Origin of the sequence: Sebaldella sp. S0638 (assembly GCF_024158605.1) — a bacterium.
Lineage (GTDB): Bacteria > Fusobacteriota > Fusobacteriia > Fusobacteriales > Leptotrichiaceae > Sebaldella.
In genome coordinates this window covers 1-86,699 of sequence record NZ_JAMZGM010000007.1, presented here as the reverse complement: position 1 = coordinate 86,699, position 86,699 = coordinate 1, and the positions used below count along the sequence as shown (strand labels likewise).

General features: G+C 33.3%; 84 protein-coding genes. 69 read left to right on the top strand and 15 right to left on the bottom strand.

Annotation, left to right across the window (positions count from 1 at the left end):
• Together NK213_RS03910 and NK213_RS03905 are read right to left on the bottom strand one after the other, a co-directional pair.
• The coding region (locus NK213_RS03910; protein ID WP_253346888.1) for an IS3 family transposase at window positions 1–334 on the bottom strand (334 nt) is incomplete at its 3' end.
• 17 nt (window positions 335–351) lie between these two features.
• Entirely contained in the window at window positions 352–642 is a 291-nt protein-coding gene (locus NK213_RS03905) for a transposase (RefSeq protein ID WP_253346886.1), read from the bottom strand.
• A gap of 72 nt (window positions 643–714) precedes the next feature.
• Here NK213_RS03905 and NK213_RS03900 point away from each other — a divergent pair, with 72 nt between their 5' ends.
• From NK213_RS03900 to NK213_RS03830, 15 genes are all read left to right on the top strand, one after another.
• A complete protein-coding gene (locus tag NK213_RS03900; RefSeq protein WP_253346894.1) occupies window positions 715–1,500 on the top strand; it encodes a substrate-binding domain-containing protein in 786 nt (261 codons plus the stop codon).
• 728 nt (window positions 1,501–2,228) lie between these two features.
• The gene (ptcA, locus tag NK213_RS03895; RefSeq protein ID WP_256478648.1) at window positions 2,229–3,245 is read left to right on the top strand and encodes a putrescine carbamoyltransferase; all 1,017 of its coding nucleotides are present in this window, start codon (window positions 2,229–2,231) and stop codon (window positions 3,243–3,245) included.
• Window positions 3,246–3,275: 30 nt separating this feature from the next.
• Entirely contained in the window at window positions 3,276–4,643 is a 1,368-nt protein-coding gene (locus tag NK213_RS03890; RefSeq protein WP_253346883.1) for an APC family permease, read from the top strand.
• Between the two features lie 21 nt (window positions 4,644–4,664).
• On the top strand, window positions 4,665–5,765 hold the full coding sequence (gene aguA / locus NK213_RS03885; protein WP_253346882.1) for an agmatine deiminase: 1,101 nt from the start codon (window positions 4,665–4,667) through the stop codon (window positions 5,763–5,765).
• Between the two features lie 11 nt (window positions 5,766–5,776).
• Window positions 5,777–6,715 carry a carbamate kinase gene (gene arcC / locus NK213_RS03880; RefSeq protein WP_253346881.1) on the top strand — a complete coding sequence of 313 codons (939 nt, stop codon included), beginning with the start codon at window positions 5,777–5,779 and terminating at the stop codon, window positions 6,713–6,715.
• 360 nt (window positions 6,716–7,075) lie between these two features.
• Window positions 7,076–8,092: a response regulator transcription factor gene (locus NK213_RS03875; RefSeq protein WP_253346880.1), complete on the top strand. Its 1,017-nt coding sequence runs from the start codon at window positions 7,076–7,078 to the stop codon at window positions 8,090–8,092.
• Window positions 8,093–8,652: 560 nt separating this feature from the next.
• Window positions 8,653–9,546, top strand: a complete 894-nt coding sequence (locus NK213_RS03870) for an aldo/keto reductase family oxidoreductase (protein ID WP_256478647.1) — start codon at window positions 8,653–8,655, stop codon at window positions 9,544–9,546.
• 60 nt (window positions 9,547–9,606) lie between these two features.
• Complete coding sequence (locus NK213_RS03865; RefSeq protein WP_253346879.1) at window positions 9,607–10,044, top strand: OB-fold putative lipoprotein; 438 nt, start codon at window positions 9,607–9,609, stop codon at window positions 10,042–10,044.
• Between the two features lie 96 nt (window positions 10,045–10,140).
• On the top strand, window positions 10,141–10,734 hold the full coding sequence (locus NK213_RS03860; RefSeq protein ID WP_253346877.1) for a flavodoxin: 594 nt from the start codon (window positions 10,141–10,143) through the stop codon (window positions 10,732–10,734).
• A gap of 481 nt (window positions 10,735–11,215) precedes the next feature.
• Window positions 11,216–12,238 (top strand): SDR family oxidoreductase, encoded by a 1,023-nt coding sequence (locus NK213_RS03855; protein WP_253346875.1) that lies wholly within the window; start codon window positions 11,216–11,218, stop codon window positions 12,236–12,238.
• A 12-nt stretch (window positions 12,239–12,250) separates the two neighbouring features.
• Window positions 12,251–12,796, top strand: a complete 546-nt coding sequence (locus NK213_RS03850; RefSeq protein ID WP_253346873.1) for a hypothetical protein — start codon at window positions 12,251–12,253, stop codon at window positions 12,794–12,796.
• Window positions 12,797–12,912: 116 nt separating this feature from the next.
• Window positions 12,913–13,206: a hypothetical protein gene (locus NK213_RS03845; RefSeq protein ID WP_253346864.1), complete on the top strand. Its 294-nt coding sequence runs from the start codon at window positions 12,913–12,915 to the stop codon at window positions 13,204–13,206.
• A gap of 137 nt (window positions 13,207–13,343) precedes the next feature.
• Window positions 13,344–13,661, top strand: coding sequence for a phage repressor protein (locus NK213_RS03840; protein ID WP_253346862.1), 318 nt, complete (start codon window positions 13,344–13,346; stop codon window positions 13,659–13,661).
• Between the two features lie 217 nt (window positions 13,662–13,878).
• Complete coding sequence (locus NK213_RS03835; protein ID WP_253346860.1) at window positions 13,879–14,799, top strand: hypothetical protein; 921 nt, start codon at window positions 13,879–13,881, stop codon at window positions 14,797–14,799.
• A gap of 345 nt (window positions 14,800–15,144) precedes the next feature.
• Window positions 15,145–15,357, top strand: a complete 213-nt coding sequence (locus tag NK213_RS03830; protein WP_253346858.1) for a hypothetical protein — start codon at window positions 15,145–15,147, stop codon at window positions 15,355–15,357.
• Window positions 15,358–15,761: 404 nt separating this feature from the next.
• Here NK213_RS03830 and NK213_RS03825 read toward each other — a convergent pair whose 3' ends face one another.
• Entirely contained in the window at window positions 15,762–16,772 is a 1,011-nt protein-coding gene (locus NK213_RS03825) for a LacI family DNA-binding transcriptional regulator (protein ID WP_253346856.1), read from the bottom strand.
• Between the two features lie 517 nt (window positions 16,773–17,289).
• Between NK213_RS03825 and rpiB the strand changes: the two genes are divergently transcribed.
• Window positions 17,290–17,733, top strand: a complete 444-nt coding sequence (gene rpiB / locus NK213_RS03820) for a ribose 5-phosphate isomerase B (protein WP_253346852.1) — start codon at window positions 17,290–17,292, stop codon at window positions 17,731–17,733.
• A gap of 371 nt (window positions 17,734–18,104) precedes the next feature.
• On the opposite strand, the gene NK213_RS03815 is transcribed toward rpiB, so the two are convergent.
• A complete protein-coding gene (locus tag NK213_RS03815; RefSeq protein ID WP_253346851.1) occupies window positions 18,105–18,932 on the bottom strand; it encodes a CPBP family intramembrane glutamic endopeptidase in 828 nt (275 codons plus the stop codon).
• A 580-nt stretch (window positions 18,933–19,512) separates the two neighbouring features.
• Between NK213_RS03815 and NK213_RS03810 the strand changes: the two genes are divergently transcribed.
• From NK213_RS03810 to NK213_RS03785, 6 genes are all read left to right on the top strand, one after another.
• Complete coding sequence (locus NK213_RS03810) at window positions 19,513–19,938, top strand: PTS fructose transporter subunit IIA (protein ID WP_253346850.1); 426 nt, start codon at window positions 19,513–19,515, stop codon at window positions 19,936–19,938.
• Window positions 19,939–19,956: 18 nt separating this feature from the next.
• Window positions 19,957–20,451: a PTS sugar transporter subunit IIB gene (locus tag NK213_RS03805; protein WP_253346849.1), complete on the top strand. Its 495-nt coding sequence runs from the start codon at window positions 19,957–19,959 to the stop codon at window positions 20,449–20,451.
• Between the two features lie 155 nt (window positions 20,452–20,606).
• Window positions 20,607–21,443: a PTS sugar transporter subunit IIC gene (locus tag NK213_RS03800; RefSeq protein WP_253346848.1), complete on the top strand. Its 837-nt coding sequence runs from the start codon at window positions 20,607–20,609 to the stop codon at window positions 21,441–21,443.
• Window positions 21,443–22,276 carry a PTS system mannose/fructose/sorbose family transporter subunit IID gene (locus NK213_RS03795; protein ID WP_253346846.1) on the top strand — a complete coding sequence of 278 codons (834 nt, stop codon included), beginning with the start codon at window positions 21,443–21,445 and terminating at the stop codon, window positions 22,274–22,276. The genes NK213_RS03800 and NK213_RS03795 overlap by 1 nt, the downstream gene beginning before the upstream one ends.
• 85 nt (window positions 22,277–22,361) lie before the next feature.
• Entirely contained in the window at window positions 22,362–22,640 is a 279-nt protein-coding gene (locus NK213_RS03790; protein WP_253346844.1) for a hypothetical protein, read from the top strand.
• 253 nt (window positions 22,641–22,893) lie between these two features.
• Window positions 22,894–23,709 (top strand): Cof-type HAD-IIB family hydrolase, encoded by an 816-nt coding sequence (locus tag NK213_RS03785; RefSeq protein ID WP_253346843.1) that lies wholly within the window; start codon window positions 22,894–22,896, stop codon window positions 23,707–23,709.
• Between the two features lie 499 nt (window positions 23,710–24,208).
• On the opposite strand, the gene NK213_RS03780 is transcribed toward NK213_RS03785, so the two are convergent.
• Entirely contained in the window at window positions 24,209–25,360 is a 1,152-nt protein-coding gene (locus NK213_RS03780) for a DUF2828 family protein (protein ID WP_253346841.1), read from the bottom strand.
• A 496-nt stretch (window positions 25,361–25,856) separates the two neighbouring features.
• Entirely contained in the window at window positions 25,857–26,648 is a 792-nt protein-coding gene (locus NK213_RS03775; protein ID WP_253346840.1) for a hypothetical protein, read from the bottom strand.
• Window positions 26,649–27,208: 560 nt separating this feature from the next.
• On the opposite strand from NK213_RS03775, the gene NK213_RS03770 reads away from it, so the two are divergent.
• Complete coding sequence (locus NK213_RS03770; protein WP_253346837.1) at window positions 27,209–27,826, top strand: TetR/AcrR family transcriptional regulator; 618 nt, start codon at window positions 27,209–27,211, stop codon at window positions 27,824–27,826.
• Between the two features lie 56 nt (window positions 27,827–27,882).
• Here the strand turns inward: NK213_RS03770 and NK213_RS03765 are convergent, their stop codons facing one another.
• On the bottom strand, window positions 27,883–28,416 hold the full coding sequence (locus NK213_RS03765) for a flavin reductase (protein WP_253346835.1): 534 nt from the start codon (window positions 28,414–28,416) through the stop codon (window positions 27,883–27,885).
• A 152-nt stretch (window positions 28,417–28,568) separates the two neighbouring features.
• Window positions 28,569–29,306, bottom strand: a complete 738-nt coding sequence (locus tag NK213_RS03760) for a GntR family transcriptional regulator (RefSeq protein ID WP_253346833.1) — start codon at window positions 29,304–29,306, stop codon at window positions 28,569–28,571.
• A gap of 184 nt (window positions 29,307–29,490) precedes the next feature.
• Here NK213_RS03760 and NK213_RS03755 point away from each other — a divergent pair, with 184 nt between their 5' ends.
• The 7 genes from NK213_RS03755 to NK213_RS03725 all read left to right on the top strand — a co-directional run bounded on the left by NK213_RS03755 (window position 29,491) and on the right by NK213_RS03725 (window position 35,844).
• Entirely contained in the window at window positions 29,491–30,636 is a 1,146-nt protein-coding gene (locus NK213_RS03755) for a mannitol-1-phosphate 5-dehydrogenase (protein ID WP_253346830.1), read from the top strand.
• Between the two features lie 15 nt (window positions 30,637–30,651).
• The gene (gene deoC / locus NK213_RS03750; RefSeq protein WP_253346829.1) at window positions 30,652–31,326 is read left to right on the top strand and encodes a deoxyribose-phosphate aldolase; all 675 of its coding nucleotides are present in this window, start codon (window positions 30,652–30,654) and stop codon (window positions 31,324–31,326) included.
• Window positions 31,327–31,392: 66 nt separating this feature from the next.
• A complete protein-coding gene (locus NK213_RS03745; RefSeq protein WP_253346828.1) occupies window positions 31,393–31,839 on the top strand; it encodes a PTS sugar transporter subunit IIA in 447 nt (148 codons plus the stop codon).
• 84 nt (window positions 31,840–31,923) lie between these two features.
• The gene (locus tag NK213_RS03740; RefSeq protein ID WP_253346827.1) at window positions 31,924–33,312 is read left to right on the top strand and encodes a PTS fructose transporter subunit IIC; all 1,389 of its coding nucleotides are present in this window, start codon (window positions 31,924–31,926) and stop codon (window positions 33,310–33,312) included.
• 21 nt (window positions 33,313–33,333) lie between these two features.
• Window positions 33,334–34,380 carry a zinc-dependent dehydrogenase gene (locus NK213_RS03735; RefSeq protein ID WP_253346826.1) on the top strand — a complete coding sequence of 349 codons (1,047 nt, stop codon included), beginning with the start codon at window positions 33,334–33,336 and terminating at the stop codon, window positions 34,378–34,380.
• A gap of 194 nt (window positions 34,381–34,574) precedes the next feature.
• Window positions 34,575–34,934, top strand: coding sequence for a hypothetical protein (locus NK213_RS03730; protein ID WP_253346825.1), 360 nt, complete (start codon window positions 34,575–34,577; stop codon window positions 34,932–34,934).
• A gap of 46 nt (window positions 34,935–34,980) precedes the next feature.
• On the top strand, window positions 34,981–35,844 hold the full coding sequence (locus tag NK213_RS03725) for a PhzF family phenazine biosynthesis isomerase (RefSeq protein WP_253346823.1): 864 nt from the start codon (window positions 34,981–34,983) through the stop codon (window positions 35,842–35,844).
• A 92-nt stretch (window positions 35,845–35,936) separates the two neighbouring features.
• On the opposite strand, the gene nagA is transcribed toward NK213_RS03725, so the two are convergent.
• A complete protein-coding gene (nagA, locus tag NK213_RS03720; RefSeq protein ID WP_253346815.1) occupies window positions 35,937–37,064 on the bottom strand; it encodes an N-acetylglucosamine-6-phosphate deacetylase in 1,128 nt (375 codons plus the stop codon).
• A gap of 768 nt (window positions 37,065–37,832) precedes the next feature.
• Between nagA and agaW the strand changes: the two genes are divergently transcribed.
• The 8 genes from agaW (at window position 37,833) to NK213_RS03680 (ending at window position 43,913) form a co-directional block, all read left to right on the top strand.
• Complete coding sequence (agaW, locus tag NK213_RS03715; protein ID WP_253346811.1) at window positions 37,833–38,612, top strand: PTS N-acetylgalactosamine transporter subunit IIC; 780 nt, start codon at window positions 37,833–37,835, stop codon at window positions 38,610–38,612.
• Window positions 38,602–39,417, top strand: a complete 816-nt coding sequence (locus tag NK213_RS03710; RefSeq protein WP_253346809.1) for a PTS system mannose/fructose/sorbose family transporter subunit IID — start codon at window positions 38,602–38,604, stop codon at window positions 39,415–39,417. Before agaW ends, NK213_RS03710 begins: the two co-directional genes overlap by 11 nt.
• 175 nt (window positions 39,418–39,592) lie before the next feature.
• Entirely contained in the window at window positions 39,593–40,060 is a 468-nt protein-coding gene (agaB, locus tag NK213_RS03705) for a PTS galactosamine transporter subunit IIB (RefSeq protein ID WP_253346808.1), read from the top strand.
• A gap of 12 nt (window positions 40,061–40,072) precedes the next feature.
• On the top strand, window positions 40,073–40,867 hold the full coding sequence (agaC, locus tag NK213_RS03700; RefSeq protein ID WP_253346806.1) for a PTS galactosamine transporter subunit IIC: 795 nt from the start codon (window positions 40,073–40,075) through the stop codon (window positions 40,865–40,867).
• A complete protein-coding gene (gene agaD, locus NK213_RS03695) occupies window positions 40,854–41,657 on the top strand; it encodes a PTS galactosamine transporter subunit IID (RefSeq protein WP_253346805.1) in 804 nt (267 codons plus the stop codon). Before agaC ends, agaD begins: the two co-directional genes overlap by 14 nt.
• A 13-nt stretch (window positions 41,658–41,670) precedes the next feature.
• Entirely contained in the window at window positions 41,671–42,108 is a 438-nt protein-coding gene (gene agaF, locus NK213_RS03690) for a PTS galactosamine/N-acetylgalactosamine transporter subunit IIA (protein WP_253346802.1), read from the top strand.
• A gap of 183 nt (window positions 42,109–42,291) precedes the next feature.
• On the top strand, window positions 42,292–43,689 hold the full coding sequence (locus tag NK213_RS03685) for a DKNYY domain-containing protein (RefSeq protein ID WP_253346800.1): 1,398 nt from the start codon (window positions 42,292–42,294) through the stop codon (window positions 43,687–43,689).
• A 92-nt stretch (window positions 43,690–43,781) separates the two neighbouring features.
• Window positions 43,782–43,913, top strand: coding sequence for a YHYH domain-containing protein (locus NK213_RS03680; RefSeq protein WP_253346798.1), 132 nt, complete (start codon window positions 43,782–43,784; stop codon window positions 43,911–43,913).
• A 79-nt stretch (window positions 43,914–43,992) separates the two neighbouring features.
• On the opposite strand, the gene NK213_RS03675 is transcribed toward NK213_RS03680, so the two are convergent.
• Both NK213_RS03675 and NK213_RS03670 read right to left on the bottom strand, forming a co-directional pair.
• Complete coding sequence (locus NK213_RS03675) at window positions 43,993–44,964, bottom strand: hypothetical protein (RefSeq protein WP_253346796.1); 972 nt, start codon at window positions 44,962–44,964, stop codon at window positions 43,993–43,995.
• Window positions 44,965–45,044: 80 nt separating this feature from the next.
• On the bottom strand, window positions 45,045–46,067 hold the full coding sequence (locus tag NK213_RS03670; protein WP_253346794.1) for a hypothetical protein: 1,023 nt from the start codon (window positions 46,065–46,067) through the stop codon (window positions 45,045–45,047).
• Window positions 46,068–46,435: 368 nt separating this feature from the next.
• On the opposite strand from NK213_RS03670, the gene NK213_RS03665 reads away from it, so the two are divergent.
• The 19 genes from NK213_RS03665 to NK213_RS03575 all read left to right on the top strand — a co-directional run bounded on the left by NK213_RS03665 (window position 46,436) and on the right by NK213_RS03575 (window position 68,412).
• Window positions 46,436–46,690, top strand: coding sequence for a hypothetical protein (locus NK213_RS03665; RefSeq protein ID WP_253346792.1), 255 nt, complete (start codon window positions 46,436–46,438; stop codon window positions 46,688–46,690).
• A gap of 876 nt (window positions 46,691–47,566) precedes the next feature.
• Window positions 47,567–48,313, top strand: coding sequence for a DeoR/GlpR family DNA-binding transcription regulator (locus tag NK213_RS03660; RefSeq protein ID WP_253346791.1), 747 nt, complete (start codon window positions 47,567–47,569; stop codon window positions 48,311–48,313).
• A gap of 13 nt (window positions 48,314–48,326) precedes the next feature.
• On the top strand, window positions 48,327–48,605 hold the full coding sequence (gene gatB, locus NK213_RS03655) for a PTS galactitol transporter subunit IIB (RefSeq protein WP_012862808.1): 279 nt from the start codon (window positions 48,327–48,329) through the stop codon (window positions 48,603–48,605).
• Window positions 48,606–48,627: 22 nt separating this feature from the next.
• On the top strand, window positions 48,628–49,077 hold the full coding sequence (locus NK213_RS03650) for a PTS sugar transporter subunit IIA (RefSeq protein WP_253346790.1): 450 nt from the start codon (window positions 48,628–48,630) through the stop codon (window positions 49,075–49,077).
• 22 nt (window positions 49,078–49,099) lie between these two features.
• Complete coding sequence (locus NK213_RS03645; RefSeq protein ID WP_253346789.1) at window positions 49,100–50,485, top strand: PTS galactitol transporter subunit IIC; 1,386 nt, start codon at window positions 49,100–49,102, stop codon at window positions 50,483–50,485.
• A 169-nt stretch (window positions 50,486–50,654) separates the two neighbouring features.
• Window positions 50,655–51,692, top strand: a complete 1,038-nt coding sequence (locus NK213_RS03640) for a galactitol-1-phosphate 5-dehydrogenase (protein ID WP_253346787.1) — start codon at window positions 50,655–50,657, stop codon at window positions 51,690–51,692.
• Window positions 51,689–52,540, top strand: a complete 852-nt coding sequence (locus NK213_RS03635) for a tagatose bisphosphate family class II aldolase (protein WP_253346784.1) — start codon at window positions 51,689–51,691, stop codon at window positions 52,538–52,540. The genes NK213_RS03640 and NK213_RS03635 overlap by 4 nt, the downstream gene beginning before the upstream one ends.
• 10 nt (window positions 52,541–52,550) lie before the next feature.
• Window positions 52,551–53,477 carry a 1-phosphofructokinase gene (pfkB, locus tag NK213_RS03630; protein ID WP_253346782.1) on the top strand — a complete coding sequence of 309 codons (927 nt, stop codon included), beginning with the start codon at window positions 52,551–52,553 and terminating at the stop codon, window positions 53,475–53,477.
• A 149-nt stretch (window positions 53,478–53,626) separates the two neighbouring features.
• A complete protein-coding gene (locus NK213_RS03625) occupies window positions 53,627–54,922 on the top strand; it encodes a M18 family aminopeptidase (RefSeq protein WP_253346780.1) in 1,296 nt (431 codons plus the stop codon).
• Window positions 54,923–54,941: 19 nt separating this feature from the next.
• Window positions 54,942–55,763 (top strand): 5'-nucleotidase, lipoprotein e(P4) family, encoded by an 822-nt coding sequence (locus NK213_RS03620; protein ID WP_253346778.1) that lies wholly within the window; start codon window positions 54,942–54,944, stop codon window positions 55,761–55,763.
• 88 nt (window positions 55,764–55,851) lie between these two features.
• On the top strand, window positions 55,852–56,274 hold the full coding sequence (locus NK213_RS03615) for a DUF2059 domain-containing protein (protein WP_253346776.1): 423 nt from the start codon (window positions 55,852–55,854) through the stop codon (window positions 56,272–56,274).
• A gap of 32 nt (window positions 56,275–56,306) precedes the next feature.
• Window positions 56,307–57,554 (top strand): aminotransferase class I/II-fold pyridoxal phosphate-dependent enzyme, encoded by a 1,248-nt coding sequence (locus NK213_RS03610; RefSeq protein ID WP_253346774.1) that lies wholly within the window; start codon window positions 56,307–56,309, stop codon window positions 57,552–57,554.
• Window positions 57,555–57,755: 201 nt separating this feature from the next.
• Complete coding sequence (locus NK213_RS03605) at window positions 57,756–58,736, top strand: PstS family phosphate ABC transporter substrate-binding protein (RefSeq protein ID WP_253346770.1); 981 nt, start codon at window positions 57,756–57,758, stop codon at window positions 58,734–58,736.
• Between the two features lie 45 nt (window positions 58,737–58,781).
• A complete protein-coding gene (locus tag NK213_RS03600; RefSeq protein ID WP_253346768.1) occupies window positions 58,782–59,789 on the top strand; it encodes a PstS family phosphate ABC transporter substrate-binding protein in 1,008 nt (335 codons plus the stop codon).
• A 20-nt stretch (window positions 59,790–59,809) separates the two neighbouring features.
• Window positions 59,810–60,184 (top strand): hypothetical protein, encoded by a 375-nt coding sequence (locus NK213_RS03595; RefSeq protein ID WP_253346767.1) that lies wholly within the window; start codon window positions 59,810–59,812, stop codon window positions 60,182–60,184.
• Between the two features lie 711 nt (window positions 60,185–60,895).
• Window positions 60,896–61,093 carry a hypothetical protein gene (locus NK213_RS03590; protein WP_253346765.1) on the top strand — a complete coding sequence of 66 codons (198 nt, stop codon included), beginning with the start codon at window positions 60,896–60,898 and terminating at the stop codon, window positions 61,091–61,093.
• An 11-nt stretch (window positions 61,094–61,104) separates the two neighbouring features.
• On the top strand, window positions 61,105–61,377 hold the full coding sequence (locus NK213_RS03585) for a hypothetical protein (protein ID WP_253346763.1): 273 nt from the start codon (window positions 61,105–61,107) through the stop codon (window positions 61,375–61,377).
• Between the two features lie 10 nt (window positions 61,378–61,387).
• Complete coding sequence (locus NK213_RS03580) at window positions 61,388–61,657, top strand: hypothetical protein (RefSeq protein ID WP_253346761.1); 270 nt, start codon at window positions 61,388–61,390, stop codon at window positions 61,655–61,657.
• A gap of 17 nt (window positions 61,658–61,674) precedes the next feature.
• Complete coding sequence (locus NK213_RS03575; RefSeq protein WP_253346760.1) at window positions 61,675–68,412, top strand: autotransporter domain-containing protein; 6,738 nt, start codon at window positions 61,675–61,677, stop codon at window positions 68,410–68,412.
• 134 nt (window positions 68,413–68,546) lie between these two features.
• On the opposite strand, the gene NK213_RS03570 is transcribed toward NK213_RS03575, so the two are convergent.
• The gene (locus tag NK213_RS03570; RefSeq protein WP_253346755.1) at window positions 68,547–68,960 is read right to left on the bottom strand and encodes a lysozyme inhibitor LprI family protein; all 414 of its coding nucleotides are present in this window, start codon (window positions 68,958–68,960) and stop codon (window positions 68,547–68,549) included.
• A 389-nt stretch (window positions 68,961–69,349) separates the two neighbouring features.
• Here NK213_RS03570 and NK213_RS03565 point away from each other — a divergent pair, with 389 nt between their 5' ends.
• The 6 genes from NK213_RS03565 to NK213_RS03540 all read left to right on the top strand — a co-directional run bounded on the left by NK213_RS03565 (window position 69,350) and on the right by NK213_RS03540 (window position 75,435).
• Window positions 69,350–71,413 carry a transcription antiterminator gene (locus NK213_RS03565; protein ID WP_253346753.1) on the top strand — a complete coding sequence of 688 codons (2,064 nt, stop codon included), beginning with the start codon at window positions 69,350–69,352 and terminating at the stop codon, window positions 71,411–71,413.
• 11 nt (window positions 71,414–71,424) lie between these two features.
• On the top strand, window positions 71,425–71,856 hold the full coding sequence (locus NK213_RS03560; RefSeq protein ID WP_253346751.1) for a PTS sugar transporter subunit IIA: 432 nt from the start codon (window positions 71,425–71,427) through the stop codon (window positions 71,854–71,856).
• 114 nt (window positions 71,857–71,970) lie between these two features.
• Window positions 71,971–72,240 (top strand): PTS sugar transporter subunit IIB, encoded by a 270-nt coding sequence (locus tag NK213_RS03555; RefSeq protein WP_253346749.1) that lies wholly within the window; start codon window positions 71,971–71,973, stop codon window positions 72,238–72,240.
• Between the two features lie 17 nt (window positions 72,241–72,257).
• A complete protein-coding gene (locus NK213_RS03550) occupies window positions 72,258–73,628 on the top strand; it encodes a PTS ascorbate transporter subunit IIC (protein WP_253346890.1) in 1,371 nt (456 codons plus the stop codon).
• A gap of 20 nt (window positions 73,629–73,648) precedes the next feature.
• Window positions 73,649–74,482, top strand: coding sequence for a transketolase (locus NK213_RS03545; protein WP_253346747.1), 834 nt, complete (start codon window positions 73,649–73,651; stop codon window positions 74,480–74,482).
• Entirely contained in the window at window positions 74,482–75,435 is a 954-nt protein-coding gene (locus tag NK213_RS03540) for a transketolase family protein (RefSeq protein ID WP_253346746.1), read from the top strand. Before NK213_RS03545 ends, NK213_RS03540 begins: the two co-directional genes overlap by 1 nt.
• Window positions 75,436–76,278: 843 nt before the next feature.
• Here NK213_RS03540 and NK213_RS03535 read toward each other — a convergent pair.
• Both NK213_RS03535 and NK213_RS03530 read right to left on the bottom strand, forming a co-directional pair.
• Window positions 76,279–77,697 (bottom strand): leucyl aminopeptidase, encoded by a 1,419-nt coding sequence (locus NK213_RS03535; protein WP_253346745.1) that lies wholly within the window; start codon window positions 77,695–77,697, stop codon window positions 76,279–76,281.
• A gap of 121 nt (window positions 77,698–77,818) precedes the next feature.
• A complete protein-coding gene (locus NK213_RS03530) occupies window positions 77,819–78,067 on the bottom strand; it encodes a hypothetical protein (RefSeq protein WP_253346744.1) in 249 nt (82 codons plus the stop codon).
• A gap of 318 nt (window positions 78,068–78,385) precedes the next feature.
• Here NK213_RS03530 and NK213_RS03525 point away from each other — a divergent pair, with 318 nt between their 5' ends.
• From NK213_RS03525 to NK213_RS03515, 3 genes are all read left to right on the top strand, one after another.
• On the top strand, window positions 78,386–79,183 hold the full coding sequence (locus tag NK213_RS03525) for an Mrp/NBP35 family ATP-binding protein (RefSeq protein WP_253346742.1): 798 nt from the start codon (window positions 78,386–78,388) through the stop codon (window positions 79,181–79,183).
• A gap of 21 nt (window positions 79,184–79,204) precedes the next feature.
• Entirely contained in the window at window positions 79,205–79,885 is a 681-nt protein-coding gene (locus NK213_RS03520) for a response regulator transcription factor (RefSeq protein ID WP_253346741.1), read from the top strand.
• A 164-nt stretch (window positions 79,886–80,049) separates the two neighbouring features.
• Complete coding sequence (locus NK213_RS03515; RefSeq protein ID WP_253346736.1) at window positions 80,050–80,673, top strand: superoxide dismutase; 624 nt, start codon at window positions 80,050–80,052, stop codon at window positions 80,671–80,673.
• Window positions 80,674–80,756: 83 nt separating this feature from the next.
• Here NK213_RS03515 and NK213_RS03510 read toward each other — a convergent pair whose 3' ends face one another.
• On the bottom strand, window positions 80,757–81,797 hold the full coding sequence (locus NK213_RS03510) for a 2-hydroxyacid dehydrogenase (RefSeq protein ID WP_253346734.1): 1,041 nt from the start codon (window positions 81,795–81,797) through the stop codon (window positions 80,757–80,759).
• A gap of 229 nt (window positions 81,798–82,026) precedes the next feature.
• On the opposite strand from NK213_RS03510, the gene prfB reads away from it, so the two are divergent.
• The 3 genes from prfB to NK213_RS03495 all read left to right on the top strand — a co-directional run bounded on the left by prfB (window position 82,027) and on the right by NK213_RS03495 (window position 86,637).
• A protein-coding gene (gene prfB / locus NK213_RS03505) for a peptide chain release factor 2 (protein WP_253346732.1) occupies window positions 82,027–83,131 on the top strand; the annotation gives its coding sequence in 2 pieces (ribosomal slippage) (window positions 82,027–82,098 and window positions 82,100–83,131; 1,104 coding nt in all).
• Between the two features lie 15 nt (window positions 83,132–83,146).
• A complete protein-coding gene (gltX, locus tag NK213_RS03500) occupies window positions 83,147–84,661 on the top strand; it encodes a glutamate--tRNA ligase (RefSeq protein ID WP_253346731.1) in 1,515 nt (504 codons plus the stop codon).
• Between the two features lie 554 nt (window positions 84,662–85,215).
• A complete protein-coding gene (locus NK213_RS03495; RefSeq protein ID WP_253346730.1) occupies window positions 85,216–86,637 on the top strand; it encodes a hypothetical protein in 1,422 nt (473 codons plus the stop codon).
• Window positions 86,638–86,699: the final 62 nt, after the last annotated feature.

The window sequence follows — 86,699 nt, the reverse complement described above, 5'->3', positions numbered from 1 at the left end:
GATTTTTACTTTTAAATTCCCTATTCAAAAGATTACCGGTCTCATTTTCCGGTATTTTCATATTGACAGGTTTGTAACTGGCTTTTGTATAACTTGATACAAGACCTGATTTTTTCATTATTCTACTGATTTTTCTTCTTGAAACTATATATTTTAACTTAGAAAGTTCAATTTTTATCTTTCGAGTCCCGTAATTATTTCTACTATCTTTAAATATATTTTTTATTGTCTGTTCCAAAATATCTGTATTTTCCTTTTTTACAGGTTTGTAATAGTAAGTACTTCTTGATATTTTGAGGACACGGCACATTGCTGATACTGAATATTTATGCATATTAGCTTTTATTACATTTATTTTCGTCCCAAGATCAGCGCCGCTTGCTTTAGGATATCATTCTCCATTTCCAATTCTTTATTTCTCTTTTTTAGTTGGATATTTTCAAGTTCCAATTCACTTCTGTTCTCTTTTTCTTTAAAAGATCCACTATTATCATATTGGCTGAGCCATCTCCCAATAACTGATATGTGGACATCGTATTCTTTCGCTATATCTGACTTACTTTTCCCGTTTTGGTATAACTGAACTATTTGCTTTTTAAAAGTGGATGTGTAATTTCTTCTCTTTCTTTTTTTAGCTGCCATTCTCTATCTCCTTCTCTTTTATCATAATTATTTTATATTAACTTATTTTTTCTGTCCAGTTTAGTGTAACCCATCCATAACGTAGAAGTAACATACAGTGACGCCGGATGGGATGCAAGCAAACAGTTATCACAGGTAGAAGATATGATTTCTAAAAAAGTAGATCTCATAGCTATAGCAGCTGTAGATTCAAATGCGGCAAAAACAGCAGTTAGAATGGCAAATGAAGCAAACATACCTATATTAGCATTTACAAATGCCATAGGAGATAAGGAAAACGGGGAATATGAAGGACTAATTACTTATGTCGGGCAAAATGAGGTAGAAACAGGAAAGCTGACAGGAGAACTGGCTAAAAGTCTTTTGGGTGAAAAAGGCGGGAAAGTAGTTCTTATTGAAGGAAGACCGGGAACAAGCCCGCAGATAAACAGAAGAAAAGGTGTTATGGAAGCATTAGATACAAATAAAAACTTTGAGGTTGTTTATACTCAGACAAGCAACTGGGAAAAAGAACAGGCTTTAAAAATAGTAGAAGATTTGATACAAAAAAATCAGCCTATTGATGTAATAATTGCTCAGGATGATAATTCAGCTATTGGTGCAGGAATGGCTCTGAAAGAAGCTAATTTAAAAGATAAAGTTCTGGTAATCGGATTAGGCGGAAGTACAGAAGGATTAAATGCAGTAAAAAGCGGATTAATTGACGGAACTACTTATATGTCAGCAGTAGAAGAAGGATATACTGCAATAACAGCGGGTGTGAAATACCTGAAAGGAGAAAAAGTAGAGCCTGTAACACAAATGAAACAGGTAGAAGTAAATAAAAATAATGTAGACAGCTTTAAAGGTGAATGGTAAAAATAATGAATTTGTGCAAAGAAATTTTATATATATAAAATTTGGAATACCAGAATTTTTGTCAAAGTATACTTATAGTTTTACGCAGTCTCCCGTGGTGAATTAAAATCACGGGAGGCTCTTTTTTTATTTCGGATATAATTTATATTCTGTCAGAATGGAAAATTTCTTTTGATGCAAATTAGATTATCAAAAAATTTTGGAGTTTATTTCAGCAACAGATAAAGGGACATAAAGAAAAAAAGGGATACATACTATTCAGATATTGCCTCAAGAACAGATGTTACATAGAAAAGCTTTATTTAAATTAATATGTTACATACAGAATGTACTTCAGACCGTATAAAATCAGTCTGATTTTTATTTTATGGCAAATATTCGTCTGATTTGCCGAGAGAGAAAAAATTAAATCTGTGAAGGAAACTCAATAAGAAAAATGAAAAATCCCTCGTATTCTTTAAAATAGATCAAGGGATTTTTTGTTAGTTTAGATAATTTTGGAACAAAAATAAATAATCCACAAAAAAATTATTTAAATTTTTATTCCATGCGAATTATTTGATTTCAATATTAATACGGGTTTTAGATGAAAGTTTAGAAAAGTTTATGCGGATTATTCCCTGATATATATAAAATTAAACCGCTAAAGTTGATTTTAAACCTTAGGTTTTTGTCATAGAATTGGCTTAACTAGAAAAACTTTTATTATATATGAGGAGGAAATAACAATGGCAGTAAAAAAAGATTTTATTACAACAACTGATTTCACAAAAGAGGAACTAATGGACATAATTAACCTTTCGCTGAAAATTAAACGTTGCATAAAAGCAGGTTATTATCCACAACTACTAAAGAATAAGTCTTTAGGTATGATTTTTCAACAATCATCTACAAGAACAAGAGTTTCATTTGAAACTGCAATGGAACAGCTGGGAGGACATGGTCAATATCTGGCTCCGGGTCAGATTCAATTGGGAGGACACGAAACAATCGAAGATACAAGTGCTGTTTTATCAAGATTAGTAGACATATTAATGGCTCGTGTAGACAGACATAAAAGTGTATATGACTTAGCTAATCATGCAACTATTCCTGTAATAAACGGAATGTCGGATTATAATCACCCTACACAGGAAATGGGAGATCTGTGCACAATGATAGAACACTTACCAGAAGGTAAAAAATTGGAAGACTGTAAAGTTGTTTTTGTTGGTGACTGTACACAGGTATGTGCTTCTCTTATGTTTATTGCTACAAAAATGGGAATGCACTTTGTGCAGTACGGACCAAAAGGTTACCAATTAAATGAGGATTATTTGAAAATTGGTAGAGAAAACTGTGAAAAATCTGGCGGAAAAATAACTATTACTGAAGATGAGGATGAGGCATTAAAAGATGCAGACTTCGTATACACAGATGTTTGGTATGGATTATATGATGCAGAACGTTCTAAAGAAGACTGTATGAGAATATTCTATCCTAAATACCAGGTAACTCCTGCAATGATGGCAAAAGCATCTCCAAATGTTAAATTTATGCACTGCTTACCAGCTTCTCGTGGTGAAGAAGTAGTAAACGAAGTTATAGACGCTCCTTATTCAATAGTATTTGACGAAGCTGAAAACAGACTTACATCAATAAGAGGATTACTTGTTTATTTCATGAACAAGCAGGCTAAAAAAATTGATGATAATGAATATAACAGTGCTAAAACAGATTTAGACGATTTTTTAAAAACTTTATAACTAATCTAAGTAATTAAAGGAGTATTATTCATGAGTGAAGCAGGTCAAGGTAAAAAGAAGTTTAGAATGTTAGATGCAATACTGGCAGTTATATGTGTTGTATTTGTTGTAGAAGCAGCTGCACCGGTTGCAGCGATCGGAAATTCACAATATTTTTGGTGGATATTCCTAATGCTGACTTTCTTACTGCCATACGGTCTAATTTCGTCAGAACTTGGGACTACGTATGATAGTGAAGGAGGAATATATGACTGGGTAAGGAATGCATTTGGCAGAAAATGGGGTTCAAGGGTTTCGTGGTATTATTGGATTAATTTTCCTCTGTGGATGGCCTCATTAGCAGTATTGTTTCCGGAGATAATATCTTTGGCGACTGGCATGCAGATAGGACTTATTCCGTCATTACTGATAGAATTAGCATTTGTCTGGATAATAGTATATATAAGTTTTTTCCCGGTTTCTGACAGCACATGGATTTTGAACGGAGCTGCCGTGATAAAAGTTCTGCTTGCGGTAACTGTAGGAATTATCGGTACTTATATTGCTTTTACAAAAGGTGTTGCTAATGAATACACTGTTTCATCTTTGCTGCCTTCATTTGATTTACACAGTTTATCATTTATTTCAGTAATTTTATTTAACTTCCTAGGTTTTGAAATTATCTGTACCTTTGCAGGAGATATGGAAAACCCAAATAAACAAATTCCTAAAGCCATTGTTACAGGCGGACTTGTTATAGCCGCAATTTACATTTTCTCGGCTTTTGGTATAGGGGTAGCAATTCCTACTTCTGAAGTGAGTACAAGCAGCGGTTTGATCGATGCTATTCAATTAATGACAGGGAAAATGACAGGTCCGTTTATTAGTATTATTTCAGTATTATTCTTACTTACTCTGTTTGGAAACATGACTTCTTGGTCTTTAGGGGTAAACAGCACTGCGAGTTATGCAGCAGAAAATGGAGATCTGCCGAAGGCTTTCGCAAGAAAAAGCAAGAAAAATGACATGCCTGTGGGTACAGCAGTGATTAACGGTATTGTTGCATCAATTGTGTTACTGTTAGCGCCGATACTGCCTAATCAGGATTTGTTTTGGAGTTTCTTTGCCTTGAATTTAGTTATGTTCTTACTTGCATATATACCGGTATTTCCAGCTTTCTATAAACTTCGTAAAATTGATCCTGACAAAGAGAGACCTTTTAAAGTTTCAGGGAGTGATACATTTTTAAAAATTCTTGTTGCGACTCCAATGGTTTTATTAATTATCTCAATTATATTTACAGGGGTTCCATTAAGTTTCGATGCGGAAACACTGGCTGGAACTCTGCCTATTACAATAGGGGCAATTATATGTATTTTTATAGGAGAATTGATAATTATAGTTAAAAAAATAAAATGATAGTTGAAAGGAAGTATGAGAATGGCTAAAAGAATTGAAGGTTCAACACCAAGACAAGACGGATTTAGAATGCCGGGTGAATTTGAAGAACAGAAATGTGTATTTATGATATGGCCTGAAAGACCGGATAACTGGAGAAACGGCGGGAAACCAGCCCAGAAAGCATTTGCGGATGTAGCTATTGCTATCAGCGAATTCGAACCGGTTACAGTTTTAGTATCAAATGCACAATATAAAAATTGCAGAAACATTCTTCCGAAAAATATTCGTGTTGTAGAAGCCAGCAATGATGATGCATGGGTTCGTGACTGCGGTCCGACGTTTGTTATCAACGATAAAGGCGATATTCGTGGTTGTGACTGGGAATTTAATGCATGGGGCGGTTTAGTCGACGGTTTATATTTCCCATGGGCTAATGATGATCAGATTGCCCAAAAAGTATGTGAAATTGAAGGTATAGACAGCTATAGAACAGACGGATTTGTACTTGAAGGAGGTTCTATCCATTCTGACGGAGAAGGAACGCTGCTTACTACAGAGATGTGTCTTTTGAGCGAAGGAAGAAATCCTCATATGACTAAAGAAGAAATCGAACAAAAATTGGGAGATTATTTAAGTATAGATAAGGTAATATGGATAAAAGACGGAATTGATCCAGAAGAAACTAACGGTCATATAGATGATGTGGCATGTTTTGTTAAACCTGGAGAAGTTGCATGTATTTGGACAGACGATCCCGCAAACCCATTTTATCAGCAGGCACAGGATGCTTACAAAACTCTGACTGAGGCAACTGATGCTAAAGGACGTAAATTAAAAGTCCACAAATTATGTTTAACTAAGACACCTATTTTATTAGAAGGTGCAGAAGCTATTGATTCTGTGGAAGGAACTATGCCGCGTGAAGATGGTGACGTGTGTATAGCATCGTATATGAATTTCTTAATTGTAAACGGTGGTGTAATTGTTCCTCAATATGGCGATGAAAATGACAGCTTAGCATTAGAGCAGATCAAAGCTATGTTTCCGGACAGAAAAATTGTAGGTGTTGCAACTAAAGAAGTGGTGTACGGCGGAGGAAATGTCCACTGTATAACACAGCACATGCCAAAAGCAAAATAAGGAGCGTGAAAATGTCAAAAATTGTTATTGCATTAGGTGGAAATGCGTTAGGGAATAACCCTAAAGAGCAGATTGAAATGATAGAAAAAGCAGCAAAACCATTAGTTGGACTTATAAAAGACGGACATGAGATTATTGTAAGCCATGGTAACGGGCCGCAGGTCGGGACAATAAAACTTGCCTTTGATACGGCATCTGCTATTGACGACAAAGTTTGTGAAATGGAACTTGCAGAATGTACAGCTATGAGTCAGGGTTATATTGGTTATCATTTACAGCAGGGAATAAAAAAAGAACTTCTGAGTCAACAAGTAAAGCGTAATGTTGTTACTGTTGTGACACAGGTTATAGTTGATAAAAATGACAAAGCTTTTTCAAATCCGACAAAACCAATTGGAAGTTTTTATACAAAAGAAAAAGCCGATGAACTCAAAAAATCAAATCCTGATCTGACATTTGTGGAAGATTCAGGAAGAGGTTACAGAACGGTTGTTGCTTCTCCAAAGCCTATTGATATTGCAGAAAAGGATGCTGTTTTGGATTTAACTGCAAATAACTTTATTGTAGTAGCCTGCGGCGGGGGCGGTATTCCGGTTTCTAAAAATGATGACGGCACTTTAGAGGGGGTTTCTGCTGTTATTGATAAGGATTTCGCTGCGGAAAAACTTGCAGAACTTGTCGGAGCAGACTATTTATTTATTTTGACTGCAGTTGACAGGGTAGCTGTAAACTTTGGAAAGCCGGAACAAAAAGATCTGGCAGAGATGACTGTAAAAGAAGCTGAAAGATACTGTGATGAAGGACATTTTGCACCTGGAAGCATGCTTCCCAAGGTAGAGGCTGCAATGATGTTTGTAAAAAGCGGTACTGGCAGAAAAGCAGTGATATGTTCTCTGGAAAAAGTACAGCAGGCAGTTAAAGGTGAAAGCGGAACTTTAATAACACAGTAGTAGTTTTATTATTTGTTAAAAAAATTCAGTTATATCAGAATGCAAAAAACGGTTTTTTGACAGCAGAAAAATATGATGTTCACAGGTGGTTATGTAAATCTCTAAATCAAAATATTTGTAATAAAAGGTTTGAATTTGGTATGTTAAATTATAATAAAAACAAATATTATAAGAATTTATATGTCAAAAAAGCATCCTTTTCAGGATGCTTTTTAATTTATTAAATAATTTTTTTCCTGTACCTTCTTTATTTATCCGTCCAATAAAATATCAAAATACTCTCATTTACATATTTCTTGTTGTATGATATAATTTTAATGTCTAAAAAAAATGGGTTCATTTTTAGGAGGATAAAAGTTAATGGAAGTTACAATTTTCATTTATAATGTATTTTTGATAATTTTATATAGTGTTGTACTTACTTTGTCTGGCTTTTATTATTTGAAAACAAAAAATAATTGTTATTTTGCAGTTAGTATTTTGTTTAGCTTATATTTATTTGATAATATTGTGATCTATATGACAGAGTTCATAAATACTTTTTCTATTTCATATAATAATCTTGTTATTTCAGTTCCTACGTATAAAACATTGATCATAATTTCTATTTTAGCTGTTTATATTATGATTAACAGCATATTTTTAAATTTAAAAAATCCCAGAATATGGTATTTTGCTTTAGGGCTTCTGACTATATTTTTATTTATAATTCCTGTAATGAAGAGGACTGCTTTTAAATCCTGGCTGTTTTATGTACCAGGAGATGTTTTTTTTATTTTATTTAATATATACATATTAAGTATATTGAAAAATGATGAAATAATTAAGGAGAACGAACTTCTCGGCAAATATAAAAAAATAATGAAATACACGCTTTTAATGTCGTGTCTTGTTTTTATTGAAGATAGTTTTGTGATCTTCAAAATTGATGTTTATTCAGATACAATTCTAAATATTACTAATAGAAATTTTTCGGAAGATATTCTTAGAATCAGCCAGTCTATGATAATTATAAGTTATTTTTTTAATTTCTTTATGTTTGATTCCAGAGAAAAAGAGGATATACGTGTAATATCTCCAAGGAATAATTACAGGTCTAGAATGAAAGATAAATCAAATAATGATGATGAACATGATTATTATATATTCCATTTGTTTTGTGATGCACATCTTTTCACAGTCAGGGAACAGGAAGTTTTCAAACATCTGCTTGAGGACAAGAATAATAAACTAATAAGCGAAAGTTTATATATATCTATAGGTACTGTAAAAACACACGTACATAATATTTTTATTAAAACTGAGGTGGCTAACAGGCGTGAATTGGCTCAGGTATATAATAAATGGATAGAAAATCAAGTGGCATGCGGTCAATAAAGCAAAATAAAATAATTATTTTCTATTGTCCGTATGGATTGGAAATTTTCTTAAGTATTCTAATGTTGGATGTAATCTTTTTTGGAGATTTTTGATATCAGAATATATTGAGAATCGGTATTTAAAAGTGAAAATTAATTAATAATAAACAAGAGTACAGATGAACTAAGACTGTACTTTTTTATTGCCGTGTCAAAAATAACAGGCGGTACCTTGATAAAACTTCTTTATTTGTCCTGTTATTTATAGATAATTCTATTTGATCAGTCCCTGAATTATGAGCTGCTTTATGTTTTGGGGAAATATTGTACTATAGTACAATGAGATGATTGATTTTGGAAAAAATATCATATTACAGTACATAGGAATTTTTCAGTTAATTGTATATAATATACAATATAAAGTAAATGGAATTATTTTCAAATAACTTTATAATATGAAATTGTTGGTCGAAATTACAAAGAACTGTGAGAAGATAATTTGAAATATAAGTAATATGATTTTCTGGTTATCAGAATTATTTTCTCAAGAAGCAGGAAATTAAAAACGGAGGTATTTATATGAATTTAAATGATAAAACAAAAGCAGTATCAGCAGGGGGTCAGTTTACATTTTCAAACTCACGGCTTACAGTACAAAGAATGGGTTACGGCGCAATGCAGCTTGCTGGGCCGGGAGTATGGGGGCCGCCGAAAGATACTGATGAGGCAGTGAAAGTCCTGCGTACAGCAGTCGAAGCAGGAATAAATCATATTGATACATCAGATTTTTATGGGCCGCATGTTACTAATGAAATTATACAAAAAGCATTACATCCTTATGCTAAAGATTTAGTGATAGTTACTAAGATAGGATGTGTCCGTCCGTCAGCTAAAGTCTGGCAGAGAGCTGATTCACCCGAAGAATTGACACAGGCAGTGCATGATAATCTGCGTAATTTGAATCTTGATGTACTTGATATTGTTAATTATCGTGTTATGGGTACTGAATTCGGGCCTACTGATAACTCTGTGGCAAAACAGATGGAAACACTTGCAGAGCTTAAGCAAAAAGGACTGATCCGTCATATTGGTATTAGTAATGCTACAGCAGAGCAGATAGAAGAAGCACAGAAAATAACTGACATTGTGTGTGTGCAGAATAGTTATAATCTGGCTAACCGTGAAGATGACATGCTGATTGATAAATTAGCAGAGCAGGGCATTGCATATGTGCCGTATTTTCCGCTTGGAGGTTTTAATCCTCTGCAGTCATCAATCCTTACGGAAATTTCAGAAGAATTAGGCTGTAAACCAATGCAGACAGCACTGGCATGGCTGCTTCACCGTTCACCGAATATTTTGCTGATTCCGGGGACATCATCATCAGCTCATCTGCTTGAAAATATCAGCAGTGCAGATATAAAACTGTCTGGTGAAGCATTGGACGCATTGGATAAAATTGCCGAAAAATAAATATTTGTGAGAAGAATGATATCTTTGTTGGAATTAATAAATTTCAGGAGGCAATTAGAAATGAAAAGAGTAATAACCGTTGTTGTAATAATGGCAGTAAGTCTTAGTTATCTTGCATGCAGTAAAGGTGACAGAAAAAGTCCGGAATTATCAAAAAGTGATACCGGGATATATAAAGAAGAGTCAGCGGAAAAAATAATCAGTGCATATGATTTACTTGATGTTTTTCATAAAAATAAAGTACAGGCAGAAAAAACCTATACCGGAAAATCTGTAGAGGTATCAGGAGTAGTTACTTATAAAGGGCCGGATATACATAGTCTTCCTTCAATTGAACTATCTGATTCAAAGACCGGTTCAAGCTATGTTTTGTGTGTATTTCCATCATATGATTCGATGAATAAATTATCCGTGGGAGATAAAGTCAGTGTTTCCGGAGAATTTCATATTTTAGGAACTGACGACTGGGTAGTATTAAAGCAATGCAGGATTATATAATGATGCCTAAAAAAATATTTTTTGTAAACAGAAAGCGTTTTATGGTTATGAAGAAAAAGGCTGGTAAATATTTTTAATACAAGGAGAAATGATTTTATGAAAAAAATACGTGTACTATTAATAACATTAATTGCATTGGTGTTATTTATATCCTGTAATGCTGACACTACAGCAGCTAATATGGCAGATAAGAACCAAAACAGCACAGGAAAAGGAAAGATTCTTATAGTTTATTTTTCTCATTCAGGAACTACAAAAACAGCAGCAGAGCTGATACAGAAAAATGTTGGCGGAGATATTCTTGAAATCAAGCTTGCAGATGAATATCCCGCTGATTACGGTCTGCTTACTGAAAGGGTTCAGGAAGAACAGGATAAACATATTCTTCCGGCGTTAAGTACAAAAATTGATAATATAAATACATATGATACTATTTTTATAGGTCATCCTATATGGAGAGGAACTATACCGCCTCCGGTTCTTACATTTTTAAGTGAGTATGATCTGTCAGGAAAAACAGTAGTTCCTTTTTATACAAGCGAGAGCGGTACTTTTGGAAACAGTATGACAGAACTGAAAAAATTAGCTCCAAATGCTAAAGTTCTTGAAAACCTTATTATTCAATCATCAAATATAAATAATGCTGATAATGCAATAAAAGAATGGCTTGTTAAATTGAAAATGTTATAATTTCCTTTGGGGAATTGGATGTGGTTCTGATTATGCAAAAATAATATATTTATAAAATAAAAAAATTTACTTATTAATAAAACTATGATATATTGTGAAAGTACAATAGTTTAATGAAAATACCCTTTAGCACGAAGGGAGATGTGGGTGAAGTCCCACTGTATAACAAGAGTAGCTTAAATCTAAAGCACTTACCTGCTAAGTGAGAGATGGCATGCAAAAGCATGCCCCTTGTTTTTTTAGGGCACAAAATAAATTTTAATAAAGTATGATAATTTAATTTATAATTTAATTATTAATAAAACTATGATATATTATTAAAGTACAATAGTTTAATGAAAATACCCTTTAGCACGAAGGGAGATGCAGGTAAAAGCCTGCTGTACAACGAGAGTAGCTTAATTTTAAAGCACCTGAATATCACGCAGGAGACAGCATGCGAAAGCATGCTCCTCGTTTTTTTAGAATATGGAGTGGATTTATGAAAAAATGTTATTGCTGTCAGAATATAATAGAATTTTCTCACAATGTTTATCTGGATATGTGTCCTGAATGCGGGGATATGAATTTTTATAACAGAAATAAATCAGAAGATCTGACGGGTTATATTGCATTAGTAACCGGTGCAAGAATAAAAATCGGATATTACACAGCTTTAAGATTGCTGAGAAACGGAGCAGAAGTAATTGTGACCAGTCGTTTTCCATACAGTGCATTACAAGAGTATCAAAAGGAAGAAGATTATAAACTGTGGGCTGAAAGACTGCATATAAAGCATCTGGATATGCTGGATTTTAATGAAATTCATTATTTTCTGGAATCGTTGTATAAAGAATTTGAACATTTGGATATTTTGATAAATAATGCAGCTTTAACGGTAAAAGATGAGAAGGGTTATTTAGAACAGATAGAAATAGAAAGAAAGTTGTATTTAGAAGATAAGGATAAACTGATTCCTCTGAATCATACTTTGGGGAAAATAGAGAATCTGCTTCAAAATACGTCTATTGAAAATTTTTATGGTGAAAATAATAAGAATAATTGGGTAAAGTACAGTCAGGACATATCGATAAGAGACCTGCTGGAAGTACAGATAATAAATAGTGTAGGACCTTATCTGCTTACCACTGCACTAAAAAATCTTTTGGAGGCAGGCAGTCATAAAAATAAATTCGTCATAAATGTTTCGTCAATAGAGGGGAAATTTAATATAAAAAGAAAATCTTCAGCACATCCGCATACTAATATGGCAAAAGCTGCCCTGAATATGATGACAAAGACTCTGTCAAGGGAATATAGAAAATCGGATATTGTTTTATACAGCGTAGACCCGGGCTGGGTATCAAACCAGTTTCCCGCGGAATGGAATAATGAAATAAGAAAAATGCCGCTGGATTTTTATGATAGTGCAGCAAGGATAACACATCCGGTATTTGAATGGAAAGATACAGAAAAGCCAGTAACAGGTGTGTTTTTGAAAGATTATAAATTATCTGAATGGTAAAGGGGATATAATATGGGAATTACTAATTTTCTGAAAAGATTGTTTACAGCAGGCGGATGGGAAAGGCTAAAAGCAAAAACTGTTTCAAATACAAAAAATTATACTGTAATTGGTTCAGAGATAAAAACCAAGACTGAAAAAAAAGTATCAGAAGCTTATTCTGAGAAAGAATCATTCGGATTTAAGAGAAAATACAGTAAAAATATAAGTATGAAATCACTATATGAAGAAAAAATTTCAAAATTTTATTATAAAGAACCAGACTTAAATTTAGATATAGAAAGTGTCAGGCTTTACTTACAACAGTTTAATACAGCATGGGGTGCCAGCCTTTATTCATTGTTATTTTATCATTTCAAAATAAGATACAAAAGTAAATCTGGAATACTGTTACTCTATGCAGACGGCAGATGTATTATGACATCTGAAAATATGACTCTTGTTGAATTCTCACAAAAGGTTAAAGAATATATATTTGAAAAGTTAGATAATTTTACTTCTTTATCTGAAAAAGAAAAAACAGAACATTTATTAAAACATCTGGGAATAAAAAAATAGATTTTTCTTCAAAAAATTATTCATGGATATCAAAACCAGATTTTTGGATATTATCAGAAACTGTAGACTTTGAGGCTGTTAATAGTATAATATTATCTGTAATATCTTACAGAGACATGTATTTATTAACTAAATATCTTCCATATATGATATTTGCTGTCCTTGGAAATTATGAAATTTTTAGAAGGAGAGCCAGTCCATACTCAGTAGCTTACAGCTCAGGGAATTTCGGTATATTTGATGATCTGAAATATTACTGCAGATTTGTTCCTGAAAAATTAATTGTGGAAAAATTTTTGAAATCTAATTATGATGAAGATCGTGAATTTCCATACTGGTATGATAAAAATCAGAAAATCATAATGATATATAAAGAATATAATATTTATGAGGCTGCAGTGATTTTCTGAATATCATAAATTTATAGAATAATTAAATAAATAATAATAATATCACAGGGTTTTACCGACCCTGTCTTTTCATATTTTCTAAAATTGACTTTTTCTCCGTAAAATGGTATGATTCTTGAAGGAAAGGAGGATGAGATATGTCGAAGGCAAGTTTTGTTGCTTCTTTACTTACGAAGGGTCAGATGATAGAGAAGTATAAAGAAGCGGGAAATTCTATGCTGCCAATATTAAAGTCAAATCAGCCCGTTACACTGGAACCGGTGACTGATGAGACGGAACTGAAAATAAATGAGATTGTATTTTGCAAAGTAAAAGGGAATTATTATACTCATTTAATATCAGGGATAAGAAATAAAAACGGATATATTGAATATCAGATTTCAAATAATCATAAGTTTGTAAATGGATGGATTAAAAAAAAGAATATTTTTGGCAGAGTAGTTAAAATTTGGTAGATTCCAGATTTTATTTTTTTTATTACAGTATTTTATTACATATAAATTTTTTCTGAAGTATATTCTTTTATTTAATCTTCTCATTTTGTTTTCTTTCTGTCAAAATAATTTTTTTTATTGTTTTTTATTTATTTAACTTATTCATTTTCTGTGATATAATTTAATCGGTTTATAGAAATTAAAACACACAAAACTATTAATTTTAAGGGAGGTTTTTGTGAATAACAATGATGAAAAACTATTTGAATTTCCTAGCGAATATCTGGATGGAAGTATAGGGTATCCGGATTATGATTTAGAAAAAACATTTACTACTCCTAATATTGTAGGTGATCATGTATTTAACAAATCAAATACTGATTTGAGCAAGGGACTTCTGAGTCTTGCAGGTGTAAAAAGCAATGAGATATTTAGTTCTTTAAGTGCGAGCCACGGAAATAACGGGAGCATAGTCAGTAAACTGGATCTTGGTCTGGAAAAAGATTTATTAAATATCAAAGGAATCAGCAGTATACTCAATAAATCTAATACTGTTCCGGACAGGAATTTTCAGAGTTCATCCGGAATAAAAAGCAACAATGTATTTAATAAATCAGATATCTTTAATTCAAATCCTCTGGTTTTCAGCAGTGTATCCAGAGAATTACCCAAGCCTTTGATACTGGATGACAATAAGACTGCATTGCGGAAAGAGAAACCGCCTGTTATTGAAGGGCTTCATGAGATGAACAGAGCTGAGGATGAAAAAGAGAAAAAGCCGGCAAAACTTTTGCAGGCAATAGAAGATGTGATTAACGAACTTGAAAAACCAGCAGGACATAAGCTTACTGATCTGGAAAAGTATCTGGAGCAAAACAGCAAAGGAACTAATGTCAATAAGCGTCTGGAAGAATTGTCAGCTGCTAATAAAATTTTGGAAGAGCAGATGAAAGGACTGAAAGCTTCAAATGAATATCTAGAAAAACAGGCATTTGAGCTGGCTGATACCAATGCGAGACTTAATATCCAGATAGGACAGTCAGAAGCAGTCTCGGCAGAAGTAATAAAAGAATCCAAAAAAACGCGGAGTATAGCAATAACAGCAGTTTTTTTAGCATTAATTCCGCTTGCAATAGAAATTTTGAGAATAGTTCTTTAGAAAGCACAGTTTAGTTGTATAATTTATATATTTACGGCAGTTTTTGGAATTTATATATTATGCAGTTAACAGAATATAATAAAGAAATGTGTAAAATAGTTTATTTAGCTGTTTTGCACATTTTTATTTTTGAAAAAAATATCTAGTTGAATATTTGAAACAGAAAAATTAAAGTGTTGGAATATTTAATTGACTATTTTTATTCATATAGTTATAATTAAAATGTAGATAAATTAGTTGATGGTTATTTAAATGAAAAATATAAAAATATCATAAACTAAATTTAAAATATTGAAATCGGATAAAAGGACGATTTTTAGAAATTTTATATAATTGGGGGGAACTATGGAAAAATGTGTTAAAGATGTGATAAGTTATTTAATGGTCAGATTTCCTGAAAATATCAGGGATTATTACTATGATGAAGAAGCTGATATTTATATTGTGGAGCATAATATTCCTGATCTGCTGGAAGATGATGAGTTTCAGGAAATAGTCTACAGTAATTTATTTGATAACGAGATTTATAACGTGCTTTTTGAATATAATTCAGATTAGGATATAAAGAAAACGATTACTGTATTTTTATTTGTGATGTTTATGTTAAAGAAAGCTTTATTATGAATGGGAAAAGGGAATTACGAAAAAATTACTGGAACTATTGGGAAATTATCAATACAGAAAAGAGAAAGGAGAGATACGGCTTATTTATAGTGATCATGAGAAACATGAATTAAAAACATTGAACAGATTCAGGAAAAAGTTATTTTACTGGTATAAAAGGTTATTGCAAGTAATGTTAAAAAATTGGCAAATAACATAAAATACTAGTTTTGCCGCAGAAAGTTTTCAGCAGCACTTATTCAGGGCAAGATCTGAATACTTTCATACAATAAATATTCAATAATCATTTATTATTAAAAAATGTACTCTTTGACCGGAGTACATTTACGTATATATTATTAATCCGTACTTTCTCTTAAAATAAGCTGAACAGGCTCCAGCTGATATTTATTTACTTGATCCCTTCTGCCGTTGATAATGTCCAGAAGACTGTCAACAGTTCTTTTGGCAATTTTGGAAGTATTCTGCTTTACTGATGAAAGCTTAGGTTTGCAGTAATGGGCGCCGGCTGTATTATCAAATCCGATAAGCTTTATATCCTCAGGGATATTTTTCCCTAATTCCGGAAGGATATCAAGTAAAACAAGAGCGATATTGTCATTGACAGCAAAAATACCGTCAATATCAGGATTGTTTTTCAGAAATTTTTTTATTACAGATATTTTATTGTCACTTTTCTCTGCCGGAAGGTATAAAAGGTTGCTTTTTTCATTATATGTTATATTGTTTTTCTTAAGTGCATCTTTAAAGCCTTTTTGCCGTTCCCTTGAGGCAGAAGATGTTTTTCTGTGCAATGCCACACAGGGATTTTTGCATCCCTTGGATAAAAGCAGTTCTGTAGCCTCAAAAGCTCCCTGATAATGATTCGATGAAATAAAAATAGTAGACTCGGGGTTCTTGGGCATTCTGTCAATACAGATCAGCGGAAAATCAGAATTTATATTCTCCAGTTCAAACTGTTCTGCTCCGGAAATAACGATTAATCCGTCGATCATTTTACTTTCCAGCATTTTCAGATATGCTTTTTCTTTGGAACTGCTTCTGGCAGTATTGCATATTATAGTGGCATAATTTCTTTCAAACAGCAGTTCTTCTATTTTCTGAACAATATCCGCAAAAAAGAAATTTCCAATATCAGGAACAATTATTCCAATAGAATAAGACTTACTCATTCGAAGGCTTTTGGCAATGTTATTAGCTTCGTATCCGGTTTCATTTATAACTTTCAGGACTTTTTTTCTGGTTTCATCAGAAAAGCCGCCTCTTTCATTTATTACCCTTGAAACAGTGGCTACCGAGACATTGCTTAATTGTGCAATTTCTTTAATGGACAGATTTTTCTTTTTCATATATTTTCCTCCAACTTAAGTAAGCGATTACTGTGCCCTTAAATTCATTATGCCACAAACTACAGCATTTTTCAATAAAAAGTGCGATAAAATAAAATATTGACATAAAAAGTTAATAATGATATGATTTTATAATAAGAAAAACGATTACGTAAAAATATAAATGAAATGAATTTTTTTGAAAAAATGAGAAAACGATTACCCAAAAAAGAAATGTCAGTATTAGAGAAACAAGAACTAATATTTGCATTGATATATTAGGACTGGAATTAATAAGGGAAATTTCACAAATACCTGCAGATGTTCATCTCACAATAATGAAGCCGCTAAGATATATGAGTTTGCGGATAGGAATACAGATATTATATATGCCATTTGGAAGCGGGTATACAATAGTTAGAAACATCGGGCAGAAAAAGCAGAAATTGCAAAAAATCCATATGTATATTAAAGAGAGTATTGCACAGCTGCATCAGTTATAAATTTAATATATTAAGTAAAGTGAATGGAGGAAAAAATGAAATTAGCAATAGGAAGCGATCATGTTGGATTGGAACTAAAACCAATAATTATTGATTATCTGAAAGAATTAGGACATGAAGTAGAGGACTTTGGTCCATATACAGCTGAAAGAACAGATTATCCGATCTATGGAAAAAAGGTCGCGGAAGAGGTAGTGAAAGGGAATTTTGATCTGGGAATTCTGATATGCGGTACAGGAGTGGGTATTTCCATTGCTGCTAATAAAGTAAAAGGAATTCGTGCAGTAGTATGCAGTGAGCCTTACTCGGCAAAGTTATCAAGAGAGCATAATAATACCAATATATTAGCATTTGGTGCCAGAGTAATAGGAAGTGAACTGGCTAAAATGATAGTAAAAGAATGGCTTGATGCTGAATTTGAAGGTGAGCGTCATGCGAACCGTGTAAATATGATCAGCGAAATAGAAAACGAAAGATAAGATACATAATAAAAAGAGGCAGAGATATTATCGGAAATAGTGTTTGTAATAATTTTGCGGATATTAAATTCGGGAAACCCGTGAGATTTTTATAATATATAAACTTGAAACCACCTAAAAAACAAAAAGTTAAACCATTATTTTGATTCGTGGAAATGAGAAAAACCATTGAAATGATCCGGGGGAATTAGTTTGGTTTTTAAAAAAGAGGATTTATTTTTAGACTGATTCAGACGGAAATATATTATTTTGCAAAGAAAATAATTATAAAAGTATTGTAACTGGATCGAAAAATTTGGATTTTGCAGTGAAAAACTGTAGTTAATATTAAAAAAGACCTGTTGAGTTTTTACAGGTCTTTTTTAATTTATTTATTCATAATAATCTTTACTTCTTCTTTTATAAAAGAAAAAGCAAAGCAGAGCCGTTATAATAAGGGATACAAGAAATACCCAGATATTCGCTTCGGAAGCACTTTCTGCTTCCTGCTGTTTTACTGCAATAATTGCCATTATATTATTGGAAAAATGAAGTATTATAGGTATCCAAAGATTCTGTGTCCAGTAGTAAACCAATCCGAACATAATACCTAAAAATGAGCCGTAAATAAACTGTACAATATTAAAGTGATATATTCCAAATAATAATCCCTGAATAATTATAATCAGAAATGCCGGTATGATTGGTTTTAGTTCATTAAAAATCATACCTCTGAATATAATTTCTTCGATTAAGGGAGCTGTAACTGCAATTGCCAGAACCAGAAGGATAGTATTTGTTTCACGTAACCATGAATTTTGATACTGGTACATCTGGATATAATGTTTGAAAAATTCAATTTTACCCAGCCATGCTATCAGGGAAGAATTCAGAAAACAAATTGAAACTCCGAGTATAAGAGCCGGCGGGATATATGAAAGTTTTAGTTTTTTAAAATTACATACTTTGGTTATTTTAAGGTTCCTCATAAGGAATACAGACCAGTAAGTCATATATGAAAATATTGCAGATAGTATAACTGTAATACATAATACAGCGCCCATCCCGCCATTTTTATAAATTGTATAAAAGTCTGCTCCGTAAGCAATTCTTCCGATTATGGCAGCCGCAGCACCTGTAATTGCTCCTATAACAAATTGATAAAAGTAGTAAATAATTCCATATAAGATGATAAGTAATATTGCTTTTGTTATTTTCATAATTGCTCTCCTTAGATCTAATTCTTGATTCAGTTATATTTTGATATAACTGTTTTTCATGATTTTTTATATTTTATCATATTTGGAGTATAAAGTATAAAAAAATAAAATTTTTATAAACGTGAGTATCATTCTTTATAAACTATTGATGAATTTTATAAAATTAACAAAATATAATACAGATGTAATTTAAATTTTTTTTATTATAATTTTATAATAAAAATATTTATTAAAGATACTTATATATATAACAAATAGTTAATAGTGATTTTTACTGAACAGGCTTATCAAAAAAAATCATGAAGGAGTAAAATTATATAGTATAATTTTCAGAAATAAAATTGCATAGTGGTTAAATTAGTTAAGCAATTTTCAGAAATAATTTTTTTCAGAAAGTTCAGGTATAGAAAAAAATAAATTAATTTAAAATATTTATATTTATTTTATAAAATAATGAAATAACAAAAATAAATAATGAAAAAAACTATTTAATAATTAAGTTTAATTATTGCTTTTTAAAAATTATGTTGTATAATAAAATGAAGGTTGTTTTGGAATATTCCAAGAAGGAGGTGACAGTGTGAAACATGTGATATTAGTGAGTCATGGGACATTTGCTCCCGGACTTCATAATGCGTTGAACATGCTCGCGGGAGCCAAAAAAGAAGAATTGAAAAGTACCAGTTTATTAGACGGAATGGGTATAGATATTTTTGAGAATAATTTTATAACTTTGGTTAAAGATATCACAGAAAATGATAAAATAGTGCTGCTTGCTGATATAATAGGCGGCTCGCCAATGACCACGGCACTTAATGTTCTCACTGAAAAAGGACTGATAAAAAATACAGTAGCATTCGGAGGGATGAATTTATCAATGGGACTTACAGCAGTATTAGAAGATGGAAATGATACAGAGGCTTTGAAAAAAGCAATATTAGGTGAGGCACTGGAGTCAGTGGCAGAATTCAAATTTGACTTTTCTGATGAAGAGGAAGAAATCTAAAAATAGAAGGAGATTACTATGGCAGTTTCATTTGTAAGAATAGATGACAGAATGATACACGGGCAGACATGTACACGTTGGGCACTGGAATATCCATGCGACGGAATTGTTGCTGTAAATGATCTTGCAGCGACTAATCCCACATTAAAGGCAGCATATAAAAATGCCAGCGGGAAAAAAACTTTTGTATGGACTTATGATGAATGGAAAGAAAAATGTCAGAAAGTACTGGATAGTAAAGACCGTTATTTTCTGATAACCAAAGAACCGATATTAATGGCTAAAATACTTGTGGATGATAAATTTGATCCGGGAGTAAGAGAAGTAAATATAGGGCCTTGTAATGACAGGCCGGGAGCTGTGAAACTGGGGAATAACCAGTCTATTACACAGCCGGAAGCAGAAGCAATAGAAAGAATCATGCAGGCCGGGTATAATGTAGAGTTTGCACTGCTAAAAGATGAGGCAATAGGAAACTGGAAGAAATTCAGAGATAAATTCGGATTTAAATAATTATGTTTTTAAAAAGTAATTTCACAACTTAATATTTTTACAATTAATTTTATCACGCAAAAATTTATTTTTCTTTAGTGCCGTTTGATTAATTATGAGCGGAAAAAGGTATAAAATTCAAATAATGTATAAATAGAAAGGAAATGTGATTAACTATGCATATTAATCTGATTCAGGCAGTTTTATTGGGAATATTCGCCTGCTTGTCAAGTATGCCCGGACTGGGAGGAACAACTATAGGAAATTACACACTGGGGCGTCCTTTAGTAGCAGGACTGGTAGTTGGTATTATTTTAGGGGACATTAAAAGCGGAATTATAGTAGGAGCGGCAATACAGGTAATTTATATAGCGCTTGTAACGCCGGGCGGTACAGTATCAGCAGATGTACGTGCCATCAGTTACATAGGTATACCTCTTGCCATGGTATCTATAAAGGGACTTGGCATAGATCCGGGGACTACTGAGGCAACGCAGCTTGCAGCAGCACTGGGGGCAGCAGTAGGGACTTTGGGAACAGTATTATTTTATGGTACAGCAACAATAAATCTTCTTTGGCAGCATATAGGGTGGAAATCTATAGAAAAAGGAAATTTCAAAAATCTTTATTTCGTAAATATGGGTTATCCGTGGATTTCACATATAATATGCAGCTTTATACCTACATTCATAATAACAATATCTGGTGAATATATGGTTCAGATTATTAAAAATTATCTCCCTATGGATGGTATTGCGATGAAAACGCTGTTTACAGTGGGAAGTCTGCTGCCGGCGGTAGGGATAGCAATTTTATTGAAACAGGTAGTCACAAAACCTACAGATCTTATCACATTTTTCTTTGGGTTTACACTTGCTGCAAGTATGGGTGTGAATCTTATCGGGGCAGCTATAGTAGGAGGATTTTTCGCAATTCTTTATTATAATATAAAACTGGTGGGACTGAAAAGAGCAGAAGTAACAGCAGCTGATGATGAAGAGGAGGAAATATAATGGCCAAAAAAGAAGTATCTAAAAAAGCACTGAATAAATCTTTCTGGAACTGGTTTTACGGAAACCTCACGTGCTTTTCACAGGAACATATGCAGACATTTGGTTATCTCGTATCAATGCTGCCTATAGTTGATGAATTATATGAAGACAAAGATGATAAACAAAAAGCAATGGAAACTTACACTGCGTTTTTTAATACAGAACCGCAGATAGGAACTGTAGTGGTGGGAATTACTGCAGGACTGGAAGAGGCAAGAGCAAATGGTGAACAGATAGACAGTGAAATGATAAACGGTATACGTGCGGGTCTTATGGGACCTTTGGCAGGGATCGGAGATTCACTTATAGTAGGTACTTTGATACCTATACTTCTTGGTATAGGTCTTGGACTTTCAGGAGGCGGATCACCTTTGGGAGCAATTTTCTATATTATAGTATGGAATGTGCTGGCTATATCTGGTATGAAACTCCTGTATTTCAAAGGTTATGAGCTTGGCGGTAAGGCAGTGGAAGTAATAGTAGGAGAAAAGGCAACTGCAATAAGGGAATCTGTAATAATGGTAGGGACTATAGTAATAGGAGCTGTTGCAGCTACGTGGATAAATATAACAACTTCTTTTAAGCTTACCAATTCAGCGGGAGGAACAATAATAGACCTGCAAAAGACATTTGACGGTATATTTCCAAAATTACTGTCTGCTGTTACTGTAATATTTTGCTGGTGGCTGATGAAAAAGAAAAAACTGTCACCTACTACAGTAATGCTTATACTTGTGGTTATAGCATTCGTCGGGGTTCTTCTGGGAATTTTTAATCCGGGACTTACTTATTAAAATTATAAATATAAATATTGTTGGTTACACAGATAGAAATTTTATACTGTGTAACCAAATTTAATATATTAGGGAGGATCAGCTTATGAATTCCAAAGAATTATCCATAGAAGCTTCGTTACAGGCAAAAGAAATAAAGAAACTGGAGAAATGGCTGAGAATGTTTCTTTCTGTTTCAAGTATTTTTCTTGTAATTGCTTACTGGGGAATGCAGGGGGAAGGCACTCGTTTTGTTGTGGGGGTAACAGGTGTAGTGTTTACAGTTATTTGTATTTTACTGGCTGCTGTGATTAATCTCGGAATAAAAAAAGGGAGAGCTAATGTAAGGCGGATGCTGAAGCTTGCAGAAAAAGAGAATGTTTAATGTGATGACAGTGAAATCAGTTAATATTTTGCATGTAACTGTTAATTGAATATTCTGTCGTTGGCTGGAATTTTAGAGTGAATTCCGGTTTTGTCCTGTAATTTATATGGGGTAAATTATGAATTACGGCAGTTTTATAAATTTAGAAATAGCAGCGAGAGATATATACAAAGAAAAGATTTTTTTGAGAATAATATATAATTTATTAAATTGCTGTATAAAAACAAAATTTATGACCAAAAAGGAGAAGAAAATGATAAAGATGGTGGCAGCTGACATGGATGGAACAAGTCTCGGGCCAAATGAAGCTATTTCGGAAAAAAACAGTGAGACAGTAAAAAAGGTGCTGGAAAGCGGAAGAGAATTTTTATTTGCATCTGGAAGACCGACTTTCGGGATGCTGGGTCTTATAAAAAAAGCAGGTCTTGATGATAAGGTAAGGTACTTTATAGCGTATAACGGCGGGGTAGTTCATGATATAAAAGAGGGGAAAAATCTTTATGTAAAAAAGCTGGATTTTAGTATTATAAAAGGAGTCTATGATATCGTTATGGACAATAAAATAGATATCAGTTTTTGTATTCATGAAAAAAATTTCATATTTATAACACAGGATAATAAGGAACTGGAAGTGGAGGTTTCGAGCAATCATCAGACAAAGGTATTTATAAAGGATATAAATGACTATAAAGATATAGATTTTATGAAAATATTACTTGTAGGGAAAAGAGAGAATCTTGATATTGCAGTTGCTAAATTAAAGGAAAGCAATGTAAGTGACGATATAAATCTTATGTTCTCACTTGACTTTCTTCTTGAGGTAGTGCCGAAAGGCTCTGATAAATCTGTTGCTTTGAAGTGGTTTTCTGATTATTCGGGAATACCGCTGACAGAAGTTCTTTCTATAGGTGACGGTGAGAATGATATAGAAATGCTGAAAGAATCAGGTTATAGCGCAGCTATGAGCAATGCTTACGATCATGTTAAGGAGTCGGCGGATTACGTAACGGAAAATGATAATAATGCAGATGGTCTGACTGAGGCTGTGGAGCATTTTATAAAATTTTAGAAATATATATAGAACTGCTTCGAAATCACAGGGCAGTTTTTTTATTTTGGGATATAATAATTTATAAATAAAAAAGCCGGAATTTTTTATTCCCGGTTCTTTATTAATAAATATAATCCAGACGACCTTAAGAATTTGGAATATTCAAATTTGGTTTGCTGTAAGTCGTCTATTTTTCAGATAACAGTTTTTCATATTAAATACTCTTTCTCTGAGCTACAGTTGTTTCCAACTGGCAGGACTTGAACCTGCGACCCTTTAATCCTTTAGAAATATATGCTGTTAGTTATCTATTTTACAGACAGCATCTTGAATACCGGCGCACTATTATTTAAACCACGTCTTTCGACGGCAGGACTCGCACCTGCACTTCCGGTCTGGAATATCAATTAGTTGCTGTTAGCTGTCTACAATGTTAATTATACTATATATATTTAATTATATCAAGAAAATTTAATGTTTGTTTTATTTTTTTGATTATTATGTTCAAAAAATAAGTTTATTCATTTATGGAAAATTTCTCTATAAATGAGAGTACATATTGTACAGGGTCAGATACATTATTAAGCATTCCCAGCATTTGCGGATTATATCCTGATAAAAGAATAGTTCCATTATTATGCATAGTTACCGGGAAAGTCATATTTCTAGTATTTAGATTCCAGAATACTATCTGAGGGAGTTTAATATTATGCTTTAAAAATTCCCTTTCCCATGTATCAAAATTAGTAACTGTATTTACTCCGGCATCAAATTCCATATCCGAAAGAATAAGAATATTTTTGGGAAGATCTTCTGTATTTGCACCAGCTTTGACAGTATTCAAAATTAATTCAAAAACTTTATTTATATTTGTAGTATAACCCCATGCAGCTCTTTTTAGATTATTCAATACCTCTAAAAGATTATCTCCTTGTAATTTTACAAATTCCGGATTTTCAGAGAATGTCAGAAAAATATCCTTGAAATCTGATTTATTTCTCTGTGCAAAATAAGTACCTAATGCTAAAGCGTGATAAATACTATCGCTTAAATTATACATAGAACCACTTACATCTATAACAGGAAGATAACTGATATCAGGTGCAAAATCTTTTAGATTTTTCCATGCTAATTCAAGAGTAGTATCATAAGAATTCTTAAATATTTTCAAAATAATGTCACTTGGTGTTGATACAGATGTATTTATTTTAGCTTTATTATTGGAAACATCTTCCAGATAGATAGTATATCTTGAATTATCATGTCTTGAAAATGCATTCCTGTATATAATTGCAGCTCTTGAAGGTACTTTTTCATATTCAATCTCATGCCATTTATTAGCAGTCATCTGACTTTCCACTACTTTATTATTTTGTGTTATGAATTTTCTGTATTCTTTTGGTTTCATTTTCCAGTAATTCATAAGAATATATGCATAATTTTTTAAAGATTTGTTATCTCTTGGAAGCCATTTAGAGAATAATTGATTTTTTTCAATATTATTTTTTATGAAAAAAGCTGTTTGTTCGGCAATTTTAGTGTCAAGTAAAACTAGAAGATCATCTACTCTGCCGTATTCGACAACTTTATCCAGATTTTTTACTATAAGATCCGGAGAAGTATCAGCCAGATGATACAGTAATTTTTTAGGAACAGCTCTTTCACCCATCCCGCCTCTAGGATCTCTTAAAGCAAAAATAGCTTTGAGTGCTGTTTTTTCACCGTGTTTTTCTATTATTTTCTTTAACAGATCGTTTAGTTTAGACTGGTCTTGTCTGTAATAAAGGACTAAAAAAAATAAATCAGTAAGCGGATCTAATGAACTCTTATACGCTGGGCATTTTTTTCAGTTTTTTTAAAATTTCCCATTAAGTTTATAAATGTATTCATAACACACCTCTTTTCTTCATAGTTATTTTAGCATTAATATTAAAAAAGTCAATAACCAAAATGAATATAATTAATCGAAAGAAAATTTTTTTATATTGAAAAACAAAAAATATACTGTGAAATATACATTTTTAATGATCTTTTATCACTTTTAATTAAATTATATATTTTATATATTAAGTTATAAAAATATATTTTCAATAATAACTATATTAAATAGAAAAATGAGCCTTATATTGTAATCACAGGCTCATTTTTGCTTATAAATTTATAATTTAAAATACTAATGTTACTACAGCTCTTGCACCCCAACGAGGTCCGCTATCAGGACGTTCTATATAATAGTTTGGAGCAAGTGCAAAGCTAACAGGCATTTCTCCGATTTTAACAACCTTGCTGACTTGGACAGTAAGCGGAACTAACCATTCGTTTTCTTTCCAGTCATATGTAGTTTCACTGTTAAAACCAACTGACCATCCTTTTGGCAGCTGATAAGTGATGAAAGGTTGTACCATTGTTTTGGAAAAATATCCTTTATCTCCTTCTGTACCCGGCCCTGCAAATGACCATACATGGTTTGCCAGTCCTCCTATTGTCCATTTTCCCGGATCAATAAGAACTAAAGCTGTAGGTCCTGCACCGAATCTCTTACTGCTGAAATCATCATCGTAAGTAGGAATTGATACTATAGGACCAAATCCGAATATAACATGAGATTTTGTAGTAGTAGAAAAAAACAGGCTTTCCTGAATATCTCCGACACCTGTCTGTGTGCTGTCAGGAATGACATCATGCTGAGTAATAAGAGGTATAACCGTTCTGGAAATAAGTGACCATTCGTCATTTAGTTTAAATGACATAACTGGCTGGATTCTAAGGGTATTTCTGCTGCCGTAATAAGGTCCCACATCTTTATCATAATCATATCTTAGCGGTAAATTATGAAGATCTGATACTGGGTTTGCCAGTTTTTTGGAAATTTCATCTACATCATCGGCAACAGCAAATTGTGCAGATAAAGTCATTATAAGTGCTAAAAAAATTAATTGTCTAAAAAATTTTTTCATATAAAACACTCCTTTGCCCTGAATTTAAATACATGATATTGTCTTTAATATTTACTAAATTTACTAATTTTATAAAAATCTATTTTAGTAAAGAATAAATTTTGAATTAGTTGTGTCCTCATAAATATTACACTTTATAATAGCATTAATTGATTAAGGAGTAAAGTTTTTTGTTCAATAATGTCTAATTAACCTTTTTGGAAATATTGAAATTTATTATTTATAGAAATACTGCAGATAAAGCTATGAAATTGGTGTTATAAGCATGCTCGTTTTAAAATCGCTTTTCAAAAATAATTAAAAGTATAATTGATTGATGAAGAAGCTTTATTGACACGTTGAAATTTAATGGGTATAATCTTAATGAGTCAAAAAGGAAATTATTTTTAAAATAAAAAGTGAATGCTCATTCTGGTATTTTAACGACAATGTTTTTAGATTATGTGAACAGATTTATCTATCAGTATTTGACGGTAAGTTCTGCTGGAGGGTATCAGGACAGGGAAGGGAAATTGAACAAAAAATTAAGAAGATATATAAATTATTCAGTGAGGTGAGAAATGGATACAAAAGAGAAAATTTTATTAGGAATGCTTGATTTGATATATGAAGTAGGACTGGAGAAAGCCTCCATGGGGAAGCTTTCTCAGAAAATAAATGCCAGCCCCGGAAATATTTATTTTTATTTTGAAGGTAAAGCAGAGTTGATAGATACATTATATGAATACTGCATGCTGAGTCTTGCAGAATATCTTGATCAGCTGAAGCTGATGGAAGTAGATATGGACACAGATGCAGGCATCTGTCTCAAATATGTGTGGGATATAGTAAGAAAAGAAGTTGAGTTTTACCAGAAAAATCCAAAAATGCTTCATTTTGTTATTACATCAAAGAGTTCTTTTTATCTCTCTGATGACATAAAAAAAGGACGTTATAAGAGAAATAAACCAATCTATCATTTATTGGGTATCCTAGTGAAACGAAAACTTATTAAGCCGATGGAAGTGGAGGATGTTTCTACATACACACTTGGTGTGCTGTATGAAGTGTTGAAAGAAAGTATAATGTTTGAAAATATAGTACTGGATGATGAGGGGATCGATAAATTCACCGAAATAATCTGGTCAGGACTGAAATACAGAGAAAAAGGAAAGTCATACAAAAAGCACACTAATTAGGTAAATGGAAAAACATGCTGATATCTTATGAATATCAGCATGTTTTTTATTTATTCTCATTTTTTCACCCAAACACGGGTGATTTCTCCAAATACATACTTTCGGTGGTCGTTTACACTTTTATAAGCTTCATTTATATAATCTCTGGCCTCTTGTGTGCAGAAATCTTCGAGAGCGGGAGTGGTAATTTGTGTTAATTTACATTCTATGATTAATCTGCCTTCTTTGAAAGTAATGTTACCAGAGGGAGTCTGTACAGCTGTGAGTTTAGTTTCTTTCATCTTCATGCTGTCTCTTCCGGACTTGCTTCCTAAAAAGAGTGCCTGTTCCTTAAACTCATCGGGAAAGTAAGTCAGTGTATAAGTTTGTTCTTTTTGAAGAAGTTCAAGAGTGTAACGGTCTGCGCGAAACACACACCATGTAACGGGTTTTTTGAAAAGAACCCCCATGCCGCCGCCGCTGCCTATCATGGAATTATAGTGATCTTCCCTGCCTGCGGTAATAACAGAAAAATCTTTTTCCACAAGTGTAAATACATTATCTTGTATATCTTCAGCAGAAATTTCTTTAAATAACTGATCAAAATTCATATTATAAATTCTCCTTTCAAAAAATAATTTTGATTCCTAGGAAACATAAGTATGTTATCATGAATTTGTTTCTTTGTCATCAAAAAACAATGAAAAATACAGCCTGACTCCAGTGAGAACAGGCTGTTTACAATTCTATTTTTTATATTTGGTTATTTTTTTATTTCCACTACGAATTTATTTTTATCACCACGGTAAAAACATTTTGAGAATTCCATAGGAACATTTTTATCTGAATAAGCAATAGTTTCAAAGTAAAAAACAGGATCATTTTTGGAAATAGTAAGTAAATCTGAAAGCTCTTTTGTGGCTTTCTGTACTTCAAATGTTCTTATTGCTTTATTAATGATGATATTTTTTTCTTCAAAAGAGTCATAAAGAGAAACTTTTTCAAAATCTCTCTCAAACAAAAAAGGAGCTCTGTCATAAGGGATATACGTAGTAACAATAAGAAGAGGCTCATTGTCTGCATATCTTAATCTCACGAGTTCTATTACATTTTCATCACTTTTCAGTTCCAGTTTCTCTCTAGTCAGTTTATCTGGGGTAACAATAAGTTTTTTCAGAACTTTGGTACCGGGACTTACACCTTTTTGAGACATTTCAGCGTTAAAATTCTGAATGATATGGGTGAATTCCTGTTTTATTTTTTTATCTGACGAAACATATGTTCCCTTGCCTTTTATTCTTATCAGATTCCCGTTTTGGACAAGGATATCCATTGCTTTCCTGATCGTAGGTCTGCTGACATTATACATCTTGCAGAGATCTAATTCTTTTGGGATTATCTCGCCGTATGCAAAAATTCCGTTTTGTATATCATTGTATATTATTTCCAGAATCTGCTCATACAACGGGATACCTATATTTTTATCTATTTGTTTTTTCATTTGTAAAGTAACACCTCGTTTTTCATATTATAACAATTTTATATTATTTTGAAAAATTTTTCAAATAAATAATTTTTTCTATTGACAAAATAAAAAAATGTGGTAACATATTATTACATTAGATGACATAACATGACATAACAAAACATAATGTAACATATTAGATTTTGAAAAGGAGGCAGTTATGGAAGTTTTTCATTTTGGCGCCGGCAGCATAGGAAGAGGCTTTATAGGGAAAATACTTTCTGAAAATTCATATAATGTCACATTTATTGATGTAAATGAAGATATTATATCCCAGCTGAATAAAGATAATGAGTATACAGTGGAAACAGTAGGTACAAATAATAAAACAGAAGTAGTAAAAAATGTATGCGGAATATTATCAGGTGATCTGGAAGGTATAAAGAAAAAAGTACCTGAAACAGATCTAATTACAACAGCAGTGGGGGCTAACATACTGGAAATAATAGCACCTACAGTGGCAGAAATAATAAAGACCAGAAAAAGCAGCGGCATTACCAGATATATAAACATAATAGCCTGTGAAAATAAGCTGGAAGCTTCTACTTTTCTGAAATCAAAAGTAGAACAGTATCTGAATGATGATGAAAAAAATTATATGGAAACATATGCAGGATTTGTAAATTCAGCAGTAGACAGATTAATCCCGCCGAGAAAAGTAGAGGGAGAAGTGGTAACTTACACAATAGTAGAAGATTTCAACGAATGGATAGCAGACGAAACTCTTATAAAAGGTGATCTGGATTTAAAAGGAATGATAAAAAAGAAAGACCTTACACCATATATCGAAAGAAAGCTTTTTACTGTAAATACAGGTCATATAATAACTGCACATATGGGAGTATACATGGGATATGAGACTATTGACCAGGCTGTTCAGGATGAAAAAATAAGAAAGATAGTTATCGGTGCAATGGAGGAAAGCGGAGCCGTACTAATAAAAAGATATGGTTTTGATAAAGATGAACATGAAAAATATATACAGAAGATACTAAAAAGATTTGAAAATAAATATCTTGGAGACAGTACAGTAAGAGTGGGAAGAGAACCGTTAAGAAAGCTCAGTATAAGAGAAAGATTAATAAGACCATTGCTGGGAACAATCGAATACGGACTTCCAAACAGTAATTTACTAACAGGTATTTCGTATGCTTTGAAATATAATATTGATTCTGATAAAGAATCGGTGGAATTACAGGAAATGCTGAGAACAAAGGGTGTAGAAGAAACATTAAAAGAAGTGACAGGGAATTCAATACCTGATGAACTTATGACAATAATAAAAACAAATTATGAAAAATTATAAAAACGGAGGATAACAATGGAAAAAAAAGATTTGGCACAAATGGTAGATCATACACAGTTAAGAGCGTATGCAGTAACAGAAGATTTTGAAAAACTTTGTAAGGAAGCGGCAGATTACGGATTTAAGATGGTAGCAATAAATTCATATCCTGTAAAATTATGCAGCGAGCTTCTGAAAGGGACAGGAGTGCATGTTGGAGCAGCAATAGGTTTTCCTCTTGGGCAGACAACTATAGAAAACAAAGTACATGAAACTAAACAGGCTATAGAAGAAGGAGCAGACGAGATTGATTATGTAATAAACATAGGAAGACTTAAAGAAAAAGACTATGATTACATAGAAAGAGAAATGGCCGAAATAGTAAAAGCGTGTAAAGAAAAGAATGTTTTATCAAAGGTAATATTTGAAAACTGCTATCTTACAGACGAAGAAAAAGTAAAAGTAAGTGAAATCGCTGTAAAAGTAAAACCTGATTTTATAAAAACATCAACAGGATTCGGTACAGGAGGAGCAACATTAGAAGATGTAAAACTAATGAAGTCAATAGTAAAAGATGAAGTAAAAGTAAAAGCAGCAGGAGGAATAAGAGACCTTGACACATTCCTTGCAATGATGGAAGCAGGAGCAGAAAGAATAGGAACAAGTGCAGGAATAGAAATTATGAATGAATTTGACAAAAGAAATAAATAAACCAGCCTGTGTAAAATATTTAATTAAGGGTAACAAGGAAGTTTAAATTCTTTGGAAGGAGAAAAAATGGATATAAATAAGTTAATGAATGAAAATCTTATTGATTTAGATCTGAAAGGTGAAACTAAGCTGGATGTAATAAAAGAGCTTATAGAACTTTTGGACAAAGAGGGAAGGCTTCTGGACAAAGAGGCATATTATCAGGATGTGCTGAAAAGAGAGGAAATAGGATCTACAGGGGTAGAAATGGGAGTAGCCATTCCTCATGGTAAAAGTGCCGGGGTAAAGGAACCTTCACTGGCATTTGGAAGAGTAAAAAATGGTGTGGATTTTGAGTCAATGGACGGAGTAAAGAGTGATCTTGTATTTTTAATAGCAGTTCCTGAAAATTCAGATGACACACATATAAGAATACTAACAAGTTTTGCAAGAAAATTAATGCATAAAGAATTCAGAGACGGGCTTAGAAATGCAGAAAAATCTGCTGAAATAATAGAATTACTGAATAACTAAAACAGAATATCAAGGTTAATATATGTACTTCACTGTTCTACTCAAGTATAAAAAGAAATTGAAAAAGGTCTAGGAGGAATGTTTATGAAATATGTAGCAATAACATCTTGTTCGACGGGGATTGCGCATACTTATATGGCAGCAGAGGCTTTACAGATAGCAGCGAAAGAAATGAATGTAGAGATGAAAGTAGAAACACAAGGGTCAATAGGTGCGGAAAATGTGCTTACAGACAAAGATATCAGAGAAGCAGATGCAGTAATAATAGCTGCGAGTACATCAGTGAATAAAGACAGATTTATAGGAAAAAAACTTATAGAAGTAAATGTAGACGAAGCGATAAAAGATCCAAAAGCCCTTATAGAAAAAGCTTCAAAGCTGACGACTGCGTATCAGGCTGAAAAAGCTGCTGAACAGGCAAAAACAGCAAAAGAAAAAAATCTCGGGCCTTATAAGCATCTTATGACAGGTGTATCATATATGATACCGTTTGTAGTAGCGGGTGGAATAATGATAGCCCTTGCATTTGCACTTGGAGGAATAAATGCAGGAGATCAGAAAGGTACATTAGCCGCGGCATTTATGCAGATAGGCGGAGGAACGTCGTTTGCATTAATGCTTCCGGTACTTGCAGGATTTATAGCGTTCTCTATTGCTGACAGACCGGGTATTGTTCCGGGGATGATAGGCGGAATGCTTGCTAATGCCATAGGAGCAGGTTTTTTAGGAGCATTAGTTGCAGGTTTTCTTGCAGGATATGTTATAATATTATTGAAGCAGGTAATAAAAATACCAAAAGCATTTCAGGGATTAATGCCTGTACTTATTTTACCGCTGTTATCTTCAATGATAGTGGGACTGGTAATGATTTATATTTTAGGAAAACCATTTACAGCATTAAATAACTTTATGACAGACTGGCTGAACGGATTAAGCGGTATAAACTCTGTAGGATTAGGAATAATACTTGGGGCAATGATGGCTATAGATATGGCAGGGCCTATAGGGAAAGCAGCATACTTCTTCGGAGTGGCATCGCTTACGAGCTTACAGCCCGGACAGACATCAATGGTAATGGCAGCGGTAATGGCATCAGGTATGATACCGCCTTTAAGTATGGCACTTGCATCGCTTATAGCAAAAGATAAATTTACAGCAGAGGAAAGAGAAGCAGGAAAAACAGCGTGGGTATTAGGACTTTCATTTATAACCGAAGGCGCGATACCATTCGCGGCGGCAGATCCTCTGAGAGTGTTGCCGTCAGTAGTTTTAGGTTCGGCAGTTACAGGAGGACTTTCAATGTTGTTTAAATGCGGACTGGCAGTTCCGCACGGAGGAATATTCGTACTTCCAATACCGGGGGCAGTGGGTAACCTGCTTGGATATATCATTGCCATAGCAGCAGGAACTGTAGTGGCAGCTTTCGCAGTGATAGTTCTTAAAAAGAAAAAAGAAGTTGCAGTTAATGCATAAAAAAAGAAAGAGGTGGCATTTATGAAAGCAGCATTTCTATATAATGCTAATGATTTAAGGCTGAAAGAAACAGAAAAACCAGCAATAAATGATGATGAAATACTTGTAAAAGTAAAATCCGCAGCTATCTGCGGAACAGATATAAGAATGGTTAAAAACGGGTATGCAGGAGTAAATGAAGATAATCCGAGAATACTTGGACATGAGATCAGCGGTGAAATAGCTGAAACAGGAAAAAATGTACAAAAATATAAACCGGGCATGAGAGTGGCAATAGCACCTAACATGGGATGCGGTACATGCGACAGATGTGTGAGCGGAAATACACATTTATGTGAAACATATGAAGCATTTGGTATAAATCTTCAGGGTGGTTTTGCAGAATATCTGAAAATTCCTGCAAAAGCAGTAAACCAAGGAAATCTTGTAGAACTTGATGAAAAAATATCATATGAAGAAGCAGCGCTTGTAGAGCCGTTATCATGTGTTTTTAACGGGCAGAGCAGAGTAAATATAGAACTTGGGGACACTGTACTTATAATAGGAGCAGGGCCTATAGGTATAATGCACGCATTTCTTGCAAAAATACAGGGAGCAGTAAAAGTATTTATGAATGATCTTTCTGAAGACAGACTTGGGCTGTGTAAAGAACTTGATCCTGATATAATAACTGTAATGCCGTCGGAATTAAAAGAGAAAATAATGGCCGAAACTAAAGGAAACGGTGTAGATGTATGTATAATAGCAGCTCCGTCGCCTGAAGCACAAAGTTCTGCCATAGAATTAATGAATATGAACGGAAGAGTATTATTTTTCGGAGGATTGCCAAAGGACAGAGAAAATGTACTGTTAAATTCAAATACAATACATTACAAACAGCTTGCTGTACATGGAAGTGCACGTGCGAGTCTTATACAGTACAGAAAATCACTGGCACTGGTAGAAAACGGTCTTATTCCAATGAAAAAAATAATTTCAAGCAGATTCAAACTTGATGATATAAGTGAAGCTGTGAAAAAGGCTTCAGACGGAAGCGGTTTGAAAAACGTTATTAATTTTGAGGATTAATAACTGTAAAAAATATATTTATATGGAAGTGTAAATAGAAAAGAACAACTCTTTCAAAGAGGGAAGTGGAAAATGAGCTGAAAGGCTCATTTTTTTAATATCATTGATTATTCTTAAAACGTATCAGATGATTTGGGTGCTTTCATTTTCTGTGATATAATTCAGTATTGTTATTTTAACATTGAGGTGAATTTATGGTCAAAGACGGAATTGTTTTTTTGGATAAGAATGAGAAAATTATTTTTAATCAATATAGTTTTTGTGAATATATAAAATGGAATATGGTAAAGTTCGCAGATAAAACATATGAGGAAGCAGGAAAAATTGTTAATAAATCGAATTTAACCGGAAAAGTGGAAAGAATCACAGAGGTTTACTGCTTGATACATGAAGTTCCTTATCATTGGGCTATGCTTTTAATATATGGAGACATGTATTGGTTAAATGGTATTCCTTACCCTGAGCCGTGTAAAAATGAAGAATATACAGCTTGGGAAAATGAAATATCAGAAAAGTATAATCTCAAGGAAATTTGCGAATTTTATTCAGAATGAATATTTCAGAATATCAATAGAATAATATTATAAGTGAGGAAAAATAATGAAAATATATAGATATGAAGCATTCACAGATAAAGCGGGTATGGGGAATCCTGCAGGAGTGGTATTTGAATGTGATGATATTACAGAAGAAGAAATGCAGAAAACAGCCGGAGAAATAGGTTTCAACGAGACGGTATTCCTGCTTGCCTCAAAAACGGCAGATATAAAGATGAGATATTTTACTCCGGGACATGAAATGAACTTATGCGGTCATGCGACAATTGCTGGAGTATATGCATTATTTGAAAAAGAAAATAAGGAAATAAAAACTGTAGAAACATTATCGGGAATAATCAATGTAAATATGGAAATCGGGAATAATGGAAAAACTTTCATAAGAATGAAACAGCTGCCGGCACAGTTTGAAGAATTCCGCGGAGATAAAGCAAAACTGGCAGAAGCACTGGGTATAAGAGAGGATGGTATAGAGGAGAAATTTCCTGTAATATATGGAAGTACAGGGATATGGACTTTACTGGTACCTGTAAAAAATCTGGATACTTTTTTGAAGATGAAACCTGATAATAAAAAATTCCCTGAAATACTAACAGAAAAACCAAAAGCTTCAGTACATCCTTTTTGCCTTGAAACTTATAATGAGAACGCAGATATGCACGGAAGGCATTTTTCATCACCGTTTTCAGAAACTGTGGAAGATCCTGTTACAGGAACAGCTTCTGGTGTAATGGGAGCATATTATATAAAATTCATAAAACCATCAGATGAAGAAAATATAGCAATAGAACAAGGGCATGAAATAGGGAAAGACGGGATTGTCTATGTGAATGTGAAGAAGAAAGATGGGAATCTTGGTATAGAAATAAAGGGAGAAGCAGTTTATGCGGGAGAAATTTTTCTTTGAAATAATTTATCAAAATAAATAAAAACCGGACACGGCATTGGTCTTTGGAATAGAATTTACAATGCGTGTCCGGTATTTTTATGAACCGGTTTTTAAGAAATTATTTTTCCGGCTTTTATAATTTTTTCTATATTATACTCTTTATCTATAACAAGTAAATCTGCATCTCTTCCCACTTCTATCTTTCCTTTGGAAGAAAGTCCCAGTTCGTCAGCAGCATTAGTGCTTGTAAGCTTAACAGCCTCTATGATATTAGAATCAAGAAACTTCAAGGCATTTCTAAAGGCTCTGTCCATTGTAAGCGTACTCCCTGCCAATGAACCGTTAGCAAGTCTTGCCTCATATCCTTTTACAAATACGTCCTGTCCGCCAAGGTCATATTTTCCGTCCTGAAGTCCTGTGGCTCTCATGGCATCAGTAATAAGAGCAAGCTTGTTTCCTTTACATTTATAGGCGAGCTTTGCCATTTTCGGGTGGACATGTATTCCGTCAAGAATCAGTTCGGCGTGTATTCTGTCATTATACAGAATTGCACCGGCAGTACCGGGTTCTCTGTGATGGAGTCCTTTCATACCGTTATACAGATGGACACAGTGAGTCATACCAAAGAGACTGGCTTCATCTACAAGTTCACTATCAGCACTTGTATGTCCTATTGAAGCAATAACGTTTTTTTCTTTTAGTCTTTGTATAACATCGAATTCTATACGTTCAGGAGCTGCAGAGAGTATTTTCAGAATATCCCAGTAGTTTCCTACGAGTGTTTCCAGAGTATCCAGTGTCCCGTATTGTAAAAACTTAGGGTTCTGTGCTCCTTTGAACTCATCGCAGAAAAAAGGGCCTTCCATATGGACACCGATTATATCAGCAGCATTCTCGTCTTCTATCTCCATAGTTTTTTTCACTGCTTCAAAGCCGTTATGTATTCTTTCTACAGATTCTGTAAGCAGAGTAGGAAGAAAAGAAGTAACACCTCTTTTTAACACTTCTCTTGCCATAGCAGTAATTGCTTCTACTGTTCCGTCCATGGCATCATGTCCTCCGATACCATGAATATGCATATCTATAAATCCCGGAATAAGATACTTTCCTGTACAGTCAACTGCTGAGTCATCAGAATCTATCTCAGCAGAGATTTTGAAAATTTTACCGTTTTTTATCTGAACATCGCTTTTGATTATTTCATCTTCCAATACAATATCAATATTTTTTAATACCATAATAAATACCTCCCGTAAAATTATCAGTACCGTGTAAAATAAAAATACAGCCTGAATAAAATATTTACATCTTATCCAAATTATAGTCTAAAAAATTTTTTCGGTCAAGATGATAATTCTTATATTTATTCTGAATAAAAGTCAAGGGTGATAATAAATTTATTTTACTATTTTAGAATATTTAAAGAAAAAAAATTTTAAAATGTATGTTTATAATTTTGATAAATATGTTATAAAACGCTGGAAATTAAGTGTTGAAATAATGAAATAGTATTTTAAAATGTTTATTTCAATTATATAAACAAAAATTTATATATCAGAATAAATAAAAAACAATAGTTATTATTATTTTGTAATTAATTAAAAATAAATAAATTAAAAGTGATATTCGTAACTGGATTTCTAGGAAATACTAGGAAAAAGAAAATTATTAAGAATTTATCTGTCTATGGTGAAACGAACTTTAGTTGACATTTTTTGTTAAGATGGTATAATAAATATTGAGTAAGCATTGTACATAAAAGGCTTTAAACAACATTTCTTGCTTCCGTATACTTAATACTAAATTATTAAAACACGGGAACTTATCAAAAAATAATCTAAAATTTCAAATGGAAAATTTAATTTCTAAATTCAATGTAATATAAAAATCAAATACAATTTATAGTTACTTTCTGGGTATAATATTAAAGCTTGCAATAAGTTTCATTAATAGATTGAACCTAAGTTAATGTTTTAAAATTGAACCAAAAACAGGAGGTGTTCTTAATGTTCGTACAGGCGTTACTAATAGGAATCTGGGCAGGACTGGCAGGGATTGACTTGTTTGACCTTCAGCTGCATGTTCACAGACCAGTGGTAACAGGTTTAGTAGTAGGTATAATATTAGGAGATGTAAAAACAGGATTAGTTGCAGGGGGAATGTTAGAATTAGTATGGATGGGAATGGTGCCGCTTGCCGGTGCACAGCCGCCTAACGTAGTAATAGGAGGGATTATAGGAACTGCTTTTGCTATATTTACTAAAGAAGATCCGAATATAGCAGTGGGAGTGGCAGTACCTTTCGCTATAGCAGCACAGGCAGGGATAACATTGTTATTCACTGTATTTTCACCAGTAATGCATAAGGCTGACGAATATGCAGCTGAAGCAAATACAAGGGGAATTGAAAGAATAAACTATCTGGGACTGCTTATTTTATTTTGTTCGTACTTCATAGTTGCATTTTTGCCTATATTTTTCGGAGAAGAAGCTGCAAGGGGCGTAGTGCAGATGTTGCCTGAAAAATTAATAGGAGGATTATCTGTAGCCGGGGGAATGATGCCGGCAGTGGGATTTGGTATGCTTTTGAAGATTATGCTGAAAAAAGAATTCGCCGGGTTCCTTATATTAGGATTTGTACTGGCTGCTTTCTTGAAGCTGGAAATTATGGCAATAGCCTTCATAGGTTTGAGTATAGCAATGTATGACTACTATCTGAGAAAAGACAGATCCGGCGGAACAGGCGGAAATACAGAAGCAAAGGAGGAATATAGCGATGGAATCTAATGCTTATGTGGATCAGACAAAAGAAAAGGTAATTACTGCGAAAGACCTGAATAAAATGGCGTGGAGAGGATTATTCGTACAGGCGTCGTTTAACTATGAAAGAATGCAAGCCTGCGGTTGGTTATATTCGATTATTCCGGGACTAAAGAAAATTCATAAAAATAAAGAAGATATGTCGAAGTCTATGACAATGCACATGGAATTTTTTAATACCCACCCTTTTCTTGTTACATTTATAGAGGGTATAGTAATAGCAATGGAAGAGAATAAAGAAAACATAGATACAATAAGAGGTATAAAGATAGCTACAATGGGACCTCTCGGAGGTATAGGAGATGCCTTGATATGGCTAACTCTTCTTCCAATATCAGCGGGGATAGGTTCTGCTCTTGCCATAAATGGAAGTATAGCCGGACCGTTTGTTTTTCTTTTAATTTTTAACGTAATTCACTTTGGATTAATATACGGACTTATGCACTATGGATACAGAACAGGAGTTAGTGCTCTCAAAACACTTAATGAAGATACACAGAGTATTTCTAGAGCTGCAAGTATACTTGGGCTTGCAGTGGTTGGAGGACTGATTGCCACATATATAAGATTTAATCTTGCAGTGGTAATTAATGCAGGGCAGGCAAAAGTAGCACTTCAGGAAGATGTATTGGATAAAATTATGCCGGCATTGCTTCCTCTGGCATACACTTTTCTTATGTATTTCCTGCTGAGAAAAGGAAAATCGCCTCTTCTTCTGATAGGTATAACTTTACTTGTAGGTGTAATAGGAAGATATATAGGTTTATTATAAATAAAAAACAGCTACTTTATACAAAGTAGCTTTTTAAGATTTGCCGGTTGTGTAATAAAAACCGGCAAATCCTAAGAATTTCAGCTTATGATAAAATTCAGTGAATTTTTTGAAAGGAGCACAAAGATATCCGAAGCTGGTTTTTATAGATCAAAGATTTAAGGAGGAGAGACAAGTGGGACCTAATATTTTATTAACAAGAGTAGACAATCGTCTGGTCCACGGACAGGTCGGAGTAACATGGGTAAAATCACTGGGCGCAAATCTGATTGTAGTGGTAGATGACGTAGCAGCTAACAGCGATGTGGAAAAGCAATTAATGGAAGTAGTAGCAAAATCTTCTGGTGTAGGAATTAGATTTTTTACTGTAGCACATACTATTGACATTATTCATAAAGCTTCACCAAATCAGAAAATATTCATAGTGTGCAAAACTCCGGAAGTGGTGAAAAAACTAGTGGATGGAGGTGTTCCCATAAAAGAAGTTAATATCGGGAATATGCATTTTTCCGAAGGAAAAGAGCAGATCAGCAAAAAGGTATATGTAGACCAGAATGATAAGGACGATATTAAATATCTTGAATCTAAAGGAATAGATGTTTACATACAGGATGTACCAGGAGACAAAAAATTAAAAATGTAAGAGGTGGATAATATGCTAGAAATAAGTTTATTTCAAGGGATATGCTTAGCGGTTATGGCTTTTATTGTTGGTATTGATTTTTGGCTCGAGGCTTTATTTATTTTTAGACCATTAATAGTAAGTACCCTCACGGGACTCATCTTGGGGGATTTAAGGCTTGGATTACTCACAGGTGCTTTGACAGAACTTGCCTTTGCCGGTCTGACTCCGGCGGGAGGAACACAGCCGCCTAACCCGGTTTTGGCAGGGGTAATGACTACGGTTATAGCGTATACTGCAAAAGTAGACGCAAAAATAGCCATTGGATTAGCACTTCCGTTTAGCTTTTTAATGCAGTATATTATCTTATTTTATTACTCTATATTTTCTTTTTTTATGAAAAAAGCAGATAAATACGCTGAAGATGTAGAAATAAAGAAATTTTATTTTCTAAACTTAGTTACAACATTAATAGTAGGTTTATCCTATGCAGTAGTAGTTTTCGTATCTTCATATGTGGCGCAGGAAGCTGTGCAGAATCTGGTAAACAGTATGCCTGGATGGCTGACTCACGGATTTGAAGTAGCAGGAGGAATACTCCCGGCAGTGGGATTCGGTCTTTTATTAAGGGTAATGCTTCAGAAACAGTATGTACCATATTTAATCATAGGATTCGTAGTGGCATCTTTCTTAAAGTTCTCAAATCTTCTTCCAATAGCTTTGCTGGGGACAGCATTTGCAATATATGAATACTTTAATCAGAAAAAAATTGAAGAAGTTGCAATGAATGCCAAAGGAAAAGGAGATGATGACAATGAAGGAATCTAATAAAAAAGTCCTTACAAAAAGGGATATAACTCTTTTAGGACTTAGATCATCTTTTTTACAGGCATCATTTAACTATGAAAGAATGCAGGCCGGGGGATGGACGTGTTCAATGCTCCCTACGATAGAAAAGATACATAAAGGAGATAAACAGGCTATCTCTAATTCAATGAAAGATAATCTGGAATTTATAAATACACACCCAAATCTCGTGGGATTTTTGATGGGACTGTTGATGTCACTTGAAGAAAGCGGAGAAGACAGAAATCTGATAAAAGGGTTAAAAGTAGCATTGTTCGGCCCGTTAGCCGGAATAGGAGATGCAATATTCTGGTTTACAATACTTCCTATAGTAGCTGGGATTTCTGCATCGTTTGCAGAAGAAGGAAGTGTTCTCGGACCGATTATATTCTTTCTTGTTTATTTTGTGATATTTCTTCTTCGGGTTGCATGGACACATTTTGGATATAATTTAGGTATAAGAGCAATAGAAAAAATAAAAGAAAACTCGGAAATAGTAGCGAAAGCAGCAACAATACTGGGGACGACAGTTATAGGAGGGCTTATAGCTTCATATGTACATATAGAAGTAGTTTCGCAGATAGTGGTAAATGCGGAAAAAACAGTATCTTTACAAACAGACTTGTTTGATAAAATATTCCCGAATATTTTGCCGTTTGCTTATACTATGCTTATGTATGCTATTTTAAGAACAAGAAAAGTAAGTCCGACAGTACTGATTTTACTTACTTTTATTGCGGCAATAATATTGTCGGCATTAAAAATCTTGTAAGGAGATGAGTAGAATGGTAGGGATAATAATAACCGGGCATGCGAATTTTGCTTTAGGTATGATGAGTGCAATTAAACTGGTTTTTGGTTCGCCTGAAAACCTGAAAATAGTTAATTTTGGCGAAGAAGATTCTACAGATATTCTGGAAAACAATATAAAGATAGCGATACACGAGCTAAAAGAATGTGACGGATTGCTATGTTTTACTGACATAGCAGGAGGAACGCCTTTTCAGGTGGCTTCGAGACTGAGTATAGAAGAAGCTGAAATGAGAGTTATTTCAGGGACAAATCTTCCTATGCTTCTTGGTGTTTTAAGCGATAGAGACGGTATGAACCTGCATGAGCTTGCTGAATATGCACTGGAAGTGGGGAGGGAAGAGGTAAAAGAATTTATTTTTATACCATACGAGGAAGATATTACTGTAGAATCTGAGGACGGCGGAATATAAATATCATAAAAATTCATTTTATAAAAGGCAGGCTGCTGAAAATTATGCAGTCTGCTTTATTTTTAATATTTATTGAATAAATAATATAAAAAAGATATAATACAGATAATAAATATTTGAAAAAAATATATTTAAATATTATGATTTAAGTTATATTGAATAATCGGCAAAGGAGAAATTGATATGAAAAAAATTATTTTTATTTTATTTTTAGCGTTTTATTGTATGGGACTTGGATGCAGTCCGGCATTTTACACATATGTAACTGAGGGAAAAGAAGTATATTACGGGATTTCGGGTTATAAAGAAGGCTTAGTAAAGCTTGAAAAGGCAAATGCGGATAAATTCGTTATTATCAATCCTTATTTTGGAAAAGATAACAAAAATGTCTATTATCAAGGCGGGATAATAAAGGATTCTGATCCTGCTACATTTCGGTTTTTAGGCGGAGTCAGCACATTGATTGGTTCGACGGGTTATTCTAAAGATAAAAAGAATGTTTATTATCTGGGGAACATTATTACAGGTGCAGATTCAGCTTCTTTTACCATTTTGGATAAAGTGGAAGGATATGGAAAAGATAATAAAAACGTATATTTTATGGGGGAAAAACTGGATTATGCTGACAGTGTATCATTTAAAACAATAGGAAATGATTATACTGCGGATAAAAATGCTGTTTACTATAAATCGGAGAAATTAACAGGTGCGGATCCTGCGGGATACACTCTGAACGGACATTATCTTTTGAGCAGCGGCAGTGTCTTCTACGGGAAAGAAAAAACCGGTTATGATATGAATACTTTTAAAGTGATGGAAGAATTTTTTGACGGGAATACATGCTGGAATGGCTATGTTTATGCTATGGTAAAAGATAAAAACGGTGTTTATGTAAGGGACGAAAAAATACAGGGAATAGACCCGGAAACATTTAAGGCTGTGGGTGCAGGATTATACGAGGATAAAAATTATTATTATGCGGGAATTGAGAAACTGAATATTAATAAGAAAAATTCAACACTGTTTACACTGGAATCTGCGGGTCAGATAATAGTAAAAGATGACAGCAATGTATATTCTCTGGGCGATAAAATTGAAAACCTAAAAGAAAAATATGGTATAGACCCAAAGAGCTTTGAACTTTACGCAGTTGTGGTCAGTCTGAAAATTTTTAAGGATAAAAATAATTTTTACGTTAATGACTGGCTTTATTTGAAGAAGACAGATATAGTACCTGTAAAAAATAGTCTGGTATATATTGATAATGATATGATTATATTAAAATCAAAAAATAAAATTGCAGTAATAGACAGATTTGGAACAGAATATTCTGAAATAAAAGGTGTAGATGTGGAAACTTACGCTTTTGTGAAGGGAAATGATTATCTGGATAAAATAGCAGAGATGGAAGGTTACGGGACTTTTATAGATAAAAATAATATATATAAGCGAAATCCTTTTGATAAACATTTTACTACAGTCAGCAAAAAAATAAGTCCGCAGGAATACGGGAATCTGAAAGAATATATAATCGCAGGTGAAGCGGAAGAGAAAAGGCTGGAATCGCTGAAAGCTAAATAAGTAAAATAAAAGGGATACAATAAGCGGGTGCATCTTTTCGTGCAGTGTTTGTTACATTTTTTATAGATAAAACAAGCATAAGGAGGTTAGTTGTGAAAAAACTTTTTGTATTAACAATACTGTTGTTAGCGGCAATCTCTTCTGTATCTATGGCACACGGCGGGAGAACTGATAAAAACGGCTGTCATGTGGACAGAAACACAGGGGAAAGACATTGTCACTAAAAATTAATTAGGTAATGAAAATAAGAAGGCTGTTTTTTAATTAATACAGTCTTCTTTGTTTGTTTGGAGATTAAAATGTCTAAAATAGCAGCTCTTTTCCATCCAGATTAAAATCTGTCTTATTTTCAAAAATCAAAGATAATATTTCAAAGATTCTTTTTCTGTCAGAAGCATTATATGAACTAAGAGAAAAACTTTTATATTTTTGTTTGGGATTATTGGAGTTTATGGAAATACTGATGTTGAATTTATTGTTGATTATAAGTTTTTTAGTTTCAGAAGAATAAATATCCGCTGTTTTAAAACCAAAAATATTCTGAAATACTACATTTCTATTTTTTAGATCAAGGATTATTTTAATCGGTAATGCCAGTAAAAGAGCAGATATAACAGCAAAAATCATTCCAATAAAAAATATTTTATAAATTAATAAAGATATAAATAAAATAAGGCAGATTACTCCCGAAAATAATTTTAGTCTGTATTTATCAACATAAAAAATATACTTATCTTCATTATATGTTTTAAGGAAAGTACCTATATTCTTTTGGAGATATTTCACAGAATTTTCGTTATAATCCGCTGTTGTATCTATGAGTATCTTGTCAATAATATATCTATTTCTAAACATAAAGCAGTCTAGAGTATATTTTTTTCCATCTTTTAGAAATAAAGTGTATCTGTCATTATAGTAAGTGCCGTTAAATTTACTGTGGCTAAGCCCGTTTCGCACATATTGAATATCTGAAAGATTTATCAGGATACGTTTTCTGCTGTTAGTTTTCCAGCTGACAGTTTCCTTTGTGAAACTAATTTCCAGCGGGGAAAATATAAGGTGATAAATCATAAGAAGAATATTTATCAGAAAAAGCCCTGAAACTGGAATAAGCGGGATTATAAGCGAAAGTTCCGTCAGCCCTTTTTCCAGAAATAAAAAAATTATAAAAAATATAATATATATGATAAATAAAATTTTTATTATACCTTTTAAAAATGAAAAAAAATTATCTCTCTTGAAATTATAATCAAATGTTTTTATTTTTCTCTTCATAATACTGTTCCCTTCTGAATATTTCTGACATAGTGAAAATAATACCTGTCTTTTATGTTTGATAATGTTTGTTTTTAAATTTATTTTATGATTTTATCTGCGATCAATACCTCGTTACCATTCAGATTGAATGATACTTCATTTTTAAAAATTATATGTAATATTTTGAAAATTTTATCTCTATCCTGTGATTTATAAAAAGATAATGAGAAAGTTTTCTTCTTTTTCTTTTTTTCAATAAATATTGCAGTAACAGATATATCGAGATTATTGGCAATGATAATCTGTTTTGTATCATAGTAAGAAATTCTATGGATTTTTATGCCGCACACTGATTTTAATATAACAGTTCCTTCACTGGTATTCATGATGATTTTCACAGGTACGGCCGGTATCGCTGCAAGAATAGCAAATACAATAATTGCCGGGAAAAATATTTTGTTAAAAATAAAAAATATAAGTGAAAAAAGCAGACATAAAGTTATAAGAATAATAATACTGTCATACAATATGTGAAAACAGTATTTGTTTTCAGAATATATATCAGAAAAAGAATCTTTCTCATCCTGTATGTATTTTATATATTTTTTATTATACAATCTGGTAATGTCAGTAAAGAAAAAGTTCAAGTCACTGCTGTTTTTGAATATAAAACAATTTATTAAGAATTTTTTACCGTTTTTCAGTAATAGCGTATATTTATTTTTGTAATAAGTTCCTCTGGTTTTACTGTAACCTTTGTGACGCTTTATAAAAAGAATATCATCAATATTTATAGACACAGTTTTTCTGTAAAAAAATTTACAGGTTATATAGTTGTTCCTTACATAAATTTTATAGGGAGAAAACAAGGCTTCCCATATAAAAAGTATGAAAAAAAGTAAAAATATAATAAAAAATACTGCTGAAAAAATAAGCAGAGGTGCTAAAACTACTGTTTTGTTTATACCTTGTTCTGCAAAAGTAAAAAGCAGAACTAATATAATATATATAATAGCCGCCGGTTTAGCAAATACAGCTGCCAGATCTTTTAAAAAAGATAAAGACTCGATTTTTGATTCATAATTAAAACTGCTGTTTTCATTTTTATCAGGATTAGTCATGTTAACCGTCCTTAAAAGTTTATTGTCGTTTATTTCATAAATATTAGCATACTTAAAAGATAAAATAAACATATATTACAAAATAATATTTAAGTTTAAATATAAAAAAATACTGCTCCCAAAAAAATGAAACAGTATTCTAATTATAATGCCGATGGTATGCTAACCAAGACACAGCGTTAATAAAAATGACTTTGGGGAAATCATCTGAAGTTAGTGTAAGCGGCTCATACCCATTAAGTGAAATTGAAAATTTTTTCTTAAAAATGCATAGCAGCAGCTGGAAAATCTCTAATTTATCCTGTTTATAATATGGCGATAAAGATATTACCGTTTTTTCAGATCGAGTTGTTATATTAAGAGAAACATTGAATTCATTAGTGACTGATATTTTACAGACATTATCAAAGTTTATGGAGTTTATCTCCAAACCAAGCAGAGATCTTATGAAGATATATTTATTGTTAAAATCAATATCCATTTTTACAGGAATAAACAGTGAAAATGAAAACAGGAAAAAACCGGGTATTCCTAATAAAAATAGCGTTGGAATAAAGAAGCATACAAACAGCAAAAATGAAATCAACGAAAAAATAAGTACCGGTATAAATCTGCACGAATAAAACCGGTATTTTTTATCAAGGTTTTTAATATTGCATGTAACAGAATCCATGACTTTTTTATTATAAGAAGCAGTGATTTTCATAAAAAAAGAGTAGAGTATAATGTTATTTGAAAATATAGAACCGTTTATTCTGTATTTTTTTTTGTTTTTCAGGCATAATAAATATTTTTTGCTGTAATAGTGTTTTTTATAATAGCTATAGGAAGTACAGGGTTTCACATATATTACATTATCTACATTTATGCAGATTGTTTTTCTAAAGAAAAATTTACAATAGATGTTGTTGTCAGCTACTAATACTTTATAAGGTGCCGCTAAAAACCTAAAAGGGATGTATAAACACCAAAATGCAGGCATAGCAGTAAAAATAAGCAGTATTAAAAAATTAACCGAAAGTAATTTTTGATTTTTATACATGGAAACTATTAATAAAATAAAGCATAAAATTATGAATACTGCAAAAAATATTCTAACAGGAAAAGAAGATATGGTTTTTGATTTAAAAGTAAATTCTTTTGTATTATTTTTGACTTTTTTCATGGTTATACTCCTGAATTTTTGTATTATATATAGTTTTTAAATTAACTTATAAATATTAACATATCTAAAGAATAAAATAAACATGAAATATAATAAAAAAACAGTATATTTAAAGAATGAATTTTTCAAAAATTTTTAAATAAAAAAAATAAGTCAGATAAAAGAACAAAAACAAACAAAAGTAAAAACATTTAAAAGTCTTTATTTTCAGTATTAAAATTAAAAATAAAAAAAATTTTTAAATGCTATTGACAAAATAAAAAAATGAGTTATAATTATAACGAACAAAATAAAACATTTTAAAACATTTGAAAACAAAAAGGAGGGAAAACCAATGAAAGATCAGAGAATAGAGGTGATATTAAGCAAGATAAAAGAGAAAGGTATAGTATCTACTCTGGAACTTACAGAAGAATTAAATGTAACAGAGATGACAATAAGACGTGATCTGAAGTACCTTGAAGACAAAAAATTGCTTATAAGAATTCACGGAGGAGCTAAAAGTATAAAAAAAATCCAGCAGGAAAAACTCTACGATGACAGAAAAGTCAAATATATGAAAGAAAAAGAGCATATTGCCAAAATAGCAGCCTCTTATATACAGGATAATGAGACTGTATTTATAGCGCCGGGAACGACAACAGAAAGAATTCCTGAATTTATAAAGGCAAAAAATGTAATAGTAGTTACTAATTCATATTCTGTAATGGTAAAGTATTCGCATTTGGATTTGGACTTTGTGGTAACAGGAGGAAGACTCAGAAGAAAAACAGAAGCAATTATTCCTGACTATTTTCTGGATTCTATAAGCAAGATAAATGTGGATAAATGTTTTATAGGAGCAAACGGAGTAAGCGGAAATAAAGTGACAATCTCCAATTATGACGAGGGATTAATACAACAGATAGTAATGGAAAATGCAAAAGAAAAATTTCTGCTTCTGGATAGTTCAAAATTTAATAAAGAAGCTTTTTATTCTTTTTTCAAAGTGGAAAACCTTGACGGGATAATAACCGACGGGAATTTAAAGCAGGAAGTATTGAAGGAATATAAAAAAATAATAAAAATAATAAATATATAGTGGAGGTAAAGAAATGAAAAAGGTAATAGTAGCCTGCGGAGGTGCAGTGGCAACATCAACTGTGGCAGCGAATAAAATTAAGCAGTTATGTGAGGAAAATGGAATAGCCATAGATTTGGTTCAGTGCAGAATAAATGAAATAGAATCTTATGCTGACGGTGCTGCATTAATAGCTACTACTTCAAAATTTTCAAAAGATATGGGAAGTGTACCTGTAGTGCATGTAATGGGATTTATTTCAGGAATAAATCAGGATGCATTAAAAGCAAAAATACTTGAAATATTAAAGTAAACAGGAGATGGTCAAAATAGAAATGAATTTTTACGGGGATCTCATTTATCTAAACAGGGATTTTTCCGACAGAGAAGAAATGTTTAACGAAATCGGAACAGTTTTAATTGAAAAAGGAATGGTAAAACCAGTTTACATCGAAGAGATATTAAAAAGGGAAGAAAATTTTCCCACAGGAATTGATCTCGGCTATATGCAGGTAGCGATGCCTCATGTGGAAGCAAAGCATGTGAATGACAATGCAATGTTTGTGGTAACTACAAAAAAAGGAGTAGAATTCGAGAATGCCGAGGATGACGGAATAGTAAATTCCAAAATTATATTCGGACTGATTGTAAAGGACTCTGAAAAACATCTGGATTTCCTGATGAAATTAGTGGAGTTATACCAAAAAGAAGATGTTCTGAAAAAAATATATGATTCTAATGATGTAGAAGAAGTAATGACACTACTAAAACAAAATTTAATTTAATAAACTAGGAGGAGTTTATAACATGGATAATTTTTTAAATCTGATAACACCGCCAATACAGTACATATTGGCCTTAGGACCAGCCGTAATGCTGCCGTTAGTAATAATTGTTTTTGCATTATGTCTAGGTTTGAAATTAGGAAAGGCTTTTAATGCCGGTCTTATGATAGGTATAGGATTCATAGGTATAGGAATAGTAATTGGTTTGATGAGAGATACTTTAGGGCCAGCAGCAGAACAAATGGCTGAAAATTTTGGATTGAATCTTACGGTAATTGATCTTGGATGGCCCGGAACAGCACCGATGACGTGGGCATCGAAGATAGCAATAGTAGCAATACCGGTAGCAATTATAGTAAACCTTATTATGCTTGCGTTAAAGATGACAAAAGTAGTTAACGTAGATATATGGAATATCTGGCATATGACTTTTACAGGAGCATTGGTACATATAGTTACAGGAAGTTACTGGCTGGGGATACTTGGTGTAGTAGTACATGCCGTGTTTTCATATAAGTTCGGGGATTGGTTCCAGTACGATACAAGAGATTATTTCGGTCTGGAAGGAATCGCGGTACCACACGGAACTTCTGCATATTGTGCGCCATTTGCGGTAATAGTAGATGCTATTCTTGATAAGATACCAGGAATAAATAAAATAGATATTGATACAGAAAAGCTTGAGAAAAAACTGGGAGCTTTCGGACAGCCGATAATAGTAGGATTTATACTTGGTATAATAGTAGGAATCCTTGCAGGGTATGATGTAAAACAAGTACTTCAGCTTGCAGTTTCAGTTTCTGCAGTTATGTATTTGATGCCAAAAGTAATAAAGCCTATTATGGAAGGATTATTACCTATATCAGAAGCTGCAAGAGAAAAATTGTCAGCAAAATTCGGCGGAGGAGAATTCCTTATTGGTCTTGATCCGGCATTATTATTAGGAGATGCAAACGTAATTTCAGCAGGACTGTTATTTATACCGTTAACAGTAATAATAGCCGCAATAGGATCACTTACATTCGGTAACAGAGTTCTGCCTTTCGGAGATCTGGCTACAATAGGATTCTTCATAGCAATGGGTGTGGCAATCCACCATGGAAATATTTTCAGAACACTAATATCAGGTTCTTTCATTATGTTTATTACAATATGGATATCAAACCAGACAGTGGAATTACAGACAATACTTGCAAAGAATGCAAATATGCTTGGGGATAAATCTCTTGTAGGATCACTGGATCAAGGCGGATCACCAATTACGTACATAATGGTACAGATTTTCCAAAGAAGAAATATGGTGGGCTTATTGGTAATAGCAGTAATTTACTTCATTGGAATAGCAATGACATACAGAAGATATAAAATGCTTCAGAGAAAAGACAGATTAGAAGGAGCACAAGCTTAATTAAATAAAGTAAGTAAACAGGAGCTGTATCAAAATAGATTTTATAAATTAATGCCGGATATTATAAATTATCTGTTTTATCAGGAAATACCGGCATTAAGTATAAAAAGCAATTCTATTTTTATACAGCCCGTTAAATTATATACATAGAATAGGAGAGTGACATAATTTGAAAGCATTAGCAGTATTAGAAAATGAAAAACTCGGGGTAATTGATTTGGAAAAACCAGAAAATGTAACAGGAGATGAAGTATTGGTAAAAGTGGTATATTCGGGACTTTGCGGTTCAGATTTTCCTAGAATGTTCGAACATCAGGCAAAATTTTTTCCTGTAGTTTTGGGTCATGAATTTTCAGGGGTAGTAGAAAAAGTTGGTGAAAAAGTTCATAATCTGGCACTTGGCGACAAGGTGAGCTGTATTCCGCTAAAACCGTGTTTTAACTGTGAAGCATGCGAAGAAGGTAATTATTCTCTATGTAAAAATTATGGATTTATTGGTTCGAGAGAAAACGGCGGAATGGAAGAGTATGTAAAAATACCTGAAATAAATCTTCAAAAACTTCCAGAAAAATTCGATCTGCTGCAAGGAGCATTTTTTGAGCCAATAACAGTGGTATTACACGGACTTGGTCTTTTGAACAAAGAAGTGAAGGGAAAAAAAGTAGGGATTATCGGAGTGGGAACAATGGGTCTTCTGGCAGTTCAGTGTGCAAAAGCATATGGAGCAGAGCTGGTTTCAGCCTTTGATATAAATGAAAAAAATCTTGAAGCTGCGAAAGAACTGGGAGCAGACGAGGTTCATAATGTAAGTAAAAAAGATATAGAGAATGAATATGATAAATATGATATAATGATAGAGACATCAGGAGCGAATCCGAGTTTTGTTTTAATTCTGAAACTTGCTGCCGGAAAGGGAGAACTTTTATACATAGGTACTCCGCACAGTACACTAACATTCGAGTATAAGGATTTTGAATTAATAAACAGAAAAGAACTTACAATAAAAGGTTCGTGGATGAATTATTCCAAGCCGTTTCCCGGAAAAGAATGGACAGAGGCAGTAAGACTTTTTGACGAAGGTCTGGTAAAGATCGATAAATTAGTCGGAGCCACTGTTTCTATGAATGAATTCTGTGAAAGACTGGAAGAAATAAAAGGGAGAAAATTAGGCGGAAAAATAATGGTAAAGATAGGAGAAAGCGAATGATAGTAAGTACAAGAGAAATGCTGTTAAAGGCACAAAGAGAAAAATACGCTGTTCCTGCATTTAATTTTCATAATCTTGAGACAATTCAGGTAATAGTGGAAACAGCAGCGGAATTAAGATCAGCAGTGATACTTGCCGGTACTCCGGGAACATTTGACTATGCAGGAAGAGACTATGCACAGGCAATAATCGAAACAGCTGCTAAAAAGTATAACATACCTATAGCACTTCATCTGGATCATCATGAAGTAGTGGAAGATATAAAAAAATCCATTGATCTGGGAACAAAATCAGTAATGATAGATGCATCTCACCATCAGTTCGACGAAAATATAGCAATAGTAAAAGAAGTAGTAGCCTACGCACACAGATATGATGTTACGGTAGAAGCAGAACTTGGAAGACTCGGCGGACAGGAAGATGATCTGGTAGTTGATGAAAAGGACTCTATGTACACAAATCCCGATTCTGCAAAAGAATATACAGACAGAACAGGAATAGATTCACTGGCAGTGGCAATCGGAACTGCGCATGGTCTGTATAAAAGCGAGCCTAAGCTTGACTTTGAAAGACTGGCGGAAATAAAAAAAGTGGTTTCTATACCGCTGGTTCTTCATGGAGCTTCGGGAGTATCTTTGGAAGATGTAAGAAAGACAATAGAACTGGGAATCTGTAAAGTAAACATTGCAACTGAACTGAAAATGCCATTCTCTGGAGAATTGAGAAAGTATCTGGAAGAACACAGAGATGCCAATGATCCGAGAAAATATATGGAACCGGCTAAAAAAGCCATGAAACTGGTAGTAGCTGAAAAAATAAAAATGTGTATGAGCGAACACAGATATTAAAGGAGGAGAAATGATTACTACAGTAACATTAAATCCGGCTATAGATACAAGATATTTTATAGAAGACTTTAAGGAAGGCAGACTTTTCAGAGCTGAGAAGACTATAAAAAGTCCGGGCGGAAAAGGTCTGAATGTGACAAAGGTACTAAAACAACTGGATGCTAATGTTGTTGCCACAGGAATATTAGGCGGGAAAAATGGTGAATGGATACAGGAAAATCTGAAAAAGATGAATATAAAAGAAGGTTTTTATGTATCGTCGTCTGAGACAAGAGTGTGTATTGCCGTTTTGGCAAAACACTCGGAAACTGAAATTCTGGAATCTGGAGAAGAACTGCCTGATTCTGATCTGAGAGCTTTTGAGAAAAAATTCATGGAGCTTGTGGAAAAGTCAGATGTAATAACAATGTCAGGAAGTCTTCCAAAAGGAATGGATGCCGGATATTATCAAAAACTTGTGGAAATGGTAAATAGAAAAGGAAAAAAAGTGATACTTGATACAAGCGGGAAATCGCTGCTGGAAGGTGTCAAAGGAAAACCGTATCTTATAAAGCCTAATTTTGACGAACTGGAATATGTTCTGGGAGAATCAATAGACGGAAGAGATAAAATAAAAAAAGCAGTGGAAAAACTTAAAAATCTGGGAGCACAAAATGTTCTTGTATCTCTGGGTGGAGAAGGAGCAATATATTTTGGCGAGGAGATTTTGAAAATTACAATTCCAAAAATTAAAATACATAATACCGTAGGTTCGGGAGATTCTTCAGTGGCAGGTTTTGCAAAGGGTCTGGATGACGGGCTGGAATTACATGAAATACTGAAATTATCCATGGCGTGCGGTATGTCGAATGCACAAAGCATGGAAACAGGAAAAGTAATTCCTGAAGATGTGAAGGAATTCATTGGAAACATTACAATTGAAGAACTAAAAATGTAAGCAATATCAAAAAAAACTGTCTCTGAAAAGTGAGGCAGTTTTTTTAAAATTATTTTTTAGATATTAATAATTTTATTTGACACAAAACGAAGAGAAGTCTATACTATAAAAAGAATACGAAAGTTATGGAAAAACGAAAGGATGATTAGATGAAAGAAATATTTGCAAAAGAATTTATAGATTTTATTGATAAAAGCCCGAGCAGTTACCATGCAGTGAAAAATTGTTCAGATATTCTGGATAAGGAGGGATTTGTAAGACTTGACCCTTCTAAGGAATGTAAACTGGAAAAAAACGGAAAATATTATATAAAGAAAACCAGCTCTACGATTATGGCATTTACAACAGGTGAAGAAGTCAGTCCAGAATGCGGATTCAGAATGACAGGGTCGCACACTGATTCACCTTGTTTTAGAATAAAACCGAACCCTGAAATGACAGTGGAAAATATAATAAGACTAAATACCGAGGTATACGGCGGGCCTATATTAAGCACATGGTTTGACAGACCGTTATCTGTAGCGGGAAGGGTTATTTTGAAAACAGATAATATTTTTAAGCCCGAAACTGTAAATGTAAATATAGACAGACCTCTTATGACAATACCAAATCTGGCAATCCATCAAAACAGAAGTGTAAATCAGGGAGTGGAAATAGACAGACAGAATGATGTACTTCCTGTAATCGGACTGATAAATGAAACTTTTGAAAAGGAAGATTTTCTGATAAACCTTGTTTCAAAAGAGTGCGATATAAATAAAAAAGACATTCTGGACTTTGACTTATATGTGTATGCATATGAAAAGGGAACTTTACTCGGAGCGGAAAATGAATTTGTCTCTGCACCGAAAATAGATAATCTGGCGTCAGTTTATGCCGGACTTCGTGCAATAGCAGAAAGCAGACATGCAGGAAAGGGAATAAACGTTTTTGTGGGATTTGACAATGAAGAAGTGGGAAGTTCCACAAAACAGGGAGCAGATTCTAATTATCTGATGAACTATATGGAAAGAATATATATTTCGCTGGGAATGAACAGAGCAGATTTTTTAACAGCTGTAAATAATTCTTTTCTGATCTCCGCTGACGGCGCTCATGCTGCACATCCGGGATTTACTGGTAAAATGGATCCTACGAATAAGCCTTCCCTGAATAAAGGAGTGGTATTTAAAATAAGCGCCAACCAGAAATATACTTCTGACGGTTTCACAATAGCTGTAATAAAGCAGGTGTTAGCAGGGAAAGATATAAAAACTCAGAATTTTGTGAATAATTCAAAAGAAGCGGGCGGTTCCACAATAGGGCCTATATCGTCTACACATCTGGAAGTAGATTCGGTGGATTTGGGAATACCTATGCTTGCCATGCATTCTGTACGTGAACTTTGCGGTAAAGATGACCTGTATTCTCTGAAAGAGCTGATCAGGGTATTCTTTGAGATATAGTAAAATAACAGGAGGAAAAATGAAAAGCTTTAAGAAATTATGGTATATATGTATAATAGTAATATTTACAGGAATTATGTATGCGGACAAAGCTTCTTTCGAAGATGATACTGTGCAGATGACCTATGAAAAATTGCAGTCACAGCAGACAGTGCTGGGGACTGTGTGGATGCAGACTTCTGCCGAGTACAGGGCTTCTGTATATCAGGTTTTTAATTCCGCTAAAAGCAGATTTCTGGAGGAAAAAAATAAAAACTACGGCAAGAAACTTGCAGTTATTGTGGATATAGATGAAACGGTACTTGATAATATGTATACACAGGCGGAGTATATAAAAGAAGGGAAAAATTATTCCCCTCAGGCATGGAGTGAATGGGTAAATGCCGAAAAAGCAGCTGCTATGCCGGGAGCTGTGGAATTTGTGAACTTTATATATGAAAACGGCGGGGAAGTATTTTATGTGACTAACAGAAAAGAAGCGGAAAGGGCAAAAACACTTGATAATCTCTTAAAGGAAAAATTCGTGGCAGATGATAAACATCTTATAATGAAAACCAAGGAATCAAGTAAAGAAGCAAGAAGAAACCAGATAGAAAAAGATTATTATGTTGCGGCTTATCTCGGTGATGATATTAACGATTTTATTGACGCAGGAGCCACAGCAGAAGAACGAAGAAAGAGAGTGGACGAGCTTTCGGAAGAATTCGGGAAAAAGTATTTTATCATTCCCAATCCTGTATATGGAAGCTTTGAAGCAGCAGTGAATCCTGATTATTACAAAACAGATTACAGGGGAAGAACTGAGATGAGAGTGAATTCACTGAAAGGCTGGAAAGAATAAAAGGTAAATTATTATAAAAAAAATAAAAAAGCTTTTGCATTTATGATATAATTATTTCATAACTATAAAATAAAAACGGGGTGATGATATGAAAAAAATATTTGTTATGGCAGTATTGATATTTTCAATGAGTATAACCGGATTTTCAGCTGAAACAGCAAAACAGAGAAAAATAAAAGAACTGTTTCAGATAATGGATATTCAGGCAATGACAAATGAAATGTCACAAATGATACTAAATGATCAAGGAAATATAAATTTATCAAAAACTCAGAAAACTGCACTGCAAAAAGAGATGAAATCTATGATGGATTATGTGCTGAATAAGCAAGCGGAACTTTATGACAAGCACTTTACAGAGCAGGAAATAGACGAGATTCTTAATTTTTATAAAACCCCTGCCGGGAAAAAAGTCATAGAGGAAACTCCGAAAATTACAAAAGAATTATTTACTGATCTTATGGAGAATTATTATCCTGATATGATAAAAAGACTGGAAAAAATAAAGTAAGCATAGATTAATTATAAAGTAGGTGAAGAAAGGTGTTAGCAAATCATTCAAAAGATAAGTCCATTGTGGATAAGGTATTTACTGTGGTGGCTAAGGCAAAAGAAGCAAAGGAAAAATTCGGACAGGAAAATGTAATAGATGCCACAATAGGTGTTTTATGTAATGAAGACGCACAATTCGTGAATTTCAAGACTGTATCCGAAGTATATAAAAATCTTCCGGATAATGAAATAGCAGCTTATGCGAGTTCATTTGCGGGAGATCCGAAGTATCTGGAGTGTGTAAAAGAAGTAGTGTTGGGAAAAGATTACAAAGAAGAGTTTAAAGACTCGTTTATAGACGCAGTGGCTACTCCGGGAGGAAGCGGTGCAGTAAGTAACACTATCTGGAATTATGTAGATAAAGGTGAAACAATACTTATTCCTGACTGGATGTGGGAATCATATAAGATTATGTCTGAGGAATTCGGCGTAAAATATGAGCTTTACAGTCTTTTTAACGAAGAAGGGACTTTTAATATTGCTGATTTCAAACAAAAAGCAGAAAAAATAATAGAAAAACAGGGAAAAGTTCTCGCTGTAATAAATGATCCGTGCCATAACCCTACAGGTTATTCTCTTTCTATGGATGAGTGGAAAGAACTGCGTGAATTTTTTATAAAAGCGAGTTCAAAAGGAAACATTATTCTTTTAAATGATGTGGCTTATATAGATTATGATTTTAGAGGAGAAAAAGAAACAAGAGAATATATGAATTACTTTAGAGGACTTCCGGAAAATGTTCTTGTAATCTTTGCTTTTAGTATTTCCAAGGCTTTTACCGAGTATGGGTTAAGAGTGGGAGCACAGCTTGCATTATCATCAAGTAAAAAAGTAACAGATGACTTTAAGAGGGCAAATGAATTTTCATGCAGAAGCAGATGGTCTAATATATCTAGAGGAGGAATGAGACTTTTTTCTGATATAGTTTCTAATCCGGAACTTTTTGATAAGCTGAAAAAGGAAAGAAATGAATATGTAGCATTGATGAAAGAAAGAGCAGATATTTTTATAAACGAGGCAAAAGAGGAAGGACTTCCGATGTGTACATACAGAGGCGGCTTCTTTATTACTGTTCCTCTTGGTGACGATACTGAGAAAATAGGACTTGAGCTTCAGAAAGAAAATATCTTTACTGTAATACTGGACAAAGGACTCAGAGTGGCAATCTGCAGCGTACCAAAAAGACAGCTTCACGGACTGCCTGCTAAAATCAAGAAGGTAATAGACAGAGTAAAATAGATTTTGTAAAGATTGAAATTCAATTTTAAGATATAAAGACAGATATTATAAAACTTTTGATATCTGTCTTTTTTTGTATTATGAAAAGTAATTTTTGCTTTTATATTGTTGTTTAACATAGAACTATATAGTATAATTAAATAAAAATAAATATTTTTCAAATATTTGATATAAAAATTAAAGATAAAAAAGGAGGAATAAATGAAAAAAGCTAAATTATTTTTTTTATTGTTAATGACAACAGGAATAGTGACTTTCAGTGCTGCTAAATCTGTGATGCTGAAACCGGATTACGATGTGGAAAGAGTGGTGGGAGAAATAGATCTGTGGGAATATACTCCGTTTGCACCTGATAACCTTCTGTATAAATTTGAAAAAGCTCCTAGTATCAGCATATCAGAAGATTATCCAAAATTAGACGGTGCAACAGCAGGCTACCCAATATACGGTTCTATAGTGCAAGCTGTCTATAAAGGGCTTGATAGTGGCACAATATGGGAATATGTCCAGTGTAATACTACTCCTTATGCTTATAACAGACTTATAAATAAAGAAGTAGATGCTATATTCGTATTAGAGCCGTCGGAAAAACAGCTCGAAGCTGCGAAAAAAGCAGGGGTAGAACTGGAAATGATACCTATAGGAAAAGAAGCTTTTATATTTTTTGTAAATAAAGAAAATAAGGCAAATAATCTAAGTGTAAAGCAGATTCAGGACATATACACAAAAAAGATAACAAACTGGAATAAGGCAGGGGGAGGTTCATTAAAAATACAAGCTTTCCAGAGACCGGAAAATTCCGGCAGTCAGACAATCATGGAAAACAGGGTAATGAAAGGGTTGAAAATGGCTGAACCTATGAAAGAAGAGTTTTTTATGGGAATGGGCGGAATAATCCGCGGAGTGGCAGATTACAGAAATTATGAGGGATCAATAGGTTATTCTTTTAGATACTATACAACAGGGATGAATAAGAATAACAATATAAAAATTCTATCAATAGACAATGTAGAGCCGACTGTAGAAAATATCAAATCTGGAAAATATCCGTATACAGTGAATTTTTATCTTGTTACAAGAAAAGACGTGAAAAATAAAAATCTTGATATGCTGATAAAATGGATATTAAGTGATGAAGGTCAGAAAGTGGTAGAGAAAACAGGGTATGTACCTGTAAAATAAATAAGACATTTTATTAAATAACAAAAATGAAAATCAGGAGGAATAATGAGTAAGAAAAAAGTAATATTTTTCATTTTAGCATTTATATTACTGGTAATACTAAGCAAAATATGTGTAGGAGTATATAAATATGTGCATAATTCCGGAAAGCTGAGAAGAGATGCCTCTGTGGAAGAGATAGCGGACGGGTTTCCTGAATGGGTTTATGATCCTTTTTCAGAAAGAAACAGACTGTACGTATTTGAGAAAAAGCCTGAAATCAGCATAGAAAATAACTATCCCCGATTAGACGGTGCAACAGCAGCATACCCGGTGTATGGTTCTATAGTACAGGCAATTTATAAAGGGCTTGATGAGGAAACTATTAAGGATTATGTACAATGCAATACTACGCCTGTTGCATATGAGAGACTGATAAATAAGGAAGTAGATGCTATATTTGTAGCAGAACCGTCAAAAAAACAGCTTGAAATGGCTAAAAAATCAGGAGTGGAGCTGGAATTGATTCCTTTGGGAAAAGAAGCTTTTGTATTTTTGGTTAATAAGGAAAATCCTGTAACCAATCTAAGTGTAGAGCAGATACAAGATATATATACAAAAAAAATTAAGAATTGGAAAAAGGTAGGCGGGAAAAGATCGAAAATTATGGCATTTCAGCGTCCTGAAAATTCAGGAAGCCAGACAGTCATGGAAAATAAGGTAATGAATGGAATACAGATGGCTTTGCCGCTGGAGGAAGAATATTATGAGTTTATGGGCGGAATAGTTAACGGAGTGGCAAATTACAGAAACTACAGGAATTCAATAGGATATTCTTTTAGATATTATGTAACAGGGATGAATAAAAATGATAATATAAGACTTTTATCAATAAATGGTATTGAGCCGTCAAAGGAAAATATAAAAACAGAGAAATATCCTTATACAGTAGACTTTTACCTTGTTACACGAAAAGACGTGAAAAATAAAAATCTTGATATGCTGATAAAATGGATATTAAGTGATGAAGGTCAGAAAGTGGTAGAGAAAACAGGGTATGTACCGATAAAGTAAACAAAGGGGAATTGTTTGTTATGAAAAAACTGATGTACAACCCCGGAGAGGAAAAATACGGATTTATATTATTTTCAGCAAAATTCAATGAAAGATGGGATGAAATAAAGGAGGAAGATCACATATTTATTCATTCATCAGACTTTGAATATATAATAGAGTCCGTAAAAAATATTTATCCATTTACAGACCCTGAAACAAAAGAGATACAGGAATTTTTTGATGCTTGCGGAATGAATTGTATCCCTGTTACAGAATGGGGAAAAATATTAATTGATTTACAGCAAAAAATATATAAGGATGCAGAACTGAAGAAATTTATAGAAAAATTCTGTAACTGGATTCTTGAAAAAAAAAGAAGTTCAGATGAAATAATGATATGGGGGACACTGTAAAAGCAAAAAGATGTAAAATAGAATGAGCCGTGAGGTTCATTTTATTTTGAATAATGTGAAAAGTACTATTAAAATACAGTCTTTTTACAAAAAAATAAAATAGAAATTGTTGATAAATTTTCATATACAATATTAAAATTTTAATATATAGAATTATAAAATAATTATTCTTAGGTATAATAAATAAAAGACTAAAGATAGTATGATGAAAATTTTTTGATTATTTTATATTAAACTATGGATTAAGAATAATAAAAAATGTTTGACAAATAAAATAGCATCTGATAAAATAAATTGAACATTTTTATAATAATAAAATAAAAGTAGAAGTGTTGCTTTAGAAAATTCAGGATCATTTATTTTTCAACTGAGGTTGTTGTGAAAAATAGCACAATTTTAATTGAGTGTTCGTTTTATATTCTTTATGAATCAGTTGGAAATATAGAGTGTTCCGATGTAAAAAAAAGTGGGTTAGTTTTGCTTTATGTTCGTATGAAATTCTACGGATATCAAGTTCACTAAAAAGTAAAAATAAGCAGTTTATAATAAATTTTAGTTTTAAAAATCAATTATTTATTTGTCTGACTTCTCTTTTCTTATCGTACATTTGATAATTCGTGGAAAATATAATTTATGAATAGGTATGTATCAATTTAACAGGCAAAATTATCATGGAGAATTATTCTAAACAAATCTGGAAAGGAGTAATGTATGAGAACAGCATTATTTACATTCCTTATAATATTCGGTGCAGCATCAGCAGCGGAAAATAAAAATGTAAAAACTGATTTCGCTTCGGAAGCCGAAAGAGCTGAAAAAATCGAAAGTTATAAGGAAAAAAAAGACCTTGCATGGCATAAAACAGAATACAATAAAGTCTTAAAATATTTGAAAAAGACCAAAAAATGAGGAGGATTAATATGAAAAAGATTATGATGTTAGTAGTCGTTCTGTCTTTTTTCAGTTTTTCTGATGAGATAATAGTAGATAGAACAGTACAAGACAGTATTACCAAGGATTTTGACCAGGACGGGAAATACTCGGCTTATGAGAAAGCTCTTAGAAAGGCACAGGAGTCAGTTTATGTGACACTTCCTGAAAAAAGAGGTTACTGGTACACTACACTTGATAAAATAAAGGCTGAAGAAGCAGAATTACTGCCTGATGAAACAGCAAGAATGAGAAGAAGATAAAGGAGGAAATATGAAAAAAGCAATTATAATTATGTCTTTGGGAGCTCTCTGGGGTATGGCTCTGAATGCTGCACCTACTTATGAATACAAAAGAGAACTAAGAGAAGGTGCAAGGGGAAAATGGATTAATCTGAGACAGCATCTGAACAGCGGGCAGAGACTGGAAAGAGAAATAACAAAAGTAGACAGACAGATAGACAGAAAAGTAAAAGAGATACAGGAAATAGAGGATTTATTATTCAGAATAGAACAATATAAGGTGGAAAACAATGTAAGGTAGATCAAGGAGGAGAATTTATGAAAAAAGGAAAAAAAATGTTAGTATTATTTCTGGCATTGAATGCGGTATTGTCAGCTTATGCAAAGGGAGATACAGCACCATCACCGCGTTATGACAGAATGTATAATAACGTAGTAAGAAATATAGAACAAGGTAAAAGCAATGAAAAAAATTATCAAACAATAGAACGAATACTCAAACAAAGAAATATAGAATTAAAGGATTTACACTTACAGGGTGATTATATAGTAAAACCAGAATACCTTGAATGGCAGGTATTTTTCACGGGATTTTATGATGAACACGGAAAAGGCGTAGACAATAGCAAAGAAAATGCAAGATATCATTCACAGGTATCCGGATATTATGATGCAGAAGGTAATTATGTAGCAACAAGCGGATCTGTGGGAGGACTTGCAGGAAAAGGGTATCAGGCTTTACAGAAAGCAAAAGATATAAATCTGGGAGTAAGCATTCCGCTCAGAGGGCTTACAAGAGAGCCTGTACAGCTGGCATTGTCAGAAATTCCGGAATTGAGCTTTAACCCTACCTTTGCAGCACCTAAAGATCCTACAAAGGTAATTACGGCAAATGTGGAGGTAGATACATTTTCTATTAACATTCCAGATATAATTATTCCGTCAGTACCGGTAATCAGTACATTTACTGTAGCTGTACCGTCTACCGGAAACGGAGATGACAGCTTTAACAGTCTGGGGAATGCCAGTACATCAGATCCTGCAGGAGCAACATCATTTGTAGGGAATTATAATTTTTCCGAGGGAGAATTATCAGGATCATGGAACAGTCAGTATCTGACAACATATTCGTATAATAATCTTACAGGAACTTCTAACTGGGCTTCAGGTACTAATTCAATGACAAATGAAGGAAGCGGATTGATAACTGTATCTGGTTCTGTACCGGCTCTGTATGAAATAACAGGAGCTGACCGTGTAACATTTGGTCCGAACTTTACTATATCAATGACAAGTAATGTCAGCGACACGTATAATTCAACATTGCCGCATTTGATTCAATACGATCCTCACGGTTCAAGAACAACTTATCACAATTATGACTATGACTATTACGGAAATCAGCTTACAAGCTGGGGAACATATGATAAATACGGTGAATTGCTGAATCAGGGAACAATCAAAGGAAACGGAAATTCTCTGCTTATGATTTCATTGCAGATGCACAGCGGAAGTTTCAGCCCTACTGTAAGAAACGAAGGAATAATAAAAGGATTGTATGATGAAAACTTTACAGACGGAGGAAGAAGACACGTAGCGTTTTCATTCACTGTAAACGGTTCTACAGCTGCAAGAAGACTGGAATTTTATAACGCTGATACAGGATTAATAGAGTTACAGGCTAAGGAAAGTATAGCATTTAACTATGCAAATACGAGTGCAGCACATCTTTCTATATATAATGAAGGTGATGTGGTTCTGTATGGTAGAAACAGTGTAGGAGTGAAGACTGCAGGTGCAGGAGCAAATACTCTTTCCTCTTCAAAACTTGTACTGAAAACTCCTGTAAGAATAAACGGAGATTCCAGTATAGGTGTGGAACTGGCACAAATAATGGACAGCGGCTATGGAAACCTTGCAGCGGGACAATATGATCCTCAGGCAGCAGAAATAAGAGTGACTATCGGAGATGAAAAAAACCGATATGCAGGAAATGCAGCCGGAAACGATGAAAATTTTGTAGAAGGAGCAATTGGATTATATGTAAACAATGCTTCGCTAAACTATAGAATAAAGGATTATGAATTGCTGTTCGGGGATTATGCTAAAAACAGTTCACTGGCTTATATAAGTAAAGGAACGTTAACACTTGATAATGATGAATATTCAGTAATTAATATAAATAAAGGTGTAGACAATACTGGAATAATAGTAGACAGCAGTGATTCTGTATTGAATTTATACCCTCATATAACAGTGGGATCAGCCTCTTCACCTATAGACGGTACTATAGCATTAATAGCTAAATCAGGAGGGAAAATAAATCTTCTCGGGTCGAATAACATAGAAACAAATGGAAAAGAATCACACGGGATAGTTCTTACTGATGCAGGAACAACGCTAACGGGAACTACAGGAGGAAACCATAGTTTTAAAGCAACGGGAGACGAAAGTGCCACACTTTATGTAAAAGGCGGGGCAAATTTGAATCTGGGAACAAGTAATAATGTAGATGTTTATGCTACAGGAGATAAATCAATCGGTGTTTATAATGACAACGGAACAATTACTCTGGGAACAACAGGCGGAACATATGAAGTAGGAACAAACGGAGTGCTTTTATATAATTCAGGAGGAGGGACAATAAACACAGCAGGTGCGAACTTTACTGTGGGAAATGGTTCAATCTTCTCGATAGCCAAAGACTCAGGAACAAAAACTAACTTTACATCAGGAAGCACTTTGAATTTACAGTCTGGATCAACAGGATTTATAGTAGACGGCTCAATGGGAATTTCAAGTTACTTTAGTACATATTATTCAGGTTTGAATACTAATATGGATGTAGTGCTTTCACAGGATGCCACATTAATGGCACTGCAAAATGCAAATTCTGCTTTATCATCTTTAAGTTTCGGATCAATTGGTTCTATTTTCAAAAGTATAACTCTGAACGGCGGGAATATAGCTTCCCTTCTGGAAGGAACACTGACAGTGGATCAAAATGTAAATCTGAATGATTCTACTGATGCATATAATACAATTGAAAAATCTCTGATAGGTATCACAAATAATGCTGTAATCTCAGGAAGTCTGGCTAATCAGGTAGCTATGGCAGATAACTTCTCATCTGTGACAGGTGTAACATATAACAATATGGTAAATAACAGCACAGTGAGTCTCACAGGGGATGGTTCAGTTGCAATATACGCTAATAACGGTAATATAACAAACAGTAATACTATATCAGCAACAGGAAGAGAAAGCTTCGGTATATATGGTGAAAACGGAACAGTTACATTAAACACAGGAAGCATAACAATCGGCGATCAGGGTGTAGGTATTTACGGAGTGAGCCATCAGGATCCTGCTAATACCGGGACATACGGCGGAGGATTAATACAGATAACAAATTCCGGAAGTATAACAGGAACAGGCGGATCAGGAACAATAGGTATATATTCTAATACAAACAGAACAGGCGGAACAAAAGGAGATGCAATAGTAACATTAAGCGGAGGAACAATAAATCTCGGCAATGTAACAGATGCAATCGGTGTTTACGTAAATAAAGGAACTGTAAATGATACAGGTTCTACAATAACTGTAGGTAATAACGGAATTGGAATATATGCTAAAGACAGTGACCTTAACCTTAGCGGAACAAATATAAACCTTCACGGGAATAACGCACTTGGTCTATACCTTGAAGGAGATACAAACTTATTAAGCGGAACAGGAAATATAGATGTAAACGGGCAAAATGTAGTATTATTCTATATGGATACAATTCCGGGAGCAGTAATAAATAACAACTTTACTGTTAGTTCTGCGGCAGGTTCTACTTATACACTGGGAAGTATGAAAGGCGGTTCACTGGAGTATACAGGAAATGCCGGTCTTGCTTCTGACGGGACACTGGTAGCAGGAGAAAATTCTGCAGTATACCTAAACGGTTCTACAATAACTGCGGCTCCGGGCGCTGTGAATGTAGCTGCTATCGCGCTGGATAAACAATATTCTGGAACTCTGCCATCAGGAATGACTGCTAACACAGACGGAGAAAATAACGGGATTATTATTCTCGGGGATACTTCGGCTGGGATATACGGGAAGAACGGTTCAAGAATAAGCAACAAAGGTTCAATATCTGTGGGAACAGGTTCAGCAGGACTGATGACTTCAGGAAGCGGATCATTTGTGTTAAACAGCGGTTCTATAACTGTAGGTGCAGGATCACAGGGAATATATCTAAAAGACGGATTAAACATTGATAACATGAGTTCTGGAAATATTACAAGTACAGGAACAGGTTCAGTGGGATTATTTTCAAATAATAATACAGGTGCTGTAAATAACAGCGGAATTATAGATTTAACAGGTGATAAATCAATAGGAATATATTCTGTTGGAACAATTAGTCAGTCTATAAATAATAATGCGGGCGGACAGATAAAAGTAGGAGATTCAACAAATCTGTCAGACCCAAGCATAGGTATATACAGTAATATAGCCGGGAGTACAGTAACAAACTCCGGGACAGTGACATCAGGGGCAGGATCAATAGGTATTTACAATGCAGGAGGAACAGTTAATAATAACGGTACATCAAATATCGGAGATTTAGGAATAGGAATATATTCAACAAACGGTATTGTTAATCTGAATGCAGGCTCAATAATAAATATGGGAACAAACGGAGCAGTGGCTGTATATGGTATATCTTCTGCAGTTACTAATTCTGCAGATCTGAATATAGGGAATGGTAACTACGGGTTCATACAAAAAGGCGGTTCATTGACAAATAATGCAGGAACTAACAGCACTCTTGGAAGTGACTCTGTATATATGTACAGTACAGAAGGAACAGCAGTAACTAATAACGGCAATGTAACAATGACTGGTTCTGATAATGTAGCTTTCTATATGGCACAGGATCCTTCAAGCGGCATTGGCGGTGCAGTTATGATAAATAACGGTACTATATCAGGTACAGCAGGAAATAATAATGTAGGTATTTATAACTATGGAGGAACAGTAGATAACTATGGAACAGTAGCTGTAGGTAATTCAGATATTTTATTTATTTCGGGAACAACAGATGTTGATGTTCAAAATAGTAAATACTCAGTAGGAATATACGGCGAAAATGCAGCAATTATAAACCATGCAGGTGCTAATGTAACAGCAGGTTACGGAGGATACGGAATAGTAGCCAAAGGCGGAACTGCAAATAACTTTGGTACAGTAACAACAAACGGAGATTACTCTACTGGTATGTATACAGAAGGCGGAGTAATAACTAATGAATCAACAGGAGTTATTAATGTAACAGGTAATAATGCAATAGGAATGGCAGGTAAAGGAGACGGTTCCGAAATAATAAATAACGGGACTATAAATATAACAGGCAGCGGAGCTATAGGAATGTACGGTAATCTTGGAACTATAATTACTAATACTGGTACTATAAATATTTACGGTGACGGACAGTTATTTGTGTCGTCAGATCCGACAGATCCGCTTCATAGTGTGGGTTCAGGAACAGCTGTTATAAATGGTATATCTGATAATACAATACATTCAGTAGGAAACGCTCATACACTTCCGTCGCTGATAAATGCTGGGATAATAAAAACTAACGGTGTATTGGCATTAGACGGAATACAGGTAATGATAAAGCCTGATCCTTCATCAGTACAGCCATCAACAAATCCTGACTATGACTTCGAATTATCGGGAACATCAATAATAGCTGACGAGATATTGACTTCTAAGCCTATTGTTATACTTCCGGGATTCGCAGACGGTACAATTGCCAATGTTTATAAACTGGAGGGTGTAATTCAGGCAACGTCAGGAAAATATGACTTTATAAGCGGATCACTTCTGTGGGAAGCAACACCTCATGCCACAGGAAGCGGTTCAGATGTATATATGTCAAGAAAAGCATTTACAGAGTTTACAGACGGGTTATGGTTTGAAGATTTTGGTACTGCATTGGAAAATAATTATCTGAGTGCTTCAGGTGACGGGGTAGAGATATATAATAAAACAGCATATATACCAAATGAGGAAAATTTCAGACACATAATGGCAAGTCTGGCAGGAAATGTATATGCTAATATCAATCAAAGAGAAAATGATATAGCAGGAGCATTTGAAAACTCATTACACTTATTGCAGGATTCAGCTAATAATACAAAAGAAAATGTAAAACTAAGTGTAATAGCAGGAAAAGGTAAAAACAGAGAAGAAACAGACGGAGTAACTGGTTATAACTATACGACTACAGGAATACTCGCACTTCGTGAAGTAGAAAGAACTTACAGACACACATTCGGATATTCACTGGGATATTTACGTACAGGATTTGAATTTAATGACGGAAACAGCAGTGAGGAATGGGTAGATACAGTACAGCTTGGAGTACATAATAAATATAAAGCCAGTGACTGGGAAATAAGAAATGATATCACAGGAAGAGTAAGTATCCATAATGTAGACAGAAATATTGACTGGCCTTCTCCGCTTGGAAGATCAGAAATGAACGGAACATATGAGACATATAGTATAACAAGTGACAATATTCTTGGTAAAGAATTCAAAATAAGCAAAGATGCCAGCATAATGCCATATGGTGCATTCAGGGCAATGTATGTAACAAGACCGACATTTAGTGAAAGCGGGCTTGAGAAACTGGAAGTGGAAGGAAACGACGCTTGGAGTGCTAAGCCAAGAGCAGGAGTAGAAGTGAAAGGTGCAGTATCTCTGGGGAAAAATTCCGGAGTAAAACTGAAAGGTACATTGGATGTAGCATATGAGTATGAACTAGCAGATTTGAATGAGAGAGAAAGAGCAAAATTAATTGCGGTGGAAAATGATTACCATAAATTATCAAAACCGCAGGACGAAAAAGGCACATTTAGAACAAAGGCGGCACTAGGGGTAGAAGTAGAAGACAGATATGGAATATTTATTACAGGGGAATATTTTACAGGTGATAATAAAGAAAATGATTACAGAGCAGGTGTAACATTAAAGGCAGTATTTTAGAAAAGACCGGTAAAATAAGTATCAGATATTTGGTTTATAAATAGCAGATACTGGAAAATATTCGTAATAAATTAATAAGGTATATAAAAATGGTGTTGTATCGGGAGTTAAAAGATACAGCACCATTATTATATTTATTTTCCGGTTTTAAGTTTGTCATAAGATTTAGCAAGCTCCAGAGTACGCTTTTTTGTTTCTTCTAAAAATACGCTGTTTTTGTTGATTAAATCCATAGTACCGCCGCTGTTTTCCAGAGCTATTTTTCTGTCTCTTTCTTTTATCCACCGACGTTGTACATTTCTCAGCGAGTTTTGCCCGTCTTTTGAGAGATTGGACATAAGAAGTTTGTACACCTTGTTTAATTCAGTATCCCATTCGTCAGCTTCATACACAATAGCCTCGACCATTTCTACGGTACTTGTCGATGAACTGAGCATTGAATCTGCCTTTTTTTCTACAGGCTTCATTCTGTTAAGCAGGTCGCTTTCGTAATTTGCAAACAGAGATACAGAAAATATAAATGCTAAAAATAAAATAAACTTTTTCATGAATTCCTCCTTAATGAATTAAATGACTTATTATATTATAAAACTGTGAACGATGTCAAGAGAATATTAAAATATATGTTAAACATAAATTTATAAAATGGATAAAAGTTTAATTTAGAACATCGTTATCAGAAAAAAAGAAAATCTATATAATTTCAGGATGTTTTTTATTCAAAAAGGTGAGGTATAAAAAGAGAATAAATTTCAAAATATTTTTATAAATAAAAAAATACAATGTAAAATTTTATTTTTATTAAAAGGATGAAAAATTCTAAAAGCTAAGATTTATCTATATTTTATACACTGGTAATTTTTCGTCATAAATGTGAGAAAGGAAGTTTATATTGAAAGCTGCAAAATTTGTGGTATTTTATAATAGGGTGATAAACATGTTAAATCACAGAGAACAGGAACTATTGGATTTTTTTGTTAAGAACAAAGAATTCACTTATGAAGAAATATGTAATAAATACGGTATTTCTGAGAGGGCAGCCAGATATAACATTGATAATATAAATTATTTTCTGGAAGTATTACATATCAGTCCTATAAAAAAATCAGGAAAGAATCTGTATTTTGATAATACACAGGATATATCAAATATTTATACAATATTGAATGATATTGAAATTTTTTCGCAGGAAGAACGGCTGGAAATATTGAAGTTCATATTATGCTTTGATAAAACCGGTTTGAATCTTACCAAAAGTTCTGAAAAATTAAGAGTATCAAGAACTACAATAAAAAAAGATATGAAAATTTTGAAAAAGGAGATGATAAGGGAAGGTTTCGATGTAACCTACAAAAATAACGACGGATACAGGATTGAAGGAGAGGCATACAAGCTGGAATTATATAAGATAGGTCTTTTGAAAGATAATCTTATTCTCATAAACACAAAGGATAAAGAGAGTTCTTACAAAAAAACCATGTCAGAGCTGTGTGACAGTCTTTTCAACATAAAAGAGAAAAAAAGCATCAAGGAATTTATATTAAATATCCAGAAAAACCTTAGTATAAATATCAGTGATGAAATATTTTATGTTATTTATGCATATCTGATAATACTAATAGATAATCATAAAAACATTCAGTCATTATACACAAGGAGCAGTAACAAGAGTTTCCTTTTAGAAACGAAAGAATTTCTTATTATAGAAAAAGAGATAAAAAAAATAAAAGATTTGAAAAATACAGAAATTCCAAAAGAAAGAATTCTGGAACTTGCGGATTTTATTCTGGGGATAACTACAAATGAATATAACAGCAATAATCTGGAAAACTGGATTCATGAAGAAGTATTTATAAAAAAGATGGTAAATGAATTTAATAAATATATTGAGTTGGATATTACGAATGACGAAATATTAATAGACTGTCTCATATACCACATGAAGCCGGTAATATACAGAATCAGAAATAATGTAAGGGTAACAAACCCTGTTTTCAAGGAATTGATAATAAGTAAAGACCCCGTTTTGGAAATAGTGAAGATAATAATCAAAGATATTGAAAAAATGTTTGGAATAGAATTTCCCGAAGAGGAGCAGGCTCTTCTTGCCTTTCATTTTAAGGCATCAATAGACAGAAATACACATCAGAATCTGAAAAGAATTCTTTTAGTATGCGGTCTTGGTTACGGGAGTTCAAGACTTCTGGAACAGAGTATAAAGGAAAACTATAATGTAGATATAGTGGATGTACTTCCTTATTACCTGCTGAAAGATGCACTGAAAAATTATAAAAATATAGATTTAATACTGACTACGCTTGATATAAACGAGAAATATGAAATTCCGGTGGTAAAAATAAATCCAATGTTAAAACAGGAAGATTATCTTGAAATGGCAAAATATAATATACCAAAAAATGATAATAAAATTTTTCTGTCAAAAATTTTGAAAATAATAAAGAAAAATACAAAGATTATCAATGAGGAAATTCTTATTAATGAAATAAAGCAGGAGTTTAAAAACAGGATAATAGATGATGTAGACTATAAAACCACACATATAAAAGAATTTATAAATGAAAAAAGTGTAACGGTACTGGATGAAGTGGAAAGCTGGGAAGAAGCAATAAGAATATCGGGAAATCTTCTGGTGGACAATATGTATGTGAAAGAAGAGTATATAGATGAAATGATAAATCTGGTAAAAAAATACGGTTCATATATAGTTATTGACGACGGAATAGCACTTCCGCATGCGGGGATCAGCCATAACGTACTGAAACTGGGCGTAGGAGTGCTGGTAGTAAAGAAACCTGTTTTATTCCCTGATAAAAAGTCAGCTAATATTTTTATATCATTTGCAAGTAATGAAAATAAATCACATCTTACTATCCTTAATGATTTATTTGATCTTATAACAAAGTGTAACTTAAAAGGGGAGCTGCTTAGAGCAAAAGATAAAAATGAAGTAATAGATTATTTTTTAAAAACAAAAGTTTAGGGGGCATCAATATGCTAAAAGAATTTTTAAACGGAAATATAAATTTGACGGAAAGCGCTTCAGACTGGGAAGAGTCAGTAAGAATAGCAGCGAAACCATTGCTGGAAAAAGGATTTATATCTGAAGACTATGTAAATTCAATGACAAACGATATAAAGAGACTGGGATTCTATATAGTGCTGAGGGAAGGGGTGGCAATGCCGCACTCAAGACCCGAAAACGGAGTATCTAGAACATCAATGTCACTTTTGAAGCTGGAAAATCCCGTGAATTACGGGGACAATAAAGTGAAATTGATTTTTATACTCGCAGCAGAAGACAGCGAGAAACATATAGAAGCATTAACAGGTTTTTCAGAGCTTCTGCAGGATGATGATGAAGTAGAGGCATTAATGAATGCCAAAACAATGGAGGAAGTAACAAATATAATAAATAAATATTAATTCCTTATCTTATTCATATTTCAAGAAATGAAAATATGGCAAAGACAGGAATACTTCAATTGATCAGCGTGATCACAAAATTTTATTTTAATTAAAATATCAGGAGGAAAAATTATGAAAATTATGGCAGTATGCGGTTCAGGACTGGGAAGCAGCTTCCTTGTGGAGATGAACATAAAAAAAGTAATACAGAAAATAGGAGTAGATGCAGAAGTGGAACATTCAGATTTATCAAGTGCTACACCTGATGCGGCAGATTTATTCGTAATGGGAAAAGATATTGCAGCAAGTGCGAGTGTTCCGGAAGATAAGTTAGTAGTATTGGATAATATTATTGACATGAATGAACTGGAAGAAAAATTAAGCAAATATTTTGGAAAATAATTTTAGGAGGTTTAATGATGAATGGATTACTTATGTTCGTATTCGACATATTAAAAGTACCATCAGTTTTGGTAGGACTAATGGCGTTAATTGGTCTGGTGGCACAAAAAAAACCGCTCACTGATGTGGTAAAAGGAACAATAAAAACAATATTGGGATTCTTAGTACTGAGCGGAGGAGCCGGAGTATTGGTAGGCTCTCTGGATCCGTTGGGACAAATGTTTGAGCAGGCTTTTCATATACAGGGAATTATCCCGAATAACGAGGCAATTGTATCTATAGCACTTGGTGAATACGGTGCAATGACAGCTTATATTATGGCATTCGGAATGATATTTAATATATTTATAGCAAGATTCACAAGACTGAAATATATTTTCCTTACAGGACACCACACATTATATATGGCATGTATGATAGCAATAATTCTTCGTGTGGCGGAATTTGACGGTGTTCAGCTGGTATTGGTAGGATCAATAATTTTAGGACTTATAATGGCATTATTCCCTGCAATGGCACAAAGACACATGAGAAGAATTACAGGTAATGACGATATAGCTTTCGGACATTTCGGAACACTTGGTTACGTTCTTTCCGGATTCGTGGGTGAAGCTGTAGGAAAAGGTTCAAAATCAACAGAAGATATGAATCTTCCAAAAAATCTCAGCTTTTTGAGAGACAGTTCAATCTCAATATCACTTACTATGATGGTTATTTATCTGATCTTGGCAGTATTATCAGGAAGAGAATTCGTAGAGACTAATTTAAGCGGCGGAGATAACTATCTTGTGTATTCTATTATTCAGGCAATTACATTTGCAGCAGGGGTATTTATCATATTATCAGGAGTTAGATTAATTCTTGGAGAAATAATACCTGCATTTAAAGGATTCTCTGAAAAAATGGTACCGTCTGCAAAACCTGCATTAGACTGTCCGGTAGTATTCCCATATGCGCCAAATGCAGTTCTTGTAGGATTCTTATTTAGCTTTTTGGGTGGAATAGTAGGACTTATAGTACTTGGACAATTAAATATGGTGTTAATACTTCCGGGAGTAATTCCTCACTTCTTCTGCGGAGCAACAGCAGGCGTATTCGGTAATGCTACAGGAGGAAGAAGAGGATCAATGCTTGGGGCATTTGCAAACGGACTGTTAATTACGTTCTTACCTGTAATGCTTCTGCCGGTTTTAGGATCTCTGGGATTCGCGAATACTACATTCTCAGATGCTGATTTCGGACTGGTAGGTATAGTTTTAGGAAATATGGCAAGATTCATGGATAAAAACGTGATAACAATAATAGCTGTAGCTATATTGGCAATACTTGTAGCATTAAACTACATGATGCCTAAGAAAAAAATGCCTGAAACAGATGCAGCAAAATAAACAAAATACAGGAGGAATAAATGGAAAACTATAATGAAATAAAAAAACTGGCAAAAGATATAAGAATATCCATGTTAAAAATGCTGGCAAATCTGGGGTTTGGTCATTTTGGGGGAAGTCTTTCGGTAGTGGAAACTCTTGCAGTATTATATGGCGGTGTAATGAAAATAGATCCTAAAAATCCGGACTGGGACGAAAGAGATTATATGGTATTGTCAAAAGGACATGCGGGGCCTGCTTTATACGCAGCTCTTGCTATAAAAGGATACTTTCCCAGAGAGGAATTAATGACTCTGAATATAAACGGCACTCATCTTCCAAGTCATCCTGACAGACTTTTGACTAAAGGAGTAGATGCTACAACCGGTTCACTGGGTCAGGGAGTCTCATTAGCTACAGGAATAGCAATGGCAGAAAAAATTTCCGGAAAAGATAACCGTGTATTTACTATACTTGGAGATGGTGAATTAAATGAAGGTCAATGCTGGGAAGCGTTTCAGTTTATAGCACATCATAATTTGAACAACCTTACTGTGTTTGTGGATTATAACAAGCTTCAGCTGGACGGAACCCTTGAAGAGATTATAAAACCATTTTCTTTAACCGAAAAATTCAAAGCCTTTGGATTTGACAGCGTGGAAGTAAAAGGCGACGATATAGAAGGAATATATAACCTTGTAAAAAATAAAAGAGGAGAAAATGAAAGACCTCTTGCAATAATTCTTAATACAAAAAAAGGTCAGGGTGTAGAATATATAGAAAATCTTAAAAATTCGCATCATTTGAGACTTACTGATGAAATAAAGGCAGAAATAGAAAAAGCCATTGTGAAATTGGAAGGGGAGGTGGAATAATGTATAAAGTATACAGTGAAAGAAAAAAAGATGATATGGAAATGAGAAAAGTATATTCTTCCACTTTACTGGAACTTATGAAAAAAGATGAAAGAATAGTAGTTCTTGAAGCCGACCTTATGAGTTCGATGACTACAGACAGCATCCAGAAAGAACTTCCGGGAAGAGTAATAAACGGCGGAATAATGGAAGCACATATAGCAGGTATGGCAGGAGGAATGTCTATTGCCGGTAAAATACCATTTTTTCACACATTTACAGCGTTTGCCAGCAGAAGATGTTTTGATCAGCTGTTTATGTCAATATCATATCAAAAGAATAATGTAAAAATAATAGCTTCTGATGCTGGAGTAACAGCAGTGCATAACGGCGGAACTCATATGTCTTTTGAAGATATGGGGATTGTCAGAGGGCTTGCAGGGGCAGTTGTTCTTGAGGTGACTGATGGTGTAATGTTCAAAAATATATTAGAACAGGTGGCCGAAACAGAAGGGTTTCATTGGATAAGAACTATGAGAAAAAATGCGGAAAAAATATATGAAGATGGTTCTGTATTCGAAATAGGAAAAGGAAATGTAATAAGAGACGGAAGTGATGTGACTCTTATAGCAAACGGTATTATGGTGTCTGAAGCGCTTAAAGCAGCAGATATGCTGGCAAAAGACGGATATAGCGCAGCAGTAATAGATATGTTTACACTAAAGCCTATAGATAAAGACCTTATAGTAAAATATGCAGAAAAAACAGGGAAAATAGTAACATGTGAAAACCACAGCATACATAACGGTTTAGGATCAGCTGTAGCTGAGGTTCTCGCAGAAAATCATCCTGCTAAAATGAGAAGAGTAGGAATAAAAGAAAGATATGGACAGGTAGGAACACTGGATTACTTAATGAAAGAATACGAAATCACAGCTGAAGACATATATAAAAATGCAATTGAATTATTGTAATCATTAATGGAATTTGCGAAATTTAAAACAAGCAGACAATTAACCCTGCTTGTTTTTTTGTGTAAAATAATCGTAAAAAACTTGTATATAAATTAGTATGTTCATTTTAAAATAAAGAGTGTTTTTTTCTATGTCTTGCATTTATATTAGAAGTATCTTAGGTTTGTTAATAAATAAATAAGAATTATTTTCTTTCACTATTACTATAAAATGTGATATAATAATTTATAAATAGAGAAGGTCTACATATTCATTTACTAACCGGTTATTTATTTGAACAAATTTCAATGCTTTTCACATATTTCAATTTATTTCATTTTATTGGAAAATTTATAAGAATAATACCAAAATTTAGAGTCAAAAGATTATCTTATATAAAATATGTCAACAAATATTTTTAAATAATAAATGATTTAATTTTTAGAGAAAGTATCAATTTTTATAATGCATTTAGAGTTTAAAAAAAATAAAATTTTTTGATGATTTACTGAAAACTACTGAAAAATAAGGGTCGGGCAAAAGAATAATGAAAAATAATATGGAATTTACTCGCTTTAACGATTATTTTCAGCAGAAAAAAAACGAGAAAATCTTTTAAAAAAAAGTTTTTTTAATTGCTGCATTAATTAATTAATTAAGTAAGTTTATAAAAGAAAAAATATGAAAAATCAGAAAATTTAAAATAATATAAAAATAAAAGAGATATATCTGAAAAGCAAAGCAATGTTTATAAAATGGTATTTCATCAAAGAAGTCACTACTTATTCAACAATAAGGAAACCGTATACTTTCTGTCATAATAAAAAAAGCTGTTATGATAAAACAGCTCTTCTATATTTACGGCTAAAAGTTTTTTATAAATTCATATAATAATCTGGTACCAGCTCCTGTTCCTCCCGCACTGCCGAACTTCGACTTGCTTTCAGTGAAGGCAGGACCTGCAATGTCAAGATGGAGCCATGGCAGTTCTTCTACGAATTCCTCTATGAACTGACCGGCTATAATAGCTCCTCCCCATCTGGTTCCTACATTCTTAAGATCTGCATTGGGAGTTTTTAGACTTTCTTTATAGGCACTGTGATTAGGCAGCTCCCAAATAAGTTCCCCGGAAATTTCTGATGCTTTTTTTAGAATTTCCAGCATATTGCCGTTATTAGTAACAATTCCTGTAATATCAGTGCCCAGTCCAACCATGCAGGCTCCTGTCAGTGTTGCGATATCCACCAGATGTGTTGCTTTTTCATAACGAATCGCATAAGTGACAGCATCAATAATTGTAAGACGCCCTTCAGCATCAGTATTATGTATTTCTACTGTCTTACCGTTCATTGATCTGATTATATCACCGAGTTTATATGATGAACCGTTAATCATATTTTCACAGGCAGGTATTACAGCAACAATGTTTTTCTTAATCTTCATTTTTGAAGCGGTACAGACAGCTGAAATCACAGCAGCGGCACCAGCCATGTCAGATTTCATTTCTATCATACTGTCTGAAGGTTTTATTGAAAGACCCCCGCTGTCAAATGTAACACCTTTACCAATGAGTCCGATTTTGTTCTTATCTTTTTTGTTGCCGTAGTAACGCAGAATAATAAGCTTTGGTTCTTTGTCAGAACCCTCGCCTACTTTTAGAAAGCATTCCATTTTCAGCTTTTTAATCTCTTTCTTATTTAATACTTCGACTTCAAATCCGTATTTTTCCCCAAGTGAAAGGGCTGATTCGGCTAAAGTTTCAGGATAAAGTACATTAGAAGGTTCGTTAACCAAATCTCTGGCTGTGTTAACAGAATTTGCCAATTCTACAGCTTCAGAGAGATCGATATTTTCTTTATCGGTCAAAATAAATAAATGATGTTTATGTTTTTTGGAATTTTTCATATATTTTATAAATTTATAGTATCTTAATATGAAAATTTCTGTTATAATATATTCATCAAAAAATAAATCAGAATTAATAAAAAGTATATTTTTTGATTTTTCGGAAATTTTATTAAATACATCAAATAATACATCCCTGATTATAATATTACCAAGAAGATCAGTATTAACTAAAACAACTTGTTTTAGCTTCATATCGACTTCTATATCAAAAGAAAGAAATTTATCATCAGAGTAAGAAAAAGAATAAAGATCAATATATTTATTAATTTTCTTGTCCAGTTCCTTATTTTGGGAATTAATCTTACGGTTTTTACTGACCGGCAGTATTAGAGTATCAAAATTATCTTTAAAATTGTTAATCACGCTTACATTCATATTTACAACCTTCTTTCTAATTAATACATAAATTTTATGATATAACTGATATTTTGTCTGATTAAACTACAAAATCAATCAATATCAAGGGTTTAATCTAAAAATGCGGATAAGAACAGAACTAATATTCATATTCCATTACAGTAATATTATCAGTTATTAAATCAGCAATTTTTGTTACTTTTTTACGTCCAATTTCATCATATTCATATTCATAGATTAATTCTACTGTTGTTCTTTCATTTTCAACTTTTTTATAATAAGTGGGATCACCATTATCATTATGCTCAAATTCTTGATAGTTTTTAATATTTCCATTTTTATCTTTTATGATTAATTTTTTTGGTTTATCGCTTAAATACTCTGACATAAAAGTCCTCCTTTTAATATTGGCGGGAACACCTAATTTTATTGGTCTGAAAAGATGTTGTTTAAAAAATTTAGAATGAGTTCTACTAAAAAATTAAAATATGCTTGACAAAAGTGCTAAAAACTTAGTAAAATGTCTTGATTATATTAGTAATAATTAATATGAAAAACTAAATTTTTAATTTATTATAACATATTGTCTAATAAAATCAAGAGCTCTTAATTATTATATCAAATAAATGTAATTAAGGAAAAATAAAATGGAGAGGTGGTGTCCGAGTTAAGGCAGGTTACGTGATTTAAGGGAGGTAAAACACACATGCATAGTAATATCAATATGGAAAATCAAAAATCCAAAATCAAGGAGAATATGAGTAATATTACTAACAAAGTTGTTATTATGAGTGGCAAAGGTGGAGTTGGAAAATCCACGTTATCGGTAAATTTAGCATATGGGCTTTCTATGCGAGGATATAAAGTGGGGATTCTAGATGCAGATCTGCATGGGCCAAATATTCCTATTATGTTAGGGGTAGAAGGGGAAAAGTTAACCGATTTATCAGTTCCATACAAGATAAATGAGAATCTGTGTACGACATCCTTAAGTTTTTTTCTTCCTAGTACGGATCCAGTAATTTGGAGAGGACCACAAAAAATGGGCGCTATTATGGAAATACTAGAAAATGTAGTTTGGGGTAAATTAGATTATCTGATAGTAGATTTGCCGCCAGGTACAGGTGATGAAACACTAACAATCGCACAAAATGTGGGTGTAGGGACAAAGGCAATAGTTGTAACAACTCCTCAAGATGTAGCGTTATTAGACTCTAGGAGATCAGTGAAATTTTCAGGATTGGTAAATATGGAATTAATTGGGATAATTGAGAATATGAGTGGGTTTATATGTCCTGAATGTGGAGAAGAAGTCAATATATTTAAAAAAGGCGGAGCTGAAAAAATGGCAAAGGAACTGAAAGCTAATTTTCTAGGTTCCATACCTATGGATAAAAATATTGCCTATGCTGGAGACAGTGGAAAACCATACATCCAGAACGAATCAGAAGCAAGCATTCGGCTAAATAAAATCATTGATCAGATCTTAGATAAAGTAAAATAAAATATTTTTGGAGGAAACAAAATGAAAATTTTAATATTTAATAGTAATGAAAAAAGCAGACTTGTAGTAGGTCAGCTGATGAAAGAGTTGAGTTTCAGTGTTTCACTGGCAGAAGACAAAAATAAAATGATGCAGGAATTAAAATCAGATACAATAGATATAGTAATGCTTGATATTAAATCTTTTAAGAATACTTTTTCAAAAGAGCTCGAAGAAATTATAGACAACAAGAAAAACAGCTATATTCTGTTATCAATAGATAAAGATGACAGATACTCAAAAACAGAAGCATTACTACAGGGAATAGACGATTATATCTATAATGATTATAAACTGGATGAGCTGTCTGCTAAAGTAAAAGCAATAGTAAGAACACTTACAAGACAGGGAAATGACGATTCATCGGAAGTTTTATCAGCATATGATTTAACACTAAATCCTATTAACAGAGAAGTAAAAAGAGCAGGAAAAGAAATTGAACTTACTAATAAAGAGTTCTTACTTCTGGAATACTTCTTGAAAAACAAAAACAGAGTACTTACAAGAACAATGATATCAGAAAAAATCTGGGACATTGACTTTATTACAGAAAGTAACATAGTTGATGTTTATATTAACTTCTTAAGATCAAAAATAGACAAAGGATATGACAAAAAAATAATAAAAACTGTAAGAGGTGTAGGTTACATAGTAAAGGAGTAACCGTGCCGGAAAAAGCAGGGTGCTTAACAAGCCCTGCTTTTTTTGTTTGTGTAAAATAAAAATAGTTTGATTTACAAATAAAATAATTTTCAAATTAAATCTTGAAAAATTAAAAATAAAGTGATAGAATTTGTATAATAAAATAAATTACAGGAGGGATTCAAATGTTTGAACAAATTAAACTGAAATACGCTTTTGATGCTTTGGAGCCGCATATAGATACTCTTACTATGGAGACTCATTATGGAAAACATCACGCAACATACACTAAGAACCTAAATGATACTATAGAAAAATTACCTGAACTAAAGGGGAAATCAATAGAAGAAATCTTAAGTAATCTGGATGCTATTCCGGAAGAACTAAGAACAGCTGTTCAAAATAACGGTGGAGGGTATTATAACCATAATCTTTATTTTGAAATTCTGTCTCCAAATGGCGGCGGAGAACCTACTGGTAAACTTGCAGAAAAAATAAAAGCAGATTTTGGAAGTTTTGACAAATTAAAAGAAGAGATATCTGCTAAAGCAGCAGGAAGATTTGGTTCAGGATGGGCATGGCTTGTAGCAACAGCAGACGGTCACCTGAAAGTAGTATCTTCTCCTAATCAGGATAACCCTTTTATGTGTAAATGTGAAAATAAAGGTCAGCCTATTCTTGCATTAGATGTATGGGAACATGCATACTACCTAAAGTATAAAAACGTAAGAGCTGATTACATAAAAGCATTCTTTGATGTAGTAGACTGGAATGAAGTAGCGAAGAAGTATGAAGAAGCAATAGGATAAATAATATAAAAAGAGCAGGAAACTGCTCTTTTGTTTTGAAAAAAATTATATTGTTATCTGAATTTTATATTTTAAATAAAGACTTAACGTTTCTGTAAATTCCCCTCTACTATTCTGTTCTCTTTTTCATCATAATATACTTCATTTGTAAGCTCCTGTTTATTATGATATTCCAGTATGTTATTAAAGGTAGTTTCTACTATTCCGTCAAGAGCTTCTTTAGTAAAGAATGCCTGATGGGATGTAACAATGACATTATTAAATGTAAGCAGTCTTGCAAGTACATCATCCTGAAGAATATCAGCAGAATCATCTTCAAAGAAATATGATTCTTCCTCTTCATATACATCAAGACCTGCGGCACCTATTTTCTTATCTTTAAGTCCTTCGATAAGCATGCTTGTATCAATGAGTTTTCCTCTTCCTGTATTAATAATCATAACGCCGTCTTTCATTTTCTTTATGCTGTTATAATCAATAAGATACATAGTTTCCGGAGTGAGCGGACAATGAAGCGATATAATATCTGATTCTTTGTATAATTCATCTAGTGTAACATAGGTATACCCTATTTCTTTTGCAGCTTTTTCATCAGGGAACTTATCATAACCCAGAACATTCATTCCGAGTCCTTTTAAGATACCGATTAATATTTTGGCAATCCTTCCTGTACCTATAATACCCGCAGTTTTACCATGAAGATCAGTTCCGAGAAGACCGTTCAGCGTAAAGTTCCCGTCTCTGGTTCTGCTGTATGCTTTATGAATTTTTCTGTTTAGTGTCATAATCAGTGCGAGAGCGTGTTCTGCCACTGCATAAGGAGAGTAAGCAGGAACCCTTACCACTTTTACACCGTATTTTTTAGCAGCTTTAAAGTCAACATTATTATAACCTGCACTTCTTAATGCCAAAAGTCTGATACCGTTTTTGGCAAGAATAGATAAAACCTTTTCATTAACATCATCATTGACAAAAACACAGACTACATCATAATATTTCGTAAGAACAGCATTATTCACAGAAAGTCTTTCTTCAAAATATGTAATACTGGCGTTATATTTTTTATTCCATTTTTCAAAAAATTCTTTGTCATACGGTTTTACATCAAATAAAGCTATTTTCATCTCAGCCTCCATATATAAAATTAGTTTATAAAATATTTTGTTTATATAAATATGCTATAATTTTTTGTATAAGATGTCAAGAGAATTTTTATGTACAAACTTATATAAAGAAAATTATCTATAATAAATTCGCAGATAAAAAAAGCACTGAAAATAGTCAAATATTTGAAAAGGACTGATATTTATGATATAATATGCAGTAATGAAATTTATTTTTAGAGGAGAAAATATGGATCTTTTTGAAATCAAAAAAGAGATTGAAGGGTTTGCTGAAAGTATAGAAGAAATTAGGGGGCATCTTTGATCTGGAAAATTTAAAGACAAAAATAGATGAGCTGGAAAAACAGACACTTAGGGAAAATTTCTGGGATGACCAGCAGGAAAGCCAGAGAATTATAAAAGATTTGAATATTCTGAAAAAAAACAGGGATGAATTTAATAAATTAAATACACTTCTGGAAGATTCGAGTGTTTTACTGGAATTCATGGAAAACGGAGAGACTGAGTTTCAGGAAGAGCTTAGGGAAAAAGTCGGAAATCTGGAAAATGAAGTAGAAAGCTTTAAGATAAAATTACTTCTTGATGAGAAGTATGACAGCTGTAATGCCATACTGACAATAAATGCAGGAGCAGGAGGAACAGAAGCCTGTGACTGGGCAGAGATGCTTTACAGAATGTACGACAGATGGGCAGCTATACATGGATTTGGTGTATCAATACTAGACTCGCTTGCAGGCGATGAAGCAGGAATAAAAAGTGTGACACTTAGTATTTCAGGTGAATATGTATATGGTTACCTGAAAGGCGAGAAAGGGGTTCACAGACTTGTAAGGATTTCACCTTTTGATGCGAATAAAAAAAGACATACATCTTTTGCAGCGGTGAATGTACTTCCTGAACTGGAAGATGACGTAGAATTGGCTATTAAGCCTGATGATTTGAAAATAGATACCTACAGATCCAGCGGAGCGGGCGGTCAGCACGTAAATACCACAGATTCAGCCGTAAGAATTACACATATACCTACGAATACAGTGGTAACATGTCAGAAAGAAAGATCACAGCTGAAAAACAGAGAAACTGCCATGAAAATACTGAAATCAAAACTGCTGGAAATCGAAATGCAGAAAAGAGAAAACGAGATATCGGAAATACAGGGACAGCAGTCTAAGATAGAGTGGGGAAGCCAGATAAGGTCATATGTATTCCAGCCTTATAAAATGGTAAAAGATCACAGGACAAAAGCCGAAGAAGGTAATGTAGACAAAGTGATGGACGGAAATATAGATAATTTTATAAATGAATATTTAAAATGGTATAAGAATACAGATTAATAAATAGGAGGAAAAATGGAAGGTAAAAGAGTAAGGGTAAGAATAGCCCCTTCTCCAACTGGAGATCCGCATGTGGGAACTGCATATATCGGGCTTTTTAATTATGCATTTGCTAAAAAGAATAACGGGGATTTTTTATTAAGAATAGAAGATACAGACAGAACAAGATTTTCACAGGACTCTGAACAGCAGATTTTTGATGCTATGCACTGGCTTGGTCTTAACTATGACGAAGGACCGGACGTAGGAGGCGCAAAAGGGCCGTACAGACAGTCTGAAAGATTTGATATATATAAGGAATATGCAGAAAAATTAGTGGAAAATGGTGAAGCTTACTATTGTTTCTGTACACCTGAGAGACTTGCCAAGCTGAGAGAAAGACAAATAGCCATGAAGCAGGCGCCGGGCTATGACAGACACTGCAGAAACCTTACAGATGAAGAAGTGAAACAGAAGCTCGCTGAAAACGCTCCTTATGTAATAAGACTAAAAATGCCTTATGAAGGTGATACTATTGTTCATGACGAATTAAGAGGAGATATAGTTTTTGAAAACAGCAAAATAGATGATCAGGTTTTACTGAAATCTGACGGATTTCCTACTTACCATCTTGCTAATATAGTAGATGACCATCTTATGGAGATAACACATGTAATAAGAGCGGAAGAATGGATAGCTTCGACTCCTAAGCATATACAGCTGTATAAAGCTTTTGGATGGGATGAACCAAAGTGGTACCATATGCCGCTTTTGAGAAATTCTGATAAATCAAAGATATCAAAAAGAAAAAATCCTGTTTCTCTGAATTACTATGTAGAAGAGGGTTATCTGAAAGAGGGACTTCTGAACTTTCTTGCTCTTATGGGATGGAGTTTCGGAGGAGACAGAGAGATATTCAGCCTTGAAGAAATGATCGAGAATTTTTCTTTTGACAGAATCTCGCTTGGAGGACCAGTATTTGACCTCGTTAAGCTGGGGTGGGTAAATAACCAGCATATGAAACTTAAGGATCTGAAAGAGCTTACGACACTTGCTCTGCCTTATTTTGTGAAAACCGGTTATTATAAAGATGAGAATTTAAGTGATGATGAATTCGCAAAACTTATGAGAATAGTGGAAATAGGGAGAGAGTCTGCACAGACATTAAAAGAACTTCCTGAAAAATCAGTGATCTATTATGAAGATGATTTTGAGCTGCCTAATCCTGAAGAAGCTGAGAATAAAAAAGAAAGAAAATCAGTGGAAAAACTTTATTCATCAATGGAAACTGAGACAGGAAAGAAAGCAATAGAGCTTTTCGTAAGTAAAATCAGTGCATTAAATGAAAAGATCAGTGAAGAAGAAGCAATTAAGATACTGAATGAGCTTCAGGAAGAACTTGGCGAAGGTCCTGCAGCTGTATTAATGCCGATAAGAGCAGTGCTTACAGGAAAGGCAAGAGGTGCTGATCTGTATACCGTAATAGGAATTATCGGGAAAGAAAGAACACTTGAAAGAGTAAAGAAAACTAAAGAAAAATACAATATATAAGAATAGAATATTGAAGACTTTGTTTTATGCAGAGTCTTTTTTTAGTACTAATTTTCAAATGAGCCAACATCTAGAAAGCAGTAGTGAAAATAATAAGAAAAAAGAAAGAGAAGATATCGTATTTTTATTCAAAAAATTATTTTATAGTGTATTTTGATTATTTAGATTGATTTAAATTAGTGATGAAAATAAATTTTTTATACAGTAATTTTTAAAATAAGGAATAGTAAAAAACATGTTTGGAAAATACACCTTTAAAGAAAAAATTGTATTGTTCTATTCTAAGTAAGAAAGTATTTTTCTGATGATGAAAACATAAAATACAATTTTTGTGTATTATGCTTTGAAAAAAATTAATATATTCAAATAAAAAACAAAGACGAAAGAAATAAATAAATAAATAAATAAATGATTAGCATTATTATATAAATAATAATTGACAGATAAATGATAAGTTAGTATAATTGTTTAATAAATTTCCGTTGAATAAATTTCTTTAAAAGGAGCATGTTAGAAATATATTATTTTAATGGGTAATGAAAGAAGGAGAAAGAATGAAAGTGAATAAAAAATTGTTTGCCCTATTTGCATTAAATGCAATGGCAGCATTACCTGGTGAAGCATCGGAAAGAAAGACAGAAAAACTATATAATGGTATAGTTAAAAATTTTCAAGCAGGGAAATCGAACAGAGATAATTACAAATTGATAGAGAAGATATTAAAACAAAGAAATAAGGAACTAAAAGATTTATATTTACAGGGTGACTATGTAGTAAAGCCTGAATATTTAGAATGGCAGATTTTTTTCTCAGGATTTTATAATAATATAGACAGAGGCGGAAGTAAGGAATTTGTTTCTACAATCACAGAGATGGATCCTAAAACTATAAATTTAGGAATGGTAATTCCCATAAGAGGACTAGCTAGAGAAAATATAAGTCTGGATTTGACTTCACCATTTGAGCCGGAGATAAATATATCTATCCCCAGTGTGAATGTAATTTTGCCGGAAGCAGTAGATTATGTACCTATATCAGTGGCGGTTTATAATAACACTGGGATGAGTGCAGCAGTACCTAATAAAAATTCCGGGCAAAATTCTGTAGAAACAGGTGAAGAAACAAATATCATAGCATACAATACCAGCGGAAGTAAAATGTTTGAAAATTTAAATATAGATTCAGCGGGTGGTACTGAAGTTAAGTGGGACAGTCCTACCAGCTTAACCATGACTGGACAAGTGAATTATTCTAATACAGGATTAACAGGAGTGACTAATGCCAGTGAAAGCCATACCGGACAAGGATCATCTATATCTGTCTTAAACATAGGAGTAGATGGAGATTTCACAATAAAGGGAGACTGGAGTTTAAGGGCAAATTCAACACAAAATAGTACATTTGCCTTTTTATCATACATGCCAAATTATATCACTCAAGACAGCAGTGTTGTACACGAGGGAACTTTGGGATTAAGCAGAGGTGCAGGATCACGGGGAATTTTAGTGGGTCTGTCATTAAATTTGATAAACTCCACAGCTTCGGGTCTTCCAACTGCAACATTGGAAAATAAAGGAGAAATTACTTTAAACATGAATCCCAGTACAGCTTTAGGAAGAGTAGTCGGAATGCAGCTTGACCCTATATATTCTAAGCCATTAATAAAGGGAGAGCTTATTAATTCAGGGAAAATTACTACAGAAATGCCTCTGGGATTTGGTTCATCTTATAGTAGAATAACAGCACTACTTATAAATAGTGGTAGTGTATCTCCGGTAGCAGATGTAAAAATTGGAAATATTGATTTGAACGCAACAAGGTCAATTGGACTTGAAATTGGGAACGGTGATAATGCGCTGACAGATGTGAGCATAGATGGTTCAAACGGAGTTATTAATGTAGGTAATGCAGCTTATGGAACCCTTATTGGAAATGCTGTCGGATCAGATACAGATAATCTGATAGACCAGTTATAAAATGTCAAGGAAAAAAAGAAGAATTTTTAAATAAAAAAATGAGTATCACAAAATAGACAGCA

Coding starts and splice junctions, on each gene's coding strand:
- NK213_RS03905 (WP_253346886.1), bottom strand. CDS start 642: ATGGCAGCTAAAAAAAGAAAGAGAAGAAATTACACATCCACTTTTAAA.
- ptcA (WP_256478648.1), top strand. CDS start 2,229: ATGGCAGTAAAAAAAGATTTTATTACAACAACTGATTTCACAAAAGAG.
- NK213_RS03890 (WP_253346883.1), top strand. CDS start 3,276: ATGAGTGAAGCAGGTCAAGGTAAAAAGAAGTTTAGAATGTTAGATGCA.
- aguA (WP_253346882.1), top strand. CDS start 4,665: ATGGCTAAAAGAATTGAAGGTTCAACACCAAGACAAGACGGATTTAGA.
- arcC (WP_253346881.1), top strand. CDS start 5,777: ATGTCAAAAATTGTTATTGCATTAGGTGGAAATGCGTTAGGGAATAAC.
- NK213_RS03875 (WP_253346880.1), top strand. CDS start 7,076: ATGGAAGTTACAATTTTCATTTATAATGTATTTTTGATAATTTTATAT.
- NK213_RS03870 (WP_256478647.1), top strand. CDS start 8,653: ATGAATTTAAATGATAAAACAAAAGCAGTATCAGCAGGGGGTCAGTTT.
- NK213_RS03865 (WP_253346879.1), top strand. CDS start 9,607: ATGAAAAGAGTAATAACCGTTGTTGTAATAATGGCAGTAAGTCTTAGT.
- NK213_RS03860 (WP_253346877.1), top strand. CDS start 10,141: ATGAAAAAAATACGTGTACTATTAATAACATTAATTGCATTGGTGTTA.
- NK213_RS03855 (WP_253346875.1), top strand. CDS start 11,216: ATGAAAAAATGTTATTGCTGTCAGAATATAATAGAATTTTCTCACAAT.
- NK213_RS03850 (WP_253346873.1), top strand. CDS start 12,251: ATGGGAATTACTAATTTTCTGAAAAGATTGTTTACAGCAGGCGGATGG.
- NK213_RS03845 (WP_253346864.1), top strand. CDS start 12,913: ATGTATTTATTAACTAAATATCTTCCATATATGATATTTGCTGTCCTT.
- NK213_RS03840 (WP_253346862.1), top strand. CDS start 13,344: ATGTCGAAGGCAAGTTTTGTTGCTTCTTTACTTACGAAGGGTCAGATG.
- NK213_RS03830 (WP_253346858.1), top strand. CDS start 15,145: ATGGAAAAATGTGTTAAAGATGTGATAAGTTATTTAATGGTCAGATTT.
- NK213_RS03825 (WP_253346856.1), bottom strand. CDS start 16,772: ATGAAAAAGAAAAATCTGTCCATTAAAGAAATTGCACAATTAAGCAAT.
- rpiB (WP_253346852.1), top strand. CDS start 17,290: ATGAAATTAGCAATAGGAAGCGATCATGTTGGATTGGAACTAAAACCA.
- NK213_RS03815 (WP_253346851.1), bottom strand. CDS start 18,932: ATGAAAATAACAAAAGCAATATTACTTATCATCTTATATGGAATTATT.
- NK213_RS03805 (WP_253346849.1), top strand. CDS start 19,957: ATGGCAGTTTCATTTGTAAGAATAGATGACAGAATGATACACGGGCAG.
- NK213_RS03800 (WP_253346848.1), top strand. CDS start 20,607: ATGCATATTAATCTGATTCAGGCAGTTTTATTGGGAATATTCGCCTGC.
- NK213_RS03795 (WP_253346846.1), top strand. CDS start 21,443: ATGGCCAAAAAAGAAGTATCTAAAAAAGCACTGAATAAATCTTTCTGG.
- NK213_RS03790 (WP_253346844.1), top strand. CDS start 22,362: ATGAATTCCAAAGAATTATCCATAGAAGCTTCGTTACAGGCAAAAGAA.
- NK213_RS03785 (WP_253346843.1), top strand. CDS start 22,894: ATGATAAAGATGGTGGCAGCTGACATGGATGGAACAAGTCTCGGGCCA.
- NK213_RS03780 (WP_253346841.1), bottom strand. CDS start 25,360: ATGGGTGAAAGAGCTGTTCCTAAAAAATTACTGTATCATCTGGCTGAT.
- NK213_RS03775 (WP_253346840.1), bottom strand. CDS start 26,648: ATGAAAAAATTTTTTAGACAATTAATTTTTTTAGCACTTATAATGACT.
- NK213_RS03770 (WP_253346837.1), top strand. CDS start 27,209: ATGGATACAAAAGAGAAAATTTTATTAGGAATGCTTGATTTGATATAT.
- NK213_RS03765 (WP_253346835.1), bottom strand. CDS start 28,416: ATGAATTTTGATCAGTTATTTAAAGAAATTTCTGCTGAAGATATACAA.
- NK213_RS03760 (WP_253346833.1), bottom strand. CDS start 29,306: ATGAAAAAACAAATAGATAAAAATATAGGTATCCCGTTGTATGAGCAG.
- NK213_RS03755 (WP_253346830.1), top strand. CDS start 29,491: ATGGAAGTTTTTCATTTTGGCGCCGGCAGCATAGGAAGAGGCTTTATA.
- deoC (WP_253346829.1), top strand. CDS start 30,652: ATGGAAAAAAAAGATTTGGCACAAATGGTAGATCATACACAGTTAAGA.
- NK213_RS03745 (WP_253346828.1), top strand. CDS start 31,393: ATGGATATAAATAAGTTAATGAATGAAAATCTTATTGATTTAGATCTG.
- NK213_RS03740 (WP_253346827.1), top strand. CDS start 31,924: ATGAAATATGTAGCAATAACATCTTGTTCGACGGGGATTGCGCATACT.
- NK213_RS03735 (WP_253346826.1), top strand. CDS start 33,334: ATGAAAGCAGCATTTCTATATAATGCTAATGATTTAAGGCTGAAAGAA.
- NK213_RS03730 (WP_253346825.1), top strand. CDS start 34,575: ATGGTCAAAGACGGAATTGTTTTTTTGGATAAGAATGAGAAAATTATT.
- NK213_RS03725 (WP_253346823.1), top strand. CDS start 34,981: ATGAAAATATATAGATATGAAGCATTCACAGATAAAGCGGGTATGGGG.
- nagA (WP_253346815.1), bottom strand. CDS start 37,064: ATGGTATTAAAAAATATTGATATTGTATTGGAAGATGAAATAATCAAA.
- agaW (WP_253346811.1), top strand. CDS start 37,833: ATGTTCGTACAGGCGTTACTAATAGGAATCTGGGCAGGACTGGCAGGG.
- NK213_RS03710 (WP_253346809.1), top strand. CDS start 38,602: ATGGAATCTAATGCTTATGTGGATCAGACAAAAGAAAAGGTAATTACT.
- agaC (WP_253346806.1), top strand. CDS start 40,073: ATGCTAGAAATAAGTTTATTTCAAGGGATATGCTTAGCGGTTATGGCT.
- agaD (WP_253346805.1), top strand. CDS start 40,854: ATGAAGGAATCTAATAAAAAAGTCCTTACAAAAAGGGATATAACTCTT.
- agaF (WP_253346802.1), top strand. CDS start 41,671: ATGGTAGGGATAATAATAACCGGGCATGCGAATTTTGCTTTAGGTATG.
- NK213_RS03685 (WP_253346800.1), top strand. CDS start 42,292: ATGAAAAAAATTATTTTTATTTTATTTTTAGCGTTTTATTGTATGGGA.
- NK213_RS03675 (WP_253346796.1), bottom strand. CDS start 44,964: ATGAAGAGAAAAATAAAAACATTTGATTATAATTTCAAGAGAGATAAT.
- NK213_RS03670 (WP_253346794.1), bottom strand. CDS start 46,067: ATGACTAATCCTGATAAAAATGAAAACAGCAGTTTTAATTATGAATCA.
- NK213_RS03660 (WP_253346791.1), top strand. CDS start 47,567: ATGAAAGATCAGAGAATAGAGGTGATATTAAGCAAGATAAAAGAGAAA.
- gatB (WP_012862808.1), top strand. CDS start 48,327: ATGAAAAAGGTAATAGTAGCCTGCGGAGGTGCAGTGGCAACATCAACT.
- NK213_RS03650 (WP_253346790.1), top strand. CDS start 48,628: ATGAATTTTTACGGGGATCTCATTTATCTAAACAGGGATTTTTCCGAC.
- NK213_RS03645 (WP_253346789.1), top strand. CDS start 49,100: ATGGATAATTTTTTAAATCTGATAACACCGCCAATACAGTACATATTG.
- NK213_RS03635 (WP_253346784.1), top strand. CDS start 51,689: ATGATAGTAAGTACAAGAGAAATGCTGTTAAAGGCACAAAGAGAAAAA.
- pfkB (WP_253346782.1), top strand. CDS start 52,551: ATGATTACTACAGTAACATTAAATCCGGCTATAGATACAAGATATTTT.
- NK213_RS03625 (WP_253346780.1), top strand. CDS start 53,627: ATGAAAGAAATATTTGCAAAAGAATTTATAGATTTTATTGATAAAAGC.
- NK213_RS03620 (WP_253346778.1), top strand. CDS start 54,942: ATGAAAAGCTTTAAGAAATTATGGTATATATGTATAATAGTAATATTT.
- NK213_RS03615 (WP_253346776.1), top strand. CDS start 55,852: ATGAAAAAAATATTTGTTATGGCAGTATTGATATTTTCAATGAGTATA.
- NK213_RS03605 (WP_253346770.1), top strand. CDS start 57,756: ATGAAAAAAGCTAAATTATTTTTTTTATTGTTAATGACAACAGGAATA.
- NK213_RS03600 (WP_253346768.1), top strand. CDS start 58,782: ATGAGTAAGAAAAAAGTAATATTTTTCATTTTAGCATTTATATTACTG.
- NK213_RS03595 (WP_253346767.1), top strand. CDS start 59,810: ATGAAAAAACTGATGTACAACCCCGGAGAGGAAAAATACGGATTTATA.
- NK213_RS03590 (WP_253346765.1), top strand. CDS start 60,896: ATGAGAACAGCATTATTTACATTCCTTATAATATTCGGTGCAGCATCA.
- NK213_RS03585 (WP_253346763.1), top strand. CDS start 61,105: ATGAAAAAGATTATGATGTTAGTAGTCGTTCTGTCTTTTTTCAGTTTT.
- NK213_RS03580 (WP_253346761.1), top strand. CDS start 61,388: ATGAAAAAAGCAATTATAATTATGTCTTTGGGAGCTCTCTGGGGTATG.
- NK213_RS03575 (WP_253346760.1), top strand. CDS start 61,675: ATGAAAAAAGGAAAAAAAATGTTAGTATTATTTCTGGCATTGAATGCG.
- NK213_RS03570 (WP_253346755.1), bottom strand. CDS start 68,960: ATGAAAAAGTTTATTTTATTTTTAGCATTTATATTTTCTGTATCTCTG.
- NK213_RS03565 (WP_253346753.1), top strand. CDS start 69,350: ATGTTAAATCACAGAGAACAGGAACTATTGGATTTTTTTGTTAAGAAC.
- NK213_RS03560 (WP_253346751.1), top strand. CDS start 71,425: ATGCTAAAAGAATTTTTAAACGGAAATATAAATTTGACGGAAAGCGCT.
- NK213_RS03555 (WP_253346749.1), top strand. CDS start 71,971: ATGAAAATTATGGCAGTATGCGGTTCAGGACTGGGAAGCAGCTTCCTT.
- NK213_RS03550 (WP_253346890.1), top strand. CDS start 72,258: ATGAATGGATTACTTATGTTCGTATTCGACATATTAAAAGTACCATCA.
- NK213_RS03545 (WP_253346747.1), top strand. CDS start 73,649: ATGGAAAACTATAATGAAATAAAAAAACTGGCAAAAGATATAAGAATA.
- NK213_RS03540 (WP_253346746.1), top strand. CDS start 74,482: ATGTATAAAGTATACAGTGAAAGAAAAAAAGATGATATGGAAATGAGA.
- NK213_RS03535 (WP_253346745.1), bottom strand. CDS start 77,697: ATGAATGTAAGCGTGATTAACAATTTTAAAGATAATTTTGATACTCTA.
- NK213_RS03530 (WP_253346744.1), bottom strand. CDS start 78,067: ATGTCAGAGTATTTAAGCGATAAACCAAAAAAATTAATCATAAAAGAT.
- NK213_RS03525 (WP_253346742.1), top strand. CDS start 78,386: ATGCATAGTAATATCAATATGGAAAATCAAAAATCCAAAATCAAGGAG.
- NK213_RS03520 (WP_253346741.1), top strand. CDS start 79,205: ATGAAAATTTTAATATTTAATAGTAATGAAAAAAGCAGACTTGTAGTA.
- NK213_RS03515 (WP_253346736.1), top strand. CDS start 80,050: ATGTTTGAACAAATTAAACTGAAATACGCTTTTGATGCTTTGGAGCCG.
- NK213_RS03510 (WP_253346734.1), bottom strand. CDS start 81,797: ATGAAAATAGCTTTATTTGATGTAAAACCGTATGACAAAGAATTTTTT.
- gltX (WP_253346731.1), top strand. CDS start 83,147: ATGGAAGGTAAAAGAGTAAGGGTAAGAATAGCCCCTTCTCCAACTGGA.
- NK213_RS03495 (WP_253346730.1), top strand. CDS start 85,216: ATGAAAGTGAATAAAAAATTGTTTGCCCTATTTGCATTAAATGCAATG.